The organism is Bifidobacterium canis, assembly GCF_009727065.1.
GTDB classification, from domain to species: Bacteria; Actinomycetota; Actinomycetes; order Actinomycetales; family Bifidobacteriaceae; genus Bifidobacterium; species Bifidobacterium canis.
The window spans coordinates 1-115,343 of sequence record NZ_WNLP01000003.1; the positions used below are offsets into that span (position 1 = coordinate 1).

The 115,343-nt window shown below is 57.5% G+C and carries 83 protein-coding genes, 2 tRNA genes and 5 pseudogenes (1 of these 90 running past the window's edge); 58 read left to right on the forward strand and 32 right to left on the reverse strand.

The window, feature by feature from the left end:
• The first annotated feature begins 317 nt into the window (after positions 1 to 317).
• From GSD1FS_RS03920 to GSD1FS_RS10275, 3 genes are all read left to right on the forward strand, one after another.
• Positions 318 to 1,625 carry a metallophosphoesterase family protein gene (locus GSD1FS_RS03920; RefSeq protein ID WP_155588485.1) on the forward strand — a complete coding sequence of 436 codons (1,308 nt, stop codon included), beginning with the start codon at positions 318 to 320 and terminating at the stop codon, positions 1,623 to 1,625.
• Positions 1,626 to 1,960: 335 nt separating this feature from the next.
• The gene (locus tag GSD1FS_RS03925; RefSeq protein WP_155588486.1) at positions 1,961 to 2,170 is read left to right on the forward strand and encodes a hypothetical protein; all 210 of its coding nucleotides are present in this window, start codon (positions 1,961 to 1,963) and stop codon (positions 2,168 to 2,170) included.
• A gap of 20 nt (positions 2,171 to 2,190) precedes the next feature.
• Positions 2,191 to 5,244 (forward strand): SpaA isopeptide-forming pilin-related protein, encoded by a 3,054-nt coding sequence (locus GSD1FS_RS10275; protein WP_155588487.1) that lies wholly within the window; start codon positions 2,191 to 2,193, stop codon positions 5,242 to 5,244.
• A gap of 614 nt (positions 5,245 to 5,858) precedes the next feature.
• Here GSD1FS_RS10275 and GSD1FS_RS03935 read toward each other — a convergent pair.
• Positions 5,859 to 6,686 (reverse strand): IclR family transcriptional regulator, encoded by an 828-nt coding sequence (locus tag GSD1FS_RS03935; RefSeq protein ID WP_155588488.1) that lies wholly within the window; start codon positions 6,684 to 6,686, stop codon positions 5,859 to 5,861.
• Positions 6,687 to 6,979: 293 nt separating this feature from the next.
• Here GSD1FS_RS03935 and leuC point away from each other — a divergent pair, with 293 nt between their 5' ends.
• The 3 genes from leuC (at position 6,980) to GSD1FS_RS03950 (ending at position 9,494) form a co-directional block, all read left to right on the forward strand.
• On the forward strand, positions 6,980 to 8,383 hold the full coding sequence (gene leuC, locus GSD1FS_RS03940) for a 3-isopropylmalate dehydratase large subunit (RefSeq protein ID WP_155588489.1): 1,404 nt from the start codon (positions 6,980 to 6,982) through the stop codon (positions 8,381 to 8,383).
• 100 nt (positions 8,384 to 8,483) lie between these two features.
• Positions 8,484 to 9,146, forward strand: a complete 663-nt coding sequence (gene leuD, locus GSD1FS_RS03945) for a 3-isopropylmalate dehydratase small subunit (protein ID WP_343030191.1) — start codon at positions 8,484 to 8,486, stop codon at positions 9,144 to 9,146.
• 69 nt (positions 9,147 to 9,215) lie between these two features.
• On the forward strand, positions 9,216 to 9,494 hold the full coding sequence (locus tag GSD1FS_RS03950; protein WP_155588490.1) for an Lrp/AsnC ligand binding domain-containing protein: 279 nt from the start codon (positions 9,216 to 9,218) through the stop codon (positions 9,492 to 9,494).
• Positions 9,495 to 9,642: 148 nt separating this feature from the next.
• On the opposite strand, the gene GSD1FS_RS03955 is transcribed toward GSD1FS_RS03950, so the two are convergent.
• Positions 9,643 to 10,989 (reverse strand): NAD(P)/FAD-dependent oxidoreductase, encoded by a 1,347-nt coding sequence (locus GSD1FS_RS03955; protein ID WP_155588491.1) that lies wholly within the window; start codon positions 10,987 to 10,989, stop codon positions 9,643 to 9,645.
• Positions 10,990 to 11,287: 298 nt separating this feature from the next.
• Between GSD1FS_RS03955 and murA the strand changes: the two genes are divergently transcribed.
• From murA to GSD1FS_RS03985, 7 genes are all read left to right on the forward strand, one after another.
• Positions 11,288 to 12,613 (forward strand): UDP-N-acetylglucosamine 1-carboxyvinyltransferase, encoded by a 1,326-nt coding sequence (murA, locus tag GSD1FS_RS03960; protein ID WP_343030192.1) that lies wholly within the window; start codon positions 11,288 to 11,290, stop codon positions 12,611 to 12,613.
• A gap of 147 nt (positions 12,614 to 12,760) precedes the next feature.
• Entirely contained in the window at positions 12,761 to 13,723 is a 963-nt protein-coding gene (locus tag GSD1FS_RS03965; RefSeq protein WP_155588493.1) for a lysophospholipid acyltransferase family protein, read from the forward strand.
• Between the two features lie 113 nt (positions 13,724 to 13,836).
• Complete coding sequence (locus GSD1FS_RS03970; RefSeq protein ID WP_155588494.1) at positions 13,837 to 14,835, forward strand: NAD(P)H-dependent glycerol-3-phosphate dehydrogenase; 999 nt, start codon at positions 13,837 to 13,839, stop codon at positions 14,833 to 14,835.
• Between the two features lie 256 nt (positions 14,836 to 15,091).
• Entirely contained in the window at positions 15,092 to 16,228 is a 1,137-nt protein-coding gene (locus GSD1FS_RS03975) for a D-alanine--D-alanine ligase family protein (RefSeq protein ID WP_155588495.1), read from the forward strand.
• 427 nt (positions 16,229 to 16,655) lie between these two features.
• Positions 16,656 to 16,901 carry a hypothetical protein gene (locus tag GSD1FS_RS09730; RefSeq protein ID WP_246165802.1) on the forward strand — a complete coding sequence of 82 codons (246 nt, stop codon included), beginning with the start codon at positions 16,656 to 16,658 and terminating at the stop codon, positions 16,899 to 16,901.
• 222 nt (positions 16,902 to 17,123) lie between these two features.
• Positions 17,124 to 17,774, forward strand: a complete 651-nt coding sequence (locus GSD1FS_RS09735) for a DUF4854 domain-containing protein (RefSeq protein ID WP_246165804.1) — start codon at positions 17,124 to 17,126, stop codon at positions 17,772 to 17,774.
• Positions 17,775 to 17,800: 26 nt separating this feature from the next.
• Positions 17,801 to 19,015 carry a CPBP family intramembrane glutamic endopeptidase gene (locus GSD1FS_RS03985; RefSeq protein WP_246165806.1) on the forward strand — a complete coding sequence of 405 codons (1,215 nt, stop codon included), beginning with the start codon at positions 17,801 to 17,803 and terminating at the stop codon, positions 19,013 to 19,015.
• Between the two features lie 103 nt (positions 19,016 to 19,118).
• Here GSD1FS_RS03985 and GSD1FS_RS03990 read toward each other — a convergent pair whose 3' ends face one another.
• Both GSD1FS_RS03990 and GSD1FS_RS03995 read right to left on the reverse strand, forming a co-directional pair.
• Complete coding sequence (locus GSD1FS_RS03990) at positions 19,119 to 19,454, reverse strand: hypothetical protein (protein WP_155588496.1); 336 nt, start codon at positions 19,452 to 19,454, stop codon at positions 19,119 to 19,121.
• 92 nt (positions 19,455 to 19,546) lie between these two features.
• The gene (locus GSD1FS_RS03995) at positions 19,547 to 20,794 is read right to left on the reverse strand and encodes an N-acetylglucosamine-6-phosphate deacetylase (RefSeq protein WP_155588497.1); all 1,248 of its coding nucleotides are present in this window, start codon (positions 20,792 to 20,794) and stop codon (positions 19,547 to 19,549) included.
• A gap of 401 nt (positions 20,795 to 21,195) precedes the next feature.
• Here GSD1FS_RS03995 and GSD1FS_RS04000 point away from each other — a divergent pair, with 401 nt between their 5' ends.
• The 15 genes from GSD1FS_RS04000 to GSD1FS_RS04060 all read left to right on the forward strand — a co-directional run bounded on the left by GSD1FS_RS04000 (position 21,196) and on the right by GSD1FS_RS04060 (position 39,287).
• Positions 21,196 to 21,987, forward strand: coding sequence for a FadR/GntR family transcriptional regulator (locus GSD1FS_RS04000; protein WP_155588498.1), 792 nt, complete (start codon positions 21,196 to 21,198; stop codon positions 21,985 to 21,987).
• 232 nt (positions 21,988 to 22,219) lie between these two features.
• Positions 22,220 to 23,131 carry a DUF4862 family protein gene (locus tag GSD1FS_RS04005; RefSeq protein WP_155588499.1) on the forward strand — a complete coding sequence of 304 codons (912 nt, stop codon included), beginning with the start codon at positions 22,220 to 22,222 and terminating at the stop codon, positions 23,129 to 23,131.
• The gene (locus GSD1FS_RS04010; protein WP_155588500.1) at positions 23,128 to 24,081 is read left to right on the forward strand and encodes an ROK family protein; all 954 of its coding nucleotides are present in this window, start codon (positions 23,128 to 23,130) and stop codon (positions 24,079 to 24,081) included. The genes GSD1FS_RS04005 and GSD1FS_RS04010 overlap by 4 nt, the downstream gene beginning before the upstream one ends.
• A 97-nt stretch (positions 24,082 to 24,178) precedes the next feature.
• Positions 24,179 to 24,814: an N-acetylmannosamine-6-phosphate 2-epimerase gene (locus GSD1FS_RS04015; protein WP_425481781.1), complete on the forward strand. Its 636-nt coding sequence runs from the start codon at positions 24,179 to 24,181 to the stop codon at positions 24,812 to 24,814.
• A 167-nt stretch (positions 24,815 to 24,981) separates the two neighbouring features.
• The gene (locus GSD1FS_RS09740) at positions 24,982 to 25,983 is read left to right on the forward strand and encodes a LamG domain-containing protein (protein ID WP_246165807.1); all 1,002 of its coding nucleotides are present in this window, start codon (positions 24,982 to 24,984) and stop codon (positions 25,981 to 25,983) included.
• Positions 25,980 to 27,254, forward strand: a complete 1,275-nt coding sequence (locus GSD1FS_RS09745) for a sialidase family protein (RefSeq protein ID WP_246165808.1) — start codon at positions 25,980 to 25,982, stop codon at positions 27,252 to 27,254. Before GSD1FS_RS09740 ends, GSD1FS_RS09745 begins: the two co-directional genes overlap by 4 nt.
• Before the next feature lie 440 nt (positions 27,255 to 27,694).
• Positions 27,695 to 29,260 (forward strand): ABC transporter substrate-binding protein, encoded by a 1,566-nt coding sequence (locus GSD1FS_RS04025; RefSeq protein ID WP_155588502.1) that lies wholly within the window; start codon positions 27,695 to 27,697, stop codon positions 29,258 to 29,260.
• 131 nt (positions 29,261 to 29,391) lie between these two features.
• Positions 29,392 to 30,348, forward strand: a complete 957-nt coding sequence (locus GSD1FS_RS04030; protein ID WP_155588503.1) for an ABC transporter permease — start codon at positions 29,392 to 29,394, stop codon at positions 30,346 to 30,348.
• 1 nt (position 30,349) lies between these two features.
• On the forward strand, positions 30,350 to 32,488 hold the full coding sequence (locus tag GSD1FS_RS04035) for a dipeptide/oligopeptide/nickel ABC transporter permease/ATP-binding protein (RefSeq protein ID WP_155588504.1): 2,139 nt from the start codon (positions 30,350 to 30,352) through the stop codon (positions 32,486 to 32,488).
• Positions 32,485 to 33,336 carry an ABC transporter ATP-binding protein gene (locus GSD1FS_RS04040; protein WP_155588505.1) on the forward strand — a complete coding sequence of 284 codons (852 nt, stop codon included), beginning with the start codon at positions 32,485 to 32,487 and terminating at the stop codon, positions 33,334 to 33,336. Before GSD1FS_RS04035 ends, GSD1FS_RS04040 begins: the two co-directional genes overlap by 4 nt.
• A gap of 177 nt (positions 33,337 to 33,513) precedes the next feature.
• Positions 33,514 to 34,476 (forward strand): dihydrodipicolinate synthase family protein, encoded by a 963-nt coding sequence (locus GSD1FS_RS04045; protein WP_155588506.1) that lies wholly within the window; start codon positions 33,514 to 33,516, stop codon positions 34,474 to 34,476.
• A 51-nt stretch (positions 34,477 to 34,527) separates the two neighbouring features.
• Entirely contained in the window at positions 34,528 to 35,340 is an 813-nt protein-coding gene (nagB, locus tag GSD1FS_RS04050) for a glucosamine-6-phosphate deaminase (protein ID WP_155588507.1), read from the forward strand.
• A 528-nt stretch (positions 35,341 to 35,868) separates the two neighbouring features.
• On the forward strand, positions 35,869 to 36,246 hold the full coding sequence (locus GSD1FS_RS09490) for a hypothetical protein (RefSeq protein WP_246165809.1): 378 nt from the start codon (positions 35,869 to 35,871) through the stop codon (positions 36,244 to 36,246).
• Positions 36,247 to 36,363: 117 nt separating this feature from the next.
• On the forward strand, positions 36,364 to 36,774 hold the full coding sequence (locus GSD1FS_RS09495) for a DNA methyltransferase (RefSeq protein ID WP_196425027.1): 411 nt from the start codon (positions 36,364 to 36,366) through the stop codon (positions 36,772 to 36,774).
• Positions 36,775 to 37,085: 311 nt separating this feature from the next.
• Positions 37,086 to 39,287, forward strand: a complete 2,202-nt coding sequence (locus tag GSD1FS_RS04060; protein ID WP_246165810.1) for a sialidase family protein — start codon at positions 37,086 to 37,088, stop codon at positions 39,285 to 39,287.
• An 89-nt stretch (positions 39,288 to 39,376) separates the two neighbouring features.
• Here the strand turns inward: GSD1FS_RS04060 and GSD1FS_RS04065 are convergent, their stop codons facing one another.
• From GSD1FS_RS04065 to GSD1FS_RS04075, 3 genes are all read right to left on the reverse strand, one after another.
• The gene (locus GSD1FS_RS04065; RefSeq protein ID WP_155588509.1) at positions 39,377 to 40,213 is read right to left on the reverse strand and encodes a mechanosensitive ion channel family protein; all 837 of its coding nucleotides are present in this window, start codon (positions 40,211 to 40,213) and stop codon (positions 39,377 to 39,379) included.
• A 76-nt stretch (positions 40,214 to 40,289) separates the two neighbouring features.
• Positions 40,290 to 40,913 (reverse strand): TetR/AcrR family transcriptional regulator, encoded by a 624-nt coding sequence (locus tag GSD1FS_RS04070; protein ID WP_155588510.1) that lies wholly within the window; start codon positions 40,911 to 40,913, stop codon positions 40,290 to 40,292.
• A 159-nt stretch (positions 40,914 to 41,072) separates the two neighbouring features.
• A complete protein-coding gene (locus GSD1FS_RS04075) occupies positions 41,073 to 42,404 on the reverse strand; it encodes a DUF2974 domain-containing protein (RefSeq protein ID WP_246165811.1) in 1,332 nt (443 codons plus the stop codon).
• Between the two features lie 156 nt (positions 42,405 to 42,560).
• Between GSD1FS_RS04075 and GSD1FS_RS04080 the strand changes: the two are divergent.
• The 4 genes and pseudogenes from GSD1FS_RS04080 to GSD1FS_RS04095 all read left to right on the forward strand — a co-directional run bounded on the left by GSD1FS_RS04080 (position 42,561) and on the right by GSD1FS_RS04095 (position 47,060).
• Positions 42,561 to 43,387 (forward strand): annotated as a pseudogene (locus GSD1FS_RS04080) (putative ABC transporter permease).
• 118 nt (positions 43,388 to 43,505) lie between these two features.
• Complete coding sequence (locus GSD1FS_RS04085; RefSeq protein ID WP_155588511.1) at positions 43,506 to 44,696, forward strand: pyridoxal phosphate-dependent aminotransferase; 1,191 nt, start codon at positions 43,506 to 43,508, stop codon at positions 44,694 to 44,696.
• 307 nt (positions 44,697 to 45,003) lie between these two features.
• Positions 45,004 to 45,285, forward strand: coding sequence for a hypothetical protein (locus GSD1FS_RS04090; RefSeq protein WP_155588512.1), 282 nt, complete (start codon positions 45,004 to 45,006; stop codon positions 45,283 to 45,285).
• Positions 45,270 to 47,060 carry a tetratricopeptide repeat protein gene (locus GSD1FS_RS04095; protein ID WP_155588513.1) on the forward strand — a complete coding sequence of 597 codons (1,791 nt, stop codon included), beginning with the start codon at positions 45,270 to 45,272 and terminating at the stop codon, positions 47,058 to 47,060. The genes GSD1FS_RS04090 and GSD1FS_RS04095 overlap by 16 nt, the downstream gene beginning before the upstream one ends.
• Here the strand turns inward: GSD1FS_RS04095 and GSD1FS_RS04100 are convergent.
• On the reverse strand, positions 46,988 to 48,130 hold the full coding sequence (locus tag GSD1FS_RS04100) for a PfkB family carbohydrate kinase (protein WP_155588514.1): 1,143 nt from the start codon (positions 48,128 to 48,130) through the stop codon (positions 46,988 to 46,990). The genes GSD1FS_RS04095 and GSD1FS_RS04100 overlap by 73 nt on opposite strands.
• Positions 48,131 to 48,408: 278 nt before the next feature.
• Here GSD1FS_RS04100 and rpmB point away from each other — a divergent pair.
• The 4 genes and pseudogenes from rpmB (at position 48,409) to rsmD (ending at position 60,812) form a co-directional block, all read left to right on the forward strand.
• A pseudogene (gene rpmB / locus GSD1FS_RS04105) lies at positions 48,409 to 48,608 on the forward strand (50S ribosomal protein L28).
• Positions 48,609 to 48,726: 118 nt separating this feature from the next.
• Positions 48,727 to 51,069: an ATP-dependent DNA helicase RecG gene (locus tag GSD1FS_RS04110; protein ID WP_155588515.1), complete on the forward strand. Its 2,343-nt coding sequence runs from the start codon at positions 48,727 to 48,729 to the stop codon at positions 51,067 to 51,069.
• A gap of 194 nt (positions 51,070 to 51,263) precedes the next feature.
• Positions 51,264 to 59,534, forward strand: coding sequence for a Spy0128 family protein (locus GSD1FS_RS04115; protein WP_155588516.1), 8,271 nt, complete (start codon positions 51,264 to 51,266; stop codon positions 59,532 to 59,534).
• A 696-nt stretch (positions 59,535 to 60,230) separates the two neighbouring features.
• Positions 60,231 to 60,812, forward strand: a complete 582-nt coding sequence (gene rsmD / locus GSD1FS_RS04120) for a 16S rRNA (guanine(966)-N(2))-methyltransferase RsmD (protein WP_155588517.1) — start codon at positions 60,231 to 60,233, stop codon at positions 60,810 to 60,812.
• A gap of 347 nt (positions 60,813 to 61,159) precedes the next feature.
• Here rsmD and trmD read toward each other — a convergent pair whose 3' ends face one another.
• The 4 genes from trmD to rpsP all read right to left on the reverse strand — a co-directional run bounded on the left by trmD (position 61,160) and on the right by rpsP (position 63,357).
• Positions 61,160 to 61,969, reverse strand: coding sequence for a tRNA (guanosine(37)-N1)-methyltransferase TrmD (gene trmD / locus GSD1FS_RS04125; protein WP_155588608.1), 810 nt, complete (start codon positions 61,967 to 61,969; stop codon positions 61,160 to 61,162).
• 115 nt (positions 61,970 to 62,084) lie between these two features.
• A complete protein-coding gene (rimM, locus tag GSD1FS_RS04130) occupies positions 62,085 to 62,636 on the reverse strand; it encodes a ribosome maturation factor RimM (RefSeq protein WP_155588609.1) in 552 nt (183 codons plus the stop codon).
• 5 nt (positions 62,637 to 62,641) lie between these two features.
• Complete coding sequence (locus GSD1FS_RS04135; RefSeq protein WP_155588518.1) at positions 62,642 to 62,875, reverse strand: RNA-binding protein; 234 nt, start codon at positions 62,873 to 62,875, stop codon at positions 62,642 to 62,644.
• A gap of 2 nt (positions 62,876 to 62,877) precedes the next feature.
• Complete coding sequence (gene rpsP, locus GSD1FS_RS04140; protein WP_155588519.1) at positions 62,878 to 63,357, reverse strand: 30S ribosomal protein S16; 480 nt, start codon at positions 63,355 to 63,357, stop codon at positions 62,878 to 62,880.
• A gap of 248 nt (positions 63,358 to 63,605) precedes the next feature.
• Between rpsP and GSD1FS_RS04145 the strand changes: the two are divergent.
• A pseudogene (locus tag GSD1FS_RS04145) lies at positions 63,606 to 67,005 on the forward strand (glycoside hydrolase family 2 TIM barrel-domain containing protein).
• 16 nt (positions 67,006 to 67,021) lie between these two features.
• Here GSD1FS_RS04145 and GSD1FS_RS04150 read toward each other — a convergent pair.
• Both GSD1FS_RS04150 and ffh read right to left on the reverse strand, forming a co-directional pair.
• A complete protein-coding gene (locus tag GSD1FS_RS04150) occupies positions 67,022 to 68,173 on the reverse strand; it encodes an endonuclease/exonuclease/phosphatase family protein (RefSeq protein WP_155588520.1) in 1,152 nt (383 codons plus the stop codon).
• Positions 68,174 to 68,485: 312 nt separating this feature from the next.
• Positions 68,486 to 70,123, reverse strand: coding sequence for a signal recognition particle protein (ffh, locus tag GSD1FS_RS04155; RefSeq protein ID WP_155588521.1), 1,638 nt, complete (start codon positions 70,121 to 70,123; stop codon positions 68,486 to 68,488).
• 220 nt (positions 70,124 to 70,343) lie between these two features.
• Between ffh and GSD1FS_RS04160 the strand changes: the two genes are divergently transcribed.
• The gene (locus tag GSD1FS_RS04160) at positions 70,344 to 71,204 is read left to right on the forward strand and encodes a cation transporter (RefSeq protein ID WP_246165813.1); all 861 of its coding nucleotides are present in this window, start codon (positions 70,344 to 70,346) and stop codon (positions 71,202 to 71,204) included.
• Between the two features lie 147 nt (positions 71,205 to 71,351).
• Here GSD1FS_RS04160 and cysS read toward each other — a convergent pair whose 3' ends face one another.
• The 10 genes from cysS to coaD all read right to left on the reverse strand — a co-directional run bounded on the left by cysS (position 71,352) and on the right by coaD (position 82,230).
• On the reverse strand, positions 71,352 to 72,932 hold the full coding sequence (gene cysS, locus GSD1FS_RS04165) for a cysteine--tRNA ligase (protein WP_425481782.1): 1,581 nt from the start codon (positions 72,930 to 72,932) through the stop codon (positions 71,352 to 71,354).
• A 129-nt stretch (positions 72,933 to 73,061) separates the two neighbouring features.
• Positions 73,062 to 75,185, reverse strand: coding sequence for an ABC-F family ATP-binding cassette domain-containing protein (locus GSD1FS_RS04170; RefSeq protein ID WP_155588523.1), 2,124 nt, complete (start codon positions 75,183 to 75,185; stop codon positions 73,062 to 73,064).
• A 49-nt stretch (positions 75,186 to 75,234) separates the two neighbouring features.
• On the reverse strand, positions 75,235 to 75,963 hold the full coding sequence (locus GSD1FS_RS04175; protein ID WP_155588524.1) for a type 1 glutamine amidotransferase: 729 nt from the start codon (positions 75,961 to 75,963) through the stop codon (positions 75,235 to 75,237).
• A 156-nt stretch (positions 75,964 to 76,119) separates the two neighbouring features.
• Positions 76,120 to 76,674, reverse strand: coding sequence for an acetolactate synthase small subunit (gene ilvN / locus GSD1FS_RS04180; protein WP_155588525.1), 555 nt, complete (start codon positions 76,672 to 76,674; stop codon positions 76,120 to 76,122).
• 17 nt (positions 76,675 to 76,691) lie between these two features.
• Positions 76,692 to 78,659 (reverse strand): acetolactate synthase large subunit, encoded by a 1,968-nt coding sequence (locus GSD1FS_RS04185; protein WP_343030194.1) that lies wholly within the window; start codon positions 78,657 to 78,659, stop codon positions 76,692 to 76,694.
• A 276-nt stretch (positions 78,660 to 78,935) separates the two neighbouring features.
• Complete coding sequence (gene rnc, locus GSD1FS_RS04190; RefSeq protein WP_155588527.1) at positions 78,936 to 79,676, reverse strand: ribonuclease III; 741 nt, start codon at positions 79,674 to 79,676, stop codon at positions 78,936 to 78,938.
• 325 nt (positions 79,677 to 80,001) lie between these two features.
• Positions 80,002 to 80,196 (reverse strand): 50S ribosomal protein L32, encoded by a 195-nt coding sequence (gene rpmF / locus GSD1FS_RS04195; protein ID WP_155588528.1) that lies wholly within the window; start codon positions 80,194 to 80,196, stop codon positions 80,002 to 80,004.
• A 130-nt stretch (positions 80,197 to 80,326) separates the two neighbouring features.
• A complete protein-coding gene (locus tag GSD1FS_RS04200) occupies positions 80,327 to 80,923 on the reverse strand; it encodes a YceD family protein (RefSeq protein WP_155588529.1) in 597 nt (198 codons plus the stop codon).
• Positions 80,924 to 81,005: 82 nt separating this feature from the next.
• On the reverse strand, positions 81,006 to 81,608 hold the full coding sequence (locus tag GSD1FS_RS04205) for an ATP synthase subunit B family protein (RefSeq protein WP_343030202.1): 603 nt from the start codon (positions 81,606 to 81,608) through the stop codon (positions 81,006 to 81,008).
• 142 nt (positions 81,609 to 81,750) lie between these two features.
• Positions 81,751 to 82,230, reverse strand: a complete 480-nt coding sequence (gene coaD, locus GSD1FS_RS04210; RefSeq protein ID WP_155588531.1) for a pantetheine-phosphate adenylyltransferase — start codon at positions 82,228 to 82,230, stop codon at positions 81,751 to 81,753.
• A 204-nt stretch (positions 82,231 to 82,434) separates the two neighbouring features.
• On the opposite strand from coaD, the gene GSD1FS_RS04215 reads away from it, so the two are divergent.
• Positions 82,435 to 82,746 (forward strand): DUF3039 domain-containing protein, encoded by a 312-nt coding sequence (locus GSD1FS_RS04215; protein WP_155588532.1) that lies wholly within the window; start codon positions 82,435 to 82,437, stop codon positions 82,744 to 82,746.
• 144 nt (positions 82,747 to 82,890) lie between these two features.
• Here the strand turns inward: GSD1FS_RS04215 and GSD1FS_RS04220 are convergent.
• Both GSD1FS_RS04220 and GSD1FS_RS04225 read right to left on the reverse strand, forming a co-directional pair.
• Positions 82,891 to 83,896: pseudogene (locus GSD1FS_RS04220) on the reverse strand (aldo/keto reductase).
• 12 nt (positions 83,897 to 83,908) lie between these two features.
• Positions 83,909 to 85,234, reverse strand: coding sequence for a nicotinate phosphoribosyltransferase (locus GSD1FS_RS04225; protein ID WP_155588533.1), 1,326 nt, complete (start codon positions 85,232 to 85,234; stop codon positions 83,909 to 83,911).
• A 132-nt stretch (positions 85,235 to 85,366) separates the two neighbouring features.
• On the opposite strand from GSD1FS_RS04225, the gene GSD1FS_RS04230 reads away from it, so the two are divergent.
• The 4 genes from GSD1FS_RS04230 (at position 85,367) to GSD1FS_RS04245 (ending at position 88,983) form a co-directional block, all read left to right on the forward strand.
• Positions 85,367 to 86,059 carry a permease gene (locus tag GSD1FS_RS04230; RefSeq protein ID WP_246165815.1) on the forward strand — a complete coding sequence of 231 codons (693 nt, stop codon included), beginning with the start codon at positions 85,367 to 85,369 and terminating at the stop codon, positions 86,057 to 86,059.
• On the forward strand, positions 86,056 to 86,787 hold the full coding sequence (gene rph, locus GSD1FS_RS04235) for a ribonuclease PH (protein ID WP_155588534.1): 732 nt from the start codon (positions 86,056 to 86,058) through the stop codon (positions 86,785 to 86,787). Before GSD1FS_RS04230 ends, rph begins: the two co-directional genes overlap by 4 nt.
• 129 nt (positions 86,788 to 86,916) lie before the next feature.
• Positions 86,917 to 87,627, forward strand: coding sequence for a non-canonical purine NTP pyrophosphatase (locus GSD1FS_RS04240; protein ID WP_155588535.1), 711 nt, complete (start codon positions 86,917 to 86,919; stop codon positions 87,625 to 87,627).
• An 87-nt stretch (positions 87,628 to 87,714) separates the two neighbouring features.
• Positions 87,715 to 88,983, forward strand: coding sequence for an aminoacyltransferase (locus GSD1FS_RS04245; RefSeq protein ID WP_155588536.1), 1,269 nt, complete (start codon positions 87,715 to 87,717; stop codon positions 88,981 to 88,983).
• Between the two features lie 48 nt (positions 88,984 to 89,031).
• Here GSD1FS_RS04245 and GSD1FS_RS04250 read toward each other — a convergent pair whose 3' ends face one another.
• The 3 genes from GSD1FS_RS04250 to GSD1FS_RS04260 all read right to left on the reverse strand — a co-directional run bounded on the left by GSD1FS_RS04250 (position 89,032) and on the right by GSD1FS_RS04260 (position 90,298).
• The gene (locus tag GSD1FS_RS04250; RefSeq protein WP_196425028.1) at positions 89,032 to 90,042 is read right to left on the reverse strand and encodes an AEC family transporter; all 1,011 of its coding nucleotides are present in this window, start codon (positions 90,040 to 90,042) and stop codon (positions 89,032 to 89,034) included.
• 44 nt (positions 90,043 to 90,086) lie between these two features.
• A tRNA-Leu gene (locus tag GSD1FS_RS04255) sits at positions 90,087 to 90,168 on the reverse strand.
• Positions 90,169 to 90,222: 54 nt separating this feature from the next.
• Positions 90,223 to 90,298, reverse strand: a tRNA-Thr gene (locus GSD1FS_RS04260).
• Between the two features lie 383 nt (positions 90,299 to 90,681).
• Here GSD1FS_RS04260 and GSD1FS_RS04265 point away from each other — a divergent pair.
• From GSD1FS_RS04265 to GSD1FS_RS04295, 7 genes are all read left to right on the forward strand, one after another.
• Positions 90,682 to 91,893 (forward strand): mannose-1-phosphate guanylyltransferase, encoded by a 1,212-nt coding sequence (locus GSD1FS_RS04265; RefSeq protein WP_155588538.1) that lies wholly within the window; start codon positions 90,682 to 90,684, stop codon positions 91,891 to 91,893.
• A gap of 276 nt (positions 91,894 to 92,169) precedes the next feature.
• The gene (gene pgi, locus GSD1FS_RS04270; RefSeq protein ID WP_155588539.1) at positions 92,170 to 93,867 is read left to right on the forward strand and encodes a glucose-6-phosphate isomerase; all 1,698 of its coding nucleotides are present in this window, start codon (positions 92,170 to 92,172) and stop codon (positions 93,865 to 93,867) included.
• Positions 93,868 to 94,375: 508 nt separating this feature from the next.
• Positions 94,376 to 94,741, forward strand: a complete 366-nt coding sequence (rplS, locus tag GSD1FS_RS04275) for a 50S ribosomal protein L19 (protein WP_155588540.1) — start codon at positions 94,376 to 94,378, stop codon at positions 94,739 to 94,741.
• A gap of 227 nt (positions 94,742 to 94,968) precedes the next feature.
• Entirely contained in the window at positions 94,969 to 95,628 is a 660-nt protein-coding gene (gene lepB / locus GSD1FS_RS04280) for a signal peptidase I (protein WP_246165829.1), read from the forward strand.
• A 6-nt stretch (positions 95,629 to 95,634) separates the two neighbouring features.
• Entirely contained in the window at positions 95,635 to 96,336 is a 702-nt protein-coding gene (locus tag GSD1FS_RS04285; protein ID WP_155588541.1) for a ribonuclease HII, read from the forward strand.
• A gap of 256 nt (positions 96,337 to 96,592) precedes the next feature.
• Positions 96,593 to 97,429 (forward strand): ABC transporter ATP-binding protein, encoded by an 837-nt coding sequence (locus tag GSD1FS_RS04290; protein WP_246165830.1) that lies wholly within the window; start codon positions 96,593 to 96,595, stop codon positions 97,427 to 97,429.
• Positions 97,426 to 98,853 (forward strand): FtsX-like permease family protein, encoded by a 1,428-nt coding sequence (locus GSD1FS_RS04295; RefSeq protein WP_155588542.1) that lies wholly within the window; start codon positions 97,426 to 97,428, stop codon positions 98,851 to 98,853. The genes GSD1FS_RS04290 and GSD1FS_RS04295 overlap by 4 nt, the downstream gene beginning before the upstream one ends.
• 11 nt (positions 98,854 to 98,864) lie before the next feature.
• Here GSD1FS_RS04295 and GSD1FS_RS04300 read toward each other — a convergent pair whose 3' ends face one another.
• Together GSD1FS_RS04300 and GSD1FS_RS04305 are read right to left on the reverse strand one after the other, a co-directional pair.
• Entirely contained in the window at positions 98,865 to 99,809 is a 945-nt protein-coding gene (locus GSD1FS_RS04300; RefSeq protein WP_155588543.1) for an AEC family transporter, read from the reverse strand.
• 179 nt (positions 99,810 to 99,988) lie between these two features.
• Positions 99,989 to 100,273: a CopG family transcriptional regulator gene (locus GSD1FS_RS04305; RefSeq protein ID WP_155588544.1), complete on the reverse strand. Its 285-nt coding sequence runs from the start codon at positions 100,271 to 100,273 to the stop codon at positions 99,989 to 99,991.
• Between the two features lie 531 nt (positions 100,274 to 100,804).
• Here GSD1FS_RS04305 and dapE point away from each other — a divergent pair.
• From dapE to GSD1FS_RS04345, 8 genes and pseudogenes are all read left to right on the forward strand, one after another.
• A complete protein-coding gene (gene dapE, locus GSD1FS_RS04310; protein WP_155588611.1) occupies positions 100,805 to 101,989 on the forward strand; it encodes a succinyl-diaminopimelate desuccinylase in 1,185 nt (394 codons plus the stop codon).
• A 502-nt stretch (positions 101,990 to 102,491) separates the two neighbouring features.
• Positions 102,492 to 105,116, forward strand: coding sequence for an Rne/Rng family ribonuclease (locus tag GSD1FS_RS04315; protein WP_246165831.1), 2,625 nt, complete (start codon positions 102,492 to 102,494; stop codon positions 105,114 to 105,116).
• A gap of 1,092 nt (positions 105,117 to 106,208) precedes the next feature.
• Positions 106,209 to 106,970: an MSCRAMM family protein gene (locus GSD1FS_RS04320; protein ID WP_343030203.1), complete on the forward strand. Its 762-nt coding sequence runs from the start codon at positions 106,209 to 106,211 to the stop codon at positions 106,968 to 106,970.
• A gap of 731 nt (positions 106,971 to 107,701) precedes the next feature.
• Positions 107,702 to 108,214 (forward strand): Panacea domain-containing protein, encoded by a 513-nt coding sequence (locus GSD1FS_RS04325; protein WP_155588547.1) that lies wholly within the window; start codon positions 107,702 to 107,704, stop codon positions 108,212 to 108,214.
• The gene (locus tag GSD1FS_RS04330; RefSeq protein ID WP_155588548.1) at positions 108,211 to 108,585 is read left to right on the forward strand and encodes a Fic family protein; all 375 of its coding nucleotides are present in this window, start codon (positions 108,211 to 108,213) and stop codon (positions 108,583 to 108,585) included. Before GSD1FS_RS04325 ends, GSD1FS_RS04330 begins: the two co-directional genes overlap by 4 nt.
• Positions 108,586 to 110,294: 1,709 nt before the next feature.
• Positions 110,295 to 111,902 carry an isopeptide-forming domain-containing fimbrial protein gene (locus GSD1FS_RS04335; RefSeq protein WP_155588549.1) on the forward strand — a complete coding sequence of 536 codons (1,608 nt, stop codon included), beginning with the start codon at positions 110,295 to 110,297 and terminating at the stop codon, positions 111,900 to 111,902.
• A 159-nt stretch (positions 111,903 to 112,061) separates the two neighbouring features.
• Positions 112,062 to 113,014: pseudogene (locus GSD1FS_RS04340) on the forward strand (class C sortase).
• A gap of 179 nt (positions 113,015 to 113,193) precedes the next feature.
• Positions 113,194 to 114,375: a Cna B-type domain-containing protein gene (locus GSD1FS_RS04345; RefSeq protein ID WP_155588550.1), complete on the forward strand. Its 1,182-nt coding sequence runs from the start codon at positions 113,194 to 113,196 to the stop codon at positions 114,373 to 114,375.
• A gap of 100 nt (positions 114,376 to 114,475) precedes the next feature.
• Here GSD1FS_RS04345 and GSD1FS_RS04350 read toward each other — a convergent pair whose 3' ends face one another.
• Positions 114,476 to 115,343, reverse strand: the final stretch of a protein-coding gene (locus GSD1FS_RS04350; protein ID WP_246165817.1) for a glycosyl hydrolase 53 family protein. Its footprint extends 1,946 nt past the window's final position; the window shows 868 of its 2,814 coding nt (coding positions 1,947–2,814); its start codon lies beyond the right edge, outside the window — the gene reads right to left on this strand; it ends in the stop codon at positions 114,476 to 114,478.

The following is a 115,343-nucleotide window of genomic DNA, read 5'->3' on the forward strand; positions in this document are numbered from 1 at the left end:
TCCGCTTCGGCGGAGGTTTTATTTTTTCCGCCAGCCTCTGCCGTCTTGCCGTCTCATACCTCTCGCTCTCCATCCCTCTATTTTGCTGGTGGGGATATGAAACCATTTTGGTCTCGAATATGCGGAATCTTTTTCGTTGAAAATAGCCATTTTGTAATCTGTATATCTGCGGGTAATCGAGCTTTATATCCCCGCCAGCAAAATGGAGGGGCGAGAAGAGCGGAAGTCGCTCGGAAACGACAAAAGAGACGCGAAGAGCATGTGGAAGTGCACGGGCACGGGTGTGCGAAACGGAAAAATGCATTATCGTAGAGAGTATGAGTGAGCACAGGCATGGCGTAGCGGCAGAAGCGCAAGCGGCGGAAGAGGGCGGCGAGCGCAAACCGCTCTCGGTGTCGCGACGGCTCGGGCGCCTGCAATTCCACCGCTCAGGCAAGTTCCGTGTGCTCCAGCTCGCAGATATTCAAGACGGTCCGCAGGTTTCCAAAGACACCATCGCGCTGATCACAGCCGCATTGAAGGCAGCGCGTCCCGATCTGGTGGTGTTGTCGGGCAATCAGATCGCCGGCTACGACCCGGCGTATTCTGCCACATTCTGCAAAAGGCATTGGAAGAACTCGGCCACCGGTTCGGTGAAGCCTGCCGATCTTGCACACACCCGCCAGCTCGTGCACGACGAGATCGCGCAATTCGTGCGGCCGATGATCGACGCCGGCGTGCCATGGGCGGTCACTTACGGCAACCACGATTTTCAGTGCGGCTTGAGCAACGCCCAGCTCGACGAGATCTACCGCGAATTCGAACTGTGCGTGAATCCTCCGCTCCCCAGCGAGTTCTGCGCGCAAATCTGGTCGAGCGCACTGCCGAAGGAACAGGTGATTTCCAGCGGCGAACCGGGCACGTTCGCACTGCCGGTGAGCGGTGAAGACGGCGAGACGGTTATGGGCATTGTGCTCATCGATTCCGGCGACTACGCGGAAACTGGCGGCTACGGCGCACCTTCCGCGCGTGCACTGCGTTTTCTGCAAACAGTGCCGTCGAAAATCGGTGCAGCCGTTGAATCTATTGTGTTCCAGCACATTCCGATGCCGCAGTACTACCGCGTGCTGAAACCGGTGCCTCCCACCACCGCACACGCTGTGGAGGGGTATCGTATGTTCTCCGGTCAATACTTCACGCTCGACGATGCGAAGACCGAGGCTGGCGGATATTTGGGCGAGGGCGTCAGCTGCCCGGACGATGACTCCGGTGAATTCGATATTCTGCACGACTCGCACTCGTATTTCGCCGTCGCCGCAGGGCACGATCACCGCAACGCGTTCGTCGGTGATTATTCGGGACTGCGCATGATCACTACGCCGACCTGCGGTTTCGACTCATACGGCCCGATTCCCAAACGTCGCGCTGCGCGCTTGTTCGAGTTCGATATTCGCCACCCCTACGAGCCGCGCACCCAGCTGCTGCAGTTCGGCGAACTGGTGGGCAAGCCGAGCTCGAAGAAAGCGTATGTGTATGGCATGAACAGCGCCTCGAAACCGAAGAGCGAGGGCGTGAATCTGCTGCATCACCCGAACAAGGTGAGCCGCACGTGGCACAAGGTGCTGCGCATGCTGTTCGGCAGGTGAGTGGGCGCGCATATTGTGGCGCAGAGTCTTCAATGTGAGCATTGCGTGAAGACTGTAGAACTTTAGTGCAGATTATGCAGAATCACGACTGCATAGTACTTCTTCGTTTACGCTATTTGCCGCCGTTTTTCGCATGTTTTATGTGAATTATTCATGGTGAACATTTTGCTAGTCTCGGGGGGAAAATAGTATCTAGGCAGCCGGCGGTGCGGCTGGGAGAGTGCCGAGATGTACGGAGAATTATGCACGATGTGAACAATGCGCGCACACCGCGCGCAACAGGGGAAATGCGGAAAGCATCGAAACTAGTTGGAGCAATCGCGATGGTGGTCACTATGGTGGCCACGTTGTTTGTTGCCGGAACGCTGAACGTCGAAGTGGCTGTGGCGGCCGAAGCGGGTATCTGCACGCCTTCCACCGGCGTGATCGGCGATGGCGGAGGTTTGAAAACTGACAACGATGATGGTGTGGCTACTTGGGTTGGCCGCGATATGTATGTCGTGCACCGAACGCATCAGGGCAAACTAACTATACCGGCGATGTAAAGCCTGAGCAGTCGTATGCGGTGGAAGCCGAGGGTCTTACCGTTGTTAACGGCAAGCTTGCTCTGCATGGCGTGAAGGGCAAGAAAAACGGCAAAGAAAACCCGGAGGGCGTCGATAATGCTAATTTCAACGGGCACGGATTCCGATTCGGAACGGTGGGCTTTGGTGCAAATCTACGGCCAGTAAAGGCGTCAGACGTTCTTGTTGTGGGCGGCAATACCAGCGCGATCACGCTACGGGATAGGGAAAACAAAGACGTGAATGTGCTGGCATGGGGTAATGCGGCGCGTGGTTATGTGCGTTCTGACAGCTTAGGGCCAGCGCATAATGCGCGAATCAGGATGACCAGTAATAACCAGTCCAAGGCGCACGACATAGATTGGGACGATAACTACGATGGATTGGAGCGTAATCCCAATAACAAGGATGAATGGCAAGTTCAGGGCGATTCGATTTTTAATTTCGATGATCCTTGGAATAGGTATCAGGGGGATTGGAATACTGATAGCTTTATCAATTGGGATACGAGTGACAATCCGCTGAGATATGTGCAACTCAATAAAGCGTGGATTGAGGGGCAGTCAACTCATACTGATTTGAGTGGATTTCAAGAGGTTGTCCACAACACATCTTCGGTATTGAAGGCAAGGCCGATGACCGGTGAGGGGAAAGCGTCAATCGCGCCTGCTCAAGAGAATTTCTATCGCCAGAATTATGGCAATGCAAGCTATAAGGTGACGTTCGATTTCGGAGATGGAAATACAGACACGCCAGCGGAGCGATTGATCACGTTCACAGGCAACGGTATGAAAAGCCAAGAAATCGATTCGTCGACCGGTGCGTACAAGGTGAATGGCGGAAGCGTTATGCAGGTATTCACGCTTGATGCCAGTCTGCTTACGAACGCCGGTACGAATGGCGTCTCATTCCGTTTTGACAACATTCCTGAATATGCCTCCGTAGTGGTCAACGTGGTTGGCGGCACTGATGGCATTGACTTCAACAATGGTTGGCGTTTCTGGTGGAACGGCGCAGAAATCAGTAATTTTTACACCGTATTCAATCAGGAGAACCAGGAAGCTCGCAATGCGCTGTATTCGCATGCTGCATCTGCGTTGATGTGGAACTTCGCTGATGCTTCGAAAGTCACCATTCGTGGCGGCCGGATCACTGAGGGTCAGAACGGCAAGGTGCAGAATTCGCATACGCTTAGCCAGTCGGATCCTGAGAGCCAGGTCATCAGCGTTGGCGGTAATGGCCAGACAGCCATTACAGATGACCCTGTTGCCAACATGCTCGGTAGCATCATGGTGCCGAACGGTAGCTTGGAAACTCATGTGTCGACGAACGGTCGCGTGTGGGTTGGGCAAGATTACATGATGTATAACCCGATTGGTTTGACCGATCTCGCTTGGACGAACGGCTTTAATAGCAGTACCGGCTGGCATGAGACGATCTCCGCCTCGGTTGTCGAGCAGGATCAGGAACGCCACAACTTCGGTTGGCACGGCGAAATCTCTGACGCATGCGCCGTGCTGGAATGGTCGAAGGTAGACAATAGCGGCAATGCTCTTGCTGGCACGGAATGGGCAATCTATAAGAGTCTCGATGATGCCAAAGCCAATAACACGGCGAGTGCGCTTATCACAGTCGCAGATGATGGTCATGATGACTGGGCAATTGGAACCAATGGTCAAGGTTCAGGCAAGTTCCAAGTGCGTCGCTTGAATCCTAATGCCAAGTATTATTTGCGCGAGATCAGTGCTCCGAGCGGATATACCACGAACACGAATATCTATGAGATACGCACAGGCACCGGTAATCAAACGGAGTCAGACATAGACAACGTTGTTGATGGCGGGTTCGTCAAACCAAGCACCGAGATCACAGCAGCATATGATTCGAACGGAAACTCTACCACTAATACGTTGCTGTGGTCTGAGAACGCCGATCAGTATGGTTCACGCATCATCAACATTGAAGAGCGGTACAGCGTGCGTTGGCAGAAGATCGACAGCACCTCGGGCAACGCACTTTCGGGTGCTACGTGGACATTGCAAAAGTTTAATGAGTCCAACAAGCAATATGAGACGCTGAATGACGGTTTCTGTGATAATGGAGCTTGGGGCTGCACGCCTGAACATAACACGATCGACGTTGATGAAGAGGGCGGCAAATTCAAGCTCGAGAATTTGGAGGCTGGCAAGTATCGTCTCAAAGAGCAGACGGCGCCGATGGGCTACCTGACGAGTGACAAATACTATTACTTCGAAGCGGCGAATACCACTGCGAATAATGGGGAAGTCACTCAGATCACCATTGGTGGAACGGATTTCACAGATAATGGCGATCCAAAGAAGACGCATGGTGATGCGTTGACTGGCGATAATAAGCAAATCGGCAATGATCGCAAGCCCGGCGAGGTGACTTGGCAGAAGATCGCTCAGAAGCCACAGGCAGTGGCGAAAGAGGGCGCCAGCATCGACACGAGTGTGGATCCGGCGCTGTCGGAGCAGGAGAACCACCAGTTGCTCGCAGGGTCGGAGTGGTCGCTCGCCTACACGCCGTACGACGATACGACAGGCACCGCAACGACGGTGACGATCAAGGACTGCATCGCCTTAACAGATGGTTCGAAAGTGAACTGCACTGTTGCCGAGAACGGCAATGATGGGCAGAACTATTCGTGGGCAGTGGATGCCGATACAGCGGCAGGCAAGTTCAAGGTGACCGGCATGCCGTGGGGCAGTTACGTGCTCACGGAGACGAAAGCGCCGGACGGCTACAATCTCGACTCCACACCGCACTACTTCACGGTGGGTGTGACGAATCTGAACAACAATGGCTATGTTGGCATAATCGGCGCGGCAGACGCCAGCGACACAGTGGGTGTCGAAGATAATGCAGCTAACGTTATTGCGATCAATCTCGGTGAGATCGAGAACGAGCCTGGCGTTGTGCTACCGATGACCGGACGCGGCGGCTTACCGCTGTGGGCTGTGCTCACCGGTATTGTGCTTGTTCTCGGCGTGATGCTGATGGCAGTCAAGCTCAGGAAGCAGACGCTCGCCTGATATAAGTGAGAAGTACGAGGGGCGCTGGGAGTAACCAGCGTCCCTCTGTTGCTATGAGATGCTATGGCATAAATCCGAATTAGTCATGCTCGGCGAAGCGGTGTCTGAGAATTTCTTGTCGAGAAAAGAGTGAAGGCCGGTTCTCGAGAACCGGCCTTGCGCTTAGTAAAGGTACAGGCTAATTTTGCAGTGCCTGTAAGCCTAACATCGATTCTACCAGCTAATCTTGATGATGTCAGTTTTCTCTTTTTGCAGGGAGAAACTGACCTCCTCGGGAAATCGGGGTGAAGCCTGCCGCGTCCTGCGCGGCGCGGCTGATTAGTAAAGGTGCTCGTTATGAGCAAGCCAAAGAACACAGAGCCGGATAACTCCGGCGTTTTGTTGATTGCTATGATGTCGGTTCTTGCTTCGAGAATCGACGCACAGTACGCATTCATTGGATGTGTACTGCTATTAGTGGTCATTTGCTGGCGCTGGTTGAACCGGTGACGGTACGTCCCTCCCTGAAGCGGGAGGGGTTTCTTCTTTATCGATAAAATTTTGCGTCCAAGAACGCAACAGGCGGCCAACCCGAAAGTTGACCGCCTGTGTGATGAAAGATTAGTGCTGCGAGGTCAGCGGCTGATGCTGGCCTTGATGAGTGCGTCAGACAGATACTTGCCTGCGCCCATCACGAGCGGGGCGAAACGATGCCCCGGGTTGGAACCCATGCGTCCGGAAGGGCCGGAAATGGAGATCGCGGCGATCACCTGGCCGGATGCATTGCGAATCGGCGCGGAGATCGAGCAGACGCCCTCATCGCGTTCGTTAATCGACTCAGCCCAGCCACGCTTGCGCACCGTCGCCAACTTTGCGGCGGAGAACTTCGCGTGACGCAATCCCTGATGCAGACGCTCGGTGTCTTCCCACGCGAGCAGAATCTGCGCGGCGGAACCGGCTTCCATCGACAGCATTGCGCCCACCGGAATCGAATCGCGCAGACCACTTGCGCGCTCGACTGCGGCGATGCACACGCGCTGCTCGCCCTGACGACGGTAGATCTGTGCGCTTTCGCCGGTGCGATCGAGCAGCGTCTGCAAAATCGGTCCCGCTGCTGCGAGCAGACGATCCTCGCCGGCTGCTGCGGCGAGCTCAGCGAAGCGCGAGCCGAGCACAAAACGGCCATGCTGATCACGCACGACGAAGCGGTGGCGTTCCAAAGCGATCGCCAAACGGTGCGCGGTCGGGCGCGCCAAGTGAGTGGCGGCGACAAGCTGACCGAGCGTGGCAGGGCCAGACTCGAGCGCGTCAAGAATCTTTACAGTCTTATCGAGCACGCCGACGCCGGAGTGGATCTCATTATCACGCGCCGGTGCGTCGTTCTGAGGGGTAGTTGCAGTTGCGGTATTGGCGCTCGCCTCGGTGGGCTGCGCGGGTTTTGCGGTAAGCGTATCTGAAGTCATATAAGAATTATTGCATCTCATATTTCGAAACGCAAAACCACCGACTCGCCGGAGTTACGTAAAAATAACCGAAAATCGTGAGAAACAGTGAAAAAACTGTGTTTTCTACTCTATCAGATGAATAACAGAATCTTTTACAAATCTCCACATCTCGAATATTGACATAGTACTCGAACCGTGAATCGCAAACCCATACGCTAGACAAACATATTCGCGTGTGGTAGGCGGTGCGAAAACGCGAGGGAGAGCCGCTTCCACATGGTGAACACAAGCGAACTTGCAGGAGGCAATTCATGGGTATGACGTTGGCCGAGAAGGTCTGGGCCGATCATTTGGTACGCAAAGGCGAGAACGGCGCGCCTGATTTGCTCTACATCGACCTCATGCTGATGCACGAGGTGACGAGTCCGCAGGCGTTCGAGGGACTGCGCTTGGCGGGCCGCAAGCCGCGCCACATCGACCAGCTCATTGCCACAGAAGACCACAACACGCCCACGGTTGACATCGACAGACCGAATCCTGACGAGACGAGCGCCACGCAGCTGTCGACGCTCGAGAAGAACTGCCGTGAATTTGGTGTGCGTTTGCACCCGCTTGGTGACGCCGATCAGGGCATCGTGCACGCGTTCGCCCCGATGCTCGGACTCACGCAGCCGGGCATGACGATTGTGTGCGGCGATTCGCACACTTCCACCCACGGCGCATTCGGCGCGCTTGCGTTCGGCATCGGCACCTCCGAAGTGGAGCATGTGATGGCCACGCAGACGTTGAGCCTCAAGCCTTTCAAGACGATGGCGATCAACATTGACGGTGATTTGCCGGCTAACGTGAGTGCAAAAGACATTATTCTTGCGATCATCGCGAAGATCGGCACCGGCGGAGGCCAGGGCTACGTGCTCGAATACCGCGGCAAGGCGATCGAGAACCTGTCGATGGACGCTCGCATGACCATCTGCAACATGTCGATTGAAGCGGGTGCTCGTGCCGGCATGATCGCACCCGATGAGACGACCTTCGAATATTTGAAGGGCCGCCCGCATGCGCCGAAGGGCGAGATGTGGGATCGCGCGGTGGAATATTGGAAGACGCTGAAAACCGACGATGATGCCGTGTTCGACGCCGAAGTGACGTTACGCGCCGAAGACCTCGAGCCGTTCGTCACCTGGGGCACGAACCCGGGGCAGGGGGCTCCGATTTCGGCAAACGTTCCTTCTCCTGATGATTTCGCTGACGCGACCGAACGTGCGGCTGCGGAACGCGCATTGGACTACATGGGTCTTGAGCCGGGCATGCCGATTCGCGATATTCCGGTCGACACCGTGTTCATCGGCTCCTGCACCAACGGCCGCATCGAAGACCTGCGCATCGCTGCGCAGATCATGAAAGGCCACAAGAAAGCCGAATCGATTCACCGTGTGCTCGTTGTTCCGGCCTCGTCGCGCATTCGCTTGCAGGCGGAGCGAGAGGGGCTCGACCAGATTTTCAAGGATTTCGGCGCAGAATGGCGCAACGCCGGTTGCTCGATGTGCTTGGGCATGAACCCCGACAAGCTCGTGCAGCACGAACGCTCGATCTCCACGTCGAACCGCAATTTCGAAGGCAGGCAGGGCAAGGGTTCGCGCACGCACCTCGCATCGCCGGCAGTCGCCGCGGCCACCGCGATCCGTGGCACGATCAGCACGCCGGAAGATCTGTGAACAAGCAGTTTCGCTACCGCAGGGCAGTGCATGGCGAATGAGGCAGTGCACGCCGTAAGAATTGTAAAAACCAAGGATGTGAAATGGAAAACTCACCACTGTGACGGGAACCGGAGTGCCGCTCCGCCGTTCGAACGTCGACACCGATCAGATCATTCCAGCCGTGTTCCTCAAGCGCGTCACGCGCACCGGCTTCGATGACGCACTGTTCTACGCCTGGCGTCGCGACCCGAACTTCGTGCTCAACCAGCCGGAATATCAAAACGGCAAGATTCTGGTGGCAGGGCCCGATTTCGGCATCGGATCCTCTCGTGAGCATGCGGTGTGGGCACTGCACGACTATGGCTTCCGCGTTGTCATCGCGTCACGGTTCGCCGACATTTTCTATGGCAACACCGCGAAGAACGGCGTGCTCGCTGCGATCATGCCGCAGGAGTCGGTGGAATTGCTGTGGAAACTGCTCGAAGAAGAGCCTGGAACGCAGATGACCGTCGACTTGGAATCACGCACCGTGACCTGCGGTGATGTGACACTTCCGTTCGAAGTGAACGATTACGTGCGCTGGCGCTTGATGAACGGCTACGATGACATCGATCTGACGCTGCAGCACGAAGATGATATTGCGGCATACGAGCGTATGCGCGCGGAAAAATTCCCGTTTAAGCCCAAGACGATTCCAATCATCACCGAAGGCGAAGCTGTCGTAGAACCGGCTCGCGAACCGCAGGAAAGCGACTGGGCTGGCCCGATCTCCGATCGCTAGCGAGAGTAGTAGTGTGGAGCATGACGGGCGAGGTGTTTTCTGCACCCGAAAGCTGGTAAAGGAGTCAAAATGGCTGATGCGATTGTGCTAATTACCACAGAGGCAAACATGGTGTCTGCTGCGGCGAAGAAAATCGTTGAGATTGCAGGCGTCAAAGACGTGTATTCGGTGGCTGGCGACGTTGATTTGGTGGCCGTCGTGTCTGCCGGTGATTTCAACGATCTCTCGACGATCATTCCCGATGGCATCGCCAAGGTTGAAGGCGTTGCGAGCACGCAGACGCTGATGGCGTTCCGCACGTATTCGAAGGAAGACGATCAGGCCGCCTTCGATCTCGGTGGCGACTGATTCGTTATGCGGCTCAGCGAATGAGCAATAAATGCATAAGGGTTGTGCCCGCCGACAGAACCATTCTGTCGGCGGGCACAACCCTTATTGCGTCTCAATTATTGACTCTGTGCCGTTCTCGATCTATCTGCCGAAATCAGCTGAAAGATCACTCGCCTTGCTCTGCGACGGCCTTCGCAGCCACAGCGCCCACATAATGCACCGGCTGATCGAAGTTCGGCTGGAACAGGAAGTCGACATTGGCGAGCATGTCAATCGTGAACTTCGCCTGAATAGCCACCGACACTGTGTTCGCGGCGCCCGACACGTCAACGGTCGAGCAGAACTGTGCACCCTTGACCAAGCGAGTCTGCGGATCCCATGTCAGAACCGAAGTCACCGGAGCGGTCGTCAGCATGAATGCCGGGCGATAATCCTCAACGAGTTCAGTCGAGCGAATATCAAGGTCATGATTATTCGCATACGTCTGCGTCATGCCGGAAGCAGCAAGCGAAAGATCATAGAGCTGCACGGCGGACGTCGCCTGCGTGCCCATGTATTTACGCGTCGGCTTGTCAATATTCAAGCCGACGAGCTGGCCCTGGCGCACAGCATTCGTGGCGAGCGGAATGTAGTCGAGTTTGCCGGTCGGGTTGAACAGCACGGTGGCGGAGTCGCCAGCCGCATACACATCAGGCACGGAAGCGCGCATATAGTCATCAACCACAATCGCGCCATTGTTCAGCGTCTCCACCTGCCCGCGAACGAGATCGGTATTCGGGCGGAACCCGACGACCAGAATCGCGAACGGAGCAGTGTATTCACCCTTCTCGGTGATCACGGTGATGCCGTCTTCGGTCTCCTTAAAACCAGTCACTTGCTGGCCAAGTGCAAGCGTCACATTGTGCTCGCGGTACTTGTCTTCAACCTGATCTGTGATAACTTTGTCAAAATTATTGGCCAACACGCGGTCAGCTGCATCAATAAGCGTCACGTGAATGCCGTTCGTGCTGAACTGCTCGGCGAGCTCGGCGCCGATGCAGCCGGCGCCAATCACGATCACTTCCTTGACACCCTGCGTGCGCTCCTTGATGCGCACGCCGTCGTTCCAGTTCTTGCACAGCTGCACGCGTTCGGAATCAATGCCCGGAAGCGGCGGAATAACAGGGCGCGAGCCAGTGGTCACGACGAGCTTGTCGTATGCCATCGTCTGCGTATCGCCAGTCTCAAGATCGCGGAATTCCAGCGTTTTTGCCTTCACGTCAACGTCGGTGACGTCGGTGTGCATGTGCACGGTCGCGCCCGCCTGCTCGAGTGCGGCAGGGGAGGAGTAGAACATCTTCTTCGGGTCAGACACGTGGTTGCCAGCCCACAGCGCGATGCCGCAGGAGAGGAACGAAACGGTGTCGTTGCGCTCGAAAACGTGCACTTGCCAATCAGGATGCTCGCGAAGAATAGTGGTGGTGGCGAAAACGCCGGCGTGAGTGCAGCCGACAACAGCAACGGTGGTAGTCATGAGTTCTCCTTTGAAACAGACAGTTGTGTTACTTGAGATAGTAGAGATGCGCCGCACAGAGCAACAGATGGTTTCGCATTCAGTGAGAGGTGAGAAATCCCGCATTCGCCAACAGCTACAGGGCGTGTGGCACAATAAGAAATGGTGTAAGCACGTGCGTTGGCAGCTGCTGACAGCTGAAAACGGATGAGGAAATAAAACGCGCGTGCGAACTGTTAGAGACGTGTAGAAACTTGAAAAACGTTGAAATTACTATATGCGCGAACAATGCGCACAACCATTGCGAAAGAGGTTAAACGTGGTCGAACAAACTGATGACGTGCTCCATGTTGTCGGCGGCAAACCGCTTAACGGAACGATCAAAGTGCGTGGCGCGAAGAATTTCGTCAGCAAGGCTATGGTCGCGGCACTGCTCGCACCTGGCACATCGGTGCTGAAGAACGTGCCGGAGATTCGCGATGTGCATGTGGTGTCTGACCTGCTGCGCTTGCACGGCGTGAACGTAGACGTGAACGGCGACGAAGGCATTGTGACCATCGATGCGAAAAACGTGCAGCTCGCCGATGTGGCTGACGTTGACACGCTTTCCGGTTCCTCACGCATCCCGATTCTGTTCTCCGGCCCACTGCTGCACAGGCTCGGTGAGGCGTTCATTCCGGCTCTCGGAGGCTGCAACATTGGCGGACGCCCGATCGACTTCCACTTGGAGACGCTGCGCAAACTCGGCGCGACGGTAGATAAAGAGCACAAAGATGGCATTCACATCACCGCGCCGAACGGCTTGCATGGCGCGAAGATTCACCTGCCGTACCCGTCGGTGGGCGCTACCGAGCAGACGCTGCTCGCCGCTGTGCTGGCAGACGGCAAGACCGAACTTTCCGGCGCTGCAACCGAACCTGAGATTATGGATCTCGTGGCTGTGCTGCAGAAGATGGGCGCGATCATTTCCGTCGACGTCGATCGCACATTCCGCATCGAAGGCGTTAAGGAGCTCAAGGGCTACACCCACACCGCTCTGACCGACCGCATCGAAGCCGCTTCATGGGCTTCGGCGGCACTCGCCACCCACGGCGACGTATTCGTGAAGGGCGCCACTCAGCCTGAGATGATGACGTTCCTCAACGTGTTCCGCAAGATCGGCGGCGAGTTCGACATCACCGACAAGGGCATTCGCTTCTGGCACCCGGGCGGAGATTTGAAGCCGGTCGCCATCGAAACCGACGTGCACCCTGGCTTCATGACCGACTGGCAGCAGCCACTTGTCGTCGCCCTGACCCAGGCCAACGGTTTGAGCATCGTTCACGAAACCGTGTATGAGAACCGTTTCGGCTTCACCAAGCCACTCGTGCAGATGGGCGCGACCATTCAGCTCTACCGCGAATGCCTCGGCTCGTTGCCTTGCCGCTTCCAGCAGCGCAACTACAAGCATTCGGCCGTCATCTTCGGACCGACCCCGCTTGAGGGTCGCGACATCGACGTGCCGGATCTTCGTGGCGGCTTCAGCCACCTGATCGCGGCGCTGACCGCCAAGGGCCCGTCCGACGTTCGTGGCATCAGCCTCATCGACCGTGGCTACGCCGACTTCCGTGGCAAGCTCACGGCTCTCGGCGCTCAGATCGACTGAGCCTATCAGCCCTTTTCAGCCCTCGCACATCGCTTAGGTGTGCGAGGGCTTTTTCGTGCCTTGCTCCGGGCAAATGTGGAGGCGATGAGGGCGTGCGTATGGGCGCAAACGCTGGGGCTGTACGGTTGATGCGGCAGAATAATAAGCATGGCATCCAAAGGAAAACCCTCACCGAGGTCCGCGGTTAAACCGCTCAGCGATGAGCAATACCGCAAGCTAGACGAAGAATACGGTTTGGTCGATCCTACGCGACCGTTCCCCATCGGCCGTATGGAGCCGAACGAGAAGGAAATCGCGGAACTCAACCCGAAGACCACGCATCGACTGCTCGAAGGAGCGGCGAAAGTCCTGCGCGCGAGTTGCAGAATAGGCGCGTGGGGCTTGGAGAACGTGCCCACTGAGGGCGCATACATCACATGCGCCACGCACGTGACGCAATTCGACGTGTTCGTGCCGATGGTCGCGATGTTCGAAATGGGCCGTCGCCCGCGCTACATGGCAAAAGCCGAGATGGGCAAATGGCCGATCATTGGCAAATGGTTCCAGGCGGTCGGCATGCAGCCGGTGCCGCGTCGCAGCGGCAAGGCGCGCGAAATCGAGGAAGCGTCCATCAACATTCTCACCAGCAACCATGCGCTCACCATCTGGCCGGAAGGCACGGTGACGCGTGACCCGAAGAAGTGGCCGATGAGCATGAAGAACGGCGCGGGCTTCATCGCATTGGAGGCATCGCGCAGAGTCGGGCACCAGATTCCCCTCTACTGCGCGGTCACATGGGGTGCGGCGAGCATCAACCATTGGTGGCCGTGGCCGAAGAAGAACGTGGTGATGTGCTACGACACGCAGCTTGACTACTCGGATCTTTTGGAACATATGGATTCCTGGGGCGCCGAGCCGCCGGTGGAACTGGCGAACGAGCTTGTGCGCCGCGTGCGCGTGCGCATGAAGGAGATCATGGCCAACATCCGCGGAGTCGCAGTGCCGAACGAGTACTTCGACTACCGCATCATGAAGGAAGTGCCTGAGATCCCGCCGTTCACTGATCCTCACGAGGTTGACGAACGCGCGCTCAAGCAATCTTCTCAATCTGAACAATCCGCGCAATCGTAGTAACGCGCATAGCTCACTTGCATACCCGCGCGATTTGCGCCGTAAACGCAAAGCAAAGTCGCATCAAGCAAAGCGCGCAACAATCGAACTAGTTGTCAACTCAAGGAGTAAGCATGGCGAATATCACAGTTTTAGGTGCGGGAGCATGGGGCACTGCCTTCGGGCAGGTGCTCGCGGACGCCGGCAACAACGTGACGATGTGGGCGATCGAACCGGAGATCGTCACGGCGATCCAAACCGAGCATCGCAATCCGGTCCGCCTGCCCAGCGTCGAGAAACTGCCGAGTAACATGACCGCCACCGGCGACCGCGCCGCAGCCGTGGCGCACGCCGACGTTGTGGTCGTCGCCATCGCCGCGCAGGTCGCGCGCAAAGCACTCGCCGACTTCAAAGGACTTATTCCAGACTCCGCGCTCGTCGTCTCACTGATGAAGGGCATCGAGAAGAGCACCGGCAAGCGCATGGACCAAGTGGTTTCCGAAGCGCTCGACCTGCCTTCCGACCGTTTCGCTGCTGTGTCGGGCCCGAATCTGAGCAAGCAGATCGCCGCACGCGAGCCCGCCGCCACCGTGATCGCCTGCACCGACATCAAACAGGCGCGCACGATGGCCGGCTACTGCACCACCGACTATTTCAAGGCATTCATCACCGCCGACGTGATCGGCTTGGAACTGTGCGGCTCGCTGAAGAACGTCGTCGCGCTCGCCGTTGGCATGTCGCACGGCGCGGGCTATGGCGAGAACACCGCCGCGATGATCGAGACGCGCGGACTCACCGAACTCACTGCAGTCGGCACCGCCGCCGGCGCGCTGCCCGAGACGTTCCACGGACTCGCCGGCGTGGGCGACTTGATCGCCACCTGCGGCTCGCCGCTTTCGCGCAACTACACGTTCGGCTTCAACCTGGGCAAAGGCATGAGCGTCGAAGAGGCGACGAAGGCGAGCGACGGCGTGGCGGAAGGCGTCGCCACCGCAAGCGCAGTCGTTGAACTCGGCAAGCAATACCACGTTGACACTCCGCTCGCCAAGGCTGTGACGCGCGTGCTCAACGACGGCATCTCGTTCGACCAGATGGTCGCCGAGATGTTCCCGCAGGGCATCACCGTAGAGTAAGCAAAGAGAGAGTAAGCAAAGCGCTGCAAGCACGACACTTACAACGCATATGAGCCGTGCGCGTGACCGCATACCAACCAATGCAGGGCACACGCACGGCTCTTTGACTCTTTATGTGCGCAACTAATTCATTGGTCGCGAGTATTCTTGAACGCGATTATTTGTGGAAAATATGGCGCTGCGACGGCGCACATATGCGGCAGATCGCCGCGCGGCACAACCGCGCAGATACGTGCAGATAAAGGAGCGTAACGCAATGGCGAAAACACGAGTGGCAGTTCTCTACGGCGGGAAAGCAGACGAACACTCGATCTCTTGCATCTCGGGCGCCACGTTCACGCGCGCACTCGACCCTGAGAAGTTCGAGCCCGTGCTGATCGGCATCACCAAGCAAGGCGAATGGATCGTTGACGGCGAGGATCCGCTCGGCTGGAACCTCGCTCAAGGACTGCCCGAGGTCAAGCGAGTGCCCGGTTCGCGTGATGTAGTGCTCAACGTGGGCGAAGGCGCAGACGGCTTCTATGCTCGCAATGCCGATGGTTCGCTCGAATCGCTCGGCCACATCGACGTGATGCTGCCCGCACTGCATGGTCCGTTCGGTGAAGACGGCACGATTCAAGGTCTCTTCGAGATGATGGGCGTGCCATACGTGGGTTGCGGCGTGCTCGCTTCGGCCGCGTGCATGGACAAGCACTACACGAAGGTGCTGCTGCGTGCCGCCGGCATTCCGGTGGCACCCGGCATCACACTCGACACCCGCCACTACAACGCTGATGATCACTTTGCCGGCGATGGCGAGCACTTCGTTGACTTGGTGAACGAGGCGGGACTGCAATACCCGCTGTTCGTCAAGCCGTCGCGTGCCGGTTCCAGCTTCGGCGTGACGAAGGTGGAGTCCGTGGACGATGCAGCCGCGCTCGCCGCCGCCGTTTACGAGGCGAGCCTGCATGATTGGCGCGTGCTCGTTGAGCAGGGCATCGACGCGCGCGAAATCGAGTGTGCTGTAGTGCGCATCAAGCCGACCGACGCAGCTCGCGCCGCACTCCCCGGTGAGATCGTGCTCGACCGCCGCAACGAGGGCGATGACCAGTTCTATGACTTCGACAGCAAATACATGGACGCGCAGGCCAGCCACACCGAGATTCCGGCGAAGATCGGTGACGATGCGATCGCGCGCGTTCGCGAAATCGCCGTGCGCGCGTTCGATGCTGTGGATGGCATGGGCCTGAGCCGCGTCGACACGTTCGTGACCGCCGACGGCGAAGTGCTGGTCAATGAGATCAACACACTGCCTGGGTGCACATCGATTTCGCTGTTCCCGAAGGCGTGGGAGGCGATGGGAGTGCCGTTCACGCAGGTGGTGACCGATCTGATCGAAGGCGTTCTCGCCTGACTTTTCTTTTGTTTTCTATGCCTAGTTACCTTGCCTGCAATGGGCGTCGGAAATCAGTCGGCAACGGCAAAATAACTGTGCACGTTGGAGATGCGGCTCGCGTGCTTTTTGCAGATTGATTCTGTTACGTGTGCGTGAGGAGGGTCGTTCGTGCACGTTGCGCAGAATAGTTCTGTTGTATGCGCGCGAGGGAGCGTGCGCGTTCGATGTTTCCCGAAGAAATCCTTGCCCAAGTGAACAGTAATATTTGCATTGCTCGCAAATATTACATAGTGAAATATTGAATATTGCTATGTGACATGACACGCGTTATATAGCGGGAAAAACGCAGAACTTGCCGGTATTAGTTAGAGCTGTTCTGGGACAGCAGATTGATGGCAGCTTATTTTTGATATTCTGTGGTTCACCGAAGAGTAAAAGGAGAGAAATGACCCAGCCAGAGAATCCATATGGCGGCAATTCTGAGAATGCGCTGAACAACGCGCAAAGTGGCGAGCCCGCGGAACAGACTCAGCCAGCAATGACTGATTCGCAGAATTCCACGGAATCGACGCAGCAGTACGATCAGCAGCCTGCGCAGGAACCGTATGGGCAGGAGTCCACTGATTCCGACGCGCAGCAGACCACGCAGATGCCATACGGGCAGAACCAGTACGCGCAGCAGCCACAGTAGCCGCAGTACGGGCAGAATGGTCAGGAGGCGTACGGCCAGCAGCAGTATGCGCAAGCTCCGTATGGGCAGCCATATGATCAGCAGCTGCAGTACGGTCAGCAATATCAGCAGTATCAGGGTGCTGGGCAGGGCGGTCAGTATCCGCCGCAGCAGTTCCCTCCGCAGCAGCAGTACCCGCCGGAAGCTCCGACCGACAAATACAACACGCTTGCCATCGTCGGCTTGATTCTGTCGTTCTTGATGCCGCTCGTCGGTCTCATCGTCAGCATCGTCGCCATGGTGAAGATCAACAAGCACGGTGGTAGCAAAACCAGCAAGAACCTTTCGCTTGCCGGCACTATTGTGGGTGGTATTTTCACCGCGATCTACATTATTGTTGCCGTCATCGCTATCAGTGTTGGTGTGAATGCCGTCAACGACTATGCCAGCAGCCAGCCGAGCCGTTCGCCGTCCACCAGCATCTCGCCGAGCAAGAGCCCGAGCGACGATTCGTCGAGCCTCGAAGATGACCTTGACGACGATCTCGACGACCTTGACATCGAGGGGCAGCTGTCGAGGGGCGCGACACTCGAAGACATGCTCAAGAACCCGCAAGTGAAGCAGGAGCTGGAGAAGCAGATGGGCAACATGCCGGAAGGCATGACCGCTGACATCACCGCGCAGGGCAATACGCTCGTCATGACGATCGACATGGATTCTACGTATGCCAGCACGGTGGACTCCACACGAAGCGTGTACGACAATCTGGCGCAAGAGATGGCGGACGAGCTGAACAGTAGCGGTAGCAGCACCAAGTATTCAGTGCGTCTCATCATCACGTCGGAGGGCAAGACGCTGTATGACAAAACGGCGACCTCCAGCTCGACGAACTGACATACTCGCGATTTTACGGAATCATGATGAGTGAACCGAACCAGTGGCCGCCATTCGAGAATACCCCGAATGGCGGTTCTGCCAATGGGCAGCAACCAACGCAGCAACAGTTTCAGCAGCCTCAGCAACCGCCGCAGCAGCAACCGTGGCAAGTGCCGCCACAGATGCCGCAACAGCAGCTGCCGCCGCAAGTCCCACCACAGGTGCCACCACAGTATCCAATGTGGCAAGTACCGCAGCAGTATCCGTCTCAGTACCCACAGCAGCCTGTGCAATATGGGCGTCCTTCGCTTCTCGAGACGGCTCGCCGTGCCTACTCGCGTCTCGGCGCAGCGTTCAGCGTGATGCTGGTGGTGTGGAACGTGGTCATGGTGATCTTCTCGGTTGCGATCGGTGGAGTGAACCCCGAGGCTCTTAACTGGGCGTGGGTGTCGCTACTGCTGTCTGACTTGGCGTTGTATGTGATCGCCATTCCGATCGCCTACGCGATGATGCGCCCTTTGCCGGAACTGCCCACCCGCGAATTTCGTCTCACTCCGTCAAGGCTTTTCGTCTGGTTCCTGATCAGCATGGCGATCATGTTCATCGGCTCCCTGCTCAGCAACGGGCTGATTGAACTGCTTTCGGAAGGCAATTCGTCGGAGAACCGCATCGATACTCTTATCGACAACATTCCGCCGTGGTTGAACCTGCTCTCGGTCGCAGTCGTCGGCCCGATCATCGAGGAATGGCTGTGCCGCAAGCAGATCATTTCGCGCCTGCGTCGCTATGGTGAGAAAACCGCGATTCTGGTGTCTGCGCTGATCTTCGGGCTGATGCACATGAATCTCTATCAGTTCTTCTATGCGTTCGGCTTGGGGCTCGTGTTCGGTTACATCTACGTGCGCACGAGCCGTTTGCGCTACACGATCGGCCTACACATGGCATTGAACTTCCTGGGCAGCGTGGCCTCGCCGTTCTTCAGTGACTGGCTCAGTACGCAGCACACTGCCACAACTACCGCGGAGAAGCAGATGGAGACGCTGCTCAACCTCTCTGCGGAACTCTACATGCTGCTGTATCTGATCGCAGTCGTGGCCGGCATGATTCTGCTGATTGTCGAGTGCCGCAAGCTGGAGTTCTACGAGACGCCCGAGCAGCTACCGAAAGGAACTGCGGAGCGTTGCGCGTTCGGCAACGCGGGCATGATCGTGTTCCTCGTGATCTCCATTGCGCTCACAGTGCTCGCGCTAATACAATAATATAATTTATATTATTTATATATAATTGCGGGTGTTTGATTATCAATACAATAATCAAACACCCAAATTTATAATTTAGATAATATATTCAATACTGTGACTGTCAGCCGGCGATCGTGTCGTCGGGGGTGAGCACGTTGCCCTCGTCGTCGAAGTTGTTCATCAGATCGCGGTACGGGTCGTAGTCGGCGGTGAACATCTCTTTGTCGACGAAGTTGTCGAGACGCGTCGCATCGTCATCGGTGCGGTTCAGCCCGCGCAAAGCGTTGTGCAGACGCGTGCGCATTTCTTCGCCGGCGTGCGAGAGGTGCTTGACGATATCGGCCTCTTCCTTCGTGAACTTCGAGTGCTTTTTGTCGCCGTGACGAGCCTGGTATGCGTGGTCGACGACGTGGGCGAGCTGATCGTCGTTCAAGTCTTCTGGTTTTTGTGCGGTCATCGGAATCGGGGTCCTTTCTAGGGTTGTGGTTGTTCGATTATTGGCGTTCTGCGGGGAAGCGCCGGTGAGCTGAATTGTGTGCGTGAGTTAGGTCAGCGCATTTGGCGGCCAGCGCACCACACGTGTTGCACGCTCCAATCATTTGGGTCGAGCAGCAGCACGTCGGCGGCGTAGCGTGGGGCGATCAAGCCAAGCGGGGCTTTGGTGACGGGGTTCGGCTGGTCGAATCCGAAAGCCTTCGCAGGGGTGAGCGTCGCCGCTTCCACAGCTGCCGGAGCTTCGAAGCCGAGCTCAAGCACAGCGCGTTGCACGGCACGTTCGAGCACGAGTGTGGAGCCGGCGATCGCGCCATTGGATACGAGCCGAGCGTGACCGTGCTCCACGTTGACGTCGAGTGCGCCGAGCAGATAGTGCCCATCGGGGCAATCCGTGGCGGCCATGGCATCGGTGACGAATGCCGTGCGGTGTGGGGCGAAGCCGAAGGAAAGCTCGACCACCGGATTCTGCACGTGGAAGCCGTCGTTGATCAATTCGATCGTGACGCGAGGGTCTTCAACGGCTGCCGGAATCGGTCCTGGTTTGCGGTGGTGAATGCCGTTCATTGCGTTGAACATGTGTGTCATGAGCGTGGCGCCGGCGTCGAAGGCGCGACGGGCGGTGTCGTAGTCGGCATCGCAGTGGCCGACCGCGGGGTGCACGCCTGCTTGCGCGAAAGTGCGTATGGCGCTCATGCCATGCTCGAGTTCAGGCGCGATGGTTATTTGGCGCATGCATCCGTCTGCGGCGTCGAGCAATGTGCTCACCAAGTCGGGCGTCGGGTCTTTCAGGCATTGCGGGTCGTGTGCGCCTTTGCGCGACAGCGCAAGGAACGGCCCCTCAAGGTGTGCGCCGAGCACGTCGGGCCTCACCTGCATCGCTGCGCGCACGTTGTGCAGGTTCTCGCACATCACGTCGATTGGATTGGTGATGAGTGAGAGCACCTGCCGCGTTGTGCCATGCCACATGTGGCCTGCGCGAGCGATTTCAATGCCTTCAGGCCCGTCGTCGAACGCGCTGCCCCATGCGCCGTGCGCGTGGATGTCGACGTAGCCGGGCACCATGATCGCGCCATTGGCGTCGATCGTGCGCTCGGGCGTGATCTGCGCGGCGCGCGCCGCAGCTTCGAATTCGTCGTCGCTTGTGCCGGTTGCTGTGATGACGTTGTTCTCAAGAATCACCCATGTGTGTTCCTGAATGCCGTGCGCGTCGATTCGCCGAGCGTTGCAAATCGCGGTCGGTGCCGCCGGTTCGGTGAGTTTCTGCGCAATGGCATGCGAGATTTCTTGTCTTGTTTGTTCCATGATCACCTCATTGTGTCAATGTGAAGTCATACTATCACGTTCAGTGGTCAGACGTCATATCTCTCGCAAATATTTCTTCGAAAGCATCGCAACGGGAGTCTCACCGCGTGTCATAAGAGCGGTGTGAGCGTGTCGTCAGGAAAGCGCCAGTTTCAGTTCGGTGAATAATACCCACGATTTCGTGCACATGCGTGCAACACGCGCATAAAATGCAGATTTTGTGTCGTATATTGAAGACAATCGTGATAGTATTGATTTGTCAGACATCTGATGAATTTGAGTTTAGTAGATGCACGGTGGAGACAACGTGTTTTGGCAGTGACGTCGAATCACGGGAACTTTTGCAGGCATAAGGGGCATCGGCACATACTTGAAATTTGGAGGGCATGATGAGTGCAGCCATGGGGAAAATCCCCCAAGAAGACAGCTATACCGCAGATGAGCTCGCCGCTTTAGCGCGATTATCGTTGACGCCGGAGAAGAAGCCGGCGCCGCTGACGACTCGCAGCCGTTGCGACGAAACGATGGATGCAATCAAATCATATATTCTCAGCGAAAGACTGCAGCCGGGCGATTTGCTGCCGACCGAGACGAAGCTGTGCGAAGCGGTGGGGGCGTCGCGCTCGTCGGTGCGCGAGGCGATTCGCAAGCTCGAAGCTCTTAACATAGTCGACGTCGAGCATGGTAAAGGCACGTTCGTCGGCTCGTTGTCGCTCGATCCAATGGTTGAAACACTGGCGTTTCGCTCAATGGTGTCGGTGGGCAAGAATTTCTCTGATCTGCGCGACGTGGTGGAGCTGCGCAGGTTCCTCGACCTCGGCTGTGCCGACGAAGTGTGCGCGGTGTTCGAGGGAACGCAGCAGCCAGACATCGATGAACTCGTAGACCGCATGGTCGAGCGCGCAGACAAAGGCGAGGACTTCCTCGACCTTGACATCTCGTTCCACATGGCTCTGCTCGATCCGCTGCACAACACGGTGGCGAAGCAAATGGTGCACTCGCTGTGGCTGGTGCACATGGCAGTGCTGCCACAGCTCGGTTTGGCGCCGTCCGAAGAGATGGCGCACACCGCGAAGGCACACCGCCGCATGCTCGACGCGGCGATCGCCGGCGACGCGGACGCGTACCGCGCCGCCGTGCGCGAGCACTATCGCCCGATCGAATCCATTCTCGACAAGCACATCGAGAAGTAGCCGCTCATTTTCACGGCCGCTATTTGCGACCAATATATATGCCCGTTTGTTCTTGTGCGAACGGGACATATATATTGGTCGCAAAACGCGTTGTGCAAGAAAAGCTGGCAGCGCAGAGATCCGAGCAAAAATATAAATCGCAGATAGAGAACTGTGCGACATGCCGAATGTAGACATCTGATGTCTGATGTATGATTAACAACTGAGTTGGCAAATATTTCAAGGAGGAAATATGAAGCCTGAATTTATTGTCGGCGCGTATGCGTCGTTACCACAAGAACGTGATGATCAACCGGCATATTACGAACTGCTTGGCAAGCAAGAGTGGATCAGCGGCGCGGAACTGCCGTTCCCCGGAGATCTGGCCACCACCGCGAACCGCGCATGGCTCGCGCACGCGTTGCCCGCGCACTGGCACAGCAACGTGGTCACCGCAATCCCCGGAACCATGCGCCATGTTGGTGCAGACCCGATGTTCGGCTTGGCGAGCCCAGATAAAACCGGCAGAAAAGCAGCGCTCACCTTCTTCGAAGATCTGCGCACTGCTGTTGCCGATCTCGCGAAACTGCGCGGTGCACAAGACGTGCGCTTCATCGAAATACACAGTGCGCCGACGCGGTATGCCGACGCTGATCGCATGGCTGAGTCGCTACACGAAATGAAGAACTGGGATTGGTCGGGCGCGCAACTGGTGATCGAGCACTGCGATCGCTACATCGAAGGACAGCCGCCGGAAAAGGGCTTCCTGCCGCTCGAAGACGAGATTGAACTATGCAGACGCGAAGGCGTTGGGCTGACGCTTAACTGGGGTCGCTCCGCTGTGGAGGGCCGCAGTGCGCAAACCGCATTCGACCAGGTGAAGCAGGCCACGGCAGCCGACGTGCTCACCGGCATGATGTTCTCCGGTGCTGGCCCTGACGAGACGCAATACGGCTATTCGTGGATCGACGGCCACTTGCCGATGGCGCCGGACGAACCGACTTCGCTCATGGGGACGAAGGAAGTGCACGAATGCGCGCAAGTGGCGCTTGAGCAGGGTTCGCCGCTCTCTTACATCGGAGCGAAGGTGTGCGTGCCGAAAGACGCCACGCTCGATGAACGTCTCGCATTCCTCACGCACATCCACGAGGCGGTGGTGGCATGAGCGGCATACTCGCCTTCGACATCGGAGGTACGAAAATCGCCTCCGGCGTCGTGCAGCTGCCGAGTGACGACAGCGGCAGGCCGAAGATCACGCTTCAAGACGAGATTCCCACCCGCCCGTCCGAGGGCGGTGACAAGGTTCGTGAGCGATTGATCTGTTTTGCGGCTTCGCAGCTTGAGTCGGCAAGACTTGACGGTCTGGAGATCGAAGGCATCGGCATCGCAGCCGCAGGCGTGCCCGACAGCGCGACCGGCGAGATCATTTCGGCAACCGACATTCTTCCCGGTTGGCGCGGTCAGCAGCTTTATGCGGCATTCGCGGAAATAACCGACCTGCCCGTTTACATGGTCGGCGATGTGATTGCGCACGGCATCGGCGAAGCGCATTACGGCGCTGGCCGCGGCTCGCGTAAGCTTCTGTCGATCGGCGTGGGCACTGGCATCGGTGGGGCGATCATCATTGACGGCGATCCCTACCTCGGCGCGCATGGCGTGGCCGGTCACGCCGGCCACATGACCTCTCCGCTCGGCCAGGGATTCCTGTGCTCCTGCGGAAGCGCCGAAGGGCACATTGAACCGGTCGCCTCCGGTCAAGGTCTCGCGAACCTCTACAACAGGCGTACAGGCCGCCAACTGGTGAGCAGTGGCGCGCAAGTGGCGCAACTTGCCCAGGAAGGTGACAAGCTCGCCACGAGCACGCTTTCCGACAGCGCCGAAGCACTTGGTGCATGCATTGGTGGCATGGCTAATCTGATCGACCCAGACGGCATCGTGATCTCCGGTTCCGTCACCAAAGCCGGACCGGTGTGGTGGAACGCATTGCAGAAGGGATTCTCGCATTCAGCCCTGCCGCTGCTCTCGCGCATACTGCTCGTCGACGGCAACCTTGGCGGTCAGGCACCGTTGATCGGTGCAGCCGTCGCCGCGCACAGGCACATTGCCCACCAATAATGCACAGAATATATAAATTTAAAAATAAATATGCGCAACGTTGCGCAGAAGGACACACAATGAATCCAGCAATCGAAAAATCAAGGGCGGACTTGTGGTGAGCTGCCAAGCATACCCCGGCGAGCCACTGCGCCACCCGGAAACCATGGCGCAAATGGCACAGGCCGCAGTGCAAGGCGGCGCAGTGGGCATTCGTTGCCAAGGACTCTCCGACATTTCGGCGATCAAGGGGCAGGTTGATGTGCCGGTGATTGGCATTTGGAAAGATGGTTCCGAAGGCGTGTATATCACACCAACGCTGCGCCATGCACGCTGCTGTGCCGCGGCGGGCGCCGACATCATCGCGCTCGATGCCACCGGCAGGCCGCGCCCAGACGGTCGCAGCTACGCGGAAACCGTGCACGCGTTGCATGACGAAGGCATCACCGTGATGGCGGATTGCGGCAGCTTCGCAGATGCGGAACGTGCTGTTGAAGCCGGCTCAGACATCATCTCCACCACGCTGGCAGGCTACACCGGCGAGCGCGAGAAAACCGACGGTCCGGATTTCGAACTGCTTGGCGAGATGATCAAGGCGTTCCCGGACGTGCCGGTGCTGTGCGAAGGGCGTATTCACACGCCTGAGCAGTTGCATCAGGTGATGGAGGCCGGCGCGTGGGCTGCCGTCGTTGGTACGGCCATCACGCACCCGACGTCGATCACCAGCTGGTTCGTCGCGCGCCTGAACAAGTGAGCCAAGTGGTATTTCTTCTTTTCCTCTCCTCCTAACTAACCCGGTTGTGGCCCATGCGTCTTTGTGATGCGTGAGCCACAACCGGTTTTACTGCAACGCTGGATGAAGATTGTGCATGCCGAGATAACACAAGAAACTGTGAACAATTGTGGGAGATTGCTGCAAATATGAATGATGACAATAATGCGAACGATGTGGTCACGTGGGACTGCGCGGAGGCTGACGATTTCGAGGCGACGGTGTGGCTGCGCTTTCGCCGGCAAACCGATGGGATGATGCTGCGGTTCGCCGCACAGAGCGAACAGGTGGAGCTGGAACTCGGCGCACAGCAGGGCTCGCTGGTTCTTGATTCGCCGAATGACCATATTCGTTTGGATATGGAAGACACCTACGGCATATTGCTCGGCGGCGAGCACACGGTGGCGCTCACGTTCGGCGGCTTCGGTATACGCGTGTATCTGGATGGTTACCAGTGCTTCGCGTGCGCGACGAATCTGAACCCCGCGCGCTTTGGCGAACGAAGCGCTGTGCGCACAAATAGTGGCGTGTACCTGCTCGGCGTGCACTCCGGTGCCGAAACCTCGGAGCAGATCGCGGTACAAGTGGCCGCGTCCGTTCCCGACGTGGAATTCGCCGCCGCAACCATTGCCGACTTCGATGTGGAACGTATGGAGGATGTGCACAACGGCACGATTTTCGCGCACTTCCGCACTCGCGGCATCGGGCAGTTCGGCACAGTGCTCGCAGCTGCAGGCGACGATGGCGAAACGATGAACGTATACGTCGACGATGATGGCATTCGCTACACGTTCCGTGATGGTGAGCAACGCTACGAGTATTCGGCGCGCGGATCATGGACGGATGGCAACTGGCATGACTTGGTGATTCGCGCGTTCCGTGGGGCCATCGACTTGTATGTTGACGGATACCTCGAACTCCACCAGCCCGGGCAGCTGTTTTCGATGCAGTGCATGGCTTGCGGAAGATCAGCGTTGGCGCAGACACCACAGGGGTCAGATTGTGCGGGGAAGTGCGCAATGGTGGCATATTCGCCCGCCCGCTCACGGATGGCGAGATCAAGACGCTGTCTGGCGTGCCGCCCACAACCGATACCGCGTTATTCGATGCTGGGTATGAGGGTGCTGCGAGTTACCGCATACCGTCAATGATCACCACTGCAAACGGCGTGGTGATCGCGGGAGCCGATCAACGCGTGGTGATTCCCAACGACGCTCCCACCGAAATACATTTGGTGATTCGCCGCTCACTGGACTCCGGCCGCACATGGTTGCCGATGCAGACGATCGTTGCGTTCCCTGAGCATGGCATGGATGCACCCTGTGTGACTGACTCCTGCCTGACATACGATCGCGAACATAGACGTGTTATTGTGCTCATCGACCATTTCCCGGGCGGTCGCGGCTTTGCAAATGCCGAGCAAGGCGTTGGTCTGGATGATCACGGGCGACTTCTGGTGCACGATCGCGATGGTGCGGTATTCACCGTGCAGGAAGACGGTTCGGTGACGGGTGCCGATGGCAGCGTGAGCGATTACCGCATAGATGAGCAGGGTGACGTGACAGTGAACGGAGCTCCTGCGGGCAACATTTTCGCCAAAGAGAGCGATGACGCAGGTCAGAGCCTGCTCACAGCACGCACCAGTTACCTGATGGAACTGCATTCTGACGATGATGGCGCCACATGGTCAAAACCACGATTCATCAGCCAGATGGTCAAAGAACCATGGATGCGATTCATGGGCGTCTCTCCCGGTAACGGCATTCAATTGAGCCAACCACCATATCGCGGCCGGATATTGGTGCCGTATTACTGCAATGGAACCGATCCGAAGCACTGCATCGGCGGTGTGCTGATATCTGATGACGGTGGCGAAACGTGGAGCAGGGGAGTGCCGATCAACGAAGGTCGCGAAATGAATGGTGAGATCGTGCACGAACAGACGTTGCACGACGACGACGCCGACACCTACGAATCCACGATCGTCGAGTCCGCAGATGGTGCCGTTACCGTGCTGTATCGCAACCAGAACCATGCGGGGCGCGTAGGACGTTCGGTGAGCCGTGATGGTGGGCAGACATGGGACGAATTGGAGTTCGTGGAATCGATGCCGGAGATCTTCAGCCAACCCAACGCCATCACATTGCCTCCAAGTGATGATGATGGCGCTTGGCAACCAGGAGAGGCCTCAGATCGCATGGTGTTCGCCAACGCCAGCCAAATGCGACCATACCGCGGCCGTGGCGTGTTACGCGTAAGCGACGATGGTGGACGAACATGGTTGCGGCATCGCTGCTTCAACCCATACCATTACGTGTATCAGTGCATGAGCGTGCTGCCCGACGGCGAGCTCGGGTTGCTGTGGGAACGCGAAACAGCGGGCGTCTATTTCACACGCCTGCCACTGACATGGCTTCCCTGACCGCTGTGTTCCGTGCGGATCACCATGCTGCCTCGCAACCTATATATGAGTGGGTTGCGAGGTAGTTGCATTTGAGTCAAACATATATAGGTAGCAAGTGTTGCGACAAACAGTACATATAAGCGCAAATGTTCCACTCACAGCGAAGCTATACGGGAATTTGCGTGTACGATGTCAACGTATTTGAAAAACAAGAAAGTGCCGTGAGGGTATGCGCGAGTTGTCCTGAGCGATGGAGTTCCACCTCACTATTGGGCAAAATTGAGCGACACGCACAATTATTCTGGGTTGAAGTAAGACATCAGATGTCTTATCATTTAAATCAGTTCGACGAAGATGTTGAATCATCCGAGCACAGCTCGCAAGCAAGACGATTGCGCGAAGACGGGCATCGTCGCGTTGAACACGAAGATATCTCTCAAAGATGAGGAGAATGAAAGATGTTCCATTCACACGGAAAGCTCAAGGCAGCGGTTGCCGCAGCCTTGGCGGGTACCTTCCTTCTGGCAGGGTGCGGCACCGGCACTGCTGCGCAGTCCGCTGCCAAGGGCACATCGACCCCAGATACGATTACGGCACAGGTGGCATATGCAAGCCGTGACTTCTCGCCGTCCACCACTTCCGGTGCACTGCCAATGTCTGCAAACTGGCATGTGACCGAGCCGCTGTATGCACTCGACTACAGCGACTTCACCACCTTCGATGCACTTGCCAAGGGCGATCCTCAGAAGGTTTCCGACACCGAATACATTGTGACGCTTCGCGACGGCGCGAAGTTCTCTGACGGCACTCCGGTCAAGGCCTCCGATGTGGTCAGCTCCTACAAGCGCACGACGGCAGAAGGTAGCCTCTACATTTCGATGCTGGACTTCATCGATTCCGTGAGCGCCAAGAGCGACACTCAGGTTGACTTCAAGCTCAAGGAAGCCTTCCCGATGTTTAAGCAGCGTCTCGCGCTCATTCAGATTGTGCCAAGCTCGATGTCTGACGCAGACCTCAAGAACAAACCAATCGGCTCCGGTCCATGGAAGTACACCGAGATCACCGATAGCCAGGTGAAGTTCGACAAGAACGACAACTACAACGGCAAGTACCCGGCACAGACCAAGCACATGGTCTGGAACGTGACGGTTGACGACACCGCTCGTGTGACCGCAATGCAGGGCGGCAAGACCGACATCATGGAAATGGTGCCAGCACAGGCCTTCCAGGTTCTCAAGTCTTCCGGCTCCGACCTGAAGACGGTGCAAGGCTTCAACCTTCCGTTCCTCATGTTCAACACCAAGAAGAAGCCATTTGACGACAAGCGCGTTCGCCAGGCCGTCTTCTATGCGATCGACGTCGATCAGCTGGTGAAGAACCAGATGAGTGGTCAGGCAGAGCCGGCAACGAGCTTCCTGCCGAAGAACTTCCCGAACTACCACAAGGCGAAGAACGTCTACACGAAGAACGTCGACAAGGCGAAGGAGCTGCTCAAGGAAGCAGGCGTCTCCACCCCGATGAACTTCACGCTCTACACCACCGACCACACTTGGATCACCCAGTTGGCTCCGCAGATCAAGAACGATCTGGCGGAGATCGGCATGAACGTCAACATTCAGTCGATGAAGTCCTCCGCGCTGTATCCATCCATCACCGATAAAGACAACGCAGACTACGACATCGTGCTCGCCCCTGGCGACCCGTCAGTGTTCGGCAACGACCCTGATCTGTTGATGAACTGGTGGTACGGCGACAACACCTGGACCAAGCAGCGCACTTTCTGGAAGGGCTCCGAAGGCTACAACAAGCTCCATGAGCTGATGAACAAGGCCATCGCAGCCAAGGATGACACCGAACGCCAGGATTACTGGAACCAGTGCTACGACCTGCTCAGCGAGGAAGTGCCGCTGTACCCGCTCTTCCACCGCAAGACAACCACCGCGGCAAAGAACGGTGTCTTCTCGGAATGGGAAGCCATCGGCTCCACCGGCATCGACCTCGTGAAGGACAAGCTGGCCAAGTAAACAACTAATCCATACAGCATACCTTTCCTCTCTGCTGGACCGATCCATTCGCTCCCGTTTTCCTTCCCCTCCCGGGGCGGATGGGTCGGTTCCTCTTTTCTCAAACAACTTCTTTTCACATTGGACATTCCATGAGCAATTTGTTAAGACTTCTAGGACGGCGCCTCATCGCGTTGCCGTTCATGGCATTCGGAGTCACCTTCTTGGTGTTCTTCCTGATGTCGTTCTCGAAATATGATCCAGCAGTCGCAGCGCTCGGCGAGAACTCCTCGCCACAGGCACTCGCCGCATACCGTCACGAAATGGGATATGATCGCTCCTGGTGGGATCAGTTCTGGTCGTACCTCGTCGGTCTGTTCCACGGCGACATGGGCGTCTACGGCGTCAACAAGGATTCCGTGGCCGCGCGTATCGGCCAAGCCTTCCCGATCACACTGCAGCTGACTTTCATCGGTTTGGCTATCGCCATTGTGTTCGCAATCATCTTCGGTGTTCTCGCCGCTCTGTACCGCGACACTTGGGTTGATCAGGCCATCCGCGTCATCTCCATCATCGCAATCGCGACGCCATCGTTCTGGCTCGGCGTGCTGCTCATCTACCTGTTGCAGATCAAGCTCGCTTGGCTCCCTGGTTCCGGTGACCTCATTCCGTTCTCGCAAGACCCAGGCGCCTACCTCGCCCGTATGGCGATGCCGTGCTTCGCATTGGGCTTGCCGGTCGCAGGTCAGCTCACCCGCATCATTCGTACATCGATGGTTGAAGAGCTCGACAAGGATTACGTGCGCACCGCAATCGGCGCAGGCGTTCCAAAGGGCGTCGTCGTTGCACGCAACGTGTTCCGCAACGCGCTGATCACCCCAGTCACCACTCTCGGCATGAAGATCGGCTACCTGATGGGCGGCGCAATCGTCATCGAGGTCATCTTCGCACTCCCCGGCATGGGAACTGCAATGTTCGATGGCATCAACGGAAATCAGCCGATGCTGGTGCAGGGCGTCGTGCTCGTTGTGGCACTCGCGTTCATCATCATCAACATCGTGGTCGATATGCTCTATGTGCTGATCAACCCAAGAATCAGGACGGTGTGAAATGCTATTTGGTCAAAGTCAAGTCGCTAAGGCAGCGGCAACCAAGCCAAAGGTCAAGTTCAACAGGTTCAGCAAGATGTCGCTGGGGTCGAAGATCTCGCTCATCGTCATCCTCCTGCTCATCTTCTGTGCAATCTTCGCCTCGGTCATCGCGCCGTACGATCCTCTCGCGATCACGCAGAGCTACCAAGCTCCAAGCGGAGCCCACTGGTTCGGTACCGATAACCTCGGTCGTGACGTGCTCTCCCGTGTACTCTATGGCGCTCGTTACTCGCTCGTCATCGGCCTCTCGTCCATCGCATTCGCGTTGATCCTCGGTTCGATCATCGGTGCAATCGCAGCGGTCAGTCGCACGTGGATTTCCGAAATCATCATGCGACTCATCGACATCATCATGTCGATCCCAGGCATCGCACTCGCCGCAGTGTTCGTCGCAATCCTTGGCCAGTCGATGATCGGCATCATCATTTCGATCGGCATTCTCTACGTTCCGCAGATCGCACGTATTGTCCGTGCAAACATCATCAGTGAATACGGCAAGGACTACGTGCGTGCGGTCATCGTCTCCGGTGCTCGCGCCCCATGGATCCTCGTCAAGCACGTGATGCGCAACATCGCCGCACCGGTCATGGTCTTCACCACCCTCTCCGTGGCAGACGCCATCGTGTTCGAGGCTTCGCTGAGCTTCATCAACGCAGGCATCGCAGAGCCGACCCCTACATGGGGCAACATCCTGTCGTCCGCAAAGGCCGGCGTGATCTTCGGCTACTGGTGGCAGGCACTGTATCCAGGCCTCGCAATCATGATCACCGTGTTGTGCTTGAACGTTCTTTCCGAAGGCATCACCGATGCCATGGTCGCCGCGCCATCCGCCCCGGTCGAGAAGACCGCTGCAGATGTTGAGGCCGACCGCAAGGAAGATCGCCTCCTCACCGATCCTGTTGCAGCCTACAAGGAGCAGGCGGCATCGCTCAACGAGTCGCTCGCCAAGCTGCGTGCAGCCGAGATGAAGCGCACCGACCGCCTTGAGCCAGTGTCTACCGAAGCCCCAGTGCTTCAGGTTGAGAACCTGTGCATCCAGTTCCCACGCTACGGCGATGTGAATGTTGTGGATCATCTGAACTTCTCGGTGCGTCCGGGCGAAACGATGGGCCTCGTCGGTGAATCCGGCTGCGGCAAGTCGATCACCTCGCTCGCCATCATGGGTCTGCTCGACCCGAAGGCCAAGATCAGCGGCAAGATTCTGCTCAACGGCAAGAACCTCGTTGGCATGAGCCAGAAGGAATACAACAAGATCCGTGGTCATGAGATCGCCATGATCTACCAGGACGCATTGAGCTCGCTGAATCCTTCCATGCTCATCAAGACGCAGATGAAGCAGCTCACCAGCCGTGGTGGCACCCGCAGTGCAGAAGAACTGCTTGAGCTCGTGGGCCTCGACCCGAAGCGTACGCTCGAATCGTACCCTCACGAACTTTCCGGCGGCCAGCGTCAGCGCGTGCTCATTGCAATGGCATTGACCCGCGACCCGAAGCTCATCATCGCAGATGAGCCGACCACCGCACTCGATGTGACCGTGCAGAAGCAGGTCATCGACCTGCTCAACGAGCTGCGCAAGAAGCTCGGCTTCGCAATGGTCTTCGTGTCGCACGATCTGGCGCTCGTCGCCAAGGTCGCCCACTCGATCACCGTCATGTATGCAGGCCAGGTCGTCGAGCAAGGCTCCACCAAGGAGATCCTCACCGATCCTCGCCACGAATACACCCGTGGTCTGCTCGGTGCAGTCACCTCGATCGAAGCCAGCGCTCCTCGTCTGCATCAGGTGCCAGGCACCGTGCCAAGCCCGATCGACTTCCCGAAGGGCGATCGCTTCGCACCTCGCTCCTCGCACCCGGATGCCGGCCTCGATACCCGCCCGGTCATGGTTCGCGTCCCAGGCACATGGCACTTCTACGCCGCGCAGCCTGACGCCCCGTTGCCGGAGCCGGCCACCTACAGCAAGACCGATCAGTCGATGCTGCAGACGCCGAAGAAGGTCGATGCAGAGCTGGAAGCAGCCCATGTAGCGGCAAAGCAATACAAAGAGCAGTCTGAACAAGATGGATCTTCGCAGCAACCATCTAAGGAGGGAACACGATGAGCAAGCCAGTATCTACACCGGCACAGCGTGATCCGAACGTTCCGATCATTGAATTGCGCGATGCGAAAGTTGTGTTCACCACGCGTGCAGGGTCGAAGCTCTTCCATAAGAACAAGATCACGGCAGTCAACAACGTCAACCTCAAGTTGATGCCAGGCAAAACGATCGGCATCGTCGGTGAATCCGGCTGCGGCAAGTCCACCACGGCAAACGTGATGTGCGGCCTGCAACAGGTGACCTCCGGCAAGGTGCTGTTCAAAGGCCAGGACGTGACGCACCGCACCGCCAAGGAGCGCATGGAAATCGGTCGTGTGGTTTCCGTCGTGTTCCAGGATCCGGCAACCGCGTTGAATGCGCGTATGACGGTCATCGACCAGCTGATCGACCCGCTCATCGTGCACAAGATCGGTTCCAAGGCCGAACGTGACAAGCGCGCACATGAGCTGATCCGCATGGTCGGCCTGCCGTTCTCGGTTCTCGGTGCTCTGCCAGGTCAGCTTTCCGGTGGTCAGCGTCAACGTGTCGCCATTGCTCGTGCACTTTCGCTCAACCCGGATGCGATCATCGCAGATGAGCCGACCTCCGCACTTGATGTGTCCGTCCGTGCCCAGATTCTGAACCTGCTCTCCGACCTGAAGAAGAGCCTTGGATTGTCGATGGTGTTCATCAGCCACGACATCCAGACGATTCGCTACATCTCGGATGACGTGATCGTGATGAATCACGGCACCATCGTTGAGCGTGGCAACACCGATCAGGTGATGCACCACCCAACCAACGACTACACGAAGACGCTGATGGCCGCTGCACCGTCGCTGCTGCATCCGACCCCAGCCGAGTGCGCATAGCCGCTGCTCATAACCACACGTGCCGCCCGCCGTCAAAGGCGTTCCCGCCGAACAGTATCACATCCACACAGTCGGCGGGCGGCATTTCACTTCGTTCACCATTCTGCTTACGACAGCAACAACGCCTCGTACAGCAAAATAGAAAATAATAGAACGTATATACAAAGGAAATATAAAATGAATAGCAAATTCCGCGGAGTTATTCCACCAGTAGTCACTCCTCTCACTGCCGCAGGTGAAGTCGATCGAGTTAGCTTCGAGAATTCACTCAACCGTATGATCGATGCAGGTGTCAACGGATTGTTCGTGCTCGGCTCCTCCGGCGAGGTCGCATTCAGCACCGACGATCGTCGCAAGGAGATCATCCAGACGGCCATGGAAATCGTGGACGGCCGCGTGCCAGTGCTCGTCGGCTGCATCGACACCGAAACGAACCGCGTCATCGAGCATGCCCTCGAAGCACGCGAGCTTGGCGCCGACGCGATCGTCGCCACTGCTCCGTTCTATGCACTCGGCGGCCTGCCTGAGATCGAGCGCCACTTCCGCCTGATCCACGAAGCCGTTCCCGACACCCCGCTGTTCGCCTACGACATTCCGGTGTGCGTGCACACCAAGTTGCCGGGCGATCTGCTTGTGCGCCTTGGCCTCGACGGTGTGCTCACCGGCGTCAAGGACTCCTCGAACGATGATGTGGCCTTCCGCTTCCTCGTTGACGACAACAACAAGGCGGGCCACCCGCTCACACTGCTCACTGGTCAGGAAGTCGTTGTCGACGGCGCATACATGGCCGGTGCCGATGGTTCGGTGCCGGGTCTCGCTAATGTGGAAGCGACTGGTTACGTGCACATGTGGAATGCCTATCAGGAGGGTGATTGGCGTGCAGTGCGTGAAGAGCAAGACAAACTCGCCGCATTGATGCGCATTGTCACCGTGACCAGCGGCGTCTCCGGCTTCGGCGCAGGCGTAGGCGCATTCAAGACCGCGCTCGCGCTGCTTGGTGTATTCGCCACCAACCAGATGCCGAACCCGGTGCTTCCACTCAAGGGTGAGAACGTGCGCCGCATCGCCGATGTGCTCAAGGAGAACGGCCTCGAACTCGCCGCCACCCCTGAGGAAGTCAGCGAGTCCACCGAGCGCTGATCGCTCGGTCATGCGAAACAGCCGAACTAGCCAAGAGATAAGGAATTCATAATGGCGGAAGTCATCATCGTCAACAATCAAGAAGAAGCGGGGCAGATATACGCACGTTGCGTGGCCGACCTCATCAAAGAGAAGCCGGAGGCCGTGCTCGGCCTGGCCACCGGCTCCAGCCCGCTCGCAGCATACGAGGCGCTAGCGGGGATCGTGCATGACGAGAACATCGATGTGTCGAAGGTGCGCGGATTCGCGCTCGACGAATACATCGGCCTGCCTCTCACGCATCCGCAGTCATACCACGCCACGATTCACCGCACCGTCGTCGAACCGCTCGGACTCAACCCTGAGCTCGTGCATGTGCCAGGCGATATGCTCAACGGTGCAGGCATCGAAAACGGCGAGAAGATCGCGCTCGCAGGTCCGGCGTACGATCGTTCGATCGCCGCTGCCGGTGGCGTTGACGTGCAGATCCTCGGCATCGGCACCGACGGTCACGTTGGCTTCAACGAACCGGGCTCGTCGCTCGCCTCGGGCACGCGCATCAAGACGCTCGCCGAGCAAACTCGCATCGACAACGCTCGTTTCTTCGACGACGATGTGAACAATGTGCCTACGCACTGCATCACGCAGGGCATCGGCACGATTCTCAAGGCTCGCCATCTGGTGTTGCTCGCGTTCGGCAAGGGCAAGGCCGAGGCTGTCGCCGAGACGGTGGAAGGCGGAGTCAGCGCGTTCTGCCCGGCTTCAGCGCTACAGCTGCATCCGCACGCCACGATCATCGTTGACGCTGCCGCGGCTTCGCGCCTGCGTCACACCGACTACTATCGCTATGCATACGAGCACAAGCCGGCATGGCAGGGCATCTGATGCCTAATAATCTTCGCCGACTGTAGTTTGCGCGGCGAGGGCGAGTGCCCACGACTCACACGAGTCGCGGGCCACTTGTTTTTCTGGTTCTTTAGGCTGGCTGCGGCAGAGTGCTGCAATACTCCGTCGCTGATTGAACGGCATAAGGTGACTGGCCGTCTATCCTCACAACGCAAGGGTTGTCGGGTATCGGCATAAGGTATATGTGCACTGTGATCGTTATTGGCAAGGGCGATGCGTGTTGTGACCATAGTTCATATGCTCTGCTTCCTAGATTTTTAATTGGAGTATTACTTGAACCGCTAGGGTGGATATGATCGAGGGAATTGACATATTTTCAAGTGGTTGTCGGTGAATAGAGGCTGTTGAGATGCAAAGAGAGTGTATTGGGTCAATGTACGATTTGCATCACGGCAATGTATCAGAGAAATACGGCGAATGGCCGGCCCCTGATTTGATTGTTTCTGATGGGGCCTATGGAATACGGGGTTTTCGTGGAGACGCGAATGACGTCTCTGGTCTGGTCGAATGGTACAAGCCACACTTGTCAATGTGGGCAAAAGCCGCAAAGCCCTCAACGAGCCTATGGTTCTGGAATACGGAAATCGGTTGGGCTACAGTGCATCCACTTCTGCTTGCGACGGGCTGGGAATATGTACAGCTCGGTGTTTGGGACAAGGCGTTGCGCATATCGCAGGCAATGTTAATGGCAAAACCATTCGACAGTTTCCGGTTGTGACGGAGGTGGCGGCGTTGTATCGCCGCAAGATCTACCTCAATGCAGGGGATAGGCAAGTACTTGATGCAAAGGCATGGCTACGCGCGGAATGGCAGCGTAGTGTTCTTCCTCTTAATAAAGCCAACGAAGCCTGTGGGGTAAAAATGCGGCTACACGCAAGTATTTAACCAAAGATTGGCTCTGGTATTGGCCGCCGGGGGAGAGCGTTGAAAAGATGGCTAGGTATTGTACAGAGCATGGGAGGTCAACAGACTGGCCGTATTTTCCCTTGATGGGAAACGCCTATGACGGCTAAAGCGTGGGATTCTCTGCGGGCAACATGGAATCACCGTAATGGAGTGACCAACGTTTGGGGCAGGCCTCCGCTGTCCGACAACGAGCGGCTGAAAGGAACTATGGAAAGAAGCGCTCCGAGAACATACAAGCCGACAAAACAGTCAGCTACGCATCTGAATCAGAAACCTCTCGATTTGATGCTCGCGCAGGTTTTTGCATCTAGCGATGAAGGTGATGTGGTGTGGGAGCCGTTTGGAGGCCTTGCTTCCGCTTCTGTTGCATCCGTGCTTTTGGGAAGACATGCATATGTGGCGGAGCTTGACGATACTTTTGCGCGACTTGCTGGAGAACGGCTGGCAGATGCGGAGCGCAGCCTGAAAGCTAACGGCGTCTATGAGCTTTCTTCGCCGATGCAATAGGAATATGCATTTCGGGAGAGGGCGTGTTTCCTAGACAGGATCTTTACTTCTATGTCGATGGCGTAAGTATGAATTTGTGGAGACATGTTTAACTCCACTGACTAGAGAACATTATTTTTAGAGAAAAATTTGTATTACAAATATAAGTTATTTGTATAACAATGACCAAATACCGAATACAATTTGTCTTCATTCGTCAGACGTCTTATCATTGCAGACAACATCATCTATACGTGCTCAACGTCGAGCGCAGATACATGGTGTTTCACAAAATATCTCAATTCACTATCTCAATGATCGAGAGGATGAGGATGCAACAGTTACGCACTCGTATCAGACGAGTATTTGCGGCAACGGTCTCTATAGCACTTGCCGCAGCGTTCGGCGTCGGCACTGCTCAGGCAGTTGAACCGAACGACGAGCAGCCAACGACGATGCTCACCGTGAAAGTCGAACGCACTGACGACAACGGAGACCACGCTTATGCCGGTGACGTTCTGCGCTACACGTTCACCTACACCAATACGTCAACACGCCCGCTTACAGCTTTCCCTGCAGAAGGCAATCTCGACGGCATGCTGACTACCGGCGCACCGAATTGCCGGTATGCAAATCTGCCTGCCGGCCAAACCAAACAGTGCACCACTGCGACTCACCGCGTCACGCAAGAAGATGTTGATGCAGGTGGATTCACTGCGAAAACCGTGTGGAAGGCAACCGCTGACCGCAACGGTACGCAAGTATTGCAAGATAACATCACCGTCAATGCACCTACCGTCGCGACGCAACCGGGCGAGCGACCACTCGAACCAGATGCTGCAACGCAACCTACAGAACGCGCCGATGGCGAAGCCGTGCGGCTCGCCACGGCCGGGCAGCACGGGGTGAGCTGCTACCGCATTCCGGCTATAGCGGAAGCTCCCAACGGCTGGATCCTCGCCGCCTATGATGCACGCCCGAACAGCTGCCAAGACGCTCCGCAGGCCAATTCGATTGTGCAGCGCATCTCCAAAGACGGTGGCAAATCGTTCGAAACACGCACTGTGGTGGCTGCTGGCAAAGATGGCGTTGGCAAATACGGGTTCTCCGACCCATCATATGTGGTAGATGAGGAGACGGGAGACATCTTCCTGTTCTCGGTGAAGTCGTATGACCAAGGCTGGGGTGGTTCCGTTGCCGGGGTTGACCCGAATAACCGCAACGTACTGCAGGCTTCGGTGGTCAAGTCAAGCGATAACGGTGCCACCTGGAGCGAGCCGCGCATCATAACCGACCAGATAACGAACGACGTGGAGCACTGGACATCGCGATTCGCGGCGTCTGGGCATGGCATTCAGCTCAAATATGGGGAGCATGCCGGTCGACTGATCCAGCAATACACGATCAACAACGCTGGTGTGCACCAAGCTGTTTCCGTGTATTCCGATGACCACGGCGCTACGTGGCACGTCGGTACGCCCGTTGGCGAGCATATGGACGAGAACAAGGTTGTCGAGCTCTCTGATGGCCGAGTGATGCTCAACTCGCGTCCATATGGTTCACGTTATCGCCAGATTGCCATTTCCGACGATGGCGGCCAGACCTATGGTGAGGTATACGAAGACACGCAACTGCCAGATCCTGCGAATAATGCGCAGATCACGCGCGCCTTCCCGAATGCTGCGGAAGGTACTCCTGCGGCGAAGATTCTGCTGTATTCGTCTTCGTCTGGGGACGGCAGGCACAACGGCCTGATCCGCATTTCCTTCGACGACGGCACCACGTGGAGCGAAGGCAAGCTCTTCAAAGAGGGAGCGATGGCGTATTCAACGATCACCGCACTCGATTCACGTGCCGGCGGCGGCTACGGTCTGCTGTATGAAGGCGACAATCTCGACATCATGTATACGCGCATCTCACTCGATTGGCTTGGCTATCTCTCTGCCACGGCGAACGGAGAAGTGAGCGTACCGGAAGGCTCGCAGTTCGCAGAAGTGCCGCTGGACGTCGATAACTTCGGCAAGGTGGCATACGAGAAACTCACGGTGACACCTCAGCCTCCTGCAGGGTGGATGGCTGCGCCCATTGCAGATGTGGCTGTTCCTGCCGGTACACAGGGCAAGACCACGTTGCGCGTAGCTCTGCCAACCGACGCGAAGGCGGGCGACAGCGTGCAGATTCCAGTTGCGATCAGTGATGGCGAACATGATGGTGTGACCGGCATCGCGACCGTCAAGGTGACTGAGAAGGCAAAAGAACCGACGCAGGATCCTTCCGATCAGCCAACGCAACCGGAGCAGCCCAGCCAGCCAGCGCAATCGGGTGGTCAGGCAACCGGATCGAATCCGAGCAGCAAGTCATCCACGCCCGCTCAGAAAGAAACTGGTAAGCCAGCTCAGGCGCAGAAGTCCGAGCCAAAGGTCGGGGTGTTGGCAACCACCGGCTCCGAGGTCGGACTCATCGCAGTCGCCGTCATCGCAGTGATCGCAGGTGCTGTCGCATTGCTCGCCAAGCGCAAGTCAATGGAGGAGTAATCCAGTAATCAATAATTAAACATAAGTAAAAACGACGAGTGGGTGGCCCTAGGTGAGGCCATCCACTCGTCGTTTGTAGTGCCAGTTACTCAGTTGTTGTTGCTGTGCTGCGCCGCATCAGCAGCTGTGATATTGCCTCGCTCGTCAATGCCAACGATCGACGACGCCGCGAAATTCAGGTTCAGCTGCGAGTCGTGCACAGCGCGCGCAATCTCGTCAGAGAGGGCGCTCAGCGCGACGCCACGCTTCGCATACGCCACGATGTTGCCGCTCACGCCGTCACTGGTAAACCCGTTGTAGCGAACCAGCGGCTTGTATTTCTTGCTTATCAGCTTGCTGGCGTGCGTATTGACGATTTTGAGCAGATCGTGCGCGAGCTGCGCGGTATCCACATCCGGTTTCGCGGTGAACGGTATCGTCACCATGCACTCATTGCCGGGGTCGAGCTTCTCGAGCGCGGTCGTGTTGAGCACCGAGTTTGGAATGATCATGATGTTGCCGTTGCGCTCGCGCACTTTGGTCTGTCGCCAGTTGATGTCTTGCACCACGCCGGTGATGCCGGAGACGCGCACCGTGTCACCTGGTTGGATCACGCGTGAGAACATCAGTGTGAAGCCGCCGATCGTGTTCGCAATTGAATCCTTCAAACCAAGCGAAATCGCGAGACCGCCGATGCCAAGTGCGGTGAACAAGCTCGTAGGGCTGACTCCGAACACCGGCTCGAGCACAATCGTGAGTGCGATCACCCAGATGAGCACTCGCAGAATATTGACGAAGATCGACGCCGATGGAATCTTGTTGTGGTCGAGAAGTTTGCGAAGACCTTTGCTCAGAAAATGAGAGCAGAGTATGGCAAGAACGAGAACGATCGTGAACAGAATGATCTTGCCGCTGTTGCTGCGCAACCAAAAGAGAACGTGTTCCATTCACACTAGCGTACACAACACCGTGTGTAGCTCATGTGCATGGAACACGTTACTCGGTGCAATTAGTTGTCGCAGCTTAGTGCAACACAGACGCATACCCGGTGGTATGCGACGTATCTGAGGAAAGCGCCTGACGAAGGTTCGCGGCAACGGAGCCGAGATCTGCATTGGTGAGATCTTCGATCGTCAAACGTGGTTCGAGATTCGACCAGTCACGCAGTACGCCGACGATGCCGCCGACGGTGAAGTCGAGCAGCATGCGTGTGCTCAGGCTGGCACGATCATAGTCGATATTGTAGTTGCCGAGCAGCGTCATGCGAATGAAGTCGCGCAACGCTTCGGTAAGCTCTACGGTGCTGTGCGGGCCGGCAAGAAGGGCAAGACGTTCAAGACGCTCATGCTGCTCGGAGTCGTTGAACGCTTCGACGCAGATGCGGTGCCATTCCTGACGGAGCTCATCGGTGGATGTGCTTGCGCCCATCACCGGAATGCCTTCGACGGCATGCATGATGGCAACAGCCGCCAGCTCCGGCAGGCCGGAGTAGTGGTAATAGAACGAATTGCGGTTGACGCCCGCTTCGCGAACGATGTCAGTGACGGTGATCTTGCCATATGGGCGTTCACGCAGCAACGTCCAGAAGGCATTCTCCAACCGCAGCTGAGCTGGCATGATTTCTGGGTCACGACGAGGCCTTGGCATTGGAACTCCTCACTCTGGGAATGCCTCGACATTTCGCAACATCGAGACTATTCATTTACATCACTTAAGTCTAGTGTTGCTGAAATCATACGTCCAAAAATCAGCTTCTGGCTATGTTTCCGTGCATGTTTGGTATTTTTCGCTGCGTGAAATGCGTTTTCAGTGCGCGAACAGCGTGCCGGCGAACATCATCATCACCTGATTGATGTAGCGACGATCTTCGCTATCGAGCCCCACATAGCTGCCGAGCAGCGAGGGGAGCGCACGCACTCCTTCATCCCTCAGTTGAGTCATCGATGAATGCCCACCGGCCGAAAGTACGCGGAACAATGCTTCGACGCCCTTCTTGCGCTGGCGTTGCGTCATGCCGTTGAGCCATTCGTTCAACGACTTGTGGAAGGTCTGCGAGCTTTCGGAGAGTTCGGGCAGCGTTTGGAACCTGTCGCCGTCCATAAGCCACGAATAGCAGTAGTGCTGCATCACGCCTTCCGCGTTCGACTTGACGACCACCTGATGCTCGTTCGGGTTCGACTCCATCAGCATGCCGATGATCGACTGCTCGGGCACGAGTTTGGTCACGCGGTCTGCGATCGTGCCGTATTCGTAGCTGCTCACCACGGCGTGCATGAATCCGGGGCTGTCGAAGGCGTAAACGTGGTCGATGCGGTCTTTGACCTGATCGTGCACGTTCATCGCCGCATAGATCGCGATGTTGCCGCCTTTGGAGTGGCCGGTGAGAATGATGCGCGCGTTCGGCCACAGCTTGCCGATTTTCTCCACGTAGTCTGCGGCCTGCGTTTGCGCGGGCACCGGATACGTGTGGGCCATATTGAAGTCCTCACGCCAGCCGATGAGCGAATCGTCGGTGCCGCGGAACGAAACGACGAGCGTGCCGTCCGGCAGCTGGAACGTCATCGCCGCATATTGCGTTTGCTCGGTTTGGTCGAAGCGCTCTTCGGTGGCGCTCATGCGCGTGACGGCGAAGCGCGGATTCCGCTTGATCAGCTCGTAAAAATGGCGAGATCTGTTGGCGCTGCTTGTTTTGCCGTTCGTCGCCGATGTTGCGCCGTCGCTGGCTTCGCCGGCGGAATTCATGGCAGGCGCGGCGTCTCCGGCATCTGCGACGAGGGAGTTCGCGTCGTCATCGGTGCGCACGCCGTTTTCGGCGTCAGCGCTCGCGTTGGCGTCTCCCTTAAAACCGTCACCAGTCTGCGCGTCAGGATGCAGATGCTCTTCCAGCTGCCGCAATGTCGGCCCATCGAACGGCGTGCGCCACAGCGTTTCCACCGATTTCGCCGGATGCTTGATATCAAATCCGCGCAGTTTGTTTCGCGTGGAGCCATACCGCTGCATCAGCTCGTCAATGCTTGGAATCTCGGCTGGTATTTTGTCGTAGCTCAGCAGCGCGTACACCATCGCGTCGGCGGCACGGAACGGGTACTGCGAGAAGTCGCGCGTTTCCAGCGACGCGTAATCAACTATCGTGCCCATACTGCCTCCTCGTATTCACTGTTCCCAATACTAGGTGATACCTGTGCGCCGAGTTGTTCGCAACGCAGAAAATACGCGGAATAATAATTCGCATATATGCAGTTCCGATGTCGCGAACATGCGGAACAGTGAGAATATGCTCGTGACAATAGAAAAATATTCCTTTGGTTCTTACTCTACAGTTTCATCGGCTGGCTGTGGGAGACGCTGCTCAACATCGTGATGAAAAACGGTTCGTAGACCGCGGCATTCTCAACGGTCCGATCTGCCCGATCTACGGGTTCGGCGCTATGCTCGCCATCTTCGTGCTGCACAACGAGCATTCGCTCATCGCGGTGTTTTTAAGCAGCGGCGTGCTGTGCTGCACGCTCGAATACATCACGTCGTGGGGCATCGAGAAGATGTTCCACATGCGGCTGTGGGACTATTCAAACAAGCCGTTCAATATCAACGGTCGCGTCTATTTGAACGGGTTCCTCTTCTTTGCGGCGGGCTGCACGGTGGTCAAGGAGTGGGTGCAACCGTGGATCGACACTCAGCTCGACAAAATCGACCCGCTCACTCTCAATATTGTGAGTATTACTCTATTTATTATTCTGCTCGCCGACGCCGCCGTCACACTCGCCGGGTTGACCAGCATGAACAGCAAGCTCGGGCGTGCGGAAGCATATATCAAGTCGCTCAAGCAAGAGCAGATTGCGCATCTCGACGTGCACATCACTTCTGCTGACGAGCATTTGGAGAAACTGGGCGAGCGCGCCGAGCAATTGGGCGAGCGTGCGGGGCAGACGGCGACACGCATTCGCGAGCGCGCGCATACCAGCGGCGAAGAGGCGTCGGAGAAGATTCATGGCATCTTCAACTGGCAGCAGCGCCGCCTGCTCGACGCGTATCCCGACATGCGCACCGAGCGCTCGACGTCGCTTATGAACACGATCCGCGAGCAACTGTCGAAATACCGCCGGAAACACAACGCGCTCTAAGAGTTCTGCTATCTCCCTGACTTCCTAAGATGGGAGATGTTCGCAGTTTCGACCGATACATTGGTCGCGAGAGAGTCGCAGCGCCGCGAACGCACACGGCTAGGAAACGGAGACACACATGGTCAATCAGAAATACAAGGAGATGCTCGGCGAGAAATCGGTTATTCGCCAGATCGCGGAGACTGCGACCGCCCGCCGCGCACAGATCGGCACCGACGAAGTGTTCGACTTCTCGATCGGCAACCCGAGCGTGCCGTGCGCGCCGGAGTTCACGCAGGCGATGATCGACCTCTATGAGACGCGCGAGCCGCATGAACTGCACGGATACAGCCCGTCGGTGGGTCTGCCGTCGTTCCGTGGCGCCGTCGCCGACTCCCTGAACCGTCGTTTCGGCATGGACTACACGCTGAACCATATCTTCCCTACCTCCGGTGCGACCGGCGCGCTCGCGCACGCGTTCCGCGCAGTGACCAAGCCGGGCGATGAAGTGCTCACGTTCGCGCCGTTCTTCCCCGAATACATGCCGTATGTGGAGGGCACGGGCGCGCACTTGAGTGTTGTGCCGCCCGACACGAAGGCGTTCCAGATCGACTTCGAGGCGTTCGAGCGCGCGCTCAACCCGAACGTGACCGCCGTGCTCATCAATACGCCAAACAATCCTTCAGGTGCCTCATATTCCGCCGCCACATTGGAGCATCTCGCGCAGGTGCTGCTCGCTAAGCAGGTGGAATACGGGCACGACATCTTCCTGATCAGCGACGAGCCGTACCGCGAGATCATGTTCGACGGAGTGACCCAGCCGTACCCGGCGAAGTTCTATGACAATACGCTGACCTGCTATTCGTTCTCGAAGTCGCTGTCGCTGCCAGGCGAGCGCATCGGCTACGTCGCCGTGAACCCGCGCGCCACCGACGCCGACATCATGGTTCCGGTGTTCGCGCAGATCAGCCGCACGATCGGCCACAATTGCCCGTCGTCGAGCATGCAGCTCGCGGTGGAGCAAGTGAGCGACAAGACCAGCGACCTCTCCATTTACGAGACGAACATGAACCTGATCTACGACGCGCTCGTTGATCTCGGCTTCGACGTGGTGCGCCCTGGCGGCACGTTCTACATCTTCCCGAAGTCGCTGGAACCCGATGCGAACGAGTTCGCGCGCAAGGCGATGGAATACGACCTGTTCGTCGTGCCGTCTGATTCGTTCGGCATGCCGGGCTATCTACGCATGTCGTATTGCTTGGAAACCGAGCATGCGAAGCGGGGAGTCGAACGCTTGCGCAAGTTCGTGCACGAGGTGTATGGCCGCTGATTGAGCGGCGGCCGTTTGCTCGGCGGGGTGCTGAGAACTCAGCACCCCGTTTTCTTTGGAAATTTCTATATATTATTTGCCTGTGTTTTTCTCAGTGAAGTAGACAATAGTATGTTCGAACAGTAAATAATTTGATATAGTAATTGTAAAAATTTATGAATTACGGGAGATAGTGCTTGCGTGTGCGAATGAAGCGCTTCAGCACTGTCGCGACGGGCATATTAGACTTACCGAGGATTTGCGCGGTTAGGAGCACGTGCAAGAATTATCCGCCGCAACCGTGTCAACTTGAATTCGAGGGGGACTTGTGATCGAGCAACAAACCGACCCGCGTTGGTTCGTGGAACGCACCGTGCCGGCGGGAGGTCGTATTGACGAGGTGTTCGAGGCGATGACCTCTATGCCGTTGCCCGATGCATTGGAAACCGAAATCGCGCGCGGCACGCGCGGTTTGATCGGCGAAGACGAGGCGCACGTGGAGCCGTCGGCTTTCGAACGATTCGCCGCACGCAACTCGAGTCGGCGGGGGCGAGCGATATTCGCGGCATCGCACAGCATGCCAAGCTCACGCTCATGCGCAGGTCGTTGATGCCGTGGTTCCGCGTCGTGTTCAATGCCGGCGAGCTTGCCGAAGACGAGCGGCAGACGGTGCTCGCGGTGGAGGCGGCGCTCAACCGCATCGCATTCGTGGCGGAGGCGGCGGGCATGCAAAGCGACCGCCCCGGCTTGGTGAGCTCATTCAATGACGAGCAGATCGACGCGCTGGTTGCACACATGATGAAGAACTGGAACGAGCACGCGGGTTTTGTGGACTACATGGTCAAGGCACCCAACCCATACCGCAGCGTGTATGGAGTGCATGCGCCGGAGAATGGGGCGTGGGACATACTGACGCAGTTCAAGAACACCTGCGATGGGCTGCAACTGCCATTCCGACTCGACACGAGCGCCGAGGCATACCCGCAAACCGGCGACATGGCCATCTCGTTCAACGTGCCTGAACCGGTACTGTTCTCCGCCGTGTCGCTCAATGCCGTCAGGAGCGGCGACAACGTTGACGGTGGCGAATGGGTGAATTGCGAAAGTCGCCGCGACGTTTGGGCGAGCACCTATGCGCTGCGCTTGGCGGGGCTTCTGACATACGTCGGTTTCGGCGCCAGCGATGCAATCACCGACATCACGGTGATCGGGCGTCGCGGCAACGCGCACGGTTCAGCCGTGTTCTCGCTCAAATTCGACCGTGTGGGCTTCTACTTCGATGTGCTGCCGCTCTACCACAACGGCCGCTTCAACGCAGACGAATTCGACAGCAACCCGCAACGCCTGATCACGCTGCTGCAACCGGTGGAAACGCATGTCAGTTTCAACGAACAGGGCGGTTTCATCGCCGACCCGCAGGCGCGCGTACCGCAGGCGTTGCTCGACCTGCGCAAGCCGTTGCGCGAAGACGTGCGCGAACTGGCAGACAACATGAAGGCGCTGCTGCGCGCCGACCGTGTGTGCGAACTCGACGTGAGCAACGACTTGACGTATACGGTGGAAGACATTCAGGCGATCGTTCGCGACAACGCGGATTCGTTGGTGACGGCTATGCTCGAACTCGAGTCGGCGCAAATGCAGCTCACTAAAGAGCAGCCGATGATGAGCATGATTCGCCAGCCGCTCTACTGCGACCGCGAAGCCCTGCGCTTGCTCGTTTCGCAGGCGGAGGGCGGCGAGGCGACGCGCTACCGCAAAATCGGGGGCGCGCTCGCGGCGGTGTATGCCGAGCTCGCCCGCATCTACTACAAGCTGGGGCGCAGCAACGAAGCGTTCCTCGACCTACGCAAGCTGCAGCAGATGTCGCCGACGAGCATACAAAGCTATGTGGAAGAGACGATGGCATATTTGACTGGCGATGAGCCGCAGTTCAACCGTGCCATCGACGCGATCACGCTGGCGTTGTCGATTGCCGTCGTTCCCGAAGAAGTCGCTTTCCTCTACTGCACATTCGGCACCGTGCTCACCGCCACAGGAGATAAGAATGCTGCGCTTTCGTGCTATTTGATGGCGAGCACGGTGGGGCACACCACGGAGTTCAGCGATGTGGCGCGCGAATCGGCGGAAGCACTGCTCAGCGGCACCGAAGACCTGATGCCGACCCGCGCACAGACAATCAAAGCGTTGCGCGACGAGGGGATTCCCGTGGCTCCGACGCAAGACAATATGCAGTGTTTGACCACTGCAGTGATGATGCTCACCGACGCCGGAGTGCCGCTTGCGGCATTCGATGGCGTCGGCTTGCTGGCCGCCTATTCCGGCGAAGACACTATGCTGTGGCTGTGCAACGCGCTTCGCCTGGGTGCGGGCGAAGAGAAAGAATAATAATTATTTAAATTATTCTCCTCGGCGTTGAGCTCAGCCAACGCCTTCTTGACGAGTTCGGCAGCCTCATCGAACGTCGGGCACTGCGGAACGCCGTTGATGTTCTTCGAAATCGCGAGCGAAGCCGCGGCATTGGCGATCTGCACGGCACTTTCGAGATTCCAGCCGTTCGCCAGCAACGCGCACAATGCGCCGGTGTGTGTCGGGCCGGCGGAACGAATATGCGTGGCCTTCGTCTCGAATCCATCGATATGCTCGGTCTGCTTGCCGTGTTCGCGCAGCCAAGCGCCGCGCGAGCCAGCGCGCAGCACGACGGGCGCGCGCAATACTTCAGCCAGCGAATCGCACAGATTGCTCATCGACTCGTCGAAGCCGCCGTCAACGCGCATCGAAGCGGATTCGTCGAGCTCGATGCCGAGACGGTCTGCAATCGCGCGACCCTGCTGGCGGTTCAGCGACCAGATCGGGTGCAGTAATACGAGGTCTTCAAACAGGCGTTCATTCACCGTCGACACCATGCTCGTCGGATTGAACACAATCTGGAAGTCGCGCATAGCCACCGCGCATTCGGGGCGTGAGATGAACTCCGCAACGGCCGTTGCGCCATTGTTCATCAGTGAAGCGCCGTTGATGTGCACAACGTCGCCGGTTTTCGGGTGCACGTGTTCAAACGTCTTTTCGTCGGTGTGCACTTCGGCGCCGGGCGCGGAGATGAACGAGCGTTGCTCGCCATCGTTGATCACCAAGCGGGAGCCATTGTCAACGGTTTTGTTAGTCAGGCCGGTGTGCCGAATGTTGGCGTGGGCAAGCGCGGTGCGAATCATGTCTGACCACGGGCCGGTGCCGAGAACGCTTGCCAATTCGGTGTGAGCCCCCATGCGGCTGGCTGCCTCCAGCACGGCGAAGCTGCCATTCACCGAGCGCGAGTAGCTTTCAGCGCTGATGAACGAGCCGGGAACCGGGAACTGCGGAACTTTGATCATCACGTCAACCCAGATCTGTCCGAGCGAAATAACCGTCGGCTCGTGGTCGCGGTGTGCCTGAATCGAGTGAAGAATGTCGCTGAGCATATAAACCCCTTTCGCAATGCGCCTATTGCATGTATCTGCGTCCATGCACCCTCGCACTTCCGTCTGATTCTACCCGATAATTCACAATCCAGTAGCATAGATGGCATATTGCAAACGTATGTGTGAGGTCGGAGAGAGTGTGCATTGCATTGTCGGCACTCCTCATGTAGTATTGGGAAGTTGCGTGTTCAGCCACGCCTCGCTATGCCCGTGTGGAAAGTGTGGTCTGGGGTCAATGCGCAGACTTGCAAGTCAATAGTAATTGTAGGGAGTCCATTATGGCAGCTCGTTGTGCAGTGTGCGGCAAGGGACCGCAGACCGGTTATTCCGTTTCGCACTCACATATTCGCAATAAGCGCCGCTTCCTGCCGAACCTTCAGCCGGTGCGTACCACGTCGACGGCCAGAATGTGCGCCTGCGCGTGTGCGCGAAATGCCTCAAGGCTGGCAAGGTTCAGCGAGTGAGCGTTTCTAAGTGATGAAACAAAGACCCCGGTGAGTTTTCTCCCGGGGCCTTTTTGTATCTGCGCACATGCGTTCTTGCGCGGCAACTGGCATACTATTGAAGTGCAGTGTGACTAGCGTAGGAGGAACGGCATGGCAGGCATCACGGTGGAGACGCCGATCGCGCAGCTGCTGACGAACAAGCGGCGAGTCAGCGCGCTCAAAGCGCTTGGCGTGGTCTCCGTGGCAGATGCTCTGACGTATTACCCGTTCCGTGTGACAGACCCCGTTCCCGTGCGCGCGCTTTCGCAAGCGCGGCTCGGTGAGAAGATGGCGAGCGCTGTGCGCGTGCGCAGTGTGCGCGTGACGCCGATGAACGCGCGCCGCGGCTACCGCGTGGAAGTGCTCGTCGATGACGACGAATTCGCGACCTCGCTGCAAGTGCGCGGCTCGCTCGCGAGTCTCGTGTTCTTTTCGCACAGAAAATCTTATGTGGATTGGCTTGCCACGCGTTTGCGCGTAGACGGCCACTTGGTGATCGCCGGCGAACCCAGCGCATACAATGACCGCCTGCAGTTCACGCACCCCGAGATGCTCACCATCGGCGACGATCCGCGTGCCGATGTGACGAACATACAGCAGGGGTTGCAGCGCGTGTGCCGCCCGCGCCCTGTGTATCACGCGAATTCGCGCATTTCCAGCGAGCATATTCACGAGTCGATTCTGTTCGTATTGCGCTTGCTTGCCGGCGAAGACGCCACGACCGCCGCGCAAACGGAGGGTGACGAAGGCGCGAGCGTGCACATGACCACGCTGTTTGACGAAAGCGAGCAGATTCGCGACTCGTTGCGTGCCGCAATACCTGATATTCTGCCGGAACCTATTCGCGCGGAACTCAACTTGATGCACCGCGCGCAGGCGTTTTCGCAGATCCACGACCCGGACTCCGTGCCCGCGTTCAAACTTGCGATCACGACGATGCGCTACGAAGAGGCGTTCGTGTGCCAGACCGCACTGCTGCAGGCGAGGCGTTCCGCGAGCGAGCAGACCGCGTATGAGTGCACTGATCTGCGGTTGCGTGACCAATACATCGACGACCTGCCGTTCGCGCTGACGAAAGGGCAGCGCGCGGTGATCGACCAGATCAGCGAAGACATGTGCAAAGACCACCCGATGCAGCGACTGCTGCAAGGCGAGGTCGGCTCGGGCAAGACTGTGGTCGCGGTGTCGGCGATGCTGCAGGCAGTCGGCTCCGGGCATCAGGCAGTGCTCGTCGCGCCCACGCAGGTGCTCGCGGAGCAGCACTACAAGTCGATTCGTAAAGTGTTCAACCGCGCTCCGGTGCTGCTGCTCACCGGCGGCATGCGCTTGGCTGAGCGCCGCAAAGTGCTCGGTACTGCGGCGAGCGGCGACCCATGCATCGTCGTGGCCACGCACGCGGCGTTTTCGAAGTCGTTCCAGGCACCGAACTTGGCGCTCGCGGTGATTGACGAGCAGCATCGTTTCGGCGTGGAACAGCGTGAAACATTGCGGTCGAAGGCGGAATGCGACCCGCATCTGCTGGTGATGACGGCGACTCCGATTCCGCGCACTGCCGCAATGACGTGGTTTGGAGATCTCGATATTTCGTGGCTCACCGAACTGCCGGGAGGGCGCAAGCCGATTCAAACCGTGGTGATCGACGAGCGCAACGGCTCGCTTATGGGCGAGATGTTCTGGCATATTCGCCACCGCATCGACGCAGGCGAACGCGCATACATCGTGTGCCCGCGCATTGACGTTGCCGAAGACGATGACGCGGGGGATGGCGCTGGTGCTTCGGAGGATGACGGAGATTCGCTGCTCACTGATGACCAGCTCGGCGAGAGCGCTGTGCCGCGCGCGCCGCTGCATTCGGTGCACGAGATCAGTGAACGCTTGCAGTCGCTGCCACAGTTCGAGGGGATTCGTTTCTGCGAGCTGACCGGCCGCGATGACGACGCGACGAAGGAACGCGTCATGGCGGAGTTCTCGCAAGGGGAGACGCCGATTATGGTCGCCACCACAGTGATCGAAGTGGGCGTCGACGTGCCGCAGGCGAGCTGCATCGTCATTTTCGACGCGGATCGCTACGGACTCTCGCAGCTGCACCAGTTGCGTGGGCGCGTGGGTCGTGGCGGTACACGAAGTTGGGCGTTCCTCATTTCGCAGGCTGAACCCGGCAGCATCGCCGAACAGCGGCTCGATGTGATCGCCAACTCGCTTGATGGCGCGCTTATTGCGCAAAAAGACTTGGAATTGCGCGGCGCGGGCGATGTGCTCGGAGACACGCAGTCCGGTGGCAAATCGAGCCTGAAACTGCTACGCGTGGTCACTGACGCGAAGATGATCGCCGACGCTCGCAAACGCGCCGAACTGTTGCTCGACGCCGACCCGACGCTGGCGGATCATGTGCAACTCGCCGGAGCAGTTCTTGATTTCTCGCGTGGAAACGAAAAATTCCTGATTAGCAACTGAATCAACGTGAATAAATGACCAAAACGCTGGATTGATACTAGTAATTTCGCTAATAGCATGTAAACTTGTACAGAACGAATGAGTTTGCACTACCACATGCAGTGATAGTGAGAGTGCCAAGCTGAAACGATTCGTTGGGGGGAAACGGTTGTTGAGGACTGTTTTTCTGGGAAACACAAGTAGAAGAGGCAATCATGTTATGGCAGAGATTGCGTACTTGGGGGCAGAACATATTCAGCTCAGCGAGTACGGCGACAAAACGTGCTACGGCCGCCGTCGTATCTGTGGCGATGATCGTCGCAGTGGCGCTCGTGGCGTTGCCTGCACAGGCTGCAAGCAACAAAGTGGCGGATCCGACCACATTTGAGCAGTGGCGTGAAGGCGTCGGCGACCCGACCGACCCGCGCTCCACCGGTCGCGTGTGGACGGATAAATCCGTTTCGACTACAGAAGAAACACTGACGACGTATACCGGCGAAAAAGTGACGGTGACGCCGAAAGACGACAGCTTCCTCGTTGGACTGTCAGCGCTGTCCAGCGCCCAGAAGCTCATCGGTGTGGCGAACAACACGAAGCCGCTTGACATTGTGCTCGTGCTCGACACCTCCGGCTCGATGGCATACAACATGGATGGCGAGAGGTATACGTATGAGGCTGTGTATTCCGATGATTTAAATACCGGAAATACCTACTACATACCGAATGGTGATGGTTATCGTTCAGTAACCTGGAGCAGGAATGAACGTTCGTGGGGATATACCTCGAATAGGCGTTGGGTGTCTGTTACTCCGAAAACAGGCGCCAATGATACGAATTCTGCTCATACGCAGTTCTATGACCGACAGAATATTCCTGAACAAGATACACGTCTGTATGCTCTCAAGCAGGCTGTGAATGGCTTTATTGACCAGACGAACACAGCGAATAGCACGGTGAGTGACCCGAATAAGAAGAACCGTATTGGTCTCGTTACTTATGCGACTAACGCCGAACAGAAAAGTGGCCTCACATCTGAATTAAATGCATTGAAGACCACGGTGAACGGGTTGCAGGCTACAGGGTCGACCCATGCTGATTTGGGATTGCAATATGCAAATACGCTGTTAACAGGTGAAGCCCGAGCAGATGCCAGCAAGATCGTTATTTTCTTTACCGATGGTGAACCAGGCGGTAATTCAACCACATCTCCGTTCAGTACGGTGGCACCAGCTGCAGTTCAAGCATCGTTGGGCATCAAGAATGCCGGAGCAATGGTATACTCCGTTGGCATTTTTGAAGGTGCTGATGCTTCGGCGAATGTGTCTTCTGTCACTGTAAATACGCAGTCTGGCGCATTGCGCTCGAATGCGTTCATGCAGGCCGTGTCCAGCAACTATCCGCAGGCCACCAACTGGTATTACTCCTCGTTCGGGCCACGTGCCGCGAACTCTAACTACTATTTGGCGGCATCGGATGCCGATGCTTTGAACGCGGTGTTCGAGCAGATCTGGGGCGAAGTGGCGAGCAACCCGACTTCGCCAATCACGTCGGAAACGACCGGCGGCACCACTGATGAACAGAAGGGCGCTGTGACCTTCGTTGATCAACTCGGCGACTACATGCACGTGAGCTCGATGAACAGCGTGGTGTTTGCGGGAACGAAGTTCGAATTCGATAAGGATGCCGCGAATGCTGTGGTGAAAAACGGCAACGTCACCACTTACACATTCTATGGCGATGTTGCTGGCAACGAGGTCTACAAGGCTGCGAAACTGCAGGATTTGAAGATCACCGTCACCAGCTACGACAACGCCAAGGGCGACACCGTGCAAGTGGAAGTCCCGGCAGATCTGTTGCCACTGCGTCTGTACACGACGAAGATCGACAAAGACGGCAACATCACCAGCGATATTGCTCGCACGCATCCGATTCGTCTGTTCTACGACGTTGCTTTGAAAGATGGAGTGGAAGATAAGGTGGCGAAGCCCGATGAGGAGATGCGTCAATACATCGAGAAGCACACCGACGACGACGGCAACGTGTTCTTCCTGACGAATGATTACGACACATCAGCGGAGCAGAAGGCTGTGAACGGCACAACGACTGCCACGTTCAAGCCTGCGACGACGAACGATTTCTATTACTTCACCGAAAATACGCCGCTGTACAATTCCAAGGATCTCAACGATCCGGCGACTTCGATAGAAGCAGGAAAGACGTACTACTACCAGTGCACGTACTATGCGAATAACGCGCAGCACGAGCAGTGGATCGACGTGCTCGGCGAGAACGCCATTGGCAAGGCTGTGCAGGATCCATCCACTAAGCATTACTACGCGCCAGCTGGCACTACTCGTACCGGTTTGTCGCGTCTGTACACCGCTGAGAAAACCAAGAACTCGACCGACACGGCGACCAACGCCATCGCTCCTAACTGGGAGTCGAATCTGGTCACCGTGCACTTGGGCAACAACGGTAAGCAGACCGTGGAAGGCTCCGGCACGCTTAAGGTGACCGAAGAGGTCAAGTGGGCGGAGGGTGCAACGAAGGATCCCAATAAGGAATTCCCGTTCACGTTGAAGCTCGAAGGCAATGGCTTCGACGGTGAATTCCAAGCCGTTATTGCAGGTGAAGAAAAGACCGTCAAAGACGGCTACACCTTCACACTCAAAGACGGCGAAAGCGCGATGGTCTATGGCCTGACACCTGGCGTCAAAGCCACGGTGACGCAGACCGGTGATCACGGTGGTGCTGGCTGGTCGGTAAACCACGAAACCGATGCAGGTGAGATCGAGAAGAACAAGACGACCGAACTTGCATTCGTGAACACCTATACGCTGGAACCGGTGACGCTTGATGCAGACTCGATCAAGGGATCCAAGACCCTGATTGGCCGTGACTGGCAGACTGATTCAGCGTTCACATTCACCATGACCGCGGGTGACGCGAACCCTAATGCTCCACTGCCGAATCCTGCCACCGTTGAGGTGAAGAACCCGTCTACGGGTGAATACACAGACGGTGAGAAGATCGGCTTTGCATTCGGCGCGATTGAATACACCAAGCCGGGCACGTATCAGTACGTGATTACGGAGCAGGAAGGCAACAAGCCGAAGCTGTCGTATTCCAGCGCTCGCTATGTGGTGACAGTAACCGTGAGCGATAAAGACGGTAACGGCACCATGCAGGTCGAGTCTGTCATGACGAACACCTTTGACGATGAGGGTCATCGTCTCGCAGATGCACCAACAGTCGAATCGGCCGACTTCATCAACACATTCACTGGCGAGAACGATGCTGTGGCATCGATCAGCGGTCAGAAGGACTACACCGACCACACCGGCTCGAATCCAAATGACGAAGTGGGCAAGTTCAACGTGAAGGTTGAAGCTGCAGAAATCAATCCTTCGGATGGCCCGGTTGTTTCCGGCGCTGTTTCCGTTGGCTTGGACGGCACGTGGAGAACTCCTGATCTCAAGTTCACCGACAAGATGCTGCACGGGCAAGCTTCGCAAACATTCACTTATCACGTTTCGGAAGTTGTGCCAGTTGGTGTGACGGCTGATAATCCAACGCTGAATGGCATGACCTACGACGTGAACACCTACGACGTGCTGGTGACGCTGACCCGTGATGCCGCAGGTGATCTCGTGACGAATGTGAGCTACCCAGACGGCAAGAATCGCGTGGAACTCGCGAACTCCTACCGCGCTGAGAACACCGACGCGCAGACTCTGCAGGTGTCGAAGAAGGTGACAGGCCACGATGCTGATGCGGGCAAGTTCGCATTCAACACGAAGTTGACCGCTGGTGATGCGAACAATGTGAAGATCAAGCAGGCAGACGATTCTCTTGCTGATTGGTCGGATCAAGCTACTTTGTCGCCAGCAATCGCCAACAACGCCACTGCGTCGATCAAGCTTGGCGACGTGGTGTTCACGATGCCTGGCACCTACACCTTTGCGGTCACTGAGAGCAATGGAGGCACCACACAGGACGGCTGGACTTATGACGGCCACACTTATTCGGTGACCTACACGGTGAACGATGAAGATGGCAAGTTGCAGGCCACTGCAGCTGTTAACGGCAGCAGCACGTTTGCGAACAGCTATGCCGCCTCCACCAACTTCGGTGGCACGCTGCAGATTGGCAAGACGCTCACCGGTCGCACGATGAACGCTGAAGAGTTCTCATTCATCATCGAGCCGGTGGACGGCGCTCCAATGCCGAACGGTGCTTCCAGCATCACCACGAAGAACCCGTTCAGCTCCGCTTCGGGCTCTGAACTCGTGTGGCCGATCGACAGCACACTGCTCGCCAACCTGCACTTCACGCAGGCTGACGGTGGCAAGACCTATCGCTACACCGTTCGTGAGCAAATGCCGGAAGGTGTGACTGAGGCCAACAAGACCAAGAACGGTGTGACCTATGACTTCACCGTGCACACGCTGGCTATTACGGTCAATGATGATGGCATGGGCAACCTGACCACTTCGTCCACAATCGACGGCGATGCGCAGAACACCGTTGCACAGTTTGCCAACACCTACAGCATCGCTGAAGGCAAGGCTTCCGTGCAGTTCTCGAAGCAACTGACAGGTCGCGATTGGACCGATGGTGACACGTTCACCTTCAACTTGGCTCCGAATGCTGCCGGTTCCACGGTGTCTGAAGAAGCGCTGAAGAACGCCATGCCTGCAGACACGAAGGCGTCTGTCGGAAAACCGACTGGCGATGCTGAGACTTCAATGTTCAGCTTCGGCGACTTCACATTCACGCAGGCGGGTAACTACTCGTACACGGTGAAGGAGCAAGGTGCCGGAACTACGACGGAAGGCTTGACCAACGATGCGAGTACGGCGACGGTGACGTTCTCCGTGGTCGACAACGGCATGGGCCAGTATTCCATCGGCACCACGGTCACTGGTCTTGACGACTCTGCGACGTTCGTGAACGCCTATAGCACCACCGACTTCACCGGCGTTCCCACCGGCATGGAGTTCTCGAAGCAGTTGACGGGTATCGCATGGCCTGCCAATGCGACTTTCGAGTTCACCATCACGGGTGTGGGCGAGAATGTTCCGATGCCGGAGAACACGACGGTAACAGTATCCAAGCCGGCCAGTGGTGACACGGCGAAGTTTGACTTCGGCAACATCACCTACACGAAGGCAGGAACCTACGTCTACACCATCACTGAAACCGAGGGCACTATGAAGGGCGTGACCTACGACCTTCAGCCTGCCACCGTGACGGTTAAGGTGACAGACAACGGCAAGGGTCAGCTGGAAGCCAAGGCGAGCGCCGACAAGACAGCGTTCGTGAATGCTTACAGCACCACCGACTTCAAGGGTGTGCCTACCGGCATGGAGTTCTCGAAGCAGTTGACGGGCATCGCATGGCCTGCCAGCGAGACTTTCGAGTTCACCATCACGGGTGTGGGTGATAATGTTCCGATGCCGGAGAACACCAAGGTGACGGTGTCCAAGCCGGCCAGTGGTGATACGGCGAAGTTCGACTTCGGCAACATCACCTACACGAAGGCGGGAACCTACGAGTATGAGATCACGGAGACGACGGGCAGCATGCCGGGCGTCGCCTACGATCCGCACACGGCAAAGGTGACGGTCACGGTGTCCGACAACAGTGAAGGCGCATTGGAAGCCAATGCAAAGGTGACGAGCGGAACGTTCCTCAACGAATACTCCGCCAAGCCTGCCGAAGGCGTGCCAGCTGACTTCAAGTTGTTTAAGATGGTCGAAGGCATGGATTGGGCGGATGATCAGCAGTTCGAGTTCACACTCACCGCTGAGAATGGTGCGCCAATGCCAGCGACGAACACGGCAACTGCCAGCAAGCCAGCTGACGGTAGCAACACCGCGGGCTTCGACTTCGGTTCCATCACGTACAACGAAAAGGGCGTCTACAAGTACACGGTGAGCGAGAAGGCGGGCACGCAGTCCGGCATGACCTACGACTCGCACACTGCGAACATCACCGTCGACGTCATTGATGATGGCAAGGGCCAGCTCGTTGCGGCGACCACCGTTGAAAACGGCCTGTTCACCAACCGCTACAGCACGCAGAGCGTGACCTACCCGGGCATCAATGTGAGCGAAGATCTCACCGGTCGTGCGCAAGCACAAGGCGAGTTCAAGTTCGAAGTGCGCGGCAGTGAGGAAGACATGCAGCGCGCGTTCGGCGGCAACGCCCGCGCGGTAATCAGCAGTGTCAAGTCGTATGACTTCGATGCAGCCGCAAGCGGCGAAACGGTCACCGTGCCAGGTCTGTTCACCGGACTCGAACTCACTCATGACGATGTGCGTGCGGAAAAGGTGTTCAGCTACGAAATCGATCAGACCGGCGCCACCTCAGGCAACGGACTGACCGTTGACGACACTGTGTATGCCGTGCGCATCTGGGCCAGCGACAACCACGACGGCACGATGAGCGTGCACACGAGCGTCGACGGCACAGAAGTCGCCGGCGACCAGGTGATCACGCTGCCGTTCCACAACTTCTACGAAGTCGGTTCGGTGACTATCGGCGGTGACGCCAGTGTGCGCATCAACGCGACGAAGACGCTCATCGGTCGTGAGCAGAACGCCGGCGAATTCAACTTCGCCGTGCGTGACGCGAACGGTGCCGAAATCGCATCGGGCATGAATGCGGCGGACGGCACGATCTCGTTCAGTGCGATCGAGTTCACCGGCGAGCGACTCGCGGCGGACGTGAAGTCCGGTGCGGCGGTCGCAGCAGTCGACGGCACGCAGATCACCTACCGCTACGCAGTGACCGTCGGCGAGCGTGAAGACGCTCTGCCAGCGGGTGTGACGGCGGTCGTCTCCGGATACGCGGTGGAACTCGTGATCGTCGACAACGGTGCGGGTGAGCTGTCTGCGAGCGTCAACTATCCGGCTGACGCGAACGGTTCGCTGAGCTTCGTCAACCAGTATGGAGCGGAGTCCTCGGCGAAGGTCGCGCTCAGCGGTAACAAGGTGCTCAAGGTGGCGTCTGGCGATAATGCGCCGGATATCACTGGCAAGTACACGTTCGCGCTGACCGGCTCCGAAGGAGCACCGATGCCTGCGAATACGCAGGTGACGAACGATGCCGCAGGTGCGATCGACTTCGGTGAGATCGAATACACCGTGGCCAACGTGTTCGGCGAAGCCGCTGCGGAGGAACCAGCTGAAGCTGAGAACTCTGCGGGTGCTGAGGAATCTGAAGAAGCGGGCGAAGCGGCAGAGTTTGCGGAAGCTGAGGATGCGCAGCCGACCACGCGTGAGAAGACGTTCACATACACGGTTTCCGAAGCTGGTGCAGTCTCCGGCGTCGCGAATGACGGCTCGGTGTACACCGTGACCGTGCACGTCGTAGACAACGGCGACGGTACGCTCACCGTGACGAAGCAGTCTGCGCAAGGCGCGGCGGAAGGCATGGAGTTCACGTTCACGAACACGTATTCCGTGCAGCCGGTGGGCCCGACCGATCCAGCGGATCCGAACAATCCGGTGGCAACCGGTGCAGTGCCGATGACGAAGACGATCAATGGCCGCGATCTGCGAGCCGGCGAATTCGAGTTCGAAATGCTCGATGCAAACGGTGCCGTTGTGGGCACGGCGAAGAACGCTGCGGATGGATCCGTTGATCTGCCTGGCGTCACCTTCGACGCGCCAGGTAACTACGCCTACATGATCCGCGAAATCGCGGGCAATGTGGGTGGCGTGACCTACGACACGGTTACGTATTCCGCAGTGGCACAGGTCGTCGATAACAGCGACGGCACGCTCGGCGTCGCGTGGGAAGTCACGGGAGCTGACGGCGAACTCGTTTCGGCGATGGCGTTCACCAACTCCTACGAAGCCGCGCCGACCAGCGTGGGCAAGCTGCTGCAGGGACGTGAACTGGAAGCTGGCGAGTTCAGCTTCCAGATGCGCGGCGCTAACGAGAACACGCCGATGCCGGAGACTGCGGTCGACGGTGTGCAGACTGTGGCGAATGACGCCAACGGCAATGCGCAGTTCGGCGTGATCGGCTACACGCAGGCCGGCACCTACCGTTACGAAGTGAGCGAAGTCAAGGGTGACGCCGAGCACGTCACCTACGATGAGAGCGTGCATGCCGTGACGGTGGAAGTCACTGATAACGGTGAGGGTCAGCTGCTGGCGACGCTCAAGTACTCCGACGACGCCGACGGTATTGTGTTCCGCAATGTCTACATTGCGCCGGAAGAGCCAGAGCAGCCGACGGAACCGACTGAGCCGACCGAGCCGGAGAATCCGTCTGAACCGGAGTCTCCAACGGCTCCGACGAAGCCGAGCACTGGTTCGTCCTCACAGATGAACAACACTGCATCGAACCGCGTCACGTACGTGAGTTCGGTGGCTCGCACCGGCTCCTCGGTGGCGCTGATCGTAGCCGCTGCGTTCGCACTGATCGCAATCGGCGCAGGTTTGCTGATGACTCGCCGCCGCAGTGAGTAAGCAGTGATCTCCAACCGGTCGAATACTCAGTAAGTATTCGCTGCAAAGGGTCTGCATCCTCCCCTCGGATGCAGACCCTTTCTATTTGTGCCATATGTGTGCACCGTATGTCTTACGCGTGCCTTTTGTATGCTTGTATCTCTGCGAGTTTGCTGTTATTGCATGTGGCTTTGCTGTTATTACATATGCATTTGCTGTTTATGCGCATTTTGAGCTTCCTATCTAAGTCAAAACGGCGAATCCATCTGTAGAAACGGCAAAAGCAAGTTGTTTTGCTGTTTTGGCAGATGGTTTTGCTGTTATTGCTTATGATGTGACTATTTTGTGTGTCAAAACGGCGAATCCATCGGTAATAACGGCAAAGGTGCAGTGTTTTGCTGTTATTACACCTACTTTTGCTGTTTATGCACACTTTGAGCTTCCTATCTGAGTCAAAACGTCAAATCCATCTGTAGAAACGGCAAAAGCAAGTTGTTTTGCTGTTTTGGCAGATGGTTTTGCTGTTTTGCATATGGTGAGGCTGTTTGGTGAGTCGGAACGGCAAATCCGTTGGTGAAAACAGCGAAACTATAGTATTTTGCTGTTATTACATATGCATTTGCTGTTTATACACAGTTTTTGGTGCTCATCTAAGTCAAAACGTCAAATCTGCTGGTGAAAACAGCGAAAATGGCGTGGTGTAGGTAAGCTCGAAGTATGCGTGTGATTACCGGCAGATTTAAAGGGGTTCCGTTGACTACCCCGCGTTCGCAGACTCGCCCGACGACGGATCGCACGAAAGAAGCTATTTTCTCGCGACTTGATGCCGAGGGTGTGCTTGCTGACGCGCGCGTGCTCGATTTGTTCGGCGGTACTGGCGCGCTGGGAATCGAGGCGCTGAGCAGGGGAGCGCGCGAGCTCGTGGAGGTCGAGGCATCCGAGCCCGCCGCCAAACTGATTGCGCAGACGTTGACATTGCTGCGTAATCATGCGGCTTGGGAAGCGGATATGAGCGCGCATATTATTCGCGCCAAAGCGGAGCGGTATGCGGCAAAAGCGAAGATCACTCAGCCGTTCGATGTGGTGTTTATTGACCCACCATATGCGTTTTCTACTGCGGATTGCGAGCAGTTGCTCAATGATCTGACTGCTCGCAATATGGTGGCTCGCACAGGCACGATTATTCTTGAACGCTCGACACGCAGTGACGAGCCGAAAGCACCTGCGAACTGGGCTATTACAGATCGGCGAGATTACGGCGAAACCGCCGTCTACACGCTCCAAGCTCTTTCCGACTAGATATACATGCTGAAAGGAGCTTGTTCAGCGACCAAAATATATAGGTCGAAAGAGGTAGCCACAGCGAGTGAGCGCAAAAGTTCGCAGATACAAAGCGTTAGCTCCATTGATGGCAGGGAAGAACGCTGAGTGATCTCAGCATATTGCTGAGTGCATTTTGAGCGTTGGTGCAGAGGCATCTCGCTTACGAGGAGACATTAGGGGCTCGTTGGGCAAGTATAATCGCCGTAAATCGTTGGAAAATCGGCACCGATATGTGCGTATAGGCTCGGTAATGTCTCCTTGTAAGCGATATACCCTGCATCGACATTCGGCACGCAGACATATCGCTCGTGAGAGCAGGTGTATTAGTTGCTGCTGTGACGGCGGGGATGGTCGCCGGAGACCTCCCAGCCAAGCGCCATCAGCGTTTTGCGGTCCGCTTTGTCGAGCGCACGGCAGTCGAGCTGCTCAATCAGATCAGGTCGAATGCGTGAAGTTTTCTCAAGCGCCTCGTCGCGGCGGAAACGATCTACTTTGCCATGATCTCCAGAGATGAGCACAGGTGGCACGTCGATGCCACGCCAGCTCGCCGGTTTCGTGTATTGATTGTGTTCGAGCAGCGCGTTGCCGCCGGTGTATGACTCTTCGACGATCGAATCGGGGTTGCCCATGAAGCCGGGCAGCAGGCGAGTGATCGCCTCGAGCATCACCGAGACGGCCACTTCGCCGCCGTTGAGCACGTAATCACCGATCGAATATTCGCGTACTTCAACGCCGTGTGCGCGGTAATACTGCGGAATGCGAGCATCATAGCCTTCGTAGCGGCCGCAGCCGAACACTAGATGCTGCGCGTGGGAGAGCTCGGTGGCATCCTGCTGCGTGAACAGCGGGGCGGAAGGATTTGGGAAGATCAGAATAGGCTTGGGATTCTGCTCGTCGATGTGTTCGATGTCGAGCAGCTCGTCGAGGCACTCCGCCCACACCTCCGGTTTCATCACCATGCCGGCGCCGCCGCCGACCGGCGTATCGTCAACCGACTGGTGCACGTCATGCGTCCACTGGCGAAGATTGTGCGCGGTGACGTTGATCAATCCCTTGCTCTGCGCCTTGCCGAACAAGCTCAGGTTCAGCACATCGAAGTATTCGGGAAACACGGAGACGATATCGATATCCATAACTGCCATATTGTGAAAGTGCCTGCGAGAAGTAGGGGGAGAGATGTGTTCAAAATAGATGGCTGTGGGCAGAGATCTCCCCACAGCCGGTAACGCTTATAAAAAAGTGGGGGAGTTATGCCCCATACCCAGGAATCAACCCTCCTGGAGGGGTGACGAGCATCGTGCCGGCTTCCAAATCGATGTCGGGAATGATCGGCTCGACGAACGGAATGAGGCAGGTTGACTCGGCGTCGGTAGGGTGGGTGAGTCGAAGCTTCACCAGCCACTGAGCGCCTTCGAGCATATCTACCACGGTGCCGATCTCATTGCCCTGCGCGTCCATGGCTTTAAGACCGATCAGATCTTTGGGGTAGAACTCGTCGTCGTCCAAATCCATCGGCTCGCCATAGAGAATCGTGCCTCGCAAAGCCTCAGACGCATTGCGGTCGGTGATTCCCTCGAAACGCACATACCAGCGATGCTTGAAGGTGCGAGACGAGGCGACAACGAATTCACGAAGCGCATCGCCGGCTTCTTTGGCATACAGCACCTCGCCGGGGGCAAAGCGCACATCGGGTTCGTCGGTGTAGAGTTCCACCGAGACTTCGCCCTTGAGCCCCTGCGCCTTGCCGATACGACAGACCCGCAACAACTCTTGGGGCTGTTGCGGGTCTTGCACGTTCATCGTGTTCACCTGCGCACGTCCATAATGTCGACGCGCACCTTGTGATCAGACAGCGCCTGCACCACCGTGCGAATCGCATTCGCGGTGCGGCCGTTACGCCCGATCACACGCCCGATGTCTTCTGGATTCACGCGAACGCGAATCAGTTCCCCGCGGGCGTTCTCATGGGACTTGACAGAGACGTCGTCAGGAAAATCGACGATGTTCTTGATCAGATGTTCCACGGCTTGAGCGAGCATGATCACGCAGCTTCCGAATCGGACTGGGCGGCATCAGCGAGCTCGACCTTTTCGTCGGCGGCTTCGGTAGCCTCAGCGTCGGCAGGAGCTGCTTCAGCGTTGGCCTTTGCCTCGGCCTCAGCCTTGGCTGCCTTGAGCTTCTGGGCCTTGTTCTCAGCTTCTTCAACGAGAACGGCGGCTTCCGGCTTTGCGGAAACGGTCTTCAGTGTGCCTTCAGCACCCTTGAGACCCTTGAACTTCTGCCAATCGCCGGTGATCTTGAGCAGGTTGAGCACCTGCTCGGTCGGCTGGGCGCCAACGCCGAGCCAGTACTGTGCACGATCGGAGTTGATCTCGATCGTGGACGGCTGGGTGTTCGGGTTGTACAGACCGATCTCTTCGATGGCCTGGCCGTCGCGCTTGTTACGGGAATCCATAATCACGACGCGGTACACGGCATAGAACTTCTTGCCCATTCGCTTCAAACGAATCTTGGTTGCCAAAATGGCTCTCCTTGTTAACTAGGGGTGTGCGCTCGTTCGCCGTGTGGGGACAAGGCTTACGAACTCACGTGTTCCTTGCACGCGGGGTGATAGAGGGCTCCCCGTGCACAAATAACCTTTGCAGTATATCGCGCTCCCAAGATATTTCGCAGTCCGTTCGTGTGCCCCGCGCCGCTCGTATGCCGACACCGCAAAAACCCTACTGCGATGTACGATATTGCAGTACGCGCATGTGCAAAGGAGAGCCTGTGTTCATCCCTCGATATTACGAAGATCTCGACGTTCTGCATGTCGGTTGCGAGCCGCCGCGCTCATATTTCATTCCCGCGTCTCACCCTACGGACACTCGCTTCGCCGCGCGCGAGCAATCCGACCGCTTCCAACTGCTCAACGGGGAGTGGTCGTTCCGCTATTACGCGAGCATCTATGAGCTCGACGACGCCGTGCGTGCGAGCCAGTCACAGCACGAGCCGGTGTTTTTCGAGCCGATGTTCAATCCCGACGAATCGTTCACGTTGCTCAATGTGCCGAGCGTGTGGCAGATGAACGGATACGACCACAACCAATACACGAACACGCGCTACCCGTTCCCGTTCGACCCGCCGCACGTGCCGGCAGATAATCCATGTGCGGTGTATCGCACGACGTTCGACTACACGCCGGATTCCGCAGCGCCGCGCGCATACCTGAACTTCGAGGGAGTAGACAGCTGCTTCTACGTGTGGCTCAACGGCGATTTCGTCGGCTACTCGCAGGTCTCGCACTGCACGAGCGAGTTCGACGTGAGCGACCTCGTGGAGGAGGGTGAGAATACGCTCGCCGTGCTTGTGCTCAATGGTGCGACGGCAGTTACTTGGAAGACCAAGATAAACTGCGCATGAGCGGCATCTTCCGCGACGTCTACTTGCTGACGCGCCCGCAGCACGCGATACGTGATTATTATGTGCGCCAATCAGTCGATCTGAATACTAATTCAGCAGATATTTCCATTGATTTTGATTATCTGGATGATATTGCTCCGCGCGCGATCGACGTGATTCTCGGCGACGCGGCGGGCAATATCGTCGCGCAGAGCTCGCCGCAGCAGGCGAGCGCGGACTGCGCGTTCCCCACGAAGTCGCGCGCGCTGCTCCACGTGGAACAGCCGACGCTGTGGAATCCCGAGGAACCATATTGCTACACGCTGATCATCGTCAGCGAAGACGAATCGATCTGCCAGCCGCTCGCATTGCGAGACATAACCGTGGACGCGCCGGACGGCATGCACCAGCGCGTGCTGCTCAACGGCAAGCCGATTGTGATTCACGGCATGAACCGGCACGACAGCGACCCAGTGACCGGCTACACGATCTCGCCGCAGCAGTTCGAGAACGATCTTCTGCTGATGAAGAGCCACAATGTGAACGGCGTACGCACGAGTCACTACCCGAACGCGCCGCACTACTACGATCTGTTCGACGAACTCGGATTTCTCGTGGTAGACGAAGCGGACATCGAAGCGCACGGCGCTGCCGATGTGGTGCTGCCACCCTCCGAAAACGGCGAGCCGGCGGCAGACTGGGAGCGCGCGCAATATGTGTGGAACGAGCCGATTGCGAATAATCCCGCGTTCTCCGGCGCGATTCTCGACCGCGTGCAGCGCCTTGTGGAACGAGATAAAAACCACGGCAGTGTGATCTTCTGGTCGATGGGCAACGAGTCGGCGTACGGCGTGGGTTTCGAGCGCGCGCTCGCGTGGGTGAAGACGCTTGACGGCGCGCGGCTGACGCATTACGAAAGCGCGCGTTATGTGGAGCGCGGCGGCACTGAACGGCACGACTACCTGAACATCGATGTGCACAGCCGCATGTACCCGAGCATCGCTGAACTCGACGGGTATTTTGACGCGCACGGCCCGCAGGGAGACGGTGCGAACGGCGAAGACGGCAGCATTCCGGTGTCGAGTGAAACTGATGACCGCAAGACTGGTCACCATGAAACTGCGCGCGCAGGGCAGGTCAAACCGTATTTGATGTGCGAATACTGCCATGCCATGGGCAATGGCCCTGGTGATCTTGAGGATTACTTCCAGTGCATTCAGCGGCATGACGGACTGCTCGGCGGCTACGTGTGGGAATGGTGTGATCACGCGGTGTTCGCCGGACGCAACGCGCAAGGGCGACGCGAATACCTGTATGGCGGTGATTTCGGCGAATGGCCCAACGACGGCAACTTCTGCGTTGACGGCATGGTGTCGCCCGACCGCACCCCGCACAGCGGTCTCGACGAGTTCAAAACGTGTTCCGGCCGGCGCGCATAGAGGCGTTCGACAGTGAATGCGGAGTGGCACGACTGCACAATTACTTCGATTTCCGCGAACTCGGCGACGCCGTGGTGCTGATGTGGGAAGTGTATGTGGACGGCGTGATGCAGACCTACAGCTTGGTCGAACCAACTGACGCGCTGCAGATCGCGCCCCACTGCTCTGGAGACGTTGAGCTGAGTGGCTGGCAGGACGCCGCAATTGACCAGCCCGGCCGCGTGACGCTGGTGCTGCGCTACTTGGCTCGCGAGGCGCGCTGGGGGCAGGATCAGCTGTTCGAACTCGGCTTCGATGAGATCGACGTGCCGAACCCGACCGGCGACGATTCGAGCCAATGGGTGCGCCACCAGATCGAAGACATGCTCGCCGGCGATGAGATCGGCGACGCGATTGTGCTGCGCGAACACGGTGCACAGATTGAAGTGACCGGCGCGGATTGGCGCTACATATTCGACAAGCGCACAGGACTGTTCGACTCGATGAGCTACCGGAACCGCCAGATTCTCGGTGCTCCGATGACCATTGATATTTGGCGCGCGCCCACCGACAACGATCGCAACATTCGCCACGCTTGGGAACGTGCCGGATACGATCGCGCGACTACGCGCGCATACAGCGTGCAGATGCGCACGGTGGCTTCCAGCGGCATCGCCGACGGTGCTGACACCGCTGCCGCCAACGCCGATGACATGGACGTGAGTGGCGTGGCGATGGCGGTGAACGCGGTGGAGCTGCGCTGCGATATGGCTGTTGTGGCTCCGACCGTGCAGCCGATCGCGCGCATCACGGCCACGTGGACGATTCACGCCGACGGCTCGGTGGCTGTGAAGATGGACGTGCGCAAAGACCCCGCTTTCCCGTTCCTGCCCCGCTTCGGCGTGCATATGCGTTTGCTGAAGACGATGCGCGACGTGACCTATTGCGGTTTCGGACCAAACGAAAGCTATATCGACAAGCATCGCTCGTGCTGGCATGGCGTGTTCACCGGCACTCCCGACACGTTGTATGAGGCTGAGATCAAACCGCAGGAGAACGGCAATCACCATGATTGCAGTTGGGCGAGCATCTCCGGCGAAGGCGCTGGGCTGATGATCGTGAACGGCGACGGCAGCGACGAGCCGGAGCGCACGGGGTTCGACTTCCAGGCTTTGCCATACACGGCCGCTGAAATGACTCGAAAAGCCCACGATTTCGAACTCGAACGCAGCGAATTCACCGAGGTGAGCGTCGACTACATGCAGTCAGGCATCGGCTCGAACAGCTGCGGCCCCGAACTGTTGCCGCAATACCGCTTGGACGCCGACCGCTTCACGTTCGCAGTCACGCTGCGCCCTCAATCCCTCTGATGTGCCTGAGCGGTAATTAGTTGGAACTGGCAGCTTTGCGCGCAGACGGACGCGGCGGGAGCGCCGACGGCCAGGACTCGCGCGCGGCAGCGTTCACCGCGGTCTTCGTGTCGGTCAACGTCAACGTTGCCGTCAGCGCGAGATGATCGGATCCTTCGATCTTCACCGTCTGCACGTTCGAAGCGGTCATGAAGTCGGTGAACAGAATGTGGTCGAGCACGATGCGCGGCCATGCAAGCCAACTCGGGAACGTCGGGTGTTCGCCCTGCGCCTCGGTGAGCGTCGCGTCATGGAATCCGCTCGCCAGCAGTTTGCGGAAGCTCGGGTGTGCAATACTCGAGTTGAGATCTCCCATAATCACCGCAATATGCTCACGCTCCTCGCCCTGCGCGGTATTCGCGGGCGATGGTTTGGCAAGCGCGCCGAGCCCGATAATTCCGCTCGACCAATCCTTGCAGCTTCTCTGCGGAGATTTCGTGTGCGCGGAGGCGAACACAATATTGGTCGTCGACGTGACGGGCAGCATGACGGAAGGCACGTCTGCGGCGGGAATCGGCACGCCGGTAGGAGTGCCGGAAGTCGGTTCGACGCGCAGCCACAGTCCGTTGAATCCGCCGTTGTCATCGACACTGGGGTCGCCGAGCTGGTGATAGGGGAAGAGTTCGTCGAGCCCGGCGTCATGCAGTTCGCCGACCAGTTTCTCGCTCAACTCCTGCAATGCGAGCACCGCAATATCGTGCTGTTTCGCGGCGGCGACGATTTCCTGCGCGTTCGCGCGACCGAAGCGGCAGTTGAGCGTGAACACGTTGAAGTGGCCGCGTGACATATCATGCGGCGAAGTAGTCGCAGAATCCGAAGTATTATGCGCGTCGCGTTGCGCGAGTTTCTTTGCGATCAGTTCGCCGGTGTTCGGAGTCTTCAGATTATTCATCCAATACGCGGTTTTGCGCAGCAGAGAGGCGATAAGACCGATCATCGTGCACGCAAAGAACGGCCACTCCTGCAGGCACCCGCCGATGACGGCGAGCACTGCGAATCCGATCCAAGCGAACGGAGTGAGCGCGATCATGTATGGCAGCGGAGCATGACCGTCCCAGCCGGCGGGCAGTTCGCTGAGCGAAATCCACACCAGCAGTAGTACGAGAATCACCCACAGCGCGATCATCATATGCGACTCCTCACAGTAGTAGCGTGCCACTATGGTCTATCACCAGATTGTGCGTTGCCTGTATGCCCCGCCGCCGAACCATAGTGCACATGCTTTTGCTGAGTATTGAGATTACTGATTTATGTGCTATGCGGCGCTCGCGCAGAATATCAGGTGACTTATTTGGCAGATAGTTATTGAGATAACTCAGATAGTGCAGAATGTGCGGCGCGCGAGCACAGGTGCACCCGCTCGTTGCGTTTGCGCAGAGCGGATACACGACAGCTGGTTGAGCTAGTTCGCAAACTAGCTCAACCGAATACGCTCATCGAATTAGCCGAGCAAGCCAGAGAGCCCGCCACCCAGATTCGGTGGGACTTCAGCGCCGCCGAGCATATCTTGCAAACCGGCAGGAAGCTCGGTATTCTGCGGTTTCTTCGCGAACGCGGAACCCGAGGAATTCGATTTGTTCGACAACTTCTCACGCAATGCTTTCTCTTCGGCCTCGCGCTTCATCGGGTTGCCGGACTTGCCTTTGCCCTTCTTGCCTTTCTTACCCTTCTTATTCTTGCGTGAACCGCCAGCAGGACCGCCGAAGCCAGGCATGCCGCCGCCGATGCCGGCGCGGTTCGCCATGCGCTTCATCATCTTCGACGCCTGCTCAAAGCGCTGTAACAGCGCGTTCACAGCGGAAACGGTCACACCGGAACCAGCTGCAATGCGCGCGCGGCGAGAGCCGTCGATAATCTTCGGATTGCGACGCTCCTCCGGAGTCATCGAGCGAATAATCGCCTCGGTGCGGTCGATCTCACGCTCGTCGAACTGCTCAAGTTCCTTGCGATGCTGAGCCATGCCAGGAATCATGCCGAGCAGCGACTTCATCGAGCCGAGCTTGCGCACCTGCTGCAATTGAGCCATGAAGTCGTCGAGGCCGAATTCGCCTTGTGACATCTTCTCGGCGGCCTTGCGAGTCTCCTCTTCGTCGAACTCGCGTTGAGCCTGCTCGATGAGCGTCAGAATATCGCCCATGTCGAGAATGCGAGACGCCATGCGGTCGGGGTGGAAGACCTCGAAGTCCTTCAATCCCTCGCCATTGGAGGCGAACAGAATCGGCTTGCCGGTCACCGAGGCGACAGACAGCGCAGCACCACCGCGCGCGTCACCATCGAGCTTCGAAAGCACGACGCCGGTGAAGTCGACGCCCTCATCGAACGCCTTCGCAGTGCGCACGGCGTCTTGACCGATCATCGCGTCGATCACGAACAGAATCTCGTTCGGGTGCACGGCATCGCGAATATCGCGCGCCTGCTGCATCAGCGCCTCGTCAACGCCCAAGCGACCAGCGGTATCGATGATCACCGTGTCATACAGCTTCTGGCGGGCATATTCAATCGAATCGCGGGCAACTTTCACCGGGTCGCCGGTCGTCTGATCGGGAGCCGACACCGCGTCGCCGCCAGCCGACTGCACGCCCTTCTCGGGGGCATACACCGGAACGCCTGCGCGTTCGCCCACCACTTCGAGCTGCGTCACTGCGTTCGGACGCTGCAAATCAGCCGCCACGAGCAGCGGCGTGTGGCCGGATTCCTTGAGCCAGTAGCCGAGTTTGCCGGCGAGTGTCGTTTTACCTGCGCCCTGCAAGCCGGCGAGCATGATGATCGTCGGCGGATTCTTCGCGAAATTCAGCGGGCGATCCACACCCTGGCCGAGGATGCTGGTGAGTTCGTCGTTGACGATTTTGACCACTTGCTGCGCCGGGTTGAGCGCTTCGGAAACCTCGGTGCTCAGCGCGCGTTCGCGCACGCGCGCGGTGAACGAGCGCACCACGTCGAGCGACACGTCGGCGTCAAGCAGTGCGCGGCGAATCTCGCGTATCGTGCCGTCGATGTCTGCATCGGAAAGCTTGCCTTTGCTCTTCAAGTGCTTGAACGCATTCGAGAGCCTATCTGTTAAAGAACTAAATGCTGCCATAGTGACCACAATTCTAGCTTGCAGAGAGGAAATCGGCAGTAATTACATGGCATTGGGGTGGGAATCGTGGAGCTTGGGTGCAAGCACTGGTTTTGCAAGTAAATATTCGGTAGACTGGAAACTCAGTGTGATTTACATCAACAGAGAGAAAATATATTTTCTTTTGGATAAGCGAGTAATAAAAATATCGGTATGCGTCAGCAAGCGGTAAGGAGGCGAAATGAAACAGAAGAAAATTGAGCAGCAGGCATTGATGGTGGGTATCGTCGTCAATATAGTAATGGTGGTCGCCGGCTTCTTCGTGTTCTTCCTCACCGGTTTGAAGGCGATGTTCCTTGACGCCTCGTTCACCGTGATCTCCGTGCTCTCCGGTGCCGTCGCCGCGTATCTGTCGAAGAAAACAGTGCGCGTTTCCGAGCGTTTCCCCAACGGCATGTTCGCGCTGGAACCGATCTACGCAATCTGCAAATCGATTTTCACGATCTGTCTGCTGTTGTTCTCGTTCCTCGACGTGCTGCAGGTGGCGATCACCTATTTCGTGCACGGCGAAGGCGAGCGGCTCTCGTTCGGGCCGGTGATCATCTATCAGATCGCGTCCGTGGCCGTGTGCCTCGGCTTGGTGGCGTACTACCGCATGCGCAACCGCTCGATCGGCAACGCGAGCATGATGCTCAAAGCAGAGTCGAACGGCACGTGGATCGACGGCATGATCTCGTTAGGCATCGGCATCGTTGCGGTACTGCTGTTCTTCCTGCCGACCGGCACGCCGTTCGATTTCCTGCACTACACCGGTGATTTCTTCATCACCACGATCATCGTTGTGCTCACTGTCAAAGAACCATTCATTGTGCTTCGCGACGCGTTCGTGGAGCTGATCGGTGGCACGCACGACGACGAGGAGACCTCCGCGCTGGTGGAGCGCTCCGTTGCCGAGCACTTGCCCGAGAACATCGAGATGGAGAAAATCCATGTGTTCAAAACGGGCATGAACTACGACGTCGATATTTTATCGGCAGTTCCGAAGGTGCGGTGTCGATTGAGCGGCTGGTCGCTGCGCGCAATGCAATTGAGTACGCGCTGAAGCCGAAGCTGCATATCGTGAACGTCGACTTCGTGTTCGAGTGATAGCTTTGGGCACGAGTTTGGCATTGAGCTAGTGGCTCATATATAAAATGTGGCTCATCATCTATGAGATGATGAGCCACATTAGTTTAGAGTTCAGTTTGGTTTAGTTCAGTGACCAGGTGGAGCCGGAAGGGCCGTCTTCGATTGTGACGCCGAGAGCGGTGAGGGAGTCTCGAATCTCGTCGGCCTTTGCGAAGTCCTTGGCTTTGCGGGCGTCGGCGCGCGCTTGCAGTTGTGCGTCGATGAGTTTGGCGAGCGTGTCGGCAGCTGCGTTAGAGCCGCCGGTTTCGTCGCCACTGCCGATCCACGGGTCGGCAAGCGGGTCGAGGCCGAGCGTGTCAAGCATTGCGCGCACATTGACGAGTGCGGAACGCAGGTCTCGCAGTGTATCGGTGTCGGAGCTGCCGCCCAGTTTGGCGAGCAGGGTGTTGCCTTCGCGAATCTGCGTGAAGATGGCGGCGGTGGCACGCGACACATTCACGTCGTCGTTCATCGCAGCTGTGAAGTCAGCTGGTAGATCGTCGGCCGAAACCGCAGTGATTTCGTCACGCGAAGGCTGCTCGCCCAGTGCGTCTGCGGCGTGCTCGATGAAGTTCATGATGCGGTCGTATGCGGCCTGAGCCTCGTTCAGCGTCTGGTCGCTCCATTCGAGCATCGAACGGTATTGCACCGAGCCGAGCGCATAGCGCACAACCCACGCGGAGTGTTCGGCAAGCACGGCCGGAACCGAAAGTCCGTTGCCGAGCGACTTGCTCATCTTCTCGCCTTTGGCGGTCACCCAAGCCGAGTGCATCCAACGGTTTGCGGACTTGTAGCCGGCAGCGCGCGTCTGCGCCATCTCGTTCTCGTGGTGGGGGAAGCGCAGGTCGAGTCCGCCGCCATGGATGTCGAACATGCCATCCAAGTAGCGGTAGCTCATCGCCGAGCATTCGATGTGCCAGCCGGGGCGTCCCACCCCGAACGGCGTCTTCCAGCGTGCGTCGATCGGATCGGTCGGCTTCGGGCGCTTCCATAGGGCGAAGTCGCGTGGATCGCGCTTGTTCTCCGACATGTCCGCCGGATCGACCGGATTGTATTTATCATCGCCGGTCGCATCCACCGAAGGACCCATGCGATCCGCCACTTCAGCAGCCTCGTCTACTTCAGCGGTCTGCTTCTGGTGGGTGAGCTCGCCGTAATGCGGCCACGACGCCACGTCGAAATACACGTCGCCGGTCAGCTCGCCATTCTCGTCGCGAATCACGTAGGCGTGCCCGTTGTCGATGATGCGCTCGATCAGATGAATCATGTCGAGAATGTGCCCGGTTGCGCGCGGCTCGTATGTCGGCGGCAGCACGCCGAGCTTGTTGTATGCGTCGGTGAATTCGCGCTCGTAGTGGTACGCGCGCGCCCACCACTTCTGCCCGGCCGCCGCCGCTTTGTCAAGAATCTTGTCGTCGATATCGGTGACGTTGCGAATGAACGTGACCTTGTAGCCCAGTCGTTCGAACCAGCGGCGGATGATGTCGAACGCGACGCCCGCGCGAATATGCCCGATATGCGGCGAGCTCTGCACTGTGGCACCACACACATACATGCCCACTTTGCCCGGCTGCAATGGCTCGAAACGCGAGATCTCGTGCGTCGCCGTGTCATACAGCTTCAAATCGACGGCAACATTGGCAATGCCGTTATTGCCCGCCATCTTCGTCTCTTCGAACTGGGAAACCTTGGAATTATCTGTGTTGTGAGTGGTGCTCATAAGACGAGCGTATTGCGTTTCGCCGACATCTCGCGCCGTTCACAACACAGATAATGCATTATCTGAAATATATTATTTGCCGAGCTGCTCGGAGAGGTCGAACCACTCGGTTTCCAGTTCGCCCGACTGCGTTTCCAGCTCGCTGATCTGTGCGCTGAGCTTGCCCAACCCCTCGTAATCGGTGGGATCGTGCGAGTTCATCTGCTCTTCGAGCTCGGTTTTCTGCTGCTCCAACTTGTCGAGTTTGCGTTCGATCGCGGAGACGCGGCGCGACGCATCAGCGTACGCTTTGCCGGAGAGCTTCGGTGTCTCGTCCGCGCTCTGCTCGCTGCTCGCAGAAGCCGCAGATTCTGCGGAACTGTCGGCAGAATTGCCGGTATTATCAGCGTTGCCGAGCGCGGCGGAACCATCTTTGCGAATGCGCTCGACCATATCGAGGTAATCCTGCACGCCGCCGGGCAGGTGGCGCACCTTGCCGCCGATCAGCGCGAACTGCTGGTCGGTGACGCGCTCGAGCAAGTAGCGGTCGTGGCTCACGACGATCAGCGTGCCCGGCCAAGTGTCGAGCAGATCCTCCATCACGGCGAGCATGTCGGTGTCGAGATCGTTGCCCGGTTCGTCGAGAATAAGCACGTTCGGCTCGTCAAGCAGAATCAGCAGCAGCTGCATGCGGCGTTTCTGCCCGCCGGAGAGGTCGCGGATCGGTGTCATCAACTGCGCGGACTCGAATCCCAGCCGTTCCATCAGCTGCCCGGGAGTCGTTTCCTTGCCGTCGACGATGTAGCTCGGCTTGTAGCGGCTCAGCACTTCTTTGATCTTGTATTTGCCGAGTTTTTCGAGCTCGTCGAGGCGCTGCGAGAGTACGGCGAATTTCACCGTCTTGCCGATGTTCACACGGCCTTGCGTAGGAGTGAGCGAACCGTCGATGATTTTGAGCAGCGTCGATTTGCCCGCGCCGTTCGCGCCGACGATGCCGAAGCGGTCACCTGGACCGATCAACCAGGTTTCGTCGTCGAGAATCTCGCGCCCGCTCACAGTGATCTCTTCGGTGGCGCGGTCATCGGCGCTGGTTTCGCGCGACTGCAAACCGTGCTCCTGCGCAACCACCGCGGCGCGCGAACCGAACGCGGAGACCAAGCGCGGGTCGTCGGCGTCGTCGATGTTCATCGTCACCGAGCCGAACGCCTGCGGTTCCTGATACATCGGCGTCACGATATCGACTTGCGACGAGCTGCCCGACGCTCCCTGCGCCTCCTGTGCGGCGATATCCGGATCGATTGACGCGACGGAACCTTGCTCGCGGTCGAAGATCTGCGTCACATCAATCAGATCGACCACCTGCTTGCCCAAGCGAGACGTGGCCATCTGCTTGAGTTCCACGGTGTTGCGCATCGGCGGAACGTCAGCGATCAGCTCGCGCGCCGCCTTTACATGGAACTTCTGCTTCGTGGAGCGCGCGCGTGCGCCGCGCGACAACCACGCGAGCTCCTTGCGCGCAAGATTGCGGCGCTTCGTCTCGCGCACGTCAGCCTGACGGTCACGCTCTACGCGCTGCAGCATGTATGCGCTGTAGCCACCTTCGAACGGCTCGATTTCGCCGTCGTGCACTTCCCACATCGACTCGCACACTTCGTCGAGGAACCAGCGGTCGTGCGTCACGATCAGCAACGCTCCGGTGCCTTTTGCCCAACGGTTCTTGAGATGCTCCGCGAGCCAGTGGATCGTCACCACATCCAAATGATTGGTCGGCTCGTCGAGCGCGAGCACATCCCAGTCCTTGAGCAGTAGGCGCGCGAGATCTGCGCGGCGGCGCTGACCGCCGGAGAGCGAACCGATCTTCGCGTTCAGATTGAGCCCGCCGAGCAGTGCCTCGACTATTTCGCGCGACTGCGTTTGCGCCGCCCACTCGTAATCTTCGCGTCCCTCGAGCGCGGCCTCGCGAATCGTGGCGTTGTCATCGAGCTGATCGCGCTGGTCGAGCATACCGAAGGTCAGGCCGTTGCGTGTGGTCACTCGGCCGGAATCCGGCTGTTGCGTACCTTTGAGCAGGTGCAGCAGCGTAGATTTGCCGTCACCGTTGCGGCCGACGATGCCGATGCGGTCGCCTTCGAACACGCCTTGCGTCACGTCTGTGAAAATATTCTTCGTAGCGAAGGCGAGCGAGACGTGCTCGAGTCCCAAATCAAAAGTTGGCATAATAATATTATTTCTTAAAAATATAAATTAATTTCTATTACTAGCTGTGCTAGTTGTTCATAGAATGCAGATATGTGCTGCAGCGTGCGGCAAACCCGGAGAATGCCTGCTCGCCGAGCGCCTGCGTCTGCGAATAATTCGCGGCGAAATCCTCGCGAATCTGCGATTTCGAGCAGCCGTTCGCCTTGAGATCTTTGACCACTGACGGCTCGTCGAGCCATTCCTCAAGCAGCTGCGGAGTGAGTTCCAAATGGAACTGCAAGCCAAGCGCCGAGCCGAAACGGAACGCCTGCACCTTCGTGTTCGTGGAACGCGCGAGCAGCGTGGCGTCGGCGGGCAGGCTGATGCACTCGCTGTGATATTGGAACACATTGAGTTCCTTGTTCCACATGGAGAAATAGTCGTGTTTTGCGACGCGCTTGATCGGGTAGATGCCGATTTCCGGTGCGCTCGCCTTCTTGATTTTCGCGCCGAGCGCCGCGCCGATCAGCTGGTGGCCGAGACACACTCCGAGCACTGGTTTATTGGTGCTGATCGCCGCGCGAATCAGCTTCATTTCCGCTTTGAGCCCGGGGTAGTCGTCGGTGTCGTTGACCGACATCGGCCCGCCCATCACCACAAGGCCGGCGATCTCATCGAAATCAGGAAGATCGGGTTTCTTGTGCTTGGCGATGTTCAACGTTTGAGTGGGCAGATCGATCTCATCAAGATCGGAGAGAATGAGCCCAGGTTTCTCCCAATCGGCATGCTGAAGAATAAGAACTTCCGGTTTCGTCATGCCTTCATTCTCTCATTGCCCTTAACATTGGCGGTTTTCTGGTTCAGCTGTAGTGAAAATGCCTCTTTCAGCTCGAGGTACTGGGCAGTAGCCCGAGCTGAAAGAGGCACTAGTGAGATTAACTATTATTATTCGTTCACGTATTATTCGCTCGCGTCAGCGGCCGGTTATTTCGGAACCGACCACTTTCTCGCTCAGCGCGCGCGGTCCGCGGGTCATCGCGACCGCGCCGGAACGCACGAGTTCAATGATGCCGTAGTGTTCGAGCAGTCCGAGCAGTGCGTCGATTTTGCCGCCCGCGCCGGTCGCTTCGATCGTGAGCGACTCCGGGTTCACGTCGACGACGCTCACGCGGAAGAGACGTACGATCTCAAGCACATCGGAACGATTCGACTCGTCCGCCGCCACTTTGATGAGCACGAGTTCGCGCTCGACCGTGGTGGAGTCGTCGAGATCGACGATCTTGAGCACATGCAGCAGTTTGTTGAGCTGCTTGATGATCTGCTCGAGCGGCACTTCCTCCACGTCGGCGGTCACGGTGAGACGTGAGATGTCGGGGCGCTCGGTTGGAGACACCGACAGTGAGTTGATATTGAACGCGCGGCGGGCGAACAGTCCGGAGATGCGGGCGAGCACGCCTGGGCGGTTTTCTACGAGCACCGACAGCGTGTGACGCTGGGAACCCGGCTTGGATGCTGGATATGATGCCATGATTGCTGCTCCCCTCCTCAGTTCTGTTCCTCGGTGATGATTGCGGCTTCTTCGTCGGCTTCAGGGTCTGAATCGACGTCATCGCCAGCGGGATCGGTGTTGAACGAGGTGCCTGCCGGCACGGTGTCAACGCCGTCTGCTTCGTGCAACGGCTTGATGCCCGGCAGATAGGTGACGTTGTCGTTCGAATCGCCGGCGGCGACCATCGGCCATACCATCGCGTCTTTCCACACACGGAAGTCGATGAGCACGGGGCGGTCGTTGATCGCATTGGCCTGCTTGATCGCCTCGACTGCCTCTTCCTTCGTGCGGGCACGCAGACCAACGCAGCCGTAGGCCTCGGCGAGTTTCACGAAGTCCGGCACGCCTTCCAAGCCGGTCTGCTCCTCTTCGTGGAGGATCGTCGCCGAATAGTGCTTGTTGTAGAACAGCGTCTGCCATTGGCGGACCATGCCATACACCGAATTGTTGAGCAACGCGATCTTGACGGGAGTGCCTTCGAGGAAGGCCGCGGCGAGCTCTTCGGAGGTCATCTGGAACGAGCCGTCACCGTCGATGAGCCACACCGGCTTCTTGCCATCGAAGTACCGCTGGGAGCCGACTTCGGCGCCGATGGCGGCAGGCAGACCAAAGCCCATCGTGCCGAGGCCACCGGAGGAGATCCACTGGTGAGGCTTATGGAAGGTGATGAACTGCGTAGCCCACATCTGATGCTGACCCACGCCTGACACCCAGATCGTGTCTGGGCTCGCTTGCGCGGAGAGTTGCTCGACGACCCACTGCGGGGCGAGCGTTCCATCAGGCGACTCCTGATAGGTGAGCGGGTACTTTTCACGCCATTTGTTGATGAGGTTCCACCATGTGGTGAGGTTCGGCTTGCCGTGCATCGCGTGTGCGCGTTCGATGCGGGGGAGCAGTGCCTGAATCACCGTCTTCACGTCGCCGACGATCGGCACATCCGGTTCACGGTTCTTGCCGATTTCCGCGGGATCGATGTCGATGTGAATCACGCGTGCACCGGGAGCGAAGGCCTCCAGCTTGCCGGTCACACGGTCGTCGAAGCGGGCACCGATGGCCACGAGCAGGTCGGAGCGTTGCACGGCTCCGGTCGCGGCGATCGTGCCGTGCATGCCGAGCATGCCGAGCACTGCCGGGTCGTCGTCGGGCACGATGCCGCGAGCCGGCAGCGTGGTGACGATCGGTGCGCCGGTGAGGTCGGAGAGCGCCTTGATCTCTTCGCCGGCGTCGGAGCGCACAGCGCCTCCGCCCACATACAGCACCGGGCGGAATGCGTGCTGGAACAGCTTGGCGGCGTCGTCAAGTACACGACCGTGCGCTTCGGTGGTCGGATTGTAGCCGGGCAGAATCATGCGCTGCGGCCAAGTGTAGAACATTTCGCCGTTCTGAGCGGTTTTCGTCAGGTCGACCACAACAGGCCCAGGGCGGCCGGAACGGGCTATGTAGTGCGCTTCGGTGAGCACGCGCGGAATGTCTTGCGCGTTCGTCACGAGGTATGAGTGCTTGGCGACGGGGTAGGTCGCTCCCACGATGTCGGCTTCCTGGAAGGCATCGGTGCCGATGGAGTCAACGCCCACCTGACCGGTGATGACGATCATCGGAACCGAATCCATGTTCGCGTCGGCGATGGCGGTGATCACATTCGTGGCGCCTGGGCCGGATGTGACGATGCACACGCCCACTTCACCGGTTGCGACGGCATAGCCTTCTGCCGCATGGCCTGCCGCCTGTTCGTGGCGGGCGAGCACGAAACGGAACTTCGTGTTGCTGTCAATGGCATCGTAGACCGGCAGAATGGCGCCGCCCGGAATGCCGAATACGTCTTTGACACCCAGATCTTCCAGCGAGCGTACCAGCGCTTGTGCGCCGGTCATTTTCTCGCCGTCGACTATGGTGCGCTTGTGCATATGCTGGCTGGCGCCCGGCTTGGCTACGCCGCTGAACGCCTGCAAGGGTGTTGGTGACACTGTGTCCTCTTTCGTGCTGTGTTGTGTTGTGCCACGCATCGCTTTCCGGTTGTGCCGTCCGCAGTGCGCGAATGTGAGACGTCGCACGAAGGCCCATTCGCCGTCGCGTGCCGGTCTTGCGAGTCATACTACTGGATTTGCCACGGCGATGACTTCTGTGACCGCATGCTGAATGCATTTATGGGCAACACTAAAAATGACCCATATACACAGATCGCACGGAAAAGCATCCAACGATCCGCATATATAGGTCGGTCAATCAGCCAGTAAAAGAAATCAGGACTTGCTCGCAGTCTGCTCCTGCTGCTCAGCTTTCTCACGCTCGTCGAGCACATGCCACGCCTGCTCAGCTGCCGCGAGCTGTGCCTTGCGCTTGCTCGATCCGACGCCGACGCCCAGCACTTCCTTCGACTTGCCGAGCATCGCATACGCGGTGAACTCGAGCGCATACTCCGGCCCGCTCACAGCCATGCGATACACCGGATCCGGCAGCTTCATCTCGTGCGCCTTCACCGTGAGCGACGTCTTCCAATCCAGCGCCGGTCCCTCAGTGGCGACTTCCGCGAGTGTGCTGTCGATCAAACGGTGAATCACTTCGCGCGCAGTGTCAATGCCGTACTGCACGAACGTCGCGCCGACCAGCGACTCGAAAATATCGCACAGAATCGAGCTTTTCTGCGCGCCGCCCTGATCCGCCTCGCCCTTGCCCAGCAGAATATATGGGCCGACGTGCAGTTGGTCGCGCGCAATAACACTCAGCTCTTCCTCCGACACCGCCTTCGCGCGGATTTTCGCGAGCTGACCCTCGGTTTTGTCGGGGTAATGCTTGAACAGCGTCTCGGTGACGACGAACTCGAGCACTGCGTCGCCCAGAAATTCGAGACGCTCGTAGTTCTTCGCGCCCTCGTGCTCGTGCGAGAACGAGCGGTGAGTGAGTGCCTCGACGAGCAGATCGCCGTCGAGCGTGACGCCCAATGCGTCAAAGAGTTCCTGTGGTGCCAGTTCCTGTGTGCTCATGCCAACCTCAAATAATCCGTAGTGTATTCGTAGTTTGTATTCATAATGTCCACGTACTCTTCCCGCCAGTGTAGCCGGTGCAATCTACGCACAGTAGTGTTGTCAGCAAAATGCCATATGCAAAAACGGCAAATCTAAACTACAGAACGGCGAAACTAGCCGGCATTTGCTGCTTTGACATTTGGATTTGCTGTTTTTACATACTTTTGGGCTGTTTTGTGTGTGTAAACGGCGAAACTACTGGTAAAAACGGCAAATCAGCTGGCAGAAATGGCAATAAAAATCCCTGCCACCCGTCGATGGCAGGGATCTAAAGAAGTTCGACTCACTTGGTGTGGGCGGAACGGATCGCTTCACGATAGACGCGGCCACGGTAGGAACCGCAGCTCGGGCAAGCCACGTGTGCGAGCGTCTGAGCGCCGCAGTTCGGGCAAGTGATCGTCTGGAGCGGCTTCGCCTTCCAGGTGGAACGACGCGTGCGCGTATTGGCGCGCGACATCTTGTACTTTGGCAGTGCCATTGTTGTATCCTCTGTTTCGTTCGAACAATATGAGCTTAAGCGTTCAGAATCTTAACGCGCGGCCAGTACAAATACTGAATACTGCGCGGCGCGAGCGTGAACTCGCGCAGAGTTTACGCAGAAGCTCACATTACTCGTTCTGTTCGCGCTCGAGCTGCTCTTTGAGTGCTTCCAAGCCGGCGAAACGGTTGTCTACAACGTCATGCTTATGCTCGGGATGCTCGTTGAGATCGACGCCGCACTGCGGGCACAGTCCCTTGCAATCCGGCTTGCACAGCGGCTTCAGAGGCAGCGCGTCGGCGAACGTGTCGCGCAGCAGCGGCTCGATATCCGCAAACGCGCCGTTGTCGATGAGCGGATACACGTCGCTGGATTCCTCTTCGCCGGCGATGATATCGACGTCTTCGTTCTCGTTTTTCTTGGAATCTTCCTCTTCATATGGGAAGAACGCGGTGACCTGCTCGCTCCAATCGCCGTCGAGATTCTTGTCGCACCGCGCGCACACGGCATGCACGGGCGCGGTGAGAGTGCCGGTGAAGATCAGTCCGTCGACGATCGAATCGAACTGACCGTCAACGTGGATCGGCGCGCCCTCCTTGACACCCACGATCGTGTCGCCGATGCCACTCGGCGCGGGGAATTCGCGCTCGATACGCGACGTCTGCCCTGCGCGCGAACCAACCTGCGCCACAGGAATCGTCCAATCTGTGTATTCAACACGTGCCATATCTATTCAGTCCTCTAAAAACTCTATATAATTACTTATTTTCCGATTATTCTCAACCGAGCCGCTGAGCTTGCTATTCCTGTTATTCCTGCGGGTAGTCGCTCTCCTCGGCGTGCGGCAGCTCCTCGCGAGCCTTCGCCTCGCGTTCTTCGAGCACGTTGAGCCCGCCCTCCACGTCGCGGGTCATCTTGCCGAGCTGCGAGTGCAGCTCGTTCATCACTTTGAGGCAATACTCGTCAGCGCCTTGGGTGAGGCGGTCGCTCGCGGCCTGCGCCTTGTCGATCATCGCCTTGGCTTTCTGGCGCGCGATCTGCGTCACCTTTTCTTCGGAAGCTAGGTATTCCGCGCGGTCGTTCGCGTCGCGCACGATATTCGCCGCGCGCGACTGCGCCGCCGAAATCATCACGTTCGCCTGCGATTGCGCGTTCGCTAAGCGACTCTCCGCCTCGCGCATCAGCGCGGAGGCGCGCTCGAGCTGCACGGGAAGCTTCGTTTTGAGATCTTCGAGTTTGTCGAGAAAATCATCGCGGTCGATTTTGATGCTCGACGGGGAGAAAATCGAACCTTTCGCATCGGTGAGCATCGATTCCATTGAATCGATGATGTCGTAGACCGTGGTGAATTCCGCCTTGCGCAATTCATCTGGATCGGGCGCGCCTTCGCGCAGATCCGGCAGATCGTCCATGTTGAACGCAGGCTTGGAGTTGTTGGAACTGGTTTCCCCGCCGCTCACCACCTGCGTGTTCCGGGTATCGTCATCGTCCTGCTGAGCCATCTTCGCTCCTCTCCCTCTGCTTGCGTGCGCGAACCGTGCTCTGCGCGCGTGCTTACTGCAGCGCCTTCTTCAATAGTGGCACAACATAGTCGGGCACCATGCCGGTGATGTCGCCGCCGTGTCGCGCCACGTCTTTGACTATCGAGCTCGAGATATGCTCAAGTGCCGGATTCGCCGGCAGGAACATCGTCTCGACGTCTGCCAAATGACGGTTCACCAGCGCCATGCCAAGTTCAGCTTCGTAATCACCGTTCTGGCGCAGTCCTTTCACGATGACCGGTGCGTTCACTTTGCGGCAGTAGTCGGTGATGAGTCCGTCGGTCCATGCGACCACATAGTTCGTGTAGCCGGAGTCTTCCAACGAATGTTTGATGATATCGACGCGTTCGGTTTCAGTGAACAGCGGTTGCTTCATTGCATTGACCGCCACGACGACGTGCACTTGCGTGAAGAGTTTGCAGCAGCGCTTGATAACGTCGAGATGGCCGTTCGTCACTGGGTCGAACGAGCCTGGGCATACAGCGATTGTCATACGCACCAGCCTACTTACAGGCGTGCGCAAACCGTGTTTCGCACTGGGTGTAACGGGGTGGTTCTGCACAATGGGTGCACATTGTGTACATCGTGCGATGAATGGGAGGGTTGGCGTAGAATCGTGCAATAGCTGGAATAGCGACGACGTTGGTATGTTGCACATATGTGTGCGTTCATGTGTGTGCTGATGTGAGGAGGTTACATGGATCTCAATTTGGATCTCATTGATGTGAAGAATGCGTTGGACGACAACACGGCGGCTCAGACGGAACCGAGCAGCGACACCGGCACTGCCGTGCTGGAGAAGACTCAGACCGAGGAAAGTCGCGTTGACGACGGCGATGCCGACCGTTTCGCACACTATGTGTCGCGTGACCGCATCGCTGAGTCGCGGTTGACCGGCCGCCCTGTGGTGGCGTTGTGCGGCAAGGTGTGGGTGCCGAAGCGCAATCCGAAGGATTACCCGATCTGCCCAGATTGCAAGCGCATCTACGACGAGATGACGGGCAAGTAAACCTTCGCATTTCTCATAATTTTATACAAAGTGGGCTTGCTCAGCTGCATATCGTAGCTGAGCAAGCCCACTTCGTATATACGCTGTTATTGGTCGTAAAACAGCGTGCAGTAATACAGTATTATTAATTTGCTGTATTACTTATTATTTAGAGATTTCGTCGATTTTTGCGAGCTCATCTGCTGAAAATCAGTATTATCGAGCGCGGCGAGATCGTCGAGAATCTGCTGCGGTTTCGATGCGCCGACCAGAACCGTGGTCACTGCGTCGTCGTGCAACAGCCACGCGAGCGACATCTCCGCGAGCGACTGCCCGCGCGACTGTGCGAGCTCGTTGAGCGCGCGAATCTGCTTCATGCGGTCGTCGGTCAGCGCAGACGCGTTGAGGAAGCGCGCATCGTGCGCAATGCGGCTGTCTGCGGGGATGCCGTTGAGATAACGGTTCGTCAGCAGTCCCTGGTCGAGCGGGGAGAATGTGATGAGTCCCTTGCCGAGTTTCTTGCCCGCTTCTTTGAGACCGTTGCGTTCGATGGTGCGGTCGAAGATGTTGTAGCGGTTCTGATTGATGATGAACGGCACGTGGCGCTCGGCGAGCATGGCGGCGGCGCGTTCGAGCGTCGGGCCGTCGTAGTTCGAAAGTCCCACGTAGAGCGCGCGCCCGCTCGTCACCGCGGTCTCCAGCGCGCCCACCGTCTCCTCGAGCGGAGTGTTCGGGTCGGGGCAGTGGTGGTAGAAGATGTCAACGTAGTCGAGTCCGAGCCGTTGCAGTGACTGGTCGAGGCTGGCGAGCAGGTATTTGCGGCTTCCGCCCACGCCATTCGGCCCGTCCCACATGTCGAAGCCGGCCTTCGTGGAGATGATCAGCTCGTCGCGGTACGGCATCAGGTCTTCGCGCAGAATATGGCCGAAGTTGCGTTCGGCGGCGCCATATTCGGGGCCGTAGTTATTGGCGAGATCGAAGTGGAAGATGCCGTTGTCGAACGCGGTGAACACCACTTTTTCATCTGCCCATACGGCGTCAGGTCTCCGAAATTATGCCACAGTCCCAGTGCGATGCGCGGCAGTTGCAAGCCGCTGTTGCCGCAGTGTTTGAACGCCATCGACAAGTAGCGCGACGGGTCGGGCGTGTAATGCGAAATAAAATCAGGCATCTAAAATCTCCTTCAGTCGAGCACGTCGAGCTGGGTCGGGATGACCGGCTCGCCACGCATAAGCGACTGCGCGGTAATCGGCAGCTTTGCCAAAGCCTTGGCGTGGTAGTCCTGCGCAGCCATCAGACCATCGTGCCCGCGGAATTGCGGGTCGATCTCGCCATCCACCACGAAGTCGGTGAGCAGATTCTCCCAGCCTTCGCCGGGCTGGAACGCGCGCAAAGCGTTAGGGCTGCCGGAGATCACGTGCTCGCAATCCGCCAGCGAATACTCGTAGGAGCGGAACGCGAGCTTCGCGCCGGGAGCGGTCGCCTTGTCTTTCGACTTCTTCGCGACCGGCTGCATCGTGCCGTCGTTGTTCGCGCGTTCGGTCAGCTTGTAGACCATCGCGCAGGTGGGAGCGCCGGAGCCGGTCACCAGCTGCGTGCCCACGCCGTAGGAATCGACGGGAGCGGTCTGCAGCGACGCGATCGCATATTCGTCGAGATCGTTCGTCACCGTGATCTTTGTGTTCGTAGCACCGAGCGCGTCGAGCTGGTTGCGCACGCGCTGGGCAAGCGCCGCCAGATCACCCGAGTCGATGCGCACTCCACCGAGCTCAGGGCCCGCAACCTCCACAGCCGTTTTCACAGCCTCTTCGATGTTGTAGGTGTCGACGAGCAGCGTCGTGTTCGTGCCGAGCGCCGCGATCTGAGATTCGAACGCGTCGCGCTCGCTGTCATGCACCAATGTGAAGCAGTGAGCGGCGGTGCCGATCGCCGGCAGGTCGTAGAGCTTCGCAGCGAGCAGGTTCGCGGTGCCCTTGAATCCGCCGACGATCGACGCGCGTGCGGCGGCAACGGCGGCCCACTCGTTCGTGCGACGTCCACCCATGTCCATGCACGGGCGGTTCTTCGCGGCGGTCACCATGCGCGAAGCGGCGGCGGCGACGGCGGAATCATAATTGAGAATCGACAGAATAAGCGTCTCGAGCAGCGTGCACTCGCCGAACGTTCCCTCGACCTGCAGAATCGGCGAATTCGGGAAATACACCTCGCCTTCGCGATACCCGCGCACAGAGCCGCTGAAACGGTAGTTCTCCAGCCATTTAACCGTCTCTTTGTCAACAATGTGACGGTCCGCGAGGAACTTGAGATCGGAGTCGTCGAGATGGAAGTCCTCAAGCGCGTCGAGCAGCCGGCCGATGCCCGCGACCACACCATAGCGGCGACCCTCCGGCAGATGGCGCGTGAACACCTCGAACACGCACGGGCGGTTCGCCGTGCCGTCTTTCAGCGTCGCGTCGAGCATTGTGTATTCATACATGTCGGTCATCAGCGACGGATCAAACACCACCATCGGCTCTCTCCTTTTACTTTGCAGCTATGCTTGCGCATTGCGTCTGCGCGAAATACTTTTAGCCTAGTCGAAGTAGTGCGAAAACGTTTGCCGCGCGTCAGTTCGCGGACGTGCAATGGTTACACTGGTGACATGCGTTATTTTGCGGGAATCTGGCGAATCGCCATCGCGGTGCTTTGCTTCATCGGCACATATCCGGCGTGGCAGACCACGAATCTGTGGGTGTTCCTCATGTATCAGATCGGCCTCATCACCGGCGTTGTGATGCTGTGGAGCGGCTGTGCGAGCATTCTGCGCGGAGTCCAGCCGCCCGCTTGGTTGCGCGGCTTCACGCTCACCTACGCGTTCGCGCTCGCCGCCGTGCACTTCTTCATCACGCCTGCCGCCGAATTCGCCGTGTCCACACAGTTGTTCTACCAATTGAAGGCGCCGATTCTCGCGCTGGTGATCGTGGCGATGCTCGCCGTCGACTTCTTCGCGTTCGAACCGCACCGCACGTTCAAACCGATCTTCCCGCTGCTGTGGCTCGCGTACCTGCCCGTTTACGTTATTTTCGCGATCGCGCGCGCTTACTTCTTCCCGCACTCCGGACCAACGCCCACCGCGTACCCATACGACTTTCTCAACGTGACGCACTTCAGTTGGGCAACCAGTGGCGTGTTGTGCTTGAAATCCTCGCCGTCTACTTGGCCGTTGGCGTGGTGCTCTGCCTGTTCGACCGCGCGCTGCCCGCGAAGGCGGCGGGCGAGTGACGCGCGTCGCGAACGCACACATGTTCACCGCACGCCTATTATCGGAGTAGTTGACGAGAGGATACGATCATGACGATTGCACGCGCGGACGGCCGCGCTTATGACGAACTGCGCCCGGTGCACATCACCCGCGCTTTCACCGACGTTCCCGAAGGATCAGTGCTCATCGAATGCGGCAACACGCGAGTGATGTGTACGGCGACGTTCACGCCCGGAGTTCCGCGCTGGCGCAAAGACAGCGGGTTGGGCTGGGTGACCGCGGAGTATTCGATGCTTCCGCGCGCCACCGCACAGCGCACCGACCGCGAGTCTGTGCGCGGCAAGATCGGCGGCCGCACGCACGAGATCAGCCGACTGATCGGCCGCTGTCTGCGTGGTGTGGTCAACATGGAGGCGCTCGGCGAGAACCAGATTCAGCTCGATTGCGACGTGCTGCAGGCCGACGGCGGCACTCGCACCGCGTCGATCACCGGCGCATACGTGGCGCTCGTCGACGCGCTGCGCTGGGCGAAGGAGAACGGCAAGATCAAGGCCGTGAGCGACGTGCTGCTCGACAGTGTGTCGGCTGTGTCGGTCGGTGTGATCGACGGCGAACCGATGCTCGACCTGCCATACGTTGAGGATTCGCGCGCGATGACCGACATGAACGTGGCGATGACCGGCTCCGGCAAGTTCATTGAGATTCAGGGCACCGCAGAGCATCGCCCGTTCTCGCGCGACGAGCTCAACGTGCTGCTCGACCTGGCTGCCAAAGGCAATGCCGAGTTGCAGGCGGCTCAGAAGGCTGCGCTGGAGGCTTGACCACCGCTCGTTAGGGCGTTTTTACTTGAGATTTACTTGGGATTACCTGAATGTGCTTGAGTATTAGACGTTGACTACTAGACTCTGAATAATTCATATTGTTGACCCGCGCACATATTTGGGAGTGTTATGAAAATCGTCGTCGCCACGCACAATGAAGGCAAACTGGTGGAAATACGCGAGATTCTCGCTGACGAACTCGGCGACCTCGCCAACAAGATCGAACTCGTGTCTGCCGGTTCGCTGAACCTGCCCGACCCGGTGGAGACCGGCGTCACGTTCCAAGAGAACGCATTGCTCAAGGCTCGTTTCGTGGCACAGCGCACCGGATTGCCGGCGATCGCCGACGATTCCGGACTCATTGTGGACGTGATGGGCAACGCTCCGGGCATCCTTTCCGCTCGTTGGGCAGGCAAGCACGGCGATGACGAGGCGAATCTCAATCTGTTGCTCGCGCAAATCGAAGATATTCCAGACGATGACCGCACTGCGCGCTTCCGCTGCGCCGCCTGCTTGGTGGAGCCGATCACCAGCGAGGAAGACACCGCGGATTATCGTTCCGGAGACGATTTCGACGACGGCGACGGCATGGAAGATGTGCGCGAAACCGTTGTGGTGGGCGAGATGCCAGGCACGATCGTGCGCCACCCGCACGGCACCAACGGTTTCGGCTACGACCCGATCTTCCTGCCGGATGATCAGCCGTTGTCTGCCGTGCAGAACGGCGAGCTGCTGACGTCCGCGGAGATGACGCCCGAGCAGAAGAACGCGATTTCGCACCGCGGCAAGGCGTTGCGCGCGCTTGTGCCGGCGATTCGCGATCTCGTTGAAAACGAATAATCAATAATCAAATATCACATACAAATAATAGAAAACATAGTATTCGCTCAAACGGCATAACCGACGACGCGTATATCGAGGAAAATAATGCGGCAATTCGCTTTTGAAGAAGTAACCGAGCAAGAGTTCCGTGAATTCAGCGAGCACTCGCCACAGTCGAACTTTCAGCAGACAGTGCAGATGGCGAAATTGCGTCGTATGTATGGCGCGCAAGTTGATTTGGTGGCGATGCGCGAAGACGGCGTGATCAAAGCCGGTGCAGTGCTCATCACTCATGGTGATGGGCTGTCGAAGTTCTGCAACGTGGTCAATGGGCCACTGTGCGACTACGATGACGCCGAGCTGACGCGCGCGTTCCTCGGTAAGCTCAGCGAGTTCGCGAAGAAGAAGCACGCGGTTCATCTCGACATCTCGCCGGAGGAGCCATACAGAATTCGCGACGATCACGGCAACGCTCTGCCTGACGATAACGGTGGCGCACCGAATACGCGTATGATGCGCAATGTGGCCGACGCTGGATTCGAGCACGCTGGTTTCGTGCGCGGCTACACGGCGACGGTGCGCTGGCGTTTCATGAAAGACATGCGTGGACTCGGTGACGAGAAATCGTTGCTCGAATCATATTCGAAGCGCACGCAGTGGAGCATCAAACGTGCACGTTCGATGGGTGTGCGCGTGCGCGAGATCGGCCTCGACGAACTCGACACGTTTGCGAAAATCGAGCAGCAGACTGCGGAACGCAGGAATTTTGAATATCGCGGAGAACAGTATTTCCGCCGGTTTGCGAAGTGCTTCGGTAGCAATGTGCGCTTCATGCTCGCCGAAATCGACACTGCGGAATATCAGCAGTCGATGCAACGCAAGGCGGATGATCTGCAGGCACTGGTGAGCGGGCTCGAAGAGAAGATCACGAAGCGCGAGACGACGAAGCTGCGCCGCCGTTTGAACGAGGAGTCGAGCAATCTCGCCGCCGCGCAGAAAAGGTTGGCGGAAGCGAACGAACTGGTTGCGAAGGGCGATCTGATTCCTGCCGCCGCATCGATGTTCGTGTTGAGCGAGCGCGAAGTCGTGTATCTGTTCTCAGGCAGTGTGGAAGAATACAAGCCGTTCTATGCGTCTGCGCTCATTCAGCACGAGGCGATGCTGCGCTATTGCGTGGAAAGCGGCGTTAAACAATATGATTTCTATGGTATCGACGGCATTTTCGACGATCCGCATTCCGAAGGACGCGGTGTGCTCGAATTCAAGCAGGGATTCAATGGCTACGTGGTCGAGATGCCGGGTGAGTTCATGAAGATTCTGAGACCGGGCGTCTACAAGCTCGAACAGTTCGCACACAAGCTGCTGCGCCGATAACCGATAATTGGCGGATGTCGCACGCGGAGTTTTGCCGCGCGAATTGCGTCAGATGAGGCCGGCGGTGATGAGCGTGTGCGCGCCGGTCATCAGCACCAAACTGATCACCGCGCTCAGCGACAGCGTGAAGCCTGCGAGACGCGCGTTGCCGAGCACTTCGTCGGTGAACAGCGTGGAGAAGACGGCGACCGGGGCGAGGCAGCACATCATCGTCGCTTCGCGGATCATCGGGCTGAACGGCAGCAGGAACCAAGCGGCGCAGGCGAACGCGATGCCGAAAGGCAAGCGCCAGGCGAGCACGCGCAACACTTCCAATGTGTCGTGTTTGCTGGCGGGAAGATCCATCATCATGCCCACCATCAGCATCGCGAAGAACGCGTTCGCGTTCGAGAACGGGTGGAACAGCGCGGCGACCCACTCGGGCAGCGACCAGCCACAGAGCGTGATCACGATCATCAGCACGTAGGTGTCGAACGGCACCGAACCGACGAAGCCTTTGAGAATCGTGCGGCGAAGGGCACGGTGCGCAAGTCGTTTGGCGTCTTTGTCGGTCGGTTTCGTGTATGGCAGCGTTGGAGCCTCGCCAGCGCCTTGCTCCGCCAGCGTTTTTCCGGGATGAATATGCAGTAGCGTCTGCGTCATCACATTCGTGCCGGCAGCCACCATGATGCAGTTGCCGATGTCGAACATCGCGGCGGGCACAACCGCCTGCGCGCCCAGAAACGCCTGCACCACCGGGAAGCAGAAGCAGCCGATGTTGAGCCCTGATGCGTTCAGCATAAGAAACGCGCGTTCGGTGACGGGGGAGTGGCGGGTGGCGGTGAAAATCACCAACACCGGAATGAGCGCCACGATGAAGCCGAACAGCGAGAGCCACAGCAGTGAACGGTCGTGCGGATTCGTGGCGAACGAATACACGATCGCGCCCGGCAGCACGAGGTCGAACAGCGCCACCTGAATCACGCGGTAGTCACGTGGTTTGAACAGTCCGCCGCGCTTGAACAAGTAGCCGGTGATGATGATGCACAGCAGGGCAATCGGTTGTAGCAGAGTCAACATAACGGTTCTGAGCTTACGCCGAACCCTGTCGTGAAGCGCGAAAGTGCGCGAGATGGGACTCGAACCCACACGACCGAAGTCACAGGAACCTAAATCCTGCGCGGCTACCAATTACGCCACTCGCGCGTGCCGGACTGCGCCGGATATACAAAACCCTAGGCGGCGAAGCGTCTAGGGTGATGGAGCCACTTGACAGAATCGAACTGTCGACCTGCTCATTACGAGTGAGCCGCTCTACCGACTGAGCTAAAGTGGCACATGCTTAGTGCACAAGAAATAGAGTATAGCGTAAGTCCCAGAAATCTGTGTCGGCGTGTCGCTTACGTTTCTGCCGCGTATATATGGGCGGTGGAGAGCGGGACTTGGCGACTCTTATGTTGTGACGCTTATGTGAGTGCGTTCCCAAGTGCTGGCGCGAGGGTATTTCGCTTATGAGGAGACATTATGCGCCCGTTCGGCAAGTACAATCGCTGAAAAACGTTGAAATGCCGTCACCTATACACGCGTATACGCCCAGTAATGTCTCTTCGTAAGCGAAATACCTCCACGCCGGCATTTGGTACGCGATCACTTCCATATATGTCACTTGCACATATGACGGTAAGAGGGGAATAGGGGAGCGGCGGTAGAATTGTGGGCATGAGCAACGGATTCGACGATTTTTACGCCATCATTCCCGCAGGCGGCACCGGCACGCGCCTTTGGCCACTGAGCCGTGAAGCCAAGCCAAAGTTCCTGTTCGATCTGCTTGGGCAGGGTCGCACGCTTATTCAATCGACCTTCGACAGGTTGGCCGCCATCGCTGGCATGGACCACGTGTGCATCAGCACAGGTGAGCGTCATGTCGCCGCAGTCGAGGAGCAGCTGCCGGAAGTCGCGCCGGAGCATATTTTCGCAGAGCCCGCGCCGCGCGATTCCACCGCCGCCATCGCGCTCGCCACGGCAGTGCTCGCGCGCAGGCACGGTAACAACATCGTCGTCGGATCATTCGCCGCAGACCATGTGATCCGCGGCAAAGTCGCGTTCGTCGACGCGGTTCGCCAAGCCGTCGAAACCGCGCGTGCCGGCTACATCACCACAATCGGCATCGCCGCGTCGCGCCCATCCACCGCGTTCGGCTACATTCACGAGGGGCAGTCGCTCGCCGACGAGATCCCCGACGCTCCAGACGCGTGCATAGTCGAGCGGTTCGTTGAGAAGCCGAACGCGGCGACCGCGCAAGCGTATTTGTCAACCGGCGAATATCGTTGGAATGCCGGCATGTTCGTGATGCGCGCGGATGTGCTGCTCGATCATCTGCATCAATACAAGCCGCAGCTCGCGCGTGCAATCGACGCCATTGCAGACGCGATCATCGAAGATGACCGCGCACTCGCGCAAGCTCAGGCGGAGGCGCACGAGCGCGGTGAAAACGCGCGCGAAACAGTTGATGTGGCGGATTTCCACGAGCATCGCGACGCCGCAATGAACAAATACTGGCAGTCGTTGGAGAAAATCGCGTTTGACTACGCCGTCGCCGAGCCACTCTCCGTGGAGGGCGGCGTCGCTATGATCCCAGGTGATTTCGGGTGGGACGACATCGGCGATTTCAACTCGGTCGCCGCGCTGCTGCCGAGCGTGAACGAGCGCAATCTCAAGGTGCTCGGCAATCCCGACCAAGTGGTGACGCTCGACTCCGCCGGCGACATCGTGGTGCCCGACGCCAACCGCACGGTGACGCTGCTTGGCGTGAACGACATGGTTGTGGTCGATACTCCCGACGCACTGCTCATCGCGCCTCGCGCACGTAGCCAGGAAGTCAAATCCATGGTGAAAATGCTCGACGAGTCAGGGCGAGAAGATCTGCTCTGAGCGCGCGCCGAGCTGCCGAACATCTGTTTTGCAAACGATGTCACAGCGAAATCGCACATTTCTCATGTGAGTTTCTGAGCCAACGTTCAGAAACTCACAGTATGCTCGAGAAAATATAGTAATGCGCGGCGTGACTGTCGTATTTTATGAGTATTGTGAAGACCGATGATTGACTGCAAACGTATGCCTAGATACCCGCAGTGAGTACTCGAGTGACTGCTCGCGGCGCGGGTGAGGGATCCGCAGTTATTTATCTGATGATGAAAGGAAAATCGTATGGCAATCAATCCGCCAGTTGACGCCACGACCACCGAGGCGTGGGGCAAGCTGCAGAAGCACTATGACGAGCTGCAGGCCCAGGGAATCGACCTCAAGAAGTGGTTCAATGATGATCCGAACCGTGTGGATGCCCTGTCGTTCGACGTCGGCACCCTGCGTTTCGACTTCTCCAAGAACTTGATCAAGCCGGAGACCATCAAGCTGTTCGCCGAGCTCGCCGACGAAGTGCACCTCGCACAGCGCACGAAAGACATGTATTCCGGCGTGCACATCAACAACACCGAGGATCGTGCCGTGCTGCACACCGCTCTGCGCCGCGAAGCCTCCGATGAGGGCAAGCTGATCGTTGACGGTCAGGACGTCGTCAAGGACGTGCGTGAAACCCTCGATCGCATGTATGCGTTCGCCGACAAGGTTCGCTCCGGCGAATGGAAGGGCGTGACCGGCAAGGAAATCGAAACCGTCGTCAACATCGGCATCGGCGGCTCCGACCTGGGCCCAGTCATGGTGTATGAGGCACTCAAGCCATACGCCGACGCTGGCATCAAGGCTCGCTACATTTCGAACATCGACCCGAACGACATCGCCGAGAAGACCCGCGACCTCGATCCAGAGACCACGCTGTTCGTGGTCGTCTCCAAGACCTTCGGCACGCTCGAGACGCTCACCAACGCTCGCGAAGCCCGCGCCTGGCTGCTCGAAGAGCTTCAGGCATCCGGCGCCATCGACGGCTCCGATGCACAGAACGCCGAAGCCGTTGAGAAGCACTTCGTCGCTGTGTCGACCAACCTTGAGCGCGTCAAGGAATTCGGCATCGACCCGAAGAACGCCTTCGGCTTCTGGGATTGGGTTGGTGGCCGTTACTCCGTCGACTCCGCAGTCGGCCTGACCCTCGCCATCGTCTTCGGCCCAGCACGCTTCGAGGAGTTCCTCGCAGGCTTCCGTGAGGTCGACAAGTACTTTGCGCAGACGCCGTTCGAGAAGAACGCCGTCGTGATCATGGGCATGATCAACGTGTGGTACCGCAACTTCTTCAAGGTCGCCTCCCACGCCGTGCTCCCATACGACCAGTACCTGCACCGCTTCCCGGCGTATCTGCAGCAGCTGACGATGGAATCCAACGGCAAGTCCGTGCGTTGGGATGGCACCCCGGTCACCACCGAAACCGGTGAGATCTTCTGGGGCGAGCCAGGCACCAACGGCCAGCACGCCTTCTACCAGCTCATTCACCAGGGCACTCAGCTGATCCCAGCCGACTTCATCGCGTTCGCGAACACCCCGAACCCGCTCAAGGACGGCGATCAGGATATGCATGAGCTGCTGCTCGGCAACTACTTCGCCCAGACCAAGGCTCTCGCGTTCGGCAAGACCGCTGACGAAGTGCGCGCTGAAGGCACTCCTGAAGACATCGTTCCAGCTCGCGTGTTCACCGGCAACCGCCCAACCACGTCGATCATGGGCGTCCGTCTCGACGCATTCGCACTCGGCGAGCTCATCTCCCTCTACGAGATGATCACCTTCGTCGAAGGCACGGTCTGGGGCCTCGACTCCTACGATCAGTGGGGCGTTGAGCTCGGCAAGCAGCTCGCCAAGCAGATCACTCCGGCGATCTCGCAGGATGACGACGCTCTCGCCGCTCAGGATGCTTCGACCCGCAGCCTGATCAACTTCTACCGTGAGGTTCGCGAGTTCTGATCGCTCAGATTCGCATACTTTCGCACATTGCTGCCGTCGCGTGAGCGGCGGCAGCGCTCTAAACAGTGTCCGGCACCGCGTAAGCGGTTGCCGGACACTGTTTTTGCGCAGCTCCCATCTCGCACCCTGCTTTGTCTCCCTCATTTTGCTGGCGGGGATATAAAACTCTTGCACCCTCAAGTAATCCGCAATCTATTTCGTTGAAAAATAGCGGTTTTCTCAGCTCATATACATGCGCATAGTTGCGTTTTATATCCCCACCAGCAAAATAGGGGGAGTGGAGTGTGCGAACAGCGATGGAATCCACGGGATTGTATATAATTGTGTTTCGCTGTGCCGGCAGGCGAGTCGCCGCATGAACCCGCGTGCCCGAAGAGTCCAGCCGAACTCGACTTTCGGCGGATTGGCAAGCTTTTCGAAACAGGTTTCGAAAATACCGACGAGAGTTCCGCCAATGAGCAGAACTCCTAACTATGCGCTGACATGCGGCAGTGAATAAGGAAACACTATGGTTAACGCTATTGAGGCATTCGACGCCAAGCACATGAAGCCAGCCGAGGAGATCCCGGATTTCCGTCCAGGCGACACCGTTGACGTCAACGTGAAGATCAAGGAAGGCAACAACTCCCGTATTCAGACCTTCACCGGCGTGGTGATCGGCCGTCAGGGCGCTGGCGTTCGCGAGACCTTCATCGTGCGCAAGATCAGCTTCGGCACCGGCGTTGAGCGTCGCTTCCCGCTGCACTCCCCATCGATCGACTCGATCAAGGTCGTTCGCCGTGGCCGCGTGCGCCGCGCGAAGCTCTACTACCTGCGCAACCTGCGCGGTAAGGCTGCTCGCATCGTCGAGCGCCGCGACAACTCCGCTAAGTGAGTTCAGTTTTTACGTGAGAAGCCGAGTCTGTGGTTCGCAGACTCGGCTTTCGCATATAGTTCATCGTTGCTACATGTGTCACGCCCGCGCGTACGATGCGCGCGGAACTGTTACAGTGGTGTGCGAATACAACTAGAGGAGGGGCCGTGGAACCGCAGAAGTTCGATGACTCGGCAGCAAACGCATCTATGACAGCTGACGTTGCCGACAGTTCAACACCGTCGCCGATGCAGTCGGATAACAAGGCAAGCAAGAAGTCTTCCACTGCGTCGTCTGTGCGCGACTTTTTCGTATGGTGCGCGATTCCCGTTGCGATTATTGTGCTGCTGCGTATTTTTGTGTTCGGTATGTATGTGATCCCGTCGAAGTCGATGGAGAACACGATTATGCCGGGCGACCGCGTGATCACCACCAAACTGTCTCCGCGCATGGTGTCGCTGAAACGCGGCGACGTGGTGGTGTTCAAGGATCCGTCGAACTGGCTCGCCAACGAGGGGAACACCTACAAAAGTGACTTTTTGATCAAGCGGCTTATCGGCTTGCCTGGTGACACCGTGGAGTGCGACGGCGCTGGGCAGCCGATCAAGATCAATGGCGTGGCGATCGATGAGACCAGCTACATCAAGCCCGGCGACCAGCCCAGCTCGTTCGCGTTCAAAGTGACGGTATCGGCGGATCACGTGTTCGTGATGGGTGACAACCGCAGCAATTCGGCTGATTCCCGCTATCATCTCAACGATTCCGAGCATGGTCAGGTGCCGATTTCCGACATTTCCGGCGTGGCATTCGCCCGCTACTGGCCGCTGAACAGACTGGGCACGCTGAGCAATCACAGCGACGTGTTCGCGAATGTGCCCGACCCGAGTTCAAGCTCCAGTTCGGACTGAGTGCATATGAGTATTACCGCAACGCCCACGTTCGCGCTGGAACGTGGGCTGGCTGAAGACGGTTATTCGCTTATCGTCGGCTTCGACGAGGTGGGGCGTGGCTCGCTCGCAGGGCCTGTTATGGTGGGTGCCGCCGCGTTCTTCGCGCAGCATCTCGACTCTGCTGAAGCTACGATGCCGCACTATTTGGCGGATTCGAAGATGCTCACCGAACACCGCCGCGACGCATTGTTCGAACCACTGCAAACATGGGTTGACGCATATTCGATCGGCTCGGCGAGCAATACCGAGATCGATGACTGGGGGATTTCACACGCGCTCGGCATAGCGGCTTTGCGCGCACTAGACGGCGTGGAGCAGGCGTTGGGGATCGAAGCGACTGGCGTCGTGCGCGTTGGCGCGATTCTCGACGGCCCGAACGACTACATCACCAAGGCTTTGGGCACGTTTGAAGCTCCGGCAGTGCCGGTTCCAGCGCATGTGATCACGCAGGTGAAGGGCGACCAGCATTGCGCAAGCATCGCCGCCGCCGCCGTGCTCGCCAAAGTGACGCGAGACCGCCTGATGGTTAAGTTGGCTGAATCATCGCCGGAATACGCTCGCTATGAGTGGGCGCACAACAAGGGGTATGGTTCGAAAGCGCATCGTGCCGCCATCGCCGAGTATGGTCCCAGCGATCTGCACCGCCTGACCTGGCATCTCACATAAGTTCCGAGCAACTCTACGCTTTCGTGCGCTCTCCATCTTTTGCGACCAATATATATTGGTTGCAAAAGCAGCGCACGACTCAGCCTTAGGGATGAGGTTGAGCAGCTACGGCTCGCGAATTCATCCTGCTGCATGATGGAGCATGCGTCAGCTCCCGCATATCTTGGGGAGCATGAACGCAACACAAACATACGCACCAGTGAATAGCAGCGCACAGCCGCGCGTGCAAGCGGTGCTTCAGGGTATCAACCTCGTCATGGACTACAACGCGACCAGCGCTTCACAGCAGACTTCGCGCAATACAAGTGCAAACTCGCCAATGCCTCCGATGCCCATGATGCAGCCTCTGGCACTGAATCACGTGAACTTCCAGATAGGTGAAGGCGAACGAGTAGCGATCATGGGGCCTTCGGGCTCCGGCAAATCCACATTGCTGCACGTGCTCGCCGGCATCACCAAGCCGACGGCGGGGCAGGTGCTGTTCCGTGGCACCGACGTTGATCACATCAGCGACGCCGAACGCACGAAACTACGCCGTCAAGCCTTCGGATTCGTGTTCCAGTCCGGTCAGCTGCTGCCGGAACTGCCAGCCATTGAAAACGTAGCGCTACCGCTTATGCTCGGCGGAATGCCGTATGCGCAGGCCACCGACCAAGCCGCCGTGTGGCTTGAGCGCATGGGATTGCGTAATCTGCTGCGCAATCGTCCCGGCCAGATGAGTGGCGGCCAGATGCAGCGCGTCGCCATCGCGCGAGCATTATGCGTGAACCCGGCGATCATCTTCGCAGACGAACCAACGGGCGCGCTCGACCAGAACACCGGCCATGAGGTAATGAACCTCTTGATGCAGGCGGCGAACGCGAACCATTCCGCCGTCGTGCTCGTCACGCACGATCCGAACATCACCCAATACTGCGATCGCGTGGTCAACATGCGCGACGGTATGATCCTCGATGCAGCCAACCGTCCGGCGAACTACCCGCAAGCAGTGCAGCAACCGCCAATGCAGCCACAGCCAGTGATGCAGCAGCCTCAATACCCGCAAACCCAGCAATACTCTCAATATCCAACCCAGCAAGGAGCCGCACGATGAGCACGTTCGCCTTGTGGAGACTGTTCCACCGCACGAGCTTCGTCGGCGCGCGCCAATCGCAAAACGACGGTGTGCGTGACCACACCGGCTTGCTCGCGATCATCGCCTTCGCCTCCGCCACCGCAATCTTCCTGACCGTGCTCGGCGGTTTGCACGGGTTCATCTGGCGCGCGTCGCCAGACCGCACAGCAGCCTGCTTCTTCAACGCATCACACTGCACCGCACACCTGCCAGTGAGTGAAAACGGCGATTTCTATGTGACGCTCGCCATCTTCGCATGCGTGCTGCTGATCGTGCCGTTCACCGCGCTCGCCGGCTCAGCCGCGCGCCTCGCGGCCACACGCCGCGATGAACGCCTCGCCGCACTGCGCTTGGCTGGCGCAACCACCTCGCAGGTCACACGACTGACGGCATTCGAAGCGGTCGGTCAGGCGGTGATCGGCGCGATCATCGGCATTGCCGGCTACTTCGCCATCATGCCGCTGATCATGCTGCTCAACTTCGAAAACCAACGGTTCACCTTCGAACAACTATGGGTAGGGCCTTGGGCTCTGCTTGGCACAGTGGCTGGTGTTGCAGTGCTTGCACTTGTTTCCGCGCTGCTCACACTGCGTCGCGTGGCCATCACTCCACTGGGCGTGAGCGCCCGCCAAGGTTCTGCGCTGCCGAGCGGTTGGCGTGCCGTGATCTTCGTCGCCGCAATCGTGATCGGCTTCATGCTGCTCAACAACCTCAACATGTTCGCCGGCGCGGGCACTGTGGTGGTGTATGGAATGATCTTTGCGATTATCGGCGGTTGCTTCCTGCTGCTCAACCTGATCGGCTCGTGGGTGATCACGGCGGTCGCACGAGCACGTTCCCGCAGACCGAAGAATGCGGCGACGATGATCGCGATGCGTCGCATTCTCGACAACCCGAAGCGTGCATGGCGCAACGTTTCCGGCATTGCGCTCGCTGTGTTCATCGCCGGCATCACGTCGGTGTGCGGCATCTTCGCCACAGTCGACGGCGGCGACCCGGAGAGCGCGATGATGATGCACGACATCGCTCTCGGCGGCATGCTCACTCTGCTGTTTGCTGCTGTGCTGGCGGCAGTCAGCTCCGGCATCATGCAGTCCGCAAGCGTGTTCGACCAGGCAGACGAATACCACATGCTCATTCTTGAGGGCACCGATGCGCGTACATTGCGCCGCGCACGGTTCAGCGAAGTGCTCACGCCGCTCAACACGGTGATCATCATCTCCGCTGGCTGCTCGATGTTCCTGATGCTGCCGCTGATCGGTTCTGCGATCTCAGAGCCAGCCATGCTGATTCGCTTTGTGCTCGGCATCGCGCTCTGCTATGCGCTGGTGTCGATCGGCGCAATCAGCGCCAACCGCACTGCCGCTCATCTCGACACGATCAGTCGCCGTCGTGACGATTGATATTAGAAAAATCAAGAGAGCAATGCGGCGATGATCGCAATGAAGATTGGGCTCGTCATTGTGGAGATCAGAATGCCGTCGCGCGCGAAGGTCATGCCGACGTTGTAGCGGGCCGCGTAATTGTAGACGTTCTGGCCGGTCGGCAGTGCTGCGAGCACCACGCAACCATAGAGCACCGTGCCACGGAAACCCATCACGAAGTAGGCGAGCAAGAACGCGATGATCGGCATCACGATGTTCTTCAATGCAGCCACCGTGAAGATCGCTGGAATGTTGCCCTTGTTCTGCAGTGGCTTCGTGCCGTGCAGCGACATGCCGAATGCCATCAGGATCATAGGCACTGCGGCGTCGCCGATCATGCTTATCGGGTCGCGGATGAAGTTCGGCACGATGCTGAAGCCGAAGCGTGCGTTGAGCAGCGACACGAGAATGCCGAGCAAGGAACCGATCAGCAGCGGCTGGTGCAACGGCTGCTTGGCGATCTCCTTCGCAGACACCTTGCCTTTGGTAGTCACGTCGAGCACCGTCAGACCGATCGGCGTGAACAGCGCCTGCTGCATCACCAGAATCGGCGCGACGAGCGCGGGGTTGCCGAGAATGTAGGTGGCGATAGGCAAGCCGATGTTGTTCGAGTTCAAATACAGCGAGTTGAGCGCACCGATCGTTGCATCCGGTGCTTTCAAATGGAAGAAGATGCGGTTGAGGATCAGGAAGATCACACCCACCGCCATAGCGGAGAAGAATGCCACCAGAATGGATGGGTGGAAGATCTCGGTGATCTTCTCGTCTGCCAGAATGTCGAACATCAGGCAGGGGCTTGCCACGAAGAAGCTCAGACGGTTGAGCACATACTGCGCCTGCGGTCCGCCGATGCGCATGCGAGCTGCAATGTAGCCGGCCGCGATCACGATGCCGATGACGCAGAATCCCTCCATTGCGCTGATTAAGCCCGCCATAACGCTCCTTGCATCTCCTCTTCGTTCTCGTGCGCCCCGCATGACGCGAACTTCTAACAGTGTTGCACTGGGAGTGCACACGTGCCCGTGAACGTCCATCTGCTGGGAGTGGGAAGTGCAGAAAATAAGCGAAGGCCTATGAGCATTCAGATGCTCATAGGCCTTCGCTTGTATATTTTTTAGATTGCTCCCGCTAGTTGGCGGCGTACGTATTCGCTGCGGCTGATGTGGTAACGCTTTGCGGCGGCTGTGACCGCTTCGAGTTGGCTTTTAGGCAGTTTGATGGTCATGCTGACCATCTCTTCGCTGTTTTCCGGCAACATGTGCAACCCATAGTGAACAGGTCCTGTGATGCCGTGGTCGGCCTCTTCAGATTCCATGCGTGTCACGTCATCTCTGACTTGATCCTCGCTCATTCCGAACATAGCCAACAGTTTTTTATCCTGTTCGTTGAAGTCACTCATAGCTTCCTCCCATCTCCGTGCAGGTGGCTTATTTCGTTCATGGTTTTCTTTGTAGGTGGAGTCATGACGTGGTATATAAGCACGCTGTCTTCCTGTTGCGCGTAGACCATCTCCACGTCTCGGCCGCGTCCGTCAAGTCCTATGCAGACCCAAGTGCCATTGTCCCTGCGGGCTTCCACCATGACGCTGCGAAATGCGGTCAGCACATCTTCCTCAGACAGTTCGGGGTGCCTTTCGTGTACGCGCGGCAACACGTAGATCTTCACTCCACACCTCCAAGAATCAAGTAATACCCAAATATTACCACGGTAATATCCTGCGTCAAACGTGTATATGCTTTGGACGCCGCGAGGGTTGCTGGTGCATAGCCTGTTACGATGTTGGGCAGCGAATACTTACTACGTATTTACGTGCACCGGTTGGCACGGTCGCTGACTGCCTGCCGTCGCACGCTCACCAAGGAGCCGATGTATGACTGATTCGATCGTTCTCGAACCCGCGCCCACTGAAATCACGCTCGAAGGCACTGGCATGTATGCCGTTGACGGCACAGCGGACGCACAGGCCACGCTCAACTCGCTGATGGCGCAGATCATGGCCGTCTACTCGGTGAGCGACGACGAAGGCCCGCTCACCGATATGGTCGAACGATTCCTGAATCAGCAGCCGCACCTGACCGTGCGCCGCCACGGTGACACATTGGTCGCATCCACGAATCTTGGCCGCAGCAAACGCGTGATTCTCGCTGGCCACCTCGACACGGTGCCGGTTATCGACAACTTCCCGCCACGACTGCTCGCACCCGGCGACCCGCTCATCCGCGAGGAGATCGCCCAGGCGCACCCCGAAGAGCAGGTGATCTGGGGGCGCGGTGCCACCGATATGAAGGCGTCCGACGCCGTGCTGCTCTACCTCGCCGCCGCGCTCACCGAACCGAAATACGATCTGACCTACGTGTTCTACGACCACGAGGAAGTGGCCGCCGAAAAGAACGGCCTGCGCAAGGTGGTCGAAGCGCACCCCGACTGGATCACCGGCGACTTCGCGATCATCGGCGAACCGACCAGCTGCGGCATCGAAGGCGGATGCAACGGCACAATGCGCTTCGACGTGATCACGCACGGCGTCGCCGCACACTCCGCCCGCGCGTGGATGGGCAAGAACGCCATTCACGCCGCCGCCGAAATTCTCAACCGACTCAACGCGCACGAAGACGCCAGCATTGAAGTGGACGGGCTCGTGTACCGTGAAGGACTCAACGCCACGCTCATCAACGGCGGTAACGGCACCAACGTGATCCCCGGCGAATGCCGCGTTCACGTCAACTACCGTTTTGCGCCCGACAAAACGATCGCTCAGGCCAAGGCGCTGATGATCGGCGATGATTGCGGTGCCGAACTCGGCAACGGCGAGCACACTGCCACTGGTGGCGTGTTCGAGGGTTTTGGCATCGAGATGAAAGACGAATCGCCGTCCGCCCGCCCTGGCATGGACTCCGAGCTGACGCGCTCGCTGGCCGCCCTCGTCGAGGAGCGCACCGGTAAGAAACCGGAGGCGAAACTCGGCTGGACCGACGTCGCGCGCTTCTCGCAGCTCGGCATTCCCGCCGTGAACTTCGGCGCCGGTTCTCCGCTGCTCGCACACAAGCACGACGAGCAGGTCGCCGAAAGCGAGCTGTTGACGATGGCTGAAATTCTGCGCGACTGGCTCAATTAATAAAAGAAATATGAGAGATACTCAATAATATTAAATAAATAATAAATAATTAGTGTCTCATATTATTTATCTCAATATAGTCAGAGCTTGGGTTTGCGCACACCTTGTGGCATACTGAGCATGAACGGTGCTGCAAACCGTTCCAACATCCGATGGCGTCGATCCCGTCGCGGTTGAACCGTACTGCAATGGCTATGAGGCAATGAGGTTCCCCGCAACGCAGGTGTCCGCCAGCGATGCATTTGACTTTTGGATTGCTTCCACAGGCGCTTTGTGCGCGACTGCCGTGAGAGGGCAGTGTGACACTGTGCGGAGCCAGAGCGTTTGCGATGCGATTGCAGCGCATTGCGTAGGGAGCATTGTGCCCGAAGTAACTGAGAGCGGCTCGTCTGAGTCGCAGAATAATACGGAAAATAATACTGCACACACCACGGATTCCACCCCGGTTCGCCGTCGCCGCGGCCGCCGCGTAGTGCGCGGAGCAGGTGCCGCCGGCGCAGCCATGGAACTCGAAGTGCATGATCGCGCGCCGCTGTTCCAAGAGCCGGCCGTCGCCATCGAAGCGCGCGAGCCGGTCAAGGAGCTGACCGCGGCGGATCACGAGGAATCCTCCGACGAAGAATCTGAACCGCGTCGCCGCACGCGCCGCGCGAAGACCACGCGTACGACTCGTCGCACGCGTCGCACTACCGAAACAGATAATGCGGCTGCTGACAATTCGAATAATTCGAATAATAATTCAGCACAGCCAGCGGAAGACGGCGCCACTGAAGAACGTGCCAAGAGCGCGCTCGACTCGCTCGACGCGACGTTCTCCGATGACGAGAACGCGCAGCCGCACAAGCGCGCGTCTCGCCGAGCGCGCCCGATGACCTCGCTGCTGTTCCAGGAGCCGGTTCTGCCCGCTCGCGCACACGAAGACGAGGACTCGCGTGAGGATGATTCCGAGAAAACGGAGTCGAGCGAAGAGCCGCAGACTCGCACGCGTAAGCGCGCGCGCAATCGCCGACTGAACGCGCAGGAACGTCGCGCGGCAGCCGAAGTCGAGCAAATCGAGGAAGACTTGGTGCTCGACGACATCGTGTATGCGCCGATCGACGATGAGAGCGGGGAATCCGAGCAGTCCAACGACGAGGAGACCTCCACGCGCACGCGTCGCCGTCGCCGCCGTCACTCGTCCGACAACGCGAACAATGCGAAGGAAGACGAGAACACTTCCTCGAATTCCGACGACGACTCCGAAGAAGAGAACGTCACCGTGCGTCGACGCCGCCGTTCGCGCGCCGAGCGTGCGGAAGACGAGGCGGAGAACGAGGAGACCACGGTCACGCGTCGCCGTCGTCGCCGCCACTCGAAGAATTCGGATGATGACGAGCAGCCGCGTCGCTCGCGCAAGCAGCAATACATCGACGAGATCACCGATGTGGAGGGATCGACTCGACTCGAGGCGAAGAAGCAGCGTAGGCGCGACAATCGTCGTGAGCGCAGCCGCCAGAACCAGTTGCTCGAACAGGACTTCCTCGCACGCCGCGAGAACGTGGACCGCCTGATGGTGGTGCGCGAACGCGGACGCCACACGCAGATCTCCGTGATCGAAGACAACGTGCTCGTGGAGCACTACGTCTCCGATATTCAGGAAGTCGCGACTGTCGGCAATATCTATCTCGGTCGCGTGCAGAACGTGCTGCCGAGCATGGAGGCCGCGTTCGTCGACATCGGTCAGGCTCGCAACGGCGTGCTCTACGCCGGCGAAGTGAACTGGGACACCACGCGTTTGGAAGGGCAGCCGCGCCGCATCGAGCTCGCGTTCAAGTCCGGCGATCCGGTGCTCGTGCAGGTGACGAAAGATCCGATCGGTCACAAGGGCGCGCGCCTGACTTCGCAGGTGACGCTCGCCGGCCGCTTCCTCGTGCTCGTGCCGTCCGGCGGTATGACCGGCGTGAGCCGCAAGCTCAGCGACCGCGAACGCAATCGCCTGAAGTCGATCGTCTCGAAGATCGCGCCGAAAGACATGGGCGTGATCATTCGCACGGCGGCTGAAGGCGCTTCCGAAGAGGCGATCGTCAAAGATCTTGAGGGCTTGACCCACCAGTGGGAAGAGATTCAGAAGAAGCGCGAGGAGTTCCTGCACGGCAAACGCCCGAAGTTGCTGCAGGGCGAGCCGGATGTGGCGATTCGCGTGGTTCGCGACATCTTCAACGACGACTTCAACAAGATGATCGTCGAAGGCGACGGCGTGTATCAGCGCATCGAAGACTACCTCGAGCGCATGGCTCCCGATCTGCGCAACAAGCTTGAGCGCTGGGATCCGGAGGAGCACGGCGGCAAAGACGTGTTCGACAAGTGGCAGATCGACTCGCAGCTGCGCAAGGGCATGGAACGCCAGGTGTACCTGCCGTCCGGCGGTTCCATCGTGATCGACCGCACTGAGGCCATGACCACGATCGACGTGAACACCGGCCGCTTCATCGGCAAAGGCAAGTCGCTGGAAGAGACGGTGACTCGCTGCAACTTGGAGGCTTCCGAAGAGATCGCCCGCCAGCTGCGACTGCGCGACATCGGCGGCATGGTGATGATCGATTACGTCGACATGGTGATGCCCGCCAACCGCGACCTGGTGCTGCGCCGCCTGGTCGAATGCCTGGCGCGCGACCGCACCAAGCATCAGGTGGCCGAGGTCACGTCGCTCGGACTCGTGCAGATGACCCGCAAGCGCATCGGTCAGGGTTTGGTCGAGGCATTCTCCGAAGAGTGCCCGGAGTGCCATGGCCGCGGCTTCATCGTGCACGACGAGCCCACGATTTCCGCTGATTTCGACGATCCGTACGCGCTGAAGGGCGGCGACCCGTTCGTTCGCACGAACAAGCACGGGCATGGCACGCCAGACGTGCACGCTCCAAAGGGTTCTTCAGCTGCTGTGAAGGCGAAGCTGGCGCAGATCGCTGCCGCCGCCGTCGCCGCAAACGTCGCTGAAGAAGCTGAGGAGAACGCTGCCAACGCCGACGATTCCGCTGATACCGCTGCGCAGAACAGCGTGGTCGAGGAACATGTGGAAAGCCAGATCGTAGATGATTCCACAGATTCCACCACAGACGACGTTTCTGTGACCGTGGAGGAAGAGAACTGAGTTTTCTCAAACTTGGCATTGCGAGGGGCGCCAGAACTTTGAATGGTTCTGGCGCCCCTCGCTTTTGGAATAGTCGGTTACGTGATAGCGCACAGCGATTAATGATTGCGTTTTAGTGTTGGTGTAAGGTATTTCACTTACGAGGCGACATTAATAGCCGATTCGTCAAGTACGATCGTCAGAAATCGTTGGAATACCGTCACCGATACACGTGGATATGCTCAATAATGTCGCTTCGTAAGCGAAATACTCCCGTACACCAACATTCAGCACACATTTGAACGTGCCGTTTTTATTGCGAATGTGCAATTGTGTGAATGAGACGTGAAGTTTCACGGTATACGCTGGCGCGTAGTGTGCAAACAGCGCATAATAGTTCTTGACGATTTCTTTCCCCTGATTTTTGAATCGTCAATTTGTTCGTGATAGCCGATTCGCAAACCGACTGTTATGATATCTCCTTCTCTCTCTAGGCGCCGTTTTCTAACGGCCGCCTTCTCCGTTTCTAATGTGCGTTTCGAGGTCTACGTCTCCCGCGAGTTCTCCCAGTTTCTCGCGTACTGTGCTCGTCCGTTCATATCAGCTGACCTCTTCTTGCAAGATTTATTGCCATTGCTTGAACTGCTATCACTCTAATTTTGGAGAAAATGTAAAGAGTCGAATATTTTTCTATGCAGAGCGTCAATCTGAAGATATTATTATGCGCAGAAGTGAATAGCCTCATAGAAAATGTCTTCATCAACGGAGATGTTGACATTTTCTTGTTGAAAATCCTCGCAAATCGGCATAATACTGCGGAAAATCGTGTCTAGAGCATGCGTGCAAAATTTTGTGACGATATTTGAAAAGATTGTGATAATGAGATTTGTGTTTGCAATATTAACAATAACGCGCGTATTATGAGCAAAGTAGTTGCTTTCTCAATCTTATTGAGATCCCAACTCTTCTCCTTATATTGATCGGGGCCGTCTCTCCACCTTCTAGGCCCCGGTCTTTTTCTTTTCCGGCGAATGTGCTGAAAGCACCGGGGTTGTCAGCTTGTGCGCATGTTCGGTGTGCGTAAGCCGTGCTGGATGACGTCTTTTTCGCGATATTGACTCAGCTGCCGGTAAGTTCACACTGCAGGAATTGCCAATTGGCAGATATCGCCTTACTGAGCAAACCGCTCCAGCTGGCTACATTGCGAGCGAGAAAGCCTATTATTTCGAGATCACAGCAGGCACTTCTTTCGTTGCACTCGAGATGGCAGATGCCGGTGCGTTCGACTCGCAAACGGGTGCGCCCATTGATGGCGAAGTTGTTGCGGGCAACGCGATTGGCAATACTCGCGCAACCGGAAGCGTGGCATGGAGCAAGGTGAGCTCGGAGGAAGATGCCGATGGTTCGAAACCCTACCTCTCCGGCTCCGAATGGAAGCTCACGTTCACGCCATACTCTGCAACGGGTTCAGCCGAGACGATCACCGTTGACCTGATAACCGATTGCGAACAGGGGAGCGGCGCTTGCGAAGTGGGCGAGTGGCTCGATCAGAACAGCGCTCGCGGTCAATTCCAGTTGACGGAACTCGCGTGGGGCACGTACACGCTTGAAGAAACGAAAGCTCCAGCTGGCTACGATCTCCCAGAAGAGGGCGCGGTGTATACGTTTGAGATCAACGCGAGCAACGTCACCGAGACGATCCAGCTCAAGCTCAACAACCAAGCTGTGGCGGGCAACCTCATCGAGAATACTCCTGGCGTGGTTCTGCCTGCCGCCGGTGGTGAGACACCGCTTCCGCTGACACTGCTCGGCTGCGCCCTGGCGCTTCTCTCTCTACTTGCCGGTGCGCTCTTGCTTCGCCGCGAGCTCGCCTGATTCCCGAGCAATATATATAAGTCACTCAGCAACCTTTCGTGCACGGTGAGCAGCTTGCATCTGCTGAATGCATGTTATGCTGCTTCCTCGCATGCACTGAGCAAAACCGTTCTGCTGAGTGCACGTTAAGGGGATCCTTTACGCACTGTGAGCAGAACATTTCTGTTGAGTGTACGAGAAGGGGTTCCTTCGTGCACGTTGAGCAGAACCATTCTGCCGAATGTGCGTAAAGGAGCTTCTTCATGCACGTTAAGCAGAACTGTTCTGTCGTATGTGCGGGAAGCGGATTCTTCGCGCACGTCGAGCAGAATCTACCTGTTGAGTGTGCGTAAATGGGTCTCTCCGCGCACTGTGCGCAGAACAGCTCTGCTGGGCGTGCGTGAGGATCCCTCCTCTTGCACTGTGGGCAGGAGCTATCTGTTGGATGCACACCAGCGATAACCCATATGCACGTTGAACGGAACCGTCCTGTTGGGTGTGCGCAAAGAGTCTTCTTCATGCACTGTGAGCAGAGTATTTCTGTTAAGTGTGCGAGAAGGAGCTCCTGCGCGCACGGCGAGCAGGATCTATCTGCTGGGTACACGCCAACAACATCTTTCACGCACGCCGAGCAGCTTGTATCTGTTGAATGCATTCCCGCAGCTTCGCAATCTCGATATTGTTCGCGAAGCGAGATGCTAGTACACTGAAATAATTGCTTATATTCAGCGTAAGACCGGAAGGGAGGGCACATGCGGTCGTTAGATGTCGCGAATTATTTGATTGCAAATTGGAGTGATCAACTCGATCTGACCAATCTCAAACTGAACAAATTGGTTTACTACGCGCAGGTCATTGCTCTCAGGAAATACGGTGAGCCGCTATTCGAGGATCCCATTCAAGCTTGGGAATATGGTCCTGTTGAACCTGCAGTGTACCGCGAATTCAAGCAGTATGGGAGCAGATCTGTTCCGGCACCCCACGGCAAGGTGATTGAAGATGCTCGTCTCAGTGCCGTTGCTGATGAACTTCGCCAGACCTACGGCAAGTTGATGACTTTCGACCTTGTGCGGCTGTCTCACCGCGAGGGCGGCGCTTGGGAAAAGACGTATGAGGAAGGTAAGAACAACGTTATTACGCCTCAGATGATTCGTGACTCCGTGGATTTCACTGCTGAAGTTCCGTGGAAACACACGTTTACTTGGGGTGTGCAAGAGGTCGATCGGCGTTGGCCTAATGCGCTGCGAATGCTGGAGAACTCATGAGCATCTACGCAAGTGATGGGCGAGAGCTAGTACTCCCGCCCATCACTCTTAATGACGCATATCAGCAAGCTTTTGTTGAGAATATCAATTCTTTGCACAAACTATTAGTGCAAAGTTCAGTTGCTTTCAATATATCTGCGAACACGTCTGCGGAATATGAAGAAAGAACTCTTGGTAGGCTCGGTAGTGTTGTCGCTGCAGTTTTTGGCAGTGTGTTTGGGCAACCGCCGGCAGATAGATATGCCGATATTTTTGAGCAGGTGAGCATATTTGCTGAGCACCTTGCCCAAGACCATATTTTCGCAGACGGTAATAAACGAACGGCGCTTCGTGCATCTGTGGCTTTTTGGAGGACAATAACATATCGCTGACGTTCAGTGATTCGCCGGATCCGTCACAAAATGAAATGTATCAGTGGATTCAAGATGTGGTTCAAAGAAAGCACACGGTGAACGAACTGGCTGCTTTCCTGCGCCAGCGAGCACAGATACTCTACTAAGGAAGGCATTGACGAGGTTTCTTTTGAGAGCATTTCAGCGTATGTGCTTGTCGTCGTCAGTTTTTAGTGCCGAAAGCTTTATGGCGATGCCTTCGTGGGATTTCTTGCGATTCGCGAGTATCTGCATTGTTAAGAGCTGCCGTTTGTTTCGCCTCAACGTACCACTTTGTAGCATTCTTATGAATAATCTAACTTTTTGTATTTCTGCAGAATTGATCTGTTCAGTGCGCGCTAGTGGCAATCCTCGCGCACTCTGAGCAGTTTGTATCTGTTGAATGTTGCGCGAGGAGGCTTCTTCGCGTGCGGCGAGCAGAACCGTTCTGCTGGGTGTGCGTAAAGCGGATTCTTCGCGCACGTCGAGCAGGATCTATCTGTTGAGTGTGCGTAAAAGGGCCTCTCCTCGCACCGCGGACAGAACGGTTCTGTTGGGTGTGCGTGAAGAGATTGCTTCACGCACAGTGAGCATGTTGCATCTGCTGGGTGTGCGTGAGGAGGTTTCCTCTTGCACTGTCAGCAGGATCTATCTGTTGAGTGTGCGCTAGCAGCATCTCTCGCGTGCAGTGAGCAGAACCATTCTGTTGAGTGCACGCCAACGATATTCCACATGCACGGTGAGCGGAACTGTTCTGTTGAGTGTGCGCGAGGGGGCTTCCTCTTGCACTGTCAGCAGGATCTATCTGCTAAGTGCGCGTGTGCGGTTGCTTACACGTGCTTCCAGTAGCATTGTTCTGCTACGTGCACGCCAGTAATTCCTTTCACCTGCAAGTAGCAGGTTCGATCTGTTGGCGGAACACAAGTGGTTGCTTGTAATGGTGCTGGCAGTTCAAAAAAGATGAATAAAACTGATATGGCATGTTCTTTTTGAGAAATATGGGGAAATTGTGAAGAATGTGCTGGTTTTGTGAATACTGCTAGTTTCTGAGAGAATGGCGGAAAATAGCCAAAAGTTTGCAAAGAGCGCGAATTGCTGACAAATATGTGCGCCAAACTGCCATTTGATTGAATATTTGACTAGTGTTTGCCTAGTTTTATAGGACTATATGGTAGTGATAACTAGACAGACATACAGTAATTTGTGTTCATATTGCGAACTGCTCGTAAGATTTGTAGTGTTCAAAAGTGGCGAAAACATCGGAAAATTGAGCAACTGTGATTATCGAGTCTGAATGTCGAATTTGCGAACAGCGAACATTTGGCATATAGTTTGTTTCGAAGCTTGTTCTAAACGCTGTAAGCATAGCGTTTTAGCGCACGGCTTGATAACTGAATGATTTGACAAAGTAATTGCGAAGAAATGGAAAAGAAATCCATTTCTTTCTTTTGCTACCCGTCTGATGATCGTAGAGTCATCTACAGCATCAGATCTGTCAGGTTATTGGGATTGGGGCGCGCAGCTGCCCGGGCCACACTGGCGCGGTCACGAGCGCACGCATCGACCTTGACGCGACCCGTTCCAACAGCAAACACAAGGGAAACGTGGCAGACCTTGGCAGGGCTCTTTTGCGAGATCTCTGCCAGAAGTTCAAAAGGAGAGCGGTTTGCTTCCGTTCCCGAAGTGCACACAAATATAAGGAGAACAACATGAAGAAGGTTTGGAAGGGTGCGGCTGCCGTTGTTGCGGCTCTCTCCCTCGGTGTTACCGGCTTCGTCGGCGCCACCTCTGCTTACGCAGCACCTAATGATTCGACAATCACGGTCAAACAAGATGATGCCAGCAAGTTCACGGCATACCAGATTTTCACTGGTGATGTGAACGCTGAGGGCAAGCTCACCAACGTCAAGTGGGGTGCGGATTCCACCGGCAAGGTTGGCGATCCGGTTGACAAAGCTACTCTGGATACCATCGCTTCGTGGGAGAAGGATGGAGATGCCAAGAAGACAGAGGCTCAGATCGCAGCTGCTCTCAACGGTTATCTGAAGGCCGGTGCTACCGGCACTGTGCTGAAAGCAGACGCTAACACTGTAGATTCCGGCTACTACCTGATCAAGCAGACCACTTTCGATAGCGACAAGGAGAGCATCAAGAGCCTTGATATGGCTAAGATCGTTGGCACGAATGGCCTGACCCTTGATCCAAAGGACGGCACTGTTACCTCGCAGAAGAAGGTGCAGGAAAACAATAAGACCGTCACGGGTAACACAGATCCTAACCGAGTTACCGACTATACTCTGGAAGAAAAGTACAATGACGTCGCTGATTACAACATTGGCGATACCGTTCCGTTCGAGTTCGTCGGTACGATTCCTGCGAACTACGACAAGTTCGATACGTTCAAGTACATCTTCCACGATACGATGTCCGATGGCCTGACGTTCAATAAGGGCTCCGTTAAGGTCTACAAGAACAACACCAACACAGATATCACTTCTGATTTCACCGTGGCTGATGGCGCAAACGGTGAGACCTTCACTGTTGCTCCGAATAACACGGATCAGGATCTGAAGAAGATTTCGACTAAGTTCGCAACGGGCGACAAGATCATCATTCGCTACAACGCAACTCTGAACTCTGATGCGGAGATCGGTCTGCCGGGTAACCCGAACGAAATGTATCTTGAGTTCTCGAACAACCCGAATGACACCACTGGCACTGACACGACCCCGGTCGATAAAGTTGTGGTATTCACCTACAATCTTGATGTGACCAAGGTCGATAAGGGCGACAACAAAAAGAAGCTGAAAGGCGCTAAGTTCAAGCTGCAGGCCACCGACGGCACCCATGCCAACAAGTGGTACAAGGCCACCACTGCTGATGATAAGACCACTGTGGAATGGGTCGATGCAGAAGCTGATGCTACAGAACTTGAAAGTGACGCAAAGGGTGCGTTCTCCATCTCCGGTCTTGATGCTGGCCAATACAACCTGAAGGAAACTGTTGCTCCTGACGGCTATACCCTGCTCAGTGCTCCAATCGCCATTGAAATCAAGGCGGTCACTGTCAATAACCAGGAGTTCGATGGAACTGCTTCTAATGCCCTGACCAAGTTGACCGTGGTCGTGGCTGGCAAGGGATCCAATGAACTTGATCTGAACGATGGCGCTGTTCCGGTCACCGTCGAGAACGGTGCTGAGTCCTCGCTTCCGTCGACTGGTGGCATGGGCACCACGATTCTCTACACCGTTGGCGCGATCATCGTGCTCGCCGCGGCTGCTGGCCTGACCATTGCGCTGCGTCGCCGCAACGCCTGAGAGCCGACCAACACTCCAACCGAATAGGTTGACTTGAAAAGCGGGCATTCCATTGAACGACCTTCAATGTGGAGTGCCCGCTTTCCCGATATTCGCATGCGCTGCACGGTAATCCGTGTAAGTCTACGCAAATAACGCACAGCTAGTAGATGCAAGGCAATGAGCAAGGAACAACACACCACAGAAGAGCGTAGCGCCGCTACAACCAAGAAGAAAAGCAATGCGGTGAGCAACGCCATCATCGCTTTCTTCGCAGTGGTTCTTCTCGTCGGTGTGGGCGTGCTCGCATACCCGAGCGTGGCGAACTGGTGGAATCGCATGCACCAATCGCGTGCAGTCGCCGGCTACGTTGAGCAGGTCGAAAGCTTGGAGCCGCAACAGCGCGCGAAGATGCTCGCCGAGGCCAAGGCATACAACGAAGAGCTCAAAACCTACCCCGACCGCTGGCATTTGGAAGACGACAAGGCCATGCTCGAGCGCTACAACAAGACGCTCGACGTGACCGGCACCGGCATCATGGGCTACGTGTCCATTCCCGCGATCAAGGTGAGACTCCCGATCTACCACGGCACCGATGAATCCGTGCTGCAGATCGCCATCGGCCACCTGACCGGCTCGACGCTTCCCGTGGGCGGTGAAGGCACGCACACTGTTGTCTCAGGGCACACCGGCTTGCCGAGTGCCAAACTCATCACCGATCTTGACCAGCTCAAAAAGGCGATATTTTCCAGTTCCACGTGCTCGACGAGACGCTGACCTACGAAGTCGACCAGATCAGCGTTGTCAAACCCGCGGAAATGGACAAGCTCAATTTCGAAGACGGCAAGGACTACGCCACGCTCGTCACCTGCACGCCGTACGGAGTCAACTCGCACCGTCTGCTAGTGCGCGGGCATCGCGTCGCGAATCCGGTGACGCCGGACTCGACTACCTACGACAACCCGACGTCGATGCTGTGGACTGCGGTCGCTGCCGCCGGTTTGCTGGTGCTGATCGTGCTGCTGCTCGCCATCTGGCTCGTGCGCCGGCACAATCGCAGGAAACTGAACGACATCACGCCGAACGGCAAGTTCAAGCACCGCGCTCCTTACAGCAGGGATCACAGTGCCTGACCTAGCGCACTGTTCCGCTTGCACAGCTGTCGAGTTGAGCTGAGCACTCACTTTGCGTGACTTATATAAAGGTTGCAAAAGAGCAGAGTTGGAACAGGTTCGCTCACGATGTGAGTGGTGGAGCTCGCAACGTGGACGAGATAAAAACTCGACAATATAATCGAATTTGTATAAGGAGAATGCGCTGCGCCGGCACTGCGAACGCTGGCTCGGCAAAGAAGGAGAAAACGATGACCAAGGAATCGTTTGCAGCAAAATGGCGACTGCTCGCCATGGCGCTCGTCATCGCGCTCGTAGGGGGATGGTGCACGGTGCTTCCTTCTGCGCACGCCGCCGAAACGGGCAGCATCACCGTGGATTTCAACGTGACGAAGAACGGCAAAGATACGCCGATTCAGAACGCTGAGTTCAATTTATATAAGATCGGCGTGTGGGACGGCACGAAGGGCAAGTATGTGCCTGTCGCACCGTTTGATAATGAGTTTTATTCATCGATCGGCATGTTCGATGAAACAACCGGCACTGAGATCAGTATTGTCGATATTATTGGCGCCAGCGCAGAGCAGCTGCGCGGACTCAGCGACACGTTGAGTGCCAAGATCAAGCAAGCTGACGCTGAAGACAGTGTTGACAACAAAGCAGAGCCAGTGATGACTCGCTACACTCACTTGGCTGAAGAAGGCAAGGATTCTGGCGGAACGACGGTGCTCGGCCAGGCTGTGTTTGACGGACTTGAGCGCGGACTCTACTTGGTGGACGCTCCAATTCACCAGATTGCTGGCACTGGCACTACGGCACAGGGCAAGATTGAGAATGACAAATATGTTATTTCTTCGTCGCTCGTTGGACTGCCAAGCGCTGGCGATGATGACCCAATGAACGTGACCATCTCGGTAAAAGCTGATTGCGCCACCGGCGTCGACCCTATTCACGTTGAGAAGGTATGGAAGAACGACGATCCGGCAACGCGCCCGAAGTCGATCACCGTGTCGCTTTACTTGGAGGGTCAAGATGACCCGATCGGCACTGAAACGCTTTCGGAAGAGAACGACTGGAAGTGCGTGTGGGACAACCTGCCTGTTGGCGATCGCTATTTCGTGGTTGAAGATGAAGTGCCGGAAGGCTACAAGGTGTTCATCGATGAAGACATCATCAACCCGGAAACCGCTGATTTCACGATCACCAATTCGAAGCCGAGCAAGCCGAACGAGCCGACTGTGCCGGTTTCGACCACCACGCCGAACCGACCATCCACCGCGCACACCGGCGCTGAGGTCGCTTCAATCGTGGCCATCGCAGTAGCGTGCGTGATGATCGCGCTCGTGCTGATCCGTGAAGTGCGCAGGTCGCGCGACAAGTAATCTTCTTCATGAACTCCATATATAAAGAGGTGGGTGCTGAAATCAGCACCCACCTCGTATTTTGCTGCGTGAACTATCTATCGGTAGTAATACTCGCTAATTAGCTACGAGCCTTGCGAACCAACAGCACAGCCGCGCCCAGCGTCAACGCGAGAGCTGCCAGTGCAGCGATAATCTGCGTTGAAGCGCCGGTGCTGGCAATCGCAGCGCCCACATATGGTTGCTGAGCTTCCTTCGCCGCGGTATCGGCAGGCTTGCTTGTGCCAGCAGCGGGCTGCTGAGCTGCGGTGTCATGCTTGCCGGAGGCAGCGTTATTGCCGGTGTTGCCAGCAGTTCCGGTATTGCCGGTATTTCCAGTATTACCAGTGTTTCCAGTATTTCCGGAATCGCCAGAGCCGGTCTCGCCAGTGTCTGCAGGAGTCTTCGCGGCGACCTTCACGGTGTAGGAGTCGGAGATCGACGGGTCAGACTTCAGCGTCACCGTCACCTTGGCGGCGTCGTTCGGCTTCGAGAAATCATAAGCCAGCAAATACTGATCCGGCATAAGAGCGACGGAACCCATGCCGCCTGCGTAATTGCCAACCACCTTCAGGTCGGCGTCGGCAATCGTGTCGCCAACCGTGTAGTCAGTCTTCACCGGAGTGATTCCCAGCGCGAAGATCTGCTTCTTCGCCAACGCGTTGATGGCGTCGTTCACCATCTTCGTAGCGGCGGTCACATCGTCTGCAGTGGCGTCACTGCCGGCGAGCAGCACATTGGCGGACTCAACCGCGTTGTCGAGCGCGGCGAGCGAGTCGTTCGTGTAGTCGTCGCGGGAAACGGCCTTGGCCTTGTCGATCGCGTCGGTGAGCGCAGTGGTGTCGGGCTTCGTGGTCTCGGCTTGAGTCTTCGTGAGCGAAATCTCGTCGATGCTGCCCCAATCTCCGGCAGCGAGCTTGCCGTTGATGGTGATAGTGGCAGTGCCGTCA

What these genes read in the sequence shown, in the direction of transcription:
- GSD1FS_RS03985 (WP_246165806.1), top strand. Translation starts at nt 17,801, where the DNA reads ATGAGTGAACCGAACCAGTGGCCGCCATTCGAGAATACCCCGAATGGC.
- GSD1FS_RS04285 (WP_155588541.1), top strand. Translation starts at nt 95,635, where the DNA reads ATGAGTATTACCGCAACGCCCACGTTCGCGCTGGAACGTGGGCTGGCT.
- rph (WP_155588534.1), top strand. Translation starts at nt 86,056, where the DNA reads ATGACGATTGCACGCGCGGACGGCCGCGCTTATGACGAACTGCGCCCG.
- GSD1FS_RS04225 (WP_155588533.1), bottom strand. Translation starts at nt 85,234, where the DNA reads ATGGTGGTGTTTGATCCGTCGCTGATGACCGACATGTATGAATACACA.
- GSD1FS_RS03935 (WP_155588488.1), bottom strand. Translation starts at nt 6,686, where the DNA reads ATGACTTCAGATACGCTTACCGCAAAACCCGCGCAGCCCACCGAGGCG.
- GSD1FS_RS04245 (WP_155588536.1), top strand. Translation starts at nt 87,715, where the DNA reads ATGCGGCAATTCGCTTTTGAAGAAGTAACCGAGCAAGAGTTCCGTGAA.
- GSD1FS_RS04295 (WP_155588542.1), top strand. Translation starts at nt 97,426, where the DNA reads ATGAGCACGTTCGCCTTGTGGAGACTGTTCCACCGCACGAGCTTCGTC.
- GSD1FS_RS04100 (WP_155588514.1), bottom strand. Translation starts at nt 48,130, where the DNA reads ATGCTCAGCGACATTCTTCACTCGATTCAGGCACACCGCGACCACGAG.
- rnc (WP_155588527.1), bottom strand. Translation starts at nt 79,676, where the DNA reads ATGAGCACACAGGAACTGGCACCACAGGAACTCTTTGACGCATTGGGC.
- GSD1FS_RS04175 (WP_155588524.1), bottom strand. Translation starts at nt 75,963, where the DNA reads ATGACGAAACCGGAAGTTCTTATTCTTCAGCATGCCGATTGGGAGAAA.
- GSD1FS_RS03965 (WP_155588493.1), top strand. Translation starts at nt 12,761, where the DNA reads ATGGCATCCAAAGGAAAACCCTCACCGAGGTCCGCGGTTAAACCGCTC.
- rplS (WP_155588540.1), top strand. Translation starts at nt 94,376, where the DNA reads ATGGTTAACGCTATTGAGGCATTCGACGCCAAGCACATGAAGCCAGCC.
- GSD1FS_RS04160 (WP_246165813.1), top strand. Translation starts at nt 70,344, where the DNA reads ATGAAACAGAAGAAAATTGAGCAGCAGGCATTGATGGTGGGTATCGTC.
- GSD1FS_RS03995 (WP_155588497.1), bottom strand. Translation starts at nt 20,794, where the DNA reads ATGGAACAAACAAGACAAGAAATCTCGCATGCCATTGCGCAGAAACTC.
- GSD1FS_RS09490 (WP_246165809.1), top strand. Translation starts at nt 35,869, where the DNA reads ATGGTACAAGCCACACTTGTCAATGTGGGCAAAAGCCGCAAAGCCCTC.
- trmD (WP_155588608.1), bottom strand. Translation starts at nt 61,969, where the DNA reads ATGGATATCGATATCGTCTCCGTGTTTCCCGAATACTTCGATGTGCTG.
- GSD1FS_RS04110 (WP_155588515.1), top strand. Translation starts at nt 48,727, where the DNA reads ATGGCAGGCATCACGGTGGAGACGCCGATCGCGCAGCTGCTGACGAAC.
- rpmF (WP_155588528.1), bottom strand. Translation starts at nt 80,196, where the DNA reads ATGGCACTGCCAAAGTACAAGATGTCGCGCGCCAATACGCGCACGCGT.
- GSD1FS_RS04315 (WP_246165831.1), top strand. Translation starts at nt 102,492, where the DNA reads ATGGAACTCGAAGTGCATGATCGCGCGCCGCTGTTCCAAGAGCCGGCC.
- ffh (WP_155588521.1), bottom strand. Translation starts at nt 70,123, where the DNA reads ATGGCAGCATTTAGTTCTTTAACAGATAGGCTCTCGAATGCGTTCAAG.
- rsmD (WP_155588517.1), top strand. Translation starts at nt 60,231, where the DNA reads ATGCGTGTGATTACCGGCAGATTTAAAGGGGTTCCGTTGACTACCCCG.
- GSD1FS_RS09730 (WP_246165802.1), top strand. Translation starts at nt 16,656, where the DNA reads ATGACCCAGCCAGAGAATCCATATGGCGGCAATTCTGAGAATGCGCTG.
- ilvN (WP_155588525.1), bottom strand. Translation starts at nt 76,674, where the DNA reads ATGGCATCATATCCAGCATCCAAGCCGGGTTCCCAGCGTCACACGCTG.
- GSD1FS_RS03920 (WP_155588485.1), top strand. Translation starts at nt 318, where the DNA reads ATGAGTGAGCACAGGCATGGCGTAGCGGCAGAAGCGCAAGCGGCGGAA.
- GSD1FS_RS03990 (WP_155588496.1), bottom strand. Translation starts at nt 19,454, where the DNA reads ATGACCGCACAAAAACCAGAAGACTTGAACGACGATCAGCTCGCCCAC.
- GSD1FS_RS03955 (WP_155588491.1), bottom strand. Translation starts at nt 10,989, where the DNA reads ATGACTACCACCGTTGCTGTTGTCGGCTGCACTCACGCCGGCGTTTTC.
- GSD1FS_RS09740 (WP_246165807.1), top strand. Translation starts at nt 24,982, where the DNA reads ATGAATGATGACAATAATGCGAACGATGTGGTCACGTGGGACTGCGCG.
- nagB (WP_155588507.1), top strand. Translation starts at nt 34,528, where the DNA reads ATGGCGGAAGTCATCATCGTCAACAATCAAGAAGAAGCGGGGCAGATA.
- GSD1FS_RS04085 (WP_155588511.1), top strand. Translation starts at nt 43,506, where the DNA reads ATGGTCAATCAGAAATACAAGGAGATGCTCGGCGAGAAATCGGTTATT.
- dapE (WP_155588611.1), top strand. Translation starts at nt 100,805, where the DNA reads ATGTATGCCGTTGACGGCACAGCGGACGCACAGGCCACGCTCAACTCG.
- GSD1FS_RS04135 (WP_155588518.1), bottom strand. Translation starts at nt 62,875, where the DNA reads ATGCTCGCTCAAGCCGTGGAACATCTGATCAAGAACATCGTCGATTTT.
- GSD1FS_RS04265 (WP_155588538.1), top strand. Translation starts at nt 90,682, where the DNA reads ATGAGCAACGGATTCGACGATTTTTACGCCATCATTCCCGCAGGCGGC.
- GSD1FS_RS04040 (WP_155588505.1), top strand. Translation starts at nt 32,485, where the DNA reads ATGAGCAAGCCAGTATCTACACCGGCACAGCGTGATCCGAACGTTCCG.
- GSD1FS_RS04075 (WP_246165811.1), bottom strand. Translation starts at nt 42,404, where the DNA reads ATGGGCACGATAGTTGATTACGCGTCGCTGGAAACGCGCGACTTCTCG.
- GSD1FS_RS03925 (WP_155588486.1), top strand. Translation starts at nt 1,961, where the DNA reads ATGGTGGCCACGTTGTTTGTTGCCGGAACGCTGAACGTCGAAGTGGCT.
- GSD1FS_RS09495 (WP_196425027.1), top strand. Translation starts at nt 36,364, where the DNA reads ATGACGGCTAAAGCGTGGGATTCTCTGCGGGCAACATGGAATCACCGT.
- GSD1FS_RS04290 (WP_246165830.1), top strand. Translation starts at nt 96,593, where the DNA reads ATGGACTACAACGCGACCAGCGCTTCACAGCAGACTTCGCGCAATACA.
- GSD1FS_RS03970 (WP_155588494.1), top strand. Translation starts at nt 13,837, where the DNA reads ATGGCGAATATCACAGTTTTAGGTGCGGGAGCATGGGGCACTGCCTTC.
- GSD1FS_RS04215 (WP_155588532.1), top strand. Translation starts at nt 82,435, where the DNA reads ATGGATCTCAATTTGGATCTCATTGATGTGAAGAATGCGTTGGACGAC.
- GSD1FS_RS04335 (WP_155588549.1), top strand. Translation starts at nt 110,295, where the DNA reads ATGAAGAAGGTTTGGAAGGGTGCGGCTGCCGTTGTTGCGGCTCTCTCC.
- GSD1FS_RS04070 (WP_155588510.1), bottom strand. Translation starts at nt 40,913, where the DNA reads ATGCCAAGGCCTCGTCGTGACCCAGAAATCATGCCAGCTCAGCTGCGG.
- GSD1FS_RS04095 (WP_155588513.1), top strand. Translation starts at nt 45,270, where the DNA reads ATGCGCAGGTCGTTGATGCCGTGGTTCCGCGTCGTGTTCAATGCCGGC.
- GSD1FS_RS03950 (WP_155588490.1), top strand. Translation starts at nt 9,216, where the DNA reads ATGGCTGATGCGATTGTGCTAATTACCACAGAGGCAAACATGGTGTCT.
- GSD1FS_RS04300 (WP_155588543.1), bottom strand. Translation starts at nt 99,809, where the DNA reads ATGGCGGGCTTAATCAGCGCAATGGAGGGATTCTGCGTCATCGGCATC.
- GSD1FS_RS04325 (WP_155588547.1), top strand. Translation starts at nt 107,702, where the DNA reads ATGCGGTCGTTAGATGTCGCGAATTATTTGATTGCAAATTGGAGTGAT.
- GSD1FS_RS04010 (WP_155588500.1), top strand. Translation starts at nt 23,128, where the DNA reads ATGAGCGGCATACTCGCCTTCGACATCGGAGGTACGAAAATCGCCTCC.
- GSD1FS_RS04035 (WP_155588504.1), top strand. Translation starts at nt 30,350, where the DNA reads ATGCTATTTGGTCAAAGTCAAGTCGCTAAGGCAGCGGCAACCAAGCCA.
- leuC (WP_155588489.1), top strand. Translation starts at nt 6,980, where the DNA reads ATGGGTATGACGTTGGCCGAGAAGGTCTGGGCCGATCATTTGGTACGC.
- pgi (WP_155588539.1), top strand. Translation starts at nt 92,170, where the DNA reads ATGGCAATCAATCCGCCAGTTGACGCCACGACCACCGAGGCGTGGGGC.
- GSD1FS_RS03975 (WP_155588495.1), top strand. Translation starts at nt 15,092, where the DNA reads ATGGCGAAAACACGAGTGGCAGTTCTCTACGGCGGGAAAGCAGACGAA.
- GSD1FS_RS04150 (WP_155588520.1), bottom strand. Translation starts at nt 68,173, where the DNA reads ATGATGATCGCGCTGTGGGTGATTCTCGTACTACTGCTGGTGTGGATT.
- GSD1FS_RS04030 (WP_155588503.1), top strand. Translation starts at nt 29,392, where the DNA reads ATGAGCAATTTGTTAAGACTTCTAGGACGGCGCCTCATCGCGTTGCCG.
- coaD (WP_155588531.1), bottom strand. Translation starts at nt 82,230, where the DNA reads ATGACAATCGCTGTATGCCCAGGCTCGTTCGACCCAGTGACGAACGGC.
- GSD1FS_RS04060 (WP_246165810.1), top strand. Translation starts at nt 37,086, where the DNA reads ATGCAACAGTTACGCACTCGTATCAGACGAGTATTTGCGGCAACGGTC.
- GSD1FS_RS04200 (WP_155588529.1), bottom strand. Translation starts at nt 80,923, where the DNA reads ATGGCACGTGTTGAATACACAGATTGGACGATTCCTGTGGCGCAGGTT.
- GSD1FS_RS04115 (WP_155588516.1), top strand. Translation starts at nt 51,264, where the DNA reads ATGTTATGGCAGAGATTGCGTACTTGGGGGCAGAACATATTCAGCTCA.
- GSD1FS_RS09745 (WP_246165808.1), top strand. Translation starts at nt 25,980, where the DNA reads ATGATCACCACTGCAAACGGCGTGGTGATCGCGGGAGCCGATCAACGC.
- GSD1FS_RS04025 (WP_155588502.1), top strand. Translation starts at nt 27,695, where the DNA reads ATGTTCCATTCACACGGAAAGCTCAAGGCAGCGGTTGCCGCAGCCTTG.
- GSD1FS_RS04345 (WP_155588550.1), top strand. Translation starts at nt 113,194, where the DNA reads ATGCGCTGCGCCGGCACTGCGAACGCTGGCTCGGCAAAGAAGGAGAAA.
- cysS (WP_425481782.1), bottom strand. Translation starts at nt 72,932, where the DNA reads ATGGCGGGCAATAACGGCATTGCCAATGTTGCCGTCGATTTGAAGCTG.
- GSD1FS_RS04065 (WP_155588509.1), bottom strand. Translation starts at nt 40,213, where the DNA reads ATGGAACACGTTCTCTTTTGGTTGCGCAGCAACAGCGGCAAGATCATT.
- lepB (WP_246165829.1), top strand. Translation starts at nt 94,969, where the DNA reads ATGCAGTCGGATAACAAGGCAAGCAAGAAGTCTTCCACTGCGTCGTCT.
- GSD1FS_RS04330 (WP_155588548.1), top strand. Translation starts at nt 108,211, where the DNA reads ATGAGCATCTACGCAAGTGATGGGCGAGAGCTAGTACTCCCGCCCATC.
- GSD1FS_RS04170 (WP_155588523.1), bottom strand. Translation starts at nt 75,185, where the DNA reads ATGCCAACTTTTGATTTGGGACTCGAGCACGTCTCGCTCGCCTTCGCT.
- rimM (WP_155588609.1), bottom strand. Translation starts at nt 62,636, where the DNA reads ATGAACGTGCAAGACCCGCAACAGCCCCAAGAGTTGTTGCGGGTCTGT.
- GSD1FS_RS04000 (WP_155588498.1), top strand. Translation starts at nt 21,196, where the DNA reads ATGGGGAAAATCCCCCAAGAAGACAGCTATACCGCAGATGAGCTCGCC.
- GSD1FS_RS04045 (WP_155588506.1), top strand. Translation starts at nt 33,514, where the DNA reads ATGAATAGCAAATTCCGCGGAGTTATTCCACCAGTAGTCACTCCTCTC.
- GSD1FS_RS04230 (WP_246165815.1), top strand. Translation starts at nt 85,367, where the DNA reads ATGCGTTATTTTGCGGGAATCTGGCGAATCGCCATCGCGGTGCTTTGC.
- GSD1FS_RS04240 (WP_155588535.1), top strand. Translation starts at nt 86,917, where the DNA reads ATGAAAATCGTCGTCGCCACGCACAATGAAGGCAAACTGGTGGAAATA.
- GSD1FS_RS04005 (WP_155588499.1), top strand. Translation starts at nt 22,220, where the DNA reads ATGAAGCCTGAATTTATTGTCGGCGCGTATGCGTCGTTACCACAAGAA.
- GSD1FS_RS04205 (WP_343030202.1), bottom strand. Translation starts at nt 81,608, where the DNA reads ATGGACGATCTGCCGGATCTGCGCGAAGGCGCGCCCGATCCAGATGAA.
- GSD1FS_RS04305 (WP_155588544.1), bottom strand. Translation starts at nt 100,273, where the DNA reads ATGAGTGACTTCAACGAACAGGATAAAAAACTGTTGGCTATGTTCGGA.
- GSD1FS_RS04250 (WP_196425028.1), bottom strand. Translation starts at nt 90,042, where the DNA reads ATGTTGACTCTGCTACAACCGATTGCCCTGCTGTGCATCATCATCACC.